This window comes from Ruegeria arenilitoris (assembly GCF_013031355.1).
Taxonomy (GTDB): domain Bacteria; phylum Pseudomonadota; class Alphaproteobacteria; order Rhodobacterales; family Rhodobacteraceae; genus Ruegeria; species Ruegeria arenilitoris_C.
Genome location: NZ_WPZO01000002.1, coordinates 1 through 113,627, shown reverse-complemented (window position 1 = coordinate 113,627; position 113,627 = coordinate 1). Strand labels below are relative to the sequence as shown.

Genomic DNA, 113,627 nt, shown 5'->3' with positions numbered 1-113,627 from the left:
ACTACAGCACCGATCACCGCCAGCGCCAGCCCCCAGAACCACCGAGACAGGGCCGAAGGCTTTCGCGCCGCCAGCCGCGCCGCCGTCTGCATCGCCTGCCCCTGCGGCGGGGCAATGTCGGGCACCGGCGGGGCCTGTGCCACGTCGGCTGCAGGTTCTTCCGCGTCCAGATCGATCAGTACCGGTCCTTTAGCCATCAGCCGCCCCTTCCCTGTGCCAGACATACTTGATGTCCGGCAGGTTTTCATCATTGCCCGACCCGTCGCTGCGGGCGACCTCGGCGAAACCGTTGCGTTCGTAGAACCGACAAGCTCCCCGATTGGCCTGAAACGCAAACAACGAGAGCTCGGCCCGATCGGACTTTGCCTGTTCCAGCAGGCGTTGACCAATCCCCCGACCGCATACTGCGGGTGTCAGATACAGAGAGTGAATTTCCGTCCCATTGAGCGCCAGAAACCCCACAACGCCCGCATCGGTTTCGGCCACAGTGACCCAGTTCTGGTCGATCATCCAACCACAAAAGGCGATGGTTTCAGCGCGGGAATGCAATTCAGGCATCCAGTCGTTTTCGCGCGCAAAGCCGTGCAGAATCTCTCCGATACTACCGGCATCCGTGCTGCGGGCGGGGCGGAGGGTGACGGTCACAGGCGGTCTCCAATCAGGAACTGCGCGGCGCGGTCCAGCCGGATATGCGGCGGACCATCACCGGGGCGCAGGGTCAGATGCGCGGGTGCAAAGGCCATGAAGCCATATTCTTCACCCAGCCAGCTCTCTGCCCCATTGCGGGCCGGTCCCAGAAGGTGCGCCGGGTCGTCAGGCAGTTCGCCGGGGTAAAATGCTGCCTGTTTGCCATCCAACAATGTGCCGCGAACGCAGGGCAAGTCAGCCCCGTTATAAGCGCGGATTTCCTCGGTCGTCGCCCGCAACGCCGCCAGCGACAGTGCCGCCGTTTCCGCCCCGGCAAAGCTGGCGCGGTCGCGGGCGTCGCGGGTCAGGGCCTCCATAATATGGGTCAGGCGGGGGTGCTGCGTGTGGTGCAGGTGATCGGCTTTGGTGGCAGCGAACAGGATACGCTCGACCCGTTTGCCCAACAGCAACTGGCTGAGCCACGCGTTGCGACCGGGGCGGAAGGCCGCAAGGATGTCGGCCATCGCCCGGCGCATATCCTCGACCGCTTGCGGGCCTTTGTGGATCGCGCCCAGCGCGTCGACCAGAACCACCTGCCGGTCGATGCGCGAGAAGTGATCGCGAAAGAACGGTTTCACCACCTGCGCCTTGTACGCCTCGTACCGACGCGCCATTTCCCGGTGCAGGCTGCGGCGCGGCGCATGACCGTCCACGGGCAGCGGCGCAAAGGTCAGCACGGGTGACCCCGCCAGATCGCCCGGCAACAGAAACCGACCTGGTGTGCAGTCGTAGAATCCGGCCTCCCGCGCGGCGCTCAGATACGCGGCGAAGGTTTTCGCCAGAGCCTGTGCCGTGGGTTCGTCATGTTTTTCCGCTGGTTCAGCCGCCTTGGCCTGTTCGACGTACGGCGCGGCCTCGGTCCGGCCAGCGATGCGGTCCAGCGTCTCGGCCGACCAGACCTCATAGGACTTGTCCAACAGCGCCAAATCCAGCAGCCATTCGCCTGGATAGTCCACGATATCCAGATGGATGGTCCGCGGCCCCTGCAGGCCGGACAGCAAACCCGCAGGGCGCGCCTTGAAGGACAGGCGCAGCTCGGACACGGCGCGGGTACTGTCGGGCCAGTGCGGCTGCGGGCCGGTCAGCGCGGCCAGATGGTTTTCATAATCGAACCGGGGCACGGTATCGTCGGGCTGCGGCTGCAGATAGGCGGTGTTAATCCGACCCTCCTGCTGGGCCACCAGTCCGGGCATCCGCCCCCGATCCAGCAGGTTCGCAACCAGAGAGGTGATGAATACCGTCTTGCCCGACCGCGCCAGACCGGTGACGCCCAGACGTATGACCGGCTCGAACAATGTCTCGGACACGCGATCACCCACGCTTTCGACGCCGCGCACAAGACTGTCTGCCAAGGATGAGATGACCAAACTGTCGCCCCGCTTTTATCGTTTCGCTCAAGATAGGTAGAGGTCACTGCACTTGCCAGAGCTTTCCCGCCCTTGCCCCTTTTCGCGCAGCACGTTACCAGCGGCCCATGCCCAGATACGCGCTGAAAGTCGAATACCAGGGGGAACCGTTTGCCGGGTGGCAGCGGCAAAAGGAATTGCCGTCCGTACAGGGGGCAATCGAAAAGGCGCTGTCGCGCATTCAACCCGGCGAGCACACCATCGCCGCCGCTGGCCGCACCGATGCAGGCGTGCACGCGCTGGGTCAGGTGGCCCATTGCGATCTGGTCAAGGAGTGGAACCCGTTCCGCCTGTCCGAGGCGTTGAACTATCACCTCAAGCCGCAGCCCGTAGCCATCGTGAAGGCCGCGCGCGTGGATGACGACTGGCACGCCCGGTTCTCGGCGTTGGAACGCCAATATCTGTTCCGCATTCTGATGCGCCGCGCCCCTGCAACCCATGACGCCGGGCAGGTCTGGCGGATCAACCACCGGCTGGATGTCGAAGCAATGCAGGCCGGGGCGGATATGCTGATCGGGCGGCATGACTTCACCACCTTCCGCTCGTCCATCTGTCAGGCGGCCAGCCCGGTCAAAACGCTGGACGAGCTGCGGGTCGAACAGGTTGAAGGCTTCTCAGGCCCCGAGGTGCATTTCCACGTCCGTGCCCGGTCCTTCCTGCACAATCAGGTGCGCAGTTTCGTCGGAACGCTTGAACGTGTTGGCGCAGGCGCATGGACGCCTGAAGATGTGCGGGATGCGTTGGAAGCTGTGGATCGGGCCGCCTGCGGGCCGGTGTGCCCACCGCAGGGTTTGTATCTGGCGCGGGTCGAATACCCGGAGCCTGTATTCGACTAGATCGCGCGCATCAACAACCCGCTGGCGATCACCACGATGATCAGCCCCGCCACCAGTTCGATGGTCGGTGCCAGCACCGAGGCAAACCGCGTGGCCGAGGCAGAGGCCAGCAACCCTCCGCGCAGACCGAACGAGGTCCAACCGACCAGAGTCGTTACCGTCGCCGTGCCCAAAGCCATCGCAAAGGCGCCCGCGATGCCGACCAATGCGATGCCCATCTGCCATGTCAGGATCAGCACGAACAGGGCGCCCGTACAGGGCCGCGCCGCAATGCCCGCGATCAGTAGCATGGCCTCGCGCAGGCTGCCGACCTGAGCGACTTCCTCAGCCGTCGGACCGTGACGGTGCCCGCAATCGGAACAGACGCCGTCATCGTGATCGTGATGATGGTGGGCGTGGTCATGATGGTGGTGATCATGGTCGTGATGATCATAATGGTGATGCGCGGTTTCGGTCCGATGACGCCGTGCAAAACTGCGAACAGACCGGACCACCAGCCAAAGACCAATCGCCGCGATGGCCGCATAGCTGATCGGGGCCATGACCTGCTCGGTCGTACCCACTAGGCTTTCGCGCGACATCTGAAAGATCAGAACCCCGGCATAAACCAGCACAACGGCCGTCACCGCCTGACCCAGACTGGACAGCACACTGATCGCAGACAGGCGCCAGAACGCGACGCGGCGACCCAGCCCGTAGCCTCCGATCAGCACTTTACCGTGGCCCGGGCCAATCGCATGGAAGAAGCCATAGGCGAAACAGACCGTTAGCAGGGTAGCAACCGCCTCGGGCTGTTCGGCGCGGGCGGCACGCAGGGCGCGGGCGATCTGGTTCTGAAACTCGCGCTGCTCACCTGCGGCCCAGGCGGCAAGACTGTCAAAGCCGCCGCTGCCCCAGAACCACAGCAGCAAGGCAATGGCGATGGCAACCGGAACAATCAGGTACTTGGACATGAAACGAAAATCTCGGTCGCAAAGCTTTCCCCGACCAGCGGGATATCGTTTTCCTCAAGATCGTAGTTGGCATCCAGCGTCAACAGGAATGCCTGCATTTGCGCCAGCTGGCCGTCGATGTCGGGATCAACCCGGCTGACCTGACAAGACGCGGGGCCTGTCACCGTCACCGGGCGGTTCACCTCGTAGGCGGTGTAATAGGTCTCGTCATAAGCCTTTGCCGTCAGCGCAGCGGCAGACACTGCACCGCCTTCAACTGCTCGCAGATGGGACGAGACAATGCGCCCGTCCTCGGTGGTGGCCAGCGGCTCCAGCGGGCCGGATAAGGTGACCGGAACACCGTCCGCGAACACGACCAGATCGCCGTTGTAGCCTTCCACCCATTGCGCATCGAAACCGGCTAGGAAACCCTGTTCGCTGTCTGTCAGAACACCGTCCGCATCCTGATCCAGCTTCATGTCTTCCAGGACCAGCAACGAATAGAACTCATCATAAGCCCAGGTCACGCGCACATGCGTTAACTGGCCAGAGTCGTCCACGATGAACTCCAACCCGGTGTCGATGAAGACATGCGGGTGCGTCATCGCCGGGATCGGCAGGCAGCAGGTCAAAAGGGTCACAATCCAGCGCATGGGCGAAAGATAGGGGCTCGGCCCCTGCCCGGCAATGCGATTCACCGGTGACGTGCAGAAACCGGCCAAAAGATCAGGCGGGTGGGAACAGAATAATCGTTTGCAGGGCCGTTCCCACAGGCCCTTCGGTGTCATACAGCACCGATTGAGACATCCCGATCCCTGAGGGCTGCCAATGGCTGACCGACTCCGAGGCCAGCCAATCCGACACCGGCTCACGATGGATTTGGACAGTCAGGTCGGTGTTCATGAACCCCATCTCGCGCGTCGGTGCGTTCCACGAGATGCCGTTGCCGCAATCGGCCAACGGGCACAGCGCCTGTATCGGCGAGGGGACCTCGCCCTCGAGCAACGCAGGGACACGCATCCAGACCGTCTTGGGACCCGCCCCCTGATTGCCGCCTTTCGGATACAACACATCCGAGTGATTGGCGAAGCCGGGCAGATCATGGCGTACCTCGCCGATCGGGAACGGGCCAGTCACCGCATCTTCCACTCGGGGCGGAGCCATCGTCACATTCGGTACCGGCCCCAAATCGCGTCGCGCCAGATGCATGGTCGTGGCCGTGGCGCAGAGCCTGTCGTCCAGATCGTGCACCGTAACCCGCGTGGTTGCCAGCGTCTTGGTGTGGCGCGTAGTTTCCGCTGCCACCCGCAGCCCCGCCAACGGTTGCGGCCGCAGCAGGTCGACCGTCAGACGGGTTAGCATCTTCTCGGGGCCAACCTCGGTTTCTGCCGCCCGCACAATCAGGCCGCTGACCGGACCCGCGTGGCAATGATCGGCAGACCACGGCCCTCGCGCCGGATCGTTTCCGACAAAGGCCCCGTCGTCGCGCAGATGGAAATAGGGCTGCCGGCTTTGTTCTGATGTCCCGCTCATGGACTGCCTCAAATGTTTTCTGCTGACCCGATCTAAAACCGGGCTTTACCTTCGGCCCGAGAATGACTTAGCTGCGGGGAAAATGTCCAGTTCGGTAACGGGGCATAGCGCAAATTGAAGCAGTGGGAGGTGCGACATGGCGTTGTTGATCGAAACCGGGTTGTCTGACTGGATCAGCGACAGCGACATCGCCCGCGATATCCAGCGGCGTTACCCTAACGCGGATGTACGGACGCCGGATACAATCGGCGATCCCGCCGATATCACCATGGTCGCCGTAGTCGGGTTGAAAAACGACCACCCCAAACGCCTGCCCAACCTGCAACTGGTGCAAAAGCTGGGCGCTGGGGTCGAGACCATCGTCAGCAATCCCAACCTGCCTGGACATGTTCGCGTGGCGCGGCTGAAACCCGATGCTCCCGCACAGGAAATCGCCGAATGGTTCGTGGCCTATGTCCTGCGCCATCAGCGCCACATGGCTTTTCACGAGGCTGCCCAGCGCCGCGCGGAATGGCTGCCCAAAGCACCTCTTTACGCACCCGAAACCGTAGTTGGAGTTCTTGGACTGGGCCATATCGGCACCCGCAGTGCCAAAATGCTGCGGGCAATCGGGTTTCAGGTGATGGGCTGGAGCCGGTCCCCCAAGCAGATCGACGGTGTGACCTGCCTGCACGGAGAAGCTGCCCTGCCCGAATTGCTGGGCCAATGCGACCATGTCTGCGCGATCCTGCCCTCGACCCCTCAGACCGTTGGGTTATTCGATGCCCGGATGCTGGCCGCGATGAAGCCCGGCAGCCAATTGTTGAACGCCGGTCGGGGTGATCTGATCGACGAAACCGCATTGATCGCCGCGCTGGACAACGGCTCACCCGGTCATGCGGTGCTGGACGTGACCTCGACAGAGCCGCTGCCGTCCGAAAACCCGCTCTGGGCGCATCCCGGCGTCACCATCACGCCGCATGTCTCTGGCTGGCATCTGGGCGACGCCCTGTCAGATGTCGGAGAGAACTTTCAGCGACTGAGTGCCGGTGACCCCTTGCTGCATGAAGTCGACAGAACCCGCGGCTACTGACCCAGGATCAGGGCGTCAGGATCCAGTTGCCGCCCGCATCACGGCAGCGACGGGTCCTGACCTCTCGGGTCTGATCCGAGCCTTCGGGCTGAATAAAGTGCTGCAGGTGAACGCAATTATCGCGCACATCACGCACGCGGATCGTGCCTTTCGATCCGGTGGCGTCATTCACCCACGTGCTTTCTTCGCCTACCCGAGGTGTTCCTCCCGCAAGCATGGCGTCCGCAGCTACGTTCACAACTTCGAAATCCGCAGGCGTCAGCCCCATTTCGGCAATGATTCGGGAAATCGGCTTGGCTTGGACAACTGTTGCCGCTCCAAGAATAACAACCGCTGTCAGAGTAGAAGAAATCCAGGCTTTCATGATCGCCTCGCCTTGCTGAAAAAGATTTACATTCAAGACTATACCGCCAGCGAACCGGGGCCAAGCCCCGTTGGGCGACCTTAAAATTATCCCGAACAAACCTATAGCAACTCTAACGCCAGAACCGCTGGGGCAATCCCCGCATAGTGCCCCTATCACCAAGCAGAGGCACCCGATGGCACAACCCACCTACTACGCGCCCACAGGCGGCCACCCCGGTCAGGACCAGCTTTTGACCGACCGCGCCATGTTCACCGAGGCCTATGCGGTGAACCCCAGAGGCACGATGCGCGACATCGTCACCAGCGCACTGCCATTCTGGGAAAAGACCCGGCTTTGGGTGCTGTCCCGCCCCCTCTGCGGATTTGCCGAGACCTTCTCGCAATATGTCATGGAGGTGCAGCCCGGCGGCAGCGACCGACCCGCGGGCGCAGGGCGTACTGTTCGTAGTCGAAGGCGCTGTGATGCTGACATTGGGCGATGAGGTTCACCAGCTGGACACAGGCGGATACGCGTATATTCCAGCGGGTTCCGAATGGACCCTGCATAACACTTCCGAAGAAACCACTCGCTTCAACTGGGTCCGCAAGGCCTATGAGGCCGTCCCCGGCCTATCTGCCCCCGATCCGATCATCACCAATGAACGCGACGTTACGCCTGTCGAAATGCCCGGCACTAAGGGTCGCTGGTCCACCACCCGCTTTGCAGACCCGCAGGACCTGCGCCACGACATGCACGTGAACATCGTCAATTTCGAACCCGGCGGCGTGATCCTCTTTGCTGAAACCCACGTGATGGAGCATGGCCTCTATGTGCTTGAAGGCAAGGCGGTCTACCGGCTCAACCAAGATTGGGTCGAGGCCGGTGATTATATGTGGCTGCGCGCCTTCTGCCCGCAGGCCTGTTACGCGGGCGGTCCAGGGCGATTCCGCAATCTGCTCTACAAGGATGTGAACCGGTACATGCCGCTGTCGTTGCCCAAACACTGACGCCAGATTGGCTTTTTCCGGCGCGGGGGTTCACAGAAGCGCTTTAATCTGGTGAAATAACACCGGTTTTTAGCACTGGAGATTGTTCATGGTACTGCGCGGATCGATGCTGGCACTGGCAGCTGTAGTTGGCTTGACGGCCCTAGAGGCAACCCCTGTTTCAGCCAGAGAGGAAACCAAATCGGTGTTCGTCATGAGCCGCACATGGGCTGTTACACAAGTCTCGGACGCTCCGGTCGTGTATCGCGCCACCCGCGACAACAACAACCTGAACCCGTTTGGCCCACCGCCGCGCCTGCGCACCATTCAGGCCATGGCGGCGATTCAGGCGGCGACCGGATGCAAGCCGCTCCGGGCCAGCATGTATCAGAACATCTCGGGCCAGTTCTTCTCACAGGTCAGCTGCAACTGACCTTGGGTTGAAACGGGCATTGAGGTCGGCGCAACCCACTGCCATAGCTTGCGCATGAAACTTGCAATCAACGGATTCGGCCGCATCGGCCGCACGATCCTGCGGCAGCTGCTGGCTCTGCCGCAGGACAGTGATGTTGAACTGGTGCTGATCAACGACATCGCGCCGCTGGAAACCTGTACCTATCTGTTCAAATACGACAGTACCTTCGGCCCATACCCCGGCGCGGTAGAGGCCGGTGACGAAGCGCTGGTGGTCGACGGCCGCACCATTCCGGTCACCCACAGCCCGGACCTGTCCCGCGTCGATCTGACCGGGGTCGATGTCCTGATGGACTGCACGGGTGTCGCGCGCACCTCGGACGTGGCCGGACAGGGGCTGACCGCTGGGGCAGGCAAAGTGCTGATCTCCGGCCCCTCACCCGCCACTGAGGTGACCATCGTTCTGGGCGCAAACGAGGATCAGCTGGGCAACGCCCGGATCGTGTCGAACGCCTCGTGCACAACCAACGGGCTGGCCCCGCTAGTTAAGGTGTTGGACGGAATCGCAGGCATCGCCTCGGCTCACATGACAACGATCCATTGCTATACCAACAGTCAGCCGATGGTGGACGCACCGCGCGGCGATCTGGCCCGGTCTCGCGCAGGAGCTTTGTCCATGGTCCCCACGACGACCAGTGCGACGCATCTGATCGATGAAGTCATGCCGCACCTTGCAGGCCGTATCTCAGGCGCAGCTGTCCGCGTTCCTACCGCCAGTGTGTCAGCCGTCGATCTGGTCGCGACGCTTGACCGCGGCATGTCGGCGTCTGCTTTTGAGGTCGAATTGCGTACTGCCGTTGCGCAATCCGCTGTTCTGGGCTGGACCGATCACCCGCTGGTGTCTTCAGACCTGCGGACCCGACCGGAATCACTGGTCATCGCGAGACCCGAAATCCGCATGGTCGGTGAAAATCAGGTTCGCATCTTCGGCTGGTATGACAACGAATGGGGCTTTTCGGCGCGAATGCTCGACGTTGCCCGCCTGATGGCACAACCTTGACAAGGGCAATACCGCAGCGGGCGGGCTTGCCCGCGCGCTGCCCGGCCCAACGGGTCCCAAGCATCTTTGATGCGCCAGGGTCCGGGCGGGAGAACCGGTTTTAGCCAGCTACCACTTCATAAGGTTCGTCGAACCATGCCTCTTCCAGATTGGCCCCCTCTCCGATCCGGTCGATAACGGCAAACAGGCCCGGAGCATGTAGCGGCGCCAGAACACCATGCCACGTGCCCCGATGATAGTTCACCGCCTGTCCGGGCGCAGTGACAAAAGCCAAGGGCTCACCCGGCCGCCCGTTCTCATCCGGAGCGACAACAACCAGAAACGGGTGCTGCGTCATCGGAAGGAAGGCCTGACTGCCCTCGGGGTGTCGCTCGACCATATCCAACCGATAGGGCAAGCTGCGCGGATTGGCGTTGAACAGGCTGATCCCTGCGCGCCCGTCGGAAAAATCCAGCTCTGCGCGATCATGATACCGACCGCACTGCCCTTGATTGATCAGTTTGTCCGGTTCGCCCGCAACCTCCAGCACATCACCGAAGGGCGCAAAGGCCTCAGGCGTCAGAGGCATGGCGACAATCCGGCGACTCATGAGGGCAACACATCCCGCAAACGGAACTCCGCGATACGTTCGACCTGACGGCAAGCCTCGGCAAATTCCGTATCTCGGTCCTGTCCGATCCGCCGCTGAAACGCCTGCAGGATCGACGCCTTGTCGTGGTCACGCACGGCAATGATGAACGGAAACCCGAACGTTTCAGTATAGCGCTGGTTCAGATCGGTGAAGGCGACGCGCTCCTCATCCGTCAAAGCATCCAACCCGGCCGAGGCCTGCTCGGACGTGCTTTCCTGCGTCAAACGTTTGGCTTGTGCCAGCTTGCCCGCCAGATCAGGGTGCGCGGTCAACACGCCCAGCCGCTCCTCATCCGAGGCCGAACGGAACATCCGCGCCAACGCATTATGCAAGCCGCCCGCCGTGTCATGGGCCGGTCCAAGCTCCAGATCAAAGGCACGTTCCGCAATCCAGGCGGAATGCTCGAAGATGCCACCATATGCCGCGACAAACTCATCCCGTTGCATTAGCGACGGTTTCGGGTGCTGTACGGCGGGATGCTGTGCCGCCCAATGTTCCGCAATCTGCAACCGTGTCGCGAACCACACATCCGAGAACCCGCGCGCATAGTCCAGAAACCGCTTAAACGCCAACACTCGCCCCGGCCGCCCGATCAGGCGGCAGTGCAGCCCGATCGACAGCATCTTCGGCGAGCCCGCCACACCCTCCGCATAAAGCGCGTCGAAACTGTCCTTAAGATAGGTGTAGAACTGATCGCCCGAGTTGAACCCCTGCGGCGTGGCAAAGCGCATATCGTTGCAGTCCAGCGTGTAGGGCATGATCAACTGATCCCGCCCTCCAGTCTGCATCCAATAGGGCAGATCATCGGCATAGGTGTCGGCCACATAGGCAAACCCGCCCTCTTCAGCCACCAGCCGGACGGTGTTTTCGGAACAACGCCCGGTGTACCATCCGCGCGGACGCTCCCCCACGACCTCGGTATGCAGGCGGATGGCCTCGGCGATCTGCGCGCGCTCCTCCTCCTCGGCCATGTCCTTGTGCTCGATCCATTTCAGACCGTGGCTGGCAATCTCCCAACCTGCCGACTTCATTGCCGCCACCTGATCCGGCGAGCGAGCCAGCGCCGTTGCCACGCCGTAGACTGTAATCCGCACGTCCTGCATCAACCGGTGCAGACGCCAGAACCCGGCGCGCGACCCGTATTCATAGATCGTTTCCATATTCCAGTGGCGCTGCCCGGGCCATGCCGCAGCACCCACAATCTCAGACAGAAAGGCCTCGGACGCGGCATCACCGTGCAGAATATTGTTCTCACCGCCCTCCTCATAATTCAGCACAATCTGTACAGCCAGCTTCGCCCCCCCGGGCCATTTGGCGTCGGGTGGGTTGGCTCCGTATCCGATCATGTTACGAGGGTATCGAGGCGGCTGCATGGTATCTTCCGTTCTTGTGCGTTTCGTCAGCCTTAGCCCAGAAACACGCGGTTGATTATCAAACTGATCCGAACGCTGCTTCCGGTTCTATCGGCATTTCCACTGTATCGAACTTTGCGCCAGACTGCGACAAAGCGAAAGGCAAATCAAAGGAGGCCCTCGTGGCAGGTTATCTGACAACCCACGTTCTGGATACGGCACGCGGCTGCCCGGCCGAGGGGCTGCGGATCGCCCTGTACGAAATCACCGGGGACACCCGCCGCATACTGGCCGAAACCGAGACGAATGCGGACGGCCGCACCAACAGCCCGATTCTACCGCAGGAGGATTTCCAAACCGGCAGCTACGAATTGATTTTCTATGCCGGAGATTACCTGCGCGCCACAGGTCAGGCGGCCGAAGACCCACTGTTTCTGGATCAGGTGCCGATCCGGTTTGGCATGTCAGACGCAGACGCACATTACCATGTGCCTTTGTTGCTGTCGCCTTACGGCTACTCGACCTATCGCGGCAGTTGAAAACGACCGGCAAGGTTCCCGCCTTCAGGTAATCCGCTACCTCGAACATCGGCGTCATTGCAATCCCATGCCCCGCACAATGCTCTGCAGGTCAGCAAGTCCCCATCATCACATTCGAACCGGCCCGACACCGCAAACCGTTTAGGTCCTTCGTGTGTCTCCAACTGCCATTGAAACTCTGTCGCGTAAGGAAAGCGCAGGTTCAGGCATTCGCGCTTTCCCGAAGTAAGATCTGCCCCCGTCTGCGGCATCCCCCGTCGTTGGACATAGTCCGGAGCGGCGTAAAGCACTCTTTGGCAATCGGCACTCTTGCGGATACGCAGGGTGCTCTCCTAGGGCTGGCCAATGAAAAACGCCGGGTCCAAGCCCTCGGTCGTCAGGTGCACCACCTGCGCTTCGGCATCGTCCACCGCGCCCAGAACTGCGACCGCTCCGGGTTAGAACGCCCGGCCCTGCTCGGTCGGGCCGAGGTTGCGCGTGGTGAGTTGGAACAGGCGCTCACCCAGGTGATCTTCAAGCTGAGAAATCCGCGCCGAGGTCACCGCTGGCGAAATCCGCAAATCGCGGCCGGCAGCGGACATGCTGCCCAGATAATAGACACTAACAAATGTGCAGGTGTTTTCGAGACAGGACATCTTATCGTTTTTTTTGATACAGCCTGACAATACACGGCAATGCCGAAGAAAAGCCCGCTTGCCTGGTGTGACGGTAACTTCCCGGAGAAACTTCTCATGTTCGAATTTGCCGTGTTCTGGGATTGGATAAGTTTTGCTGTGCGCTGGCTGCACGTCATCACCGCGAATGCCTGGATCGGATCATCCTTCTAATTCAACGCGCTGGAACTTGGCCTGAACCGCAACATCCCCGACCCGGCGGATGGCGAGGACTGGCAGGTACATGACGGCGCCTATTTCTCATCCAGAAATACTTGGTCGCGCCCAGCGGATGCCCGATTACCTGACCTGGTTCAAATGGGAAAGCTATGCAACCAGGCTCATTGGTGCTGCGCTGTTGATGATCGTCTATTGGGTCGGTGGAGAGCTGTTTCTGATCGACGCGGAAAAAGCCGATCTGGCGTTGTGGCAGGGCATCCTGATCTCGGCCGCGTCGCTGACCGTGGGATGGCTGATCTTTGACTTCCTGTGTAAGGCCGGGATGGGGGAACGCCCTACCCTGCTTATGGTGCTGTTGTTCGTGCTGCTTGTTCGATGGGCTGGGGCTTTAACCAGAACTTCACCGGCCGTACGATGATGCTGCATCTGGGTGCATTCACCGCCACGATCATGACCGCAAACGTATTCTTCATCATCATGTCGAACCAGCGTATCATTGTGGATGACCTGATGAACGGACGCATACCGCGCCGGAAATCTAACCCGGACCTGGGCGGTTACGGCACTGCTGTTCAACGCCATCATGTGGCTATCCACCGCGCCGATGTACAAACCGCTGGAAGAGGCCAAGATGCAGACGCTGAAGGCCTATGAACAGAAATTCGCCGCCGCGGACGGCTTTGAAGACGCGCATGACGTTGTGCTGGGCCGCTGTTCCATTTGTCATGCCCGCGAACCGGTGTGGGAGGGTATTAAGTGGGCCCCCAAGGGTGTCTTGCTGGGAACCGAAGGCGATATCGTGCGCAATGCCAAACCAATCTACCTCCAGGCGGGCGTCAACCACGCAATGCCGCCTGCCAACGTGACCTATATGGAACCCGAAGACCGCGAAGCGATCGTCCGCTGGTTCCGCAATGCCGGGTCCTGATCACAACAGGGCCCGTTAATTCGGCATTGTTTTCGATAACCTCTTTCCCTGCACAGAAACTGATGCTCTAACATGAATGTAACCAGCCGTCGCTTTGCATAAGACGGCGAAATTGATTTCGACTTGGGGCAGTTGGAGCCATTCGATGCCGGGAAGCAGGCCGCGGGCCTTTGTGAAATATTGCCTTCTTGGCATGACTGCCGCCGCTCTACCCTCGTCACTGGCTGCGCTGGAAACGACGCTCGCTGCACCCGGCGCACCGAAGGCGCTGATCGAACGCATCGAGGAGACGTCCTCGGTTGCGACGGCCGAAGACAGGGGGTTGGATACGCCGCTGGAAATCCTGTCCGCCGCTTTGTCGGATTACCGCACCATCGTTCAAATTTTGTATGATGAGGGTTATTTCAGCCCGGTCGTCAGCATCAAACTGGACGGGCAGGAAGCTGCGGACATGAGCTCGCTCACCGTGCCCAACGCGATCAACCGCGCCGTCATCACGGTGAATACCGGCCCGACTTTCACGTTCGGCACCGCCATCGTTGAACCGGTCGCGCCGGGCACTACCCTGCCCGAAGAGTTTGCCCCCGGCAAGCTGGCCACGACCGGCGCCATCCAACAGGCCGCATCGGCCGGAGTTCAGGGCTGGCGCGAGGCCGGCCACGCAAAGGCGGCAGTCGAAGATCAAAAGGTCATCGCCCGTCATGCGCAAGATCGGCTGGACGCTGAAATCGACCTTGCACCGGGGCCGCAGCTGACCTTTGGCAAGATGATCATCAGGGGCGATACAGATGTCCGTTACCGGTCGATTGAAAAGATCGCCGGTTTCCCCTCGGGCGAGGTGTATTCACCGGATAAAATCCAGAAGGTCGGCACACGGTTGCGCCGCACAGGCACGTTCAGCGTCGTGTCGATCAAGGAACATGAAACCCCCAACCCCGACGGGTCACTGGATTTCGACGCCACGTTCGAAGATATGCCCAAACGCCGCCTGACCTTCGGGGTCGAGCTTGCTTCGAACGCCGGGCTGGATGTGACCGCAACCTGGACCCACCGCAATGTGTTCCGCCGCGCCGAACGGCTGCGGTTCGAAGCCGCGCTGCGCAACATCGGCGGCTCCGAGGACCTTGATGGCCGTATCGGCCTGCGTCTGGATCAGCCCGACCGGCTGGGCCCGGATGACAACACCTTCTGGAGCGCGCTGCTGGAGCGGCGCAATACCGAAAATTACAACGTCTCGGTTGCGTCGCTGGCCTATGGTGCGCGGCGCACCTTTTCCGACCGGCTCTATGCCGAAGCCTCGGCCGGTTTCCAGTGGTCGGATGCAGATGATGCCTATGGCAGTGGCCGCAAGTTTCGATATTTCATCATCCCGCTCCGGTCGGAATGGGATGAACGTGACAGCAAGGTCAGTGCCACACGCGGGTTCTATCTGGACTCACAAGCCATGCCCTTCGCCGGCCTGTCCGGTACTCACAACGGCATCCGACTGTTCTTTGACGGGCGCACTTACACCAGTTTGAATACCGGAGGCCGGCTTGTTCTGGCGGGCCGCGTTCAGTTGGGGTCGGTTATTGGCCCCTCTCCCAGCGGTGTGACGCCGGATTTCCTGTTCTTCTCGGGCGGTGCGGGAACCGTGCGTGGGCAACCCTTTGAAAGCCTCGGTATTCCGGTCAACGGTGGCGTGGCCGGGGGCAAGTCCTTCCTCGGCCTGTCCGGCGAGGTTCGCGGAAAGATCACAGACACAATATCCCTTGTCGGGTTTTACGATTTCGGTACCGTGGACACGTCATCCTTTATCGGCAGCGATGCTGAGTATCACTCAGGCGCCGGCCTTGGGGTGCGGTATGATCTGGGCGGGTTCGGCCCGCTGCGTCTGGACCTGGCCTTGCCCGTGCAGGGCGAGACCGGAAGTGGGCTGCAGTTCTATATCGGGATCGGACAGGCATTTTGATACGGCACTACGCATATCCCGTTGTGACCACGATACTGATCGTGACCGCGCCCCCTGCGATCGCGCAGGAGGATGACGGTGGCGGCAGTATGCTGGAGCGGTTCCTGCAGGACACGCTGTCGGGCGACGATCAGAACGTCACCGTCAAAGGCCTGCAAGGGGCGCTGAGCGCGCGCGCCACAATCCAGGAGATCACCGTCTCGGACGATGAAGGTGTCTGGCTGACCATCAAGGATGCCGAACTGGATTGGAATCGACTGGCTCTGATCCGCGGGCGGTTTTCCGTCAACGCCCTGACCGCGCAAGAGATCGACATCGCCCGCACCCCCGGCACGACCACCAAAGAGGCGCCGCCACCTTCGGTAGAAACACAACCCTTTCAACTGCCCGAACTGCCCGTTTCCATTGAGATTGGCGAGATTCGGGTGGATGAGCTGTTGCTGGGTGAGCCCCTGATCGGGGTTTCTGCGGCGTTGTCTGTGACCGGCAACCTGTCGCTGGCTGATGGCGCGCTGGACACCAATCTGGATATTACCCGGCTGGACCGCGCCGGTGACAGGATCAAGCTGACCGCCGGATTCCAGAACGCCTCGCGCGAAATCAATCTGGATCTGGACGTGAATGAGGCCGAGGGCGGCCTGATTTCAACGGCGCTGAAGATCCCCGACAGCCCGCCTATCGGCTTTACGGCCAAAGGCGCAGGGCCCTTGACCGATTTCACCGCCGATATTGCCCTGAGCAGTGACAAGCAGCCGCGGGTGACCGGACAGGTCGAACTGCGCGCCGCGGAAACCGGCGCGGCAGACGGGATCGCCTTTACCGCCGATCTGGGTGGCGACCTGACCCCCTTTATGGCCGAAGATCTGGACCCGTTCTTCGGCCCCAAGACACGGCTTTTCGTGGACGGTCAGACCAAACCGCAAGGCGCGTTGGATATCTCTGACCTGGAGCTGACAACGCAGGCGTTGGACCTGAAGGGTGAGCTGCAGCTGGCCGAAGGAGGCGCCCTGCAGCTTGCGGCCTTGCAGGGTCGGATCACCCCGCCGGAAGGCAAAACCGTGGTGCTGCCGGTTGCGGGTGGGGATACCTCGATCGAAGCGGCGCAGCTTTCAGCCCTGTTCGATCAGAAAAACGGAAACCTGTGGGACCTGAGCCTGACCGCAGACGCGTTTCAGTCGCCGCAGGCAAAACTCGACAATGCCCGGATCACCGCGCAGGGCACCTTGGAACAGGGCGAGGCATTCACCGTTACAGGTGATCTGCAGGCCATCGTCGACGGAATCGACCTGAACGATCAGGCGCTGAACACCGCTTTGGGCCAGCGCATCACGCTGGACGGCCAGTTCGACTATGGCAGCGATCAGTCCCTGAACCTGTCCGGATTCGAGCTGGTGGGGGCCGACTACACGCTGGCATTGGACGCACTGATCGACGGGTTGACCAGCGGGTTGACGGTTGATGGTTCGGCCACGTTGCAGGCATCGGACCTGGCGCGCTTTTCGGACTTGGCACAGATGGATTTGGGAGGCGAGGCTTCCGTCCGGGTCAAGGGTAAGGGCTCTCCGCTGGAACGCAGCTTTGACGGCAAGGTGGTGGTCGAGGGTCGCGATCTGGTCACCGGGCGCGACGATATCGACCCGGTCATCAAGGGCGAGACCACGATCACGCTGGATGCCAGCCGCGGCAGCGACGGGATCACGATCCGCGAATTCGACCTGAACAGCGAAGCCGCGCAGGCGCAGGCCAGCGGCGAGGTCACGACACCTGACGGCAACCTGACTATAGATGGGCAGGCCAGCGTGAATGCACCTGACCTGTCGGTCTTCTCCGGGCTGGCCAACCGCGAACTGGGCGGAAGCTTGCAGGCTGAACTGGACGGCAAAGGCACGGTGCAAACGCTGGAATTCGACGGTACGGCCAGCGTGACCGGACAGGACATCAAGACCGGCATGGCCGATATTGACCCTCTGCTGACCGGCAAAACCGTGATCACTTGGGACGGTGCGCGCACGGCCGACAAGATCGACATTCGAAAGGCGACGGTCAACGGCAAAGCCCTGACCGCGCAGGTCGCCGCAACGGTCGACGACCCCACCGGCGATTTGGCGGTGGATGGAAGCGCTAGGGTGAATGCCCCCGATCTGTCGCTGTTCTCGGGGCTCGCCAAACGCGATCTGGCCGGGTCGATCACAGCCAACCTTCAAGGCAGCGCAGCCCTTGCCAGCAAGGCTTTCGACATTCAGGGCGGCGTGAATGCGGATGACATTCAAACCGGTATCGAGTTGGTCGACAAGCTGATCCAGGGCCGCACAACACTGAATGTCGACGCCGAGAAAAATCAGGAAGGCGTCGACATCCGCACCTTCCGCCTGCAGGGCACCGCCCTGACCGCCTCCGCATCGGGCAAGTTGGACCGTGACGCCGGCGGGCTGAACTTCACGGCAAAGCTTGACGATGTGTCCCGCGTCCTGACCACGATGTCCGGGCCATTGACACTGGACGGCAACGTCGCCCCAACCGGATCGGGGATTGAGGGCACCATGCGGCTGAACGGACCGGACAGCTCTTACGCGGAGCTGACCGGAACCGTGGACACGGAAGGCACCGCCGATGTGGATTTCGACGCCAAGCTGAACAAGATCGAGCGTTTCGCACCCGAATTCCCCGGCACCATCGCAGCAACCGGAAACGCCAAACGCAAAGGCGGCGTCTGGACCATCGATGGTTCGGCCAATGGCCCCGCCGAAATCAGCAGCACGATCGCTGGCACCTTTGACGAAAACAGCGGCGAAGCCGATCTGCGGGCCCAGGGCGGTGTCAACCTTGGGGTCGCCAACCTGTTTATCTCGCCCAACAAAATCGATGGAACGGCCCGGCACAATCTGCGGCTAAGGGGCAAGCCTGCGCTCGAATCTCTCAGCGGGTCCATCACGACCTCGGGGACATCGCTGGCGATCCCCGAAGCAGGGCAAACGATCACAGGCATCAGCGGCTCGGTCGAGCTGGCGCAAAGCCGGGCCACGATCTCGCTGAATGGCGGGATGCGCGCGGGCGGCAACTTTACCGTATCCGGTCCCATAGATCTGACGCCGCCGCTCAATGCGAACATCGTTACACGCCTCAACCAGCTCGTGGTTACTGACAAGCTGCTCTATGAAACCACACTGAACGGCGAGATCGCCCTGACCGGGGCCCTGGCGGGCAACAGCGCCCTTTCCGGCCAGATCACCTTTGAGGAAACCAACATCAACCTCGCCGCCGCAGCCGGGGCCGTTGGGGCCGCTCCGATCCCCGAGATCGAACATATCAATGAAAGCCGGGCCAGCTACATCACCCGTGAACGGGCGAGACTGATCGCCGAGGAAGGGGCCTCCAAAAGCGACTCCCGCATGGCGCTGGACATCAGCCTGCTGGCGCCCAAGGCGGTTTTCGTGCGCGGCCGCGGCGTGAATGCCGAACTGGGTGGGAACCTGTTTATCGGCGGCACAACCGCATCGGTCATACCCTCGGGCCAGATCGAACTGATCCGAGGTAATTTTGACATTCTGGGCCGCAGGCTGGCGCTAACCAAAGGGATCGTGACCCTGCAGGGGGACCTGACGCCTTATATCGAGTTCGCGTCGTCAACCAGCACATCCGAAGGCACCGCCACGATTGAAATCTCTGGCCCGCTGGATGCGCCCGAGGTTGACGTCTATTCCGATCCCGAGCGCCCGGCAGAAGAGGCTTTGGCCATGCTGTTGTTCGGCAACAGCTTCTCGGAATTGTCGCCCTTTGTTATCGCCCAGATGGCTGCGTCGCTGGCGCAGCTCAGCGGCGCGGGGGGCGACGCAACCAAGGGGTTGCGCGATTCAACCGGCGTTGACACGGTGGACATCGGCGCGACTTCGGGCGGCGCGGGCCGTCTGGGGGCCGGAGCCTACCTGAGCGACAACCTCTATACCGATTTCACCGTCAATACCGAGGGCGATACCGAGGTGAACCTGAACCTGGACGTCACCGACAGTTTCACGGTGCGCGGAACGGTAGACGGGCGTGGCGAAACCGGTCTGGGGCTGTTTTTCGAACGGGATTATTGAGGGCGTTATTTCCGCCGGATGCCAATTGCCTGCCCGACCTGCGGCGCGGCCTCCAGCCCGGCGTGATCGCGAACCATGCGGGCCAGCCGGGCGGCTGCCCAATCCGGGTAGGGCTCTGATCGTCCGGTGGCGTGGCTGACATTCATGAACAGTGCCTCCTGCGTGGCGCAGACTGCGTCGTCTTTTTCTGACAGCATTTGCGCAAAGTAATGACCGCGTTTCTGATCTGAATCCAGCATCCGAATGCGAAAAAAGAATGTCTCATCCGGCTGAACCTCGCGCAGGAAATTCATGTGGGATTGCAGGACATACGGCCCCTGCCCCAGCGCCTTGACCTGCACCTCACCCACCCCAAGGTGATCGGCCATCAGCTTTTCCAGCGCCATGTCGAAGGCCACGCCGTAATAGCCCACGTTCATGTGGCCGTTGTAATCGACCCATTCCGGCAGGACCGAGAACCCCCGCACTTCAACCGGCGCGTCATAAGGGCCGTCATGTCCGCTGAGGGGGTTATTCATCACCGTCCTCCTCAAAGATCGCGACAGCCCGCACAAAGCCCGCCGATGCCCCTTTGATCTTGAACGGAAAGCACGAGATTTCGAACCCGGTGGGTGGCAGGCCTTCGAGGTTGGTCAACTTTTCGATATGGCAATAGCCGATCTCCATCGAGGCACGATGGCCTTCCCAGATGATCGACGCATCCTTGGTTTCGGCGTATTCCTGAGCGGTCAGGGGAAAAGGCGCATCCCAGCTCCAGGCGTCTGTGCCGGTTACCCGCACACCGCGCTTGGTCAGGTATAAGGTCGCCTCGCGTCCCATACCGCAACCTTTCATCAGATAATCCGGCTGGCCGTATTGCGTGCCCGCCGAAGTATTGACGATCACGATGTCCAGCGGCTGAAGATCGTGGCCGATGCGTTTCAGCTCTGCCTCGACATCGGCCGCAGTCGCGACATAGCCATCGTCGAAATGCCGGAAATCCAGTTTCACGCCGGGGTTCATGCACCATTCCAACGGAACCTCGTCGATCGTGATCGCCCGTTCGCCGTTATTCATGGTCGAATGATGGTGATAGGGCGCGTCCAGATGGGTACCGTTATGGGTGGCGATCTGCAGCCGTTCGATGGCCCAGCCCTCGCCGCCCGGAAGGTCATCTTTCTGAAGACCGGGAAAAAACGCCATCACCTGCTCGGCGGTCTGATCGTGGGTCAGATAATCGATCTCGGGCAGCATGATAGGCGGGTCGGACACGATCCCGGTTTCCAACGGAACGGACAGATCAACGAAACGGCGGGCCATGTGCTCCTCCATCACCAAGGTGACGACAGGTTTGGTCGCAAGCAACACTCTGTCAAGGAAAGAAAAAAGGCGACCCAAAGGGCCGCCTTTTCTAGATTTGTGAGTGGTGGTGTTATTCCGCCGCGACAGCGTCTTCGATCTTTTCGACCCGGATCGCCGAGAACTTGAACTCGGGGATTTTGCCGTAGGGATCGATGGCCGAGTTGGTCAGGACGTTTGCCGCCGCCTCGACATAGGCAAACGGGATGAACACCATATCCTCGGCAATCGCCCGGTCGGCCCGCGCCATGATCTCGATCGAGCCGCGACGGGTGGTCAGACGGATCATCTCACCCGGTTCGATCCCCATCAGCTTGAGCGTGCGCGGGTTCAGCGAACAGTTCGCTTCCGGCTCAACCGCGTCCAGAACGTTGGACCGGCGGGTCATCGACCCGGTGTGCCAGTGTTCCAGCTGACGGCCGGTGGTGGCGATCATCGGGTATTCATCATCCGGCGCCTCGTCCGGCGGGATGACGCTGGCCGGGGTGAACCGGGCACGACCATCCGCACGCGGGAAGCCATCGCCGAATACAATCGCCTGACCCGGGTCTGTCTCGGACAGCGACGGGTAGGTGATGGTCTCGGTCTCCAGACGCTCCCACGTGATGTTGTTGAGCGAGTTCATCGTCAACTTCATCTCGGCAAAGACCTGAGACACATCGGTGTAATCCCAGTTCAGACCGATGCGCTGCGCCAGTTCGACGGTGATCTTCCAATCCTCGCGCGCCTCACCCGGAGGGGTCACGGCCGGACGCACACGCTGTACCTGACGGTTGGTGTTCGACACGGTACCGTTCTTCTCATAGAGCGCCGAGGCTGGCAGGATGATATCGGCATAGTTCGCCGTCTCGGTCAGGAAGATGTCCTGCACGATCATCAGGTCCAGCTTGGCCAGCGCGTCTCGGGCGTGGTTCACATCGGGGTCGGACATGGCCGGGTTTTCACCCATGATGTACATGCCCTTGATGTTGCCCGCATAGGCCTGGTCGATGATCTCGGTGACAGTCAGCCCCTTCTCGTTCGAGAAGTCGTCTGAGTTCCAGACGTTGTTGAACTTGGCCCGAATGCCGTCGTCGGTCACGGTCTGGTAGTCGGGCAGGAACATCGGGATCAGGCCCGCGTCGGATGCGCCTTGCACGTTGTTCTGACCGCGGAGCGGGTGCAGACCCGCGCCGGGTTTACCAACGTTCCCTGTCATCAGAGCCAGCGAGATCAGGCAGCGCGAGTTGTCGGTGCCGTGGATGTGTTGGCTGACGCCCATACCCCAGAAAATCAGACCGGCCTTGGCCTGCGCAAAGGTGCGCGCGACACGGCGCAGCTGATCCGGTTCGATGCCACAGATCGGCGACATCGCCTCGGGCGTGAACTGGCGCAGATGCTCTTTCTCGGCCTCCCAGTTCTCGGTCCAGCGGTGGATGTACTGGCTGTCATACAGCTCTTCTTCGACGATCACGTTCATGATCGCGTTGAGCATCGAGACATCCGCACCCGGACGGAACTGCAGCATTTCGTCTGCAAACTTGCGCATACCGACGCCGCGCGGGTCCATCACGATCAGCTTGCCGCCGCGCTTGGCGAACTGCTTGAAGTAGGTCGCCGCGACGGGGTGGTTCTCGATCGGGTTCGAGCCGATGATGATCGCCACATCCGCGTTTTCGATCTCGTTGAAGGTCGCGGTCACAGCGCCCGAGCCCACGTTCTCGATCAGAGCAGCAACGGACGACGCGTGGCACAGACGGGTGCAGTGATCGACGTTGTTGTGCTTGAAACCCTGACGGATGAACTTCTGGAACAGGTAGGCTTCTTCGTTGGTGCACTTGGCCGAACCAAAGCCTGCAACGCTACGCGGATCTTCGTCGCGCAGGGTTTTCAGCTTGGTGGCGGCTAGATCCATCGCCTCTTCCCATGTCGCTTCGCGGAAATGGGTGTCCAGATTGCCTGGATCAACGTTCAAACCCTTGGCCGGAGCGTCCTCGCGACGGATCAGCGGCTTGGTCAGACGGTGCGGGTGGTGGATGTAGTCGAAACCAAAGCGGCCTTTGACGCACAGACGGCCTTCGTTTGCCGGGCCGTTGATGCCCTCAACATACTTAACCTTGCCGTCCTTGACCTTCAGCGAGACTTTACAGCCCACACCGCAGAACGGGCAGACGCTTTCGGTTTCGCTGTCGTAGTCCTTGCTGTCGCCCTGCTGCTTGTCGTCCAGCACGGTGGCGGGCATCAGGGCGCCGGTCGGGCAGGCCTGAACGCATTCACCGCAGGCCACACAGGTTGAATCACCCATCGGGTCGTTCTGATCGAACACCACCTGCGCCGTATGGCCACGACCGGCCATGCCGATCACGTCGTTCACCTGCACTTCACGGCAGGCGCGAACGCAGAGGTTGCAGTTGATGCAGGCGTCCAGATTGACGCGCATCGCTACGTGGCTGTCATCCAGCAGTGGGATCTTCTCGGCCTCTTTCGCCGGGAAGCGGCTGTCGCTGACATCGTTCAGCTTGGCCATGTCCCAGAAATGGCTGGAGGTGTCGTGGGCTTCCTCAGGCTGGTCCGCGACCAACAGTTCCATGACCATGGCGCGTGATTTCTCGGCACGGTCGCTGTCGGTCTTGACGACCATACCGTCCGCTGCGGGGCGGATGCACGAGGCGACCAGCGTACGCTCGCCTTCTACCTCAACCATACAGGCGCGGCAGTTGCCATCTGGGCGATAGCCCGGCTGCGGCTTGTGGCACAGGTGAGGGATGGTGAACCCCTGCCCCTTGGCGGCTTCCCAGATGGTCCAGCCCTCGGGCACGGTGACATCTTCGCCGTTCAGGTTGAAGGTGACGGTCTTGTTTGGGCTTGCATCAAGCATGGCTCTGTCTCCCTCAGATTTCGTCAGCGAAATGTTTCATGACAAGGCGGATCGGGTTTGGGGCTGCCTGCCCCAGACCGCAAATCGATGCGTCGCCCATGACCTGGCACAGATCTTCCAGCAGATCAGTGTCCCATTTGTCGGCTTGCATCAGCTTCACCGCCTTTTCACAGCCAGCCCGGCAGGGCGTGCACTGGCCGCAGCTTTCGTCTTCGAAGAAGCGCAGCATGTTCAGCGCCGCATCGCGGGCGGTGTCCTGGTCGGACAGAACCACTACAGCAGCAGAGCCGATGAAGGTGCCATGCGGTTGCAGCGTGTCGAAATCCAGCGGGATGTCATCCATCGACGCAGGCAGCAGACCCGAAGACGGACCACCCGGCTGATACGCCTTGAAAGTCTGACCTTCGGCCATGCCACCAGCCGCTTCGATCACGTCTAGAATGGTCGAGCCAGCGGGCAGCAGATAGACGCCCGGCTTCGCCACACGGCCCGAGACCGAATAGCTGCGCAGACCCTTACGGCCATTCTTTTCGGTGCTGTTGAGGCACTCGGGCCCCTCGCGGCAGACTTTGGTGACCCAATAGAGCGTCTCGACATTGTGCACCAAAGTCGGGCGGTTAAAGACCCCAACCTGCGCCACGAACGGAGGACGGTGACGCGGCAAGCCCTTCTTGCCCTCTATCGACTCGATCATCGCGGATTCTTCACCACAGATGTAAGCGCCGGCGCCCCGGCGCAAGTCGATGTAACCTGGCTCAACAATCCCGGCGTCTTCCAGCGCAGCGATCTCGCGTCGGAGGATTTCCAGAACCGCCGGGTATTCGTCGCGCATGTAGATGAAGCAGGTTTCCGCCTCGACGGCCCAGGCGGCGATCAGCATCCCTTCGAGGAAGACATGCGGCGTGCGCTCCAGGTAATAGCGATCCTTGAACGTGCCGGGTTCGCCCTCGTCCCCGTTCACGGCCAGATAGCGAGGGCCTTCGTTCATGCGAACAAAGCCCCATTTCTTGCCGGACGGGAAGCCAGCGCCGCCCAGACCACGCAGGCCCGAAGACAGGACGTCTTCCTGCACCTTTTCCCAATCGCCGCCGTCGCGCAGCTCTTTCAGCTTGGCGTAACCGCCATTTTCTTCATAGGCTGCAAAGGCTTCGTAGTCGGGTAGATGAGCATGGGTTTCATCGGCAGCAATCGCAGCCTGCACCTTTTCGGGGGTTGCATGGTCGATATGGTTGTGACCTATCTCAAGCACCGGGGCGGTATCGCAGCGGCCCATGCAGGGCGCGCGAACCACGCGAACCTCAGCCGGGTCCAGACCGTCTTCCAGCGCCTTCTGCAGCTGCTCGGCACCAGCCATTTCGCAGGACAGGGAATCACAGACCCGGATGGTCAACGCCGGAGGAGGCGTCTCACCTTCTTTCACCACATCGAAATGGGCGTAGAAGGTTGCGGTCTCATAAATCTCGGCCTGTCCGATCCGCATCTCGACCGCAAGCGCGGCAATGTGGTCGGCGCTGATATGGCCGTGTTCGTCCTGAATCAAATGCAGGAATTCGATCAGCAAGTCGCGGCGGCGCGGGCGGTCGCCCAGCAGGCGATGAATCTCAGCCTGCGCCTCGTCCGTGAACTGACGGCCTTTGGGCGTGTGTCGCCCCTTGCCTTTACCTGACTTCCAGACGCCCTTGGGTGCGCCTGATGGCTTGGTGTCTAATGGTGCCATGATGCCCTCCGATTGAGGCTCCGTGTCTCATCAGAATAACATATCGTCAAATCGCTTATCGCAATCGCACGATAACGACACCTTATCACCGCAAAGACGTCACCACAGCCCGCAACGCCTCGACCGTGGGCAGCTCCGGGTCACGAGACAGGGTCGCCAGACAAATCGGTTTGCTGACAACGGGATCGACCAAAGGCAGCACCTTCGTGCCCTTCAGATCACCAAGCGCGCGGATCAGCACGCGCGGGACCACTGTGGCCGCCAACCCTTCACGCGCCATGACCATTGAGGCGGTGAAACCGCTGGTTTCCGCGACAACCTGCGGGTGCAGCCCCTGTTCGGCAAAAATCCGGTCCAGAATGCGCCGGTTCTGCATCTGTGGCTCCAAAAGGCTGATCGGGAATTCAGCCACCCGCGCCCAGGGGATCGGCCCAGTTTCAGCCGTCATGTGCGACGGCACCAACAGCACATAGGTTTCCTCATACAAAGGCTGCACCTGCCGCAAGTCGGTTCCGATACTGTCACCATAGGTAATGCCCGCATCCAGACTGCCCTCATCCAGCCGATGTTGAATTGCGGTGGCCGACATGGTTTCGATCCGGGTGACAATGCGAGGGTGTGCCTGCCGCAAGCGTTTCGTCAGGCGACCCGTGAACGCGATCGCGGTCGGGATCACGCCCAGAATCAGCGTGCCGGTGATCTCGCCCTTGGCGGCAAGAACCTGCTGCTCCAGCGCTTTGGTATCGTCGAGAATACGCCGCGCCCGTTGGACGATCATTTCGCCTTCTTCGGTCAGGCCCTGAAACCGGTTGGCACGGCGGACGATCGAGACACCCAGCCGGTCCTCAAGATTGCGGATGCGCATCGAGAAGGCAGGCTGCGAGATCCCGCATTCTTCGGCCGCCTTGGCAAAATGCTGATGCCGCGCCAAAGCGCTGAGCAATTGCAGGTCGCGGATTTCGATCATGCCATGATTTCTTCTTGAAGCCAGAAACGCAGGATAGCGCGTTTCCAGTTCGGTGAAAGTTATTGTTACGCTTCGACCTGCCGAAAGGTGAAATTTCCCCAATCAAGCCGAGCACGTTATCCTGCCCGAATTCGGCATGGCGGACGGAGGAGGTCAATGGCCAGAATGTATATCAGATTGGTCACGCGCATTTGGGCACTAACGATTGTGATGCTCTTAGCCACAGGAGGAAGTGTGATGGCAAAACAAACTGACAATTCCGCAGCAAAAGACCTTTCTCGACAAGCCGTTGAGATGTGGGCGGCAGAGTCCACGATTGACGAGTCAATATTCGCGGCAGGGTATCAAAACCATCAGGCACCTTTGGCCACTGGCGGCACCGGGAGCATCGATTTGTCGACTTGGGCCAGCATTGTCGCGGAAAACCACAAGGCCTTTCCCGATCTGAAAGTCGAGATTTTTGGACAGGTTTCCGAAGGCGACCGCGTATCAACCCATTGGCGTTTCTATGGGACACAGAAGGGGGCCTACCTCGGCCAACCCGCCTCCGGCAAACAAGTAGACTGGACCGGAGTTCAGATCGACCGGATCGCCAACGGAAAGATTGCGGAAAGCTGGGTCGTTTGGGACTACTTCACGTTACGGCACGAGCTTGGCGTGGGTAACTAGCGCCACAGGCCCAGTTGCGCCCGGCTTAATTTAACCAGGCGCTCCAGCATTGCTCAGGTGTTGAACAGGAAGTGCATCACATCGCCGTCTTTGACGACGTAACCCTTGCCCTCGGCCCGCATCTTGCCAGCCTCTTTGGCGCCCTGTTCGCCATTGGCAGCGATGTAGTCGTCATAGGCGATGGTCTCGGCCCGGATGAAGCCTTTTTCGAAATCACCGTGGATGACGCCAGCGGCCTGCGGCGCGGCGGTACCTGTGCGGATGGTCCAGGCGCGGGCCTCTTTCGGACCGACGGTGAAGTAGGTTTCCAGCTTGAGCAGGTCGTAACCAGCGCGGATCAGGCGATCGAGGCCAGGCTCTTCCAGACCCATCTCCTCCAGGAACATCTGCGCTTCTTCGTCTTCCAGCAGGCTGATCTCTTCTTCGATCTTGGCGCTGATGATGACATGCGCGTTGCCTTGCGCCGCTGCCATCTCGGCAACTTTGGCTGAATACTCGTTGCCCTCGGCGGCCTCTTCCTCGGACACGTTGCAGACATAGAGCACCGGCTTGGTGGTCAGCAGCTGCAGCATTTTCCAAGCCTTGGCGTCCTCGTCCGAGACCTCGACCAGACGCGCGGGTTTGCCGTTTTCCAGCATCGCTTGCGCTTCGGCCAGCAGGCGATCCTGCTGCTGGGCTTCCTTGTCGTTTCCCTTCAGCTTGCGCACCAAATTGGCGCGGCGCTTTTCGATGCTTTCCAGATCGGCCAGCATCAACTCGGTCTCGATGGTGTCGGCATCGGCCACCGGATCAACGCGACCGTCGACATGGGTTACGTCGCCATCTTCGAAACAGCGCAGCACATGGGCAATGGCGTCAGTCTCACGGATGTTGGCCAGAAACTGGTTGCCCAGCCCCTCACCCTTCGAGGCCCCTTTCACCAGACCGGCGATATCCACGAAGGTCATGCGCGTGGGAATGATCTGCTTCGACGACGCAATCGCCGCGAGTTTATCCAGACGGTCATCAGGCACAGCAACATCGCCCACGTTGGGTTCGATCGTGCAGAACGGGAAATTCGCTGCCTGCGCGGCTGCGGTTTTGGTCAGCGCATTGAAGAGGGTCGACTTGCCCACATTCGGCAAACCCACGATTCCCATTTTAAAGCCCATGACGGTCTCCTGATGCCATTCGAGGGGTGCTTCTATGCAGGTCCGGGTCAATGCGCAAGCCAGACTACGCGCAGCCTGGCCAAGTCCAAACTGCAACATCACAAAAATGTTCATCGCTTGGCGGCTTGCCCGGATTTGAAACCGCACTCTAAGATCGACACATAGAACGTTGCGAACAAACAAATAGTGAATGGTAGGCATGAAGAAAATTATTGTGACCCTTGCGCTGCTGCTGGCCGCCCAGACAGCGCAGGCTCAATCCCTTGTCTTTGGCGCCGGATACTCGGATTTTTCCGACAGCGAAGCAGATGACGAAGCCGTATTCGCGCTTGAATACCATCACCGCCCGTTTCACGAAGCCACCCGTTTTTCCGCCACCTGGGGCGGTGCGCTGACCTTGGATACCGCAAGCAATATCCATATCGGTATCGGGCTGATCGGCTATTACACTTTTGCTGATCGTTGGTTCGTCGAAGGCAGTATTATGCCGGGATACTTTTCCCATAGCGACGACCTGAACGATCTCGGCGGAGAGTTCCAGATCCGCAGCCTGCTGGGTCTCGGGTACACTCTGGATAACGGCAACAGGATATCCTTTGCAATCACCCACAAATCCAACGCCAGCACGAATAACGAAAACCCCGGTGTCAACTCGGCCCTACTGCGATACCACTACCAGTTCTGAGGCAATCTGACCCGGCGGGATTGATTTCTGGGCAAAGTTTCTGCACATCAGGTTCAAACCTGAATGCAAGGACTGCAGATGACCCGTATCGATGCCAAGTTCGCCGCCCTGAAAGCCGAAGGAAAAAAGGCCTTTGTTGCCTATATCATGGCCGGCGACCCCGATTTCGACACCTCGCTTGAGATTGTGAAAGGCCTGCCCGGTGCTGGTGTGGATGTGATCGAACTGGGTCTGCCCTTTACCGATCCGATGGCGGATGGCCCGACCATTCAAGCCGCCGGTCAACGCGCACTGGACGGGGGCATGACCCTGCAGCGCACTTTGGATCTGGCGCGCGCGTTTCGCGAAACCGACGACACAACCCCGATCGTTCTGATGGGCTACTACAACCCAATCTACAGTCGCGGCGTAGACAAGTTTCTTGCCGACGCTCAAGCCGCAGGCATCGACGGGCTGATCGTGGTGGACCTGCCGCCGGAAGAAGACGAAGAGCTGTGCCTGCCCGCTCAGGCGGCGGGGCTGAACTTCATCCGTCTGGCGACCCCAACCACCGACGACAAACGCCTGCCTCGTGTGCTTCAGAACACCTCGGGCTTTGTGTATTACGTCTCGATCACCGGCATCACCGGTGCGGCCGAAGCGCAGGCCACGAATGTCGGCCCCGAAGTCGCCCGGATCAAATCCGCAACCGACCTGCCCGTGATCGTGGGCTTTGGCATCAACACGCCCGAGAAGTCCAAGGCCATCGCCAGCGTTGCCGATGGCGCCGTGGTCGGTTCGGCCATTGTCAGCCAAATCGCGGCAGGCAAACCCGTGACCGAAGTTCTGGACTTTGTGAAATCATTGGCAGACGGCGCGCATTCCGCCTGATCGTTCAGCAGTGAACCCATTCGAAAAACCGCAGCAAGCAACTGGCCTGCTGCGGTTTTTTCTTGCCTGCAGCCGATTGCGCCGTGCCGAATGCCCCATTAGAAATACTTGACCACTCAACCAAAGGCGCGGCCCCATGCCCGTAATCACCACCATCGAAGACCTGCGACGCATCTATGAACGTCGTGTCCCGCGGATGTTCTACGACTACGCCGAAAGCGGCAGCTGGACCGAGCAGACCTTCCGCGACAACAGCTGGGACTTCTCAGATATTCGCCTGCGCCAACGGGTGGCGGTGGACATGGCCGGACGCTCGACCGCTTCTCAGATGATCGGAGAGGATGTCACGATGCCTGTTGCGCTGGCCCCGGTCGGGTTGACGGGTATGCAGCACGCGGATGGCGAGATGAAGGCCGCCAAAGCCGCCGAAGAGTTTGGTGTGCCCTTTACCCTGTCCACCATGTCGATCAACTCGATCGAGGATGTGGCCGAGCACACGACGAAACCATTCTGGTTTCAGCTTTATACGATGAAGGATCAGGACTACGTCAGCCGCCTGATCCAGCGCGCCAAGGATGCCAAATGTTCGGCCTTGGTGATCACGCTGGACCTGCAGATCCTGGGTCAGCGCCACAAGGACCTGAAAAACGGCCTGTCCGCCCCGCCAAAACTGACGGCGAAAACCATCGCGAACCTTGCGACCAAGTGGTCGTGGGGCATCGAGATGCTGGGCGCAAAGCGGCGCGAGTTCGGCAATATCGTCGGTCACGTCGAGGGTATCTCGGACGCCTCCTCACTTGGCGCATGGACGGCCGAACAATTCGACCCCAGCCTTGATTGGAGCAAGGTCGAAAAGCTGATGGAACAATGGGGCGGGAAGGTAATCCTTAAGGGCATTCTGGATGCAGACGACGCCAAGATGGCCGCAAAGCTGGGTGCCGATGCCATCGTCGTGTCGAACCACGGCGGGCGGCAGTTGGACGGCGCGCTCAGCTCCATCCGTATGCTGCCGCAGATCATGGACGCGGTCGGCGGTGATATCGAGGTTCATCTGGACAGCGGCATCCGATCTGGTCAGGACGTTCTGAAAGCCGTCGCATTGGGCGCCAAAGGCACCTATATCGGCCGTGCTTTTGTCTATGGGCTGGGCGCAATGGGGCAGAAAGGTGTGACGACGGCACTGGACGTCATCCACAAGGAACTGGACACCACGATGGCGTTGTGCGGCGAACGTAACGTTGGCGATCTGGGGCGGCATAACTTGCTGATCCCCGAAGACTTCGGCGGCCGCTGGCAGGACTGACTTGGCCTTAAAAACAAAAGGTCAAAAAGCCCTTTCCAAATCCAATGAATCAAGCTAAGGACGCGGCTTCACGCGGGCATACAGCCTTGGAGGATGCCCGCCCTAACATTTGGAGATATATCATGGCTGGTGAGATTCCTGATCTCGTAGCTCTGGAACGGACGGGGACAGGCAAGGGCGCCGCTCGTCAAGCACGCCGCGACGGCATGGTTCCGGGCATTGTTTTTGGTGGTGACAAAGAGCCGCTGCCGATCCAGATCCCGTTCAACGTCCTGTTCAAGAGCCTGAAAGCAGGCCGGTTCAAGTCGACCCTGTGGAACCTGAAGGTTGAAGGCCACGAAGACGTCCGCGTCATCTGCCGCGACGTTCAGCGTGACGTTGTCAAAGACCTGCCGACCCACCTGGACCTGATGCGCCTGCGTCGGACCACCAAGATCGCGCTGTTCATCCCCGTTGAGTTCGTCAACGAAGAAGAAGCACCCGGCATCAAGAAGGGTGGCGTTCTGACCGTTGTCCGTCCGGAAGTCGAACTGATGTGCACCGCCGGTGACATTCCTGAGAAGATCACCGTTGATCTGACCGGTCTGAACATCAACGACGTTGTGACCATCTCGTCCGTTGATCTGCCCGCAGGTACCAAACCGACCATCGACCGCGATTTCGTGATCGCGAACATCTCGGCCCCGACCGGCCTGTCGTCCAGCGACGATGAGGAAGGTGAAGAAGTGGCTGCAGACGAGGTTGAAGTCGTCGGTCAGGAAGCCGCAGAAGAATAAGTCCGGATCTTCTTTTCGGATTTGGAAACGGGGCTCGGGTTCGAGCCCCGTTTTCTTTTGCTGGCCGGGCTAGAAAAGCGGTGGCATTCCGTGTCATCAACCCCATGCATCGCACAAGGACGAGACTATGAAACTATTTGTCGGATTGGGGAACCCGGGATCGAAATACGCCCGCAACCGGCACAATATCGGATTTATGGCCGTGGACCGAATTGCCGAGGATCACGGCTTTGGCCCGTGGAAATCCAAGTTTCAGGCCGAAATCGCCGAGGGGCGTCTGGGCGGCGAAAAAGTGTTGTTGATCAAGCCGCAGACATTCATGAACCGCTCTGGCCAATCGGTGGGCGAAGCGACGCGCTTCTACAAGCTGGATTCAACCGACGTGACCGTCTTTCATGACGAATTGGACCTCGCCCCCGGCAAGGTGCGCGTCAAGGCAGGCGGCGGACATGCCGGGCATAACGGGCTGCGTTCGATCCACGAGCATATCAGCCCCGCCTATGACCGGGTGCGTCTGGGGATCGGACATCCGGGGCGGAAGGAGATGGTCTCTCCCTATGTCCTGAGCGATTTTGCCAAGGCTGATGCCGATTGGCTGGACGATGTGCTGCGGGGTGTGTCGGACGGCGCTGGGCATCTGGCCGATGGGGAAAGCGGCAAGTTCATGAACGCGGTCGCCCTGCGTACCGCACCGCCGCGGTCTTCGAAATCCCCGGCTAAAACGTTGAAGCCGGACGCCACCCCCGCGCCGGAACCCGAGGTCGACGAACGCTCGGCCATGCAAAAGCTGCTGGACAAGTTTAAATAAGGCTGCTGACCTTGCCGTAACGTCCCAATTGCGAAACCACATCGGGCGGGTTCCAATGTGGCAGGGATACGGGAGGCGATAGATGAAAGCTCTGTTCAAGTGGGTGCTGCGCATCCTGCTGATGCTGGTGCTGGCCGCAGTTGTTGTCGGATTCTGGAAACGCGAAGAGCTTCAGCGGTTGATGGCCGTGAACTCATTGTTTTCCGAAGAAAAGATCGTCCACAATTTCTCTCATATGAATGAGGCTTTTCTGACGGTCGATCTGCCGCGCGGCGATGGCCCGACCTGGGAACTGCCCTATGGCCCCGGTTTTGACCTGCCCGACGGCACCGACCAATGGATTGACGACCGGGCGGTGACCTCTCTGCTGGTGATGCAGGACGGGCAGATCCGGTTCGAAGAATACTATCTGGGCACGACCCCCGAGGATCGGCGAATTTCATGGTCGGTTGCCAAGAGCTACCTTTCGGCTCTGTTCGGCGTCCTGCTGGCTGAAGGGGCTATCGAGTCGCTGGACGATCCGGTGGTGAAATATGCGCCGAAACTGGCAGGTACGGCCTATGATGGCGCGACGATCCGCAACGTGCTGAACATGGCCAGCGGCGTTACCTTCAACGAAGATTATTTCGATCCCAATTCTGACATCAACCGGATGGGCCGCGTCGTGGCCTTGGGCGGAGAGTTGGACGACTTCGCAGCCTCGCTACAGGACACCTTCGTCGCCCCGGGCGAGACATGGCAATACGTTTCCATCGACACCCATGTCATCGGCATGGTGATACGTGGCGCCACCGGGCGCAGCGTGACCGAGTTGCTGACCGAAAAAATCATTCAGCCGCTGGGGCTGGAATATGACGGCTACTATGTGACCGATGGTGCCGGGGTCGCCTTTGTTCTGGGTGGCCTCAATTTCACTACTCGCGATTTCGCCCGCTTCGGCCAAATGATCCTGCAAAACGGAGAGCTTGATGGCCAGCAATTGGTGCCCGCAGACTGGATTGCCGAATCCGTGCTGCCCAGCGCTCCGACCGAGGCGGGCGAGATCGGGTACGGCTATCAATGGTGGATCCCCGTCGGCGCGCACGAAGGTGAGTTCCTCGCGCGCGGCGTTTATGGTCAGTACATCTATTTCGACCAGCCACGCGGGGTGCTGATCGTGACGACCGGTGCCGATCGGAAATTCCGCGATGACGGCGTGAACGAAGGGAATATAGAAATATTCCGCAAAATCGCGCAAAGCCTGTAAAGTGGGGATATGGAAAAACAGGACAGCATCAATGTGTTGGGCGGTGTGCTCGCCCCATGTTCCCGTGATCCGCTGACCGGGTTCTTTCGCGACGGGGCCTGCAACACCTGCCCTGAGGATCAGGGAAGCCATACGGTTTGCGCGGTGATGACGGCCGAGTTTCTGGCCTTTTCCAAATATGTCGGAAACGACCTGAGCACCCCTCGCCCCGAGTTCAACTTTCCCGGCTTGAACCCCGGTGACAGCTGGTGCCTGTGCGCCGGGCGCTTTCTGCAGGCCCATGACGAAGGCTGTGCCCCAAAGGTGCATCTTGAGGCCACCCATCAGCGCGCGCTGGACGTGGTGCCGCTGCGGCTGCTGACCGAACACGCGGTTGTGGAATAGACAGACCGGCCCGGGGTAGCCCGGACCGGCCCTTATTCGGGATCACTCCCGCAGTTTGACAAGGTCGGACATCAGACCTTCGGTCCCGTTGTGGACCGTCAACCGCTCGACCTTTCCGGCGATGGTTTCCAGCGCTTCCAGTTCTTTCAGCCGCAGCATCACCGGGTTTTCCGCCATCACCTTCGCGGTGTTCAGCAGGGACCGCGTGGCGTTGGTTTCTTCCCGCCGCCGGATAACATTGGCTTCGGCCTGCTTCTCGGCGGCGACCACGGCGGTCAGGATCTCCCGCATCTCACCGGGCAGGATGACGTCTTTCAACGCGATCTCACCCACTTCGATACCGATCCCGGCCATCTGTGTCCGCACCCGATCCGCAGCCTCGGTGTCGACGGTCACCTTTTCGGCCAGAAGCCTGTCCAGTGTCATCGCCCCCAAGGTCTTCCGGAACGCCAGTTGCAGCGCCCGATGCAGGGCCTGGTCGAAGTCCTTGACCGCCCCCACCGCCGTGACCGGATCAACGACCCGGTAATCAGCGCTGAGGTTGACCCGGATAGTCACCCGGTCTTTGGTCAGGATCTCCTGCCCTGTCACCTCATGGGTGCGTTGCCGCAGGTCGATCTGCTTGACCTCGACGTTCCGCCCGACTTTCCAGAAGGCGTGCGCACCCGGGGCCAGCTGATCCACCAGTACCCCGTCAACCGTCAACAGCCCGGTATGCCCTTCGGCAACCTCGACCTGCGTCAGGTTCAGCCGCAGCCCGGCCCGCACCAGCCGCTGCGCGACTGCTTTGGGAACGGCCATGGTTTCAGTCAGCGCGTGATGCTCGACCTCCCAGGGCCCCGCAGCTTTCCAGACCAGCGCTCGGACTTCGGGGTTCAGCACCCGAACAGGCGCCCCGTCCCGAAGCAGAACCAGAACTTCGTCAGGCCCGGCCCTGTACTCGGTCAGATGCCTGGCGGCCAGCTCGGGCCGGTTCTGCATCAGCGCCCGCTCATAGGGCGACACGAAAAAGAGCTTCTCCAGATTGTGCAGCTCGGTCAGCACATCCTTGCGCGGCAGCCGGTGTTTCCCGGGGCCGAGGATTGCATCAAACACCCCGTTGCGCAGGACCAGCATCCGCTGGGTCTCGGTCAGGGTCAGCCGTTGATGACCGGTCAGCCGGTCAATCAGATCTTGGAACAGTGTCATGTCATTTCTCCTTTTCGTCTCGCTCTATCGTCGTCGCAAACGCGAACTCCTTTTCATGTTTTCAGTGGGTTGCACCCCGAACAGGTGACAGGTGTGAAGCCTTCGAACGAAGGCGGGAAAGATCCGGGCATCCCCCGCGCCATGCCCTTGCGCGGGAGGGTCAGAGAGAGGGGCGCGGGACCGATGCGCCGCCTTGCCCAAAGGCCAAGCGGGACACCGACCAGGCGGCACCGTCATCTGCCCTCCGGCCCAAGGCCAGAGCAGCGAAGGCCCCTGCCCCGCCGGGCCAAAGCCTGACGTTGCGCGGTGCCGCCCCTGCTGGGAAACACCCGGACCCTAATGTTTTGGACCGTTTTCACGGGCCGGCGTGGAAGGCCGGTGCTGATCTAACAGCTTTGTCAAATGACGGGAATCGAACCCGCTACACATCGATTTGCAGTCGATTGCTCTAACCAGAATGAGCTACATTTGGTGCCTTGGAAGGAATCGAACCTTCGCCTACAGAGTTGAATCTGCCGCTCTATCCACCTGAGCTACAAAGCGAACCAATCCCCGGTTTCGGCCCTGGCATACGGTTTCGGCAGCGCCGTCCGCACCGGGAGAGTGATTACCTCTGCCCGCTAGGGTCCGGCCCGTTGTGACCGGTAACGGCGGGTTTAGGCGAAGGCACTGGATTCGCTCAATAAATTTTTGCACCCCTAAAACGCGCCTGTTGCGAGTGCGCAACAAAATTACCCAGTTGCGCAACATTCGAAAAGGTGTCGCGCCAAAAACAAAGCGGCGCACCCGTCAAAGGCGCGCCGCTCTTATCGAAAATTTCAAATTTTACCGCTTGGTTAATCCGCGGTACGGCCTTCGGTATCCGACATGTCGAAGTTCAGATACTTGGCGACTGTCTGCACGTCCTTGTCGCCGCGTCCGCACATGTTCATGCAGATCAGGTGATCCTTGGGCAGTTCAGGCGCGATCTTCATCACATGGGCCAGCGCATGGGAGGGCTCCAGAGCCGGGATGATGCCTTCGGTCGCGCAGCACAGCTGGAACGCCTCAAGCGCCTCTTTGTCTGTGATCGAGACATAATTGGCACGGCCAATTTCGTGCAGCCAGGAATGCTCGGGACCGATGCCCGGATAGTCCAGACCGGCCGAGATCGAATACCCTTCGAGAATCTGGCCGTCATCATCCTGCAGCAGGTACGTGCGGTTGCCGTGCAGCACGCCCGGACGACCACCGGTCAGCGAGGCGCAGTGCTCCATCTTTTCGTTCACGCCCTTACCACCAGCCTCAACACCGATGATGTTGACGTCCTTGTCGTCGAGGAACGGGTAGAACAGGCCCATCGCGTTCGAGCCTCCGCCAATGGCGGCGATGATGGTGTCGGGCAGACGGCCCTCGGCCTTCATCATCTGTTCCTTGGCTTCCTTGCCGATGATCGACTGGAAATCGCGGACCATCGCCGGGTACGGATGCGGACCGGCCACAGTGCCGATGCAGTAGAACGTGTCGCGCACATTGGTCACCCAGTCACGCAGCGCATCGTTCATCGCGTCTTTCAGCGTCCCACGACCCGAGGTTACAGGGATCACTTCGGCCCCCAGCAGGCGCATACGGAACACGTTGGGGGCCTGACGCTGCACGTCATGCGCGCCCATGTAGACCACACATTTCAGACCGAATTTGGCGCAGACGGTGGCGGTGGCCACGCCGTGCTGACCGGCTCCGGTTTCGGCAATGATGCGGGTCTTACCCATACGCCGCGCCAGAATGATCTGGCCCAGCACGTTGTTGATCTTGTGCGCGCCGGTGTGGTTCAGCTCATCGCGTTTCAGGTAGATCTTGGCACCGCCCAGATGCTCGGTCAGGCGCTCCGCGTAATACAGCGGCGAGGGGCGGCCCACGTAGTTCGCCCACAGGTCGTCCATCTCGGCCCAGAAGATGGGATCGTCCTTGGCCTTTTCGTATTCCTCTTCCAGCGACAGGATCAGGGGCATCAGCGTTTCGCTGACAAACCGCCCGCCGAAGATGCCAAAGCGGCCCTGTTCGTCGGGGCCGGACATGAAGGAATTGAAAAGATCGTTGGCCATGGGTGTCTCCATCGTCGTACGCGACTGTCATAGGTGGTAGCGGCGGGATTTGCCATGGCAAAACGTATCATTCCGCCGCCTGAACGCGCTGTGCCCATACCTGCAACGCCTGATCCCTGCTGGGCACTGCAATGCAGGGGAAATGGTGAAACTCATTCACCTCGGCCAGACGCGTGGCTGCCTGGACGACGCGACGATGAGGACCAGAATGGGCGAAGGTCAGCATCGCCTCGGCGTCGTGCCAGACACTTAGCGAGAAATAGAGCCCCTGATGCGGAAAGACCTCCACTTTCAGGCACAGCGGATCACCCCGTGCCTGCAGCATTGCCTGATGGGCGCGCCAGAAAAACTCCGGCCCGTAATACCACCGTTTTAATGAAACTCCGCCAATCGCTGCCAGCATTGTCGCGCCCTCCCCTAACGGGGATACGCGGGCACCCGGCGATCAGATCACCGGGTGGCGTCGATAAAGGCGCGGATCAGGGCCGCGTCCTTCACACCGGGCGCGCTTTCCACACCCGAAGAGACGTCGACCTGCCGCGCGCCGGTCATGCGCGTAGCCTCGGCGACGTTATCAGGTGTCAGCCCACCGGCCAGCATCCATGGACGCCGCCAGTATTTGCGCCCGGCCAGCAGACGCCAGTCAAAAGCCAGCCCGTTGCCGCCCGGCAACTCCGCATTCCGCGGTGGCTTGGCGTCGATCAGCAGTTGGTCCGCCACTTCCGAGTACAGGTCGATTGCCGCAAGGTCTTCTGCTTCGGCCACACCAATAGCTTTCATCACGGGCAGGCCAAACCGCTGGCGGACCTCGGCCACGCGATCCGGACTTTCCTTGCCGTGCAGTTGCAACATGTCCAGCGGCACGCTGGCTACAATCCGGTCCAGTTCCTCATCCGACGCGTTCACGGTCAGCGCGACCTTGGCGATCCCGGCGGGCACCAGATGCGCCAATTCGGCAGCGGCCTCGATTTCCAGGTGCCGCGGCGATTTAGGGAAGAACACAAAACCGATATAGCGCGCGCCAGCCTCAGCGGCCACGCGCACGTGATCAGGGGCGGTCAGACCGCAGATTTTGACGCTTGCATCTTGGGGCATTGGCTTGCCTCAGCTGGCTTCGTCCAGCAGGGCCAAAACTTCGTCCTGACCTTCGTTCTGCTTTTTCTTAAGCTTTTTGACTTCACGCTCAAGCTTGCGCACTTCGTTCTTCTTCACCGACGCATCCCGGCGGTGCTTGTGCTCGCGCAGCCATTCCCAGAGGAAACCAATGATCAGGCCTGCAACAACACCACCCAGCACCACCACGAACAGCGGCAGCGACGTGCTGAAGTTAAAGCCTACAAGCTCGGCAAAAGGTTCCGGCATCAGCGAAAGTTGAACCGATTCCCGATTGGCCAGCGAAACGGAAATTAGCACGATCCCGAGGATCGCCAGAAAAGCATATCGAAGGTAACGCATCATGCCTTAGGCTTTACCGTTCAATCGATCCCTAAGCAACTTACCTGTTTTGAAAAACGGCACACATTTTTCTTCGACCTGAACAGTCTCACCTGTCCGGGGATTGCGGCCAACACGTGCGTCGCGCTGTTTGACCGAAAAAGCGCCGAAGCCACGCAGTTCCACGCGGTCGCCACGCGCCATGGCATCCGTCACCTCTTCGAACACGGTATTCACAATCCGCTCGACGTCGCGTTGATACAGATGCGGGTTCTCGTCGGCTATTTTCTGAATCAGTTCTGAACGGATCATGAGCGCTACCCTCCCAGGCGACCGGTTAACAATCTCTATTGTTCTGAACAGTATAGGAAAAAAGTCGGTTCGGGGGAACGTAAACTCTTTGTGCAAAGCCTTCATTTTGCAGCGAAACCACGCGATTTTTCGCTTGTTCTCAGGGTTTCGTCTCAAAAAGAGCGTACGTTAGGTCAATTTAGCCCGGAAATCGGAACATATTGATTCGCAACAAAAACGGCCCCGCGTGTAAACGCGGGGCCGCAAATTCGGCTTTGGCTGTGGCCCGGGCTTAGTCGCCCGACTTCAGCGCTGCACCCAGGATGTCGCCCAGCGATGCGCCCGAGTCGGAAGAACCGTACTGTTCCACGGCCTCTTTCTCTTCGGCGATCTCACGTGCCTTGATCGACAGGCCCAGACGGCGGGTCTTGCTGTCAACGTTGGTGACGCGAACGTCGACCTTGTCACCGACCGAGAAACGCTCGGGGCGCTGTTCGGCACGATCACGCGACAGGTCGGAGCGGCGGATGAAGGACTTCATGCCTTCGTATTCCACTTCGATGCCGCCATCTTCGATCGCGGTCACTTCGACGGTGATGACCGAGCCACGCTTCACGCCGCCCACGGCTTCAGCGAACTTGTCACCGCCCAGGGCTTTGATCGACAGCGAGATACGCTCTTTCTCAACGTCAACTTCCGAGACAACGGCCGAAACCATGTCGCCTTTGCGGTAGTTCTGGATGGCATCCTCGCCACGCTCGTCCCACGACAGGTCCGACAGGTGAACCATGCCGTCGATGTCGCCTTCGAGGCCAATGAACAGACCGAATTCGGTGATGTTCTTGACTTCGCCTTCGACCTGCGTGCCCTCGGGGTGTGTTTCTGCAAACACTTCCCACGGGTTGCGCTGAGTCTGCTTCAGGCCCAGAGACACGCGACGCTTGGCGCCGTCGATTTCCAGAACCATGACGTCGACTTCCTGGCTGGTCGAAACGATCTTGCCGGGGTGGACGTTTTTCTTGGTCCAGGACATCTCGGACACGTGCACCAGACCTTCGACACCGGCTTCCAGCTCGACGAACGCGCCGTAGTCGGTGATGTTGGTGACGCGACCCTGATGGACCGAGCCCAGCGGGTACTTGGCAGCAACCAGATCCCACGGATCTTCCTGCAGCTGCTTCATGCCCAGGCTGATGCGGTGGGTCTCTTTGTTGATCTTGATGACCTGAACCTTGATGGTTTCGCCGATCGTCAGGATCTCGGACGGGTGGTTCACACGACGCCATGCCATGTCGGTGACGTGCAGCAGGCCGTCAACGCCGCCCAGGTCAACGAATGCACCGTATTCGGTGATGTTCTTGACAACACCCTCGACGGTCTGACCTTCGGACAGGTTGCCGATAACTTCGGCACGCTGTTCGGCACGCGATTCTTCCAGGATTGCGCGACGCGAAACAACGATGTTGCCACGGCGGCGGTCCATTTTCAGAATCTGGAACGGCTGCTTCAGACCCATCAGCGGGCCAGCGTCGCGCACGGGGCGAACGTCAACCTGCGAGCCGGGCAGGAACGCAACTGCGCCACCCAGATCGACGGTGAAGCCACCTTTGACGCGACCGAAGATAGCACCTTCGACGCGCTGGTCGTCGGCATATGCTTTTTCCAGACGGTCCCATGCCTCTTCGCGGCGGGCCATCTCGCGCGAGATGACGGCTTCGCCACGGGCGTTTTCTGCGGCGCGCAGGTAAACTTCTACCTCGTCACCAACAGCGATTTCAGGGGCTTCGCCGGGATTTGCGAATTCTTTCAGATCAACGCGGCCTTCCATTTTGTAGCCTACGTCGATGATGGCTTGGCCGGCTTCGATCGCCAGAACCTTACCTTTGACAACAGAACCCTCTTCGGGTGTGTCCATTTCGAAGCTTTCATTAAGGAGGGCTTCGAATTCCTCCATGGATGCGTTAGCCATGTGGCGTTGTTTTCCTTTACATACGTTTTTACTGGCCGAGCGGTTGTCTCCGCCGGTCTTAATGGATTGGTCAGACGACCTGACATATGCCACAAAACAAAGAGGGCCGGTTGGTTCCGACCCTGCTCGTCTCATTGTTTTATGGCTCAAATCGCCTTGTCGACGGGCGCTCTATAACGGGTTCGCCAAGCGGCTGCAAGTTATTAGGGGCTGTGCACGACATAACCTACCAGGCTTGACTGCAAACGGCCTGCGACCCGTGCTCGTAAAGCTGGGGGAAAATCGTGGCGAAATCCCCCCGCCCGCACGAAACGACCACCTTAGAAGAGCTGCAAATCCTTCGCGCCGCTTTGGATTTCAGCAAAATTTGGCATATTCTGGACCGCCACGGGTGCCGGTTTTGTACCCGGTATCGCCACTGTCGGCCTTATCGCCGACGCCGCTGCAAATGTTGGCTGTTTCAATTCCCCACGGATATCACGCAGCAGCGTTTTGTGATCCGGCATTGCTTGGGTTATGCGCGCAAGGTCCTTCTTCGCGTGCTTCATACCTTGGTCCCAAATCGGTTTCTTCAGTGGCCGCAGGCGATCGCGTATGCCAGTACCATAACCTGTATCGTAGACTTGCTTGCCCAATAGAACGGTTTGATACACACGGGAATTGAATAGCGTGGCGAACTCGATATCTTGTTCTATTGGCAGGCGGTGCTGCCACAGTTCGAGATTTTCAGCGAGGCGATCCGGGATCTTCATCTCGGTGCGCGCATCAATCCAATATTGGTCATCCGTGCGGTTGCCCAAGCGATAGTGCAGGCAGATGAAGTCCAGTACCTCATCATAGAGCTTGTTCATCTGCCGGTTATATCTTGCCCGCAAGGGCGGCTCGATATCGCGCGTGGGCAAGTGTTCGGCAAACCATCGCACCGCGTGATCAATCATGTGGATTGCGGTACTTTCCAGCGGTTCGATGAACCCACCGGATAGACCAATTGCCAGGCAATTCTTGACCCAGGCATTGCGGACACGCCCGATGCGCATCGGGATCACGCGCGGCGTTGCCCCTTTGCCGCTGTCGCCCAACCACTTGAGGTATTCATCTGCTGCCTGATCGTCTGTGCGATGCGCTGACGAAAACACATAGCCCGTGCCCACCCGGTTAAATAGCGGCACCCGCCATGTCCAACCCGCGCCCAACGCGGTTGCCCGGGTTAGGCTTTCGATCTTCCTTGGGTTTGGATGCTCAATCTGCAACGCCATGGCCCGGTCGTTGGGTAGGTAGTCCGAATAGTCCATGAACGGCTCACCCAGGGCCTGATTAATGATCAACCCGCGGAATCCGGTACAATCAATAACCATTTCTATGTCATGCCGACCATTCCGCTCCAACGTCAGGTGGCTGACATTGCCTTGTTCATCCAGTTCGACCGCCTGCACCTCATCCTGGATATGTTCCACGCCGCGCTGTGTGCAGACCCGTGTCAACATGCCCGCAAACTTTACTGCATCCAAATGATAGGCATAGCCAAACCGTTGCTCGAACTCCGGCTGTCCCAATTGCCGCGCGCCTTTGCACAAACGGCCCAGATCATCATGCGGTGAGACGGATTGCGTGAAGTCCCGCCCTCCGTTGCCAAATCGCAAGAAATACTCGGCCGCTTCCAACCCTTCGACCATCTGACCATGGGCAAAAGGGTTTACATAGTCGATGCGTTTACCCTTGGCATCCTTGTTCCAATTGCAGAACTTTACCCCCAGTTTGAACGAAGCGTTCGTCTCGCGGAAAAAGTCCCGCTCGGAAATGCCCGCCTGGCGCAGTGTGACCGGCATGCGCGGCACAGTGGCTTCTCCGACCCCTACGGTCGAGATATTGGGGCTTTCAATGAGGCAAAGTTGTGGGCGATCCTTGGGCGCTGAGGTGCGAGAAAACACCATGTCCAAGATCAGCGCGGTCATCCATCCAGCCGTTCCTCCACCGACGATGGTGATCTTGCGCAGTCGATTGTTCATTTTTTCCATCCCTGTTGGCTTCAGGGGTGTTTTCGCTGCTTCCTTTTTTGAGTGTTTTTGGATTTTGCACAGCTACCCCCCATTTGCTTGAAAAATTACCATACCCGGTTTCAGGAACGTCGCTAGGGCCAAGGCCGGTTAGCCTTGTGCATATGTGTGAGAACCGCAACAAAACTGTTACATTTGCCGTGTCAAAAGGAGAGCGTTGCTTTCTGGTTCGGGTCAGATTTCTTCGCCCTTTTTCAGAAGCTCTTCGATCAAGGCGCGCTGAAGGTCGCCGCTATCACCCCCGCCGAATTCTGCCGCGCCGCTGGAATAGAGAGTGCCATAACTATTGGCGATGTTCACAGTCTGCGCCAAGCCCGAGATCAATTGATCCTTTTTCAGCAAGGACAATGGGTGGATAAACGCGGCCCACAAGGTGCCGTTGGCAATCGCATAGCGGGCGTCCAGTGTCGTATCGAAATTCGCCTGCATCATACGCCGCATATCCTCGGCGGTCAGGCCCTCGGCGCCGCGGATCGGAACCATGGCGCGCATTCGGTCGGCATTGATGTCCGTGATGACCAAGACCGGAACATCCGACACAGTCAGTTGAAAGCCTGGCCCCTGGGGTTGCGCCTCGGGGTCGAGCGCGAAGATGATCTTGCCCAGACGTTCATAGTCCATCGGCGGCTCGGCCTCCTGAGCAGCCAGGCTCCCGGCCAGAAAAATCAGCGTTAGGGCTAGTCGGATCATCGCATCTCTCCTTCAGGCTATGCCCCAACCATACGGGTCGGCTGACAGGCTGACCAAACAAAGCTTGGTGAAGTGGATATCCCACCCGGCCGCAGGTTTGAACGATCTGCAGGGTTTGGCGGGCTTCCTGCGATAGTCCGTTCAGAACCGCACCTCTAGCTATGTTTCAGCGGTTGGCCACCCGGCTGATCCAAACCTGAACAGGAAAGGAAATTCCAATGAAGTCTCTGGTTCTGACCACCCTCATCGCTGCCCTGCCCTTGATCGCTGCCCCGGCCTTTGCTGCGGATGAGATTAACGTCTCAAATGGCATTTCGGCCGCCGGTGCGCCGCTGGCCGCACACGGCGTCGATCTGGTCGCGCTGGTGAATGACGGCAACCCGGTCGAGGGCTTTGCCACCCATTCCGCTACCTATGACGGCGCGTCCTACTACTTTACCAGCGCCGCAAACCGCGAAGCGTTCGAGGCCAACCCCGCCGCCTATCTGCCGCAGCATGGCGGGTTCTGTTCGTTCGGCGTGTCGGTAGGCAAGAAGTTCGACGGCGACCCGGATCAGTATCTGGTCGCGGATGGCAAGCTGTACCTGTTCCTGAACGCCGAAACCCGCGCGGCCTTCCTGAAGGACGTGGCAGCGACGGCAAAAACCGCTGACGATCAGTGGGCGAATATCAAAAGCATCGCCGTTGGCGAGTTGTAATCGCGAAAGCCCGCAGCACTACAGTGTCGCGGGCTTTTTCTGTTCGATGAAGGCCAGGGCCTGAGCCAACGCCGCCTCGATACTCAGATCGGACGTGTCCAACAAAACGGCATCGTCGGCGGGTTTCATCGGCGCGGTGCTGCGTTCGGCATCCCGCGCGTCGCGTTCGCGCACATCGGCCAGCACCTGTTCACGGGTGACGTCCGAGCCCTTGGCGCTCAGCTCCAGAAAACGCCGCTCGGCCCGAACCTCGACGCTGGCGGTGACAAACAGTTTCACCTCAGCCTCGGGGCAGATCACCGTCCCGATATCGCGCCCGTCCAGAACGGCACCCCCGGCACGCCGGGCAAAAGCGCGTTGGAAGTCGACCAAAGCCGCGCGAACCTCGGGGATCACGGCCACTTTCGACGCCGCCTGTGCGATCTCGGCCGTACGCAGATCACCCTGTTCCAATTCCTCAGCCGTTAGTGCCTGCGCGGCCTCAACCGGGTCGGTGCCATCCAGTGTCCGACGCCCAACCGCGCGATAGAGCAACCCAGTATCCAGATGCGCCAACTCGAAATGCGTGGCTACACCTTTCGAGATTGTGCCCTTGCCCGCCGCCGCTGGGCCGTCAATGGCAACCGTAAAGCTCACGTGCGTTCGACCTTGGCACCCAAAGACGACATCAGCGGTTCGAAAATCGGGAACGAGGTCGCGATTGGGCCGCCGTCATCCACCGAAACCGGAGTTTTTGCGCCCATGCCCATAACCATGAAGGACATCGCGATACGGTGGTCCAGAAAGCTCTCGCACGTACCGCCGCCGGGGACGTTTCCGATGCCCAGTCCGTCGACCGACCACCATTCCTCGCCCTCGTCCACGGTCACGCCGTTGGCGCGCAGACCCCGCGCCATGGCGTCGATCCGGTCGCTCTCCTTGACGCGCAGCTCTTTAACACCGCCCATCATCGTGGTGCCTGTAGCATTGGCCGCGACCACGGACAGAACCGGGTATTCATCGATCATCGAGGCCGCGCGTTCCGGCGGCACGTTGATACCTTTCATGTTGGGCGAATACTTGGCGCGCAGATCGGCGACGGGCTCACCGCCCTCTTCGCGTTCATTTTCATAGGTCAGATCGGCGCCCATCTCGCGCAGAGTGGTGAACAGCCCCGCGCGGGTCGGGTTCAGGCCGATACCCGGCACCAGAACGTCTGAACCGGGCGTGATCAGCGCCGCACATACCGGGAAGGCCGCGCTGGACGGGTCACGCGGCACTGCGATGACCTGCGGCTTCAGTTCGGGGCGACCGGCTAGGGTAATCACCCGGCCTTCATCAGTATCCTCAACGGTAATTTCGGCACCGAACCCGGCCAGCATCCGCTCGGAATGATCACGGGTGGCCTCTTTCTCGATCACCACGGTTTTGCCGGGCGCATTTAGACCGGCCAGCAGCACGGCAGATTTCACCTGCGCCGACGGCACCGGCACTTCGTAGCGCACGGGAACGGGTTCCGCCGCGCCCACGATGGTCATTGGCAGACGCCCGCCCGAACGACCAATTGATTGCGTACCAAACAGCGCCAGCGGATCGGTCACACGCGCCATCGGACGCTTGTTCAGGCTCGCATCACCGGTAAAGGTCGCGGTGATCGGAGAGGTTGCCATCGCGCCCATGATCAACCGCACGCCAGTACCCGAGTTACCGCAGTCGATCACTTGATCGGGTTCGGCAAAGCCACCGACGCCGACACCGTGCACGGTCCATTCACCGCCGCCATGATCGGTGACTTCGGCCCCAAAGGCGCGCATCGCCTTGGCGGTGTCCAGAACGTCCTCGCCCTCAAGCAGGCCCGAAATCTTTGTCTCTCCCACCGCCATCGCGCCCAAGATCAGCGACCGGTGCGAGATCGACTTGTCGCCGGGCACCTCTGCCGTGCCGGTCAGCGGGCCGCAGGGATGCGAGGTCATCGGGATGGGCGTGCCGTGTCCGGACATGAGGGCTCCTGTTTTCGCTATCAGTGCCCAAGCCGATTAGCGAATTGGGGCCACTTGGTCCAGCGGCAATACGACTGCCAGAGCACCCAAGAATTGGGCGATCAGCGGTTTTCGGGCTATAATGGCCGAATTCAGAGCGAAATCATTTTGTTTTCATAAATCACAGCCCGAGGTTTTTTCGTGTCACAGCTTCAATCCATGCTTTCAAACGGAACAGAAAAGTTCTTTCAGCCCAAAGACCCACTAAAGACTGACAGCGTTCTGCAGATGCGGCTGGCCTTCCTGGTCGGTCTTGTTGCCTTTGGCCTGCCAATCATTCTTGCCATCGGAGCCGTGATTGGCGGCAGCTGTTTTCGCGACAGCATCAGCCATTTCTACTATGCCCAATTTCTTGGGGCCATCTTCGTCGGACTTTTGGTTTTTATTGGAGGCTTTCTGATCGCCTATACCGGAGACCATTGGCTTGAAGACCTTGGGTCTTTCATTGCCGGAATTGGCGCATGTTTTGTTGCGGTCTTCCCGACAAGCGGGTCTGGCTGCGAAGAGCCCGTCAGCTTTAAGTCACGGATTTTTGCCGATGTGAACCAAACACCGCCGCCGGTTCTGTCAGATCCCCAACCAGACGCGTTCTTCACCCTGTTCTCAGGCGCGCCGCATTTACATGCCTGGGCCGCGGGAATCCTGTTTGCCTATCTGGGCCTTTACTGCCTGTTTGTCCTACGTCGCGTGGTTCCCGAGCGCCACATAAAAGACGGGCACATGATCCAGTCAAAAAAGCAGCGCAACATTTTGTATTCGCTGTGCGGCATCACGATCCTGTCGTGTGTTCTGGTGCTGGGCATCGTCGCCTTTTCCGGTGAAGGCGCTCAGGCGGGGTGGAAGTCCCACAACCTGACGTTTTTTGTAGAAACCATCGCGCTTTGGGCATTCGGGCTGGCCTGGTTTGCCAAAGGCCGCGCTTTCCCCAGCCTGCGCGACCCCACGCCGTAACGGTCAGGTTTTGCGGAATGTCAGGTAATGCGGTGTTCGGCCTTCACGCAGGGCCTTCTGCTCATAACGGGTGGAAATCCAGTCATCCCAAGGCTCACGCCAGTCGGCGGGACGCTCAGCCAGCCATTCGAACCCTGCGCGTGGAACTTCCTCAAGCGTCTGACGGACATAGTCGGGAATGTCGGTAGCCACGCGAAAGATTGACCCCGGTTTCAGCACGCGCGCCAGCGGTTCCAGATGTTCGGGCGTCACGAAGCGACGGCGATGGTGCCGCGTCTTGGGCCACGGGTCGGGGTACAGCAGGAAGGCGCGCGAGATGCTGGCCTCGGGCAGAACGTCGAACAGATCGCGCGCGTCACCGGGGTGCACAGCAAGGTTTTCGACCCCGGCTTGACGGATCTTGCCCAGCAGCATGGCGACGCCGTTGATATAGGGCTCGGCCCCGATGATGCCGATATCGGGGTTGCTGGCGGCCTGATGCACCAAATGCTCACCGCCGCCAAAGCCGACTTCAAGCCAGACATCCTTGCCGCCGAACAGCGCTTTAAGGTCCAGCGGATCGCGGTTGGGGTTGCTCTCCCAATCGACTGCGCCAGGTGACAGGGCGTCGAGGTCTTCGTTCAGATACGTCTTTTGGCTGGGCTTCAGGGTCTTGCCCTTAAAGCGGCCATAGAAGTTTCTGCGGGGGCGTTGTGGTGTCTGGGTGCTCATGGCGGTGCCCATACTGCGGGGGCCGCACCGTTGCAACCCCGGTGCCGAATCGAAAAGCGCGCCGGGGTCGGCGCGCTTTGTTTGGTTGTAGATCAGACCGCCGCTTTAAGCGCGTCGACCAGATCGGTGCGTTCCCAGCTGAAACCGCCATCCGCGTCGGGCTCGCGCCCAAAATGGCCATAAGCAGCCGTGCGCTGGTAGATGGGCTTGTTCATCTGCAGGTGCTCACGAATGCCGCGCGGGGTCAGGTCCATTACCTGACCGACGGCGGTTTCGATTAGAGCGTCGGCAATCTGGCCGGTGCCGTGCGTGTCGGCATAGATCGACAGAGGCTTGGACACACCAATCGCATAGCTCAGCTGGATGGTGCAGCGTTCCGCCATACCCGCAGCAACGACGTTCTTGGCCAGATAGCGCGCGGCATAGGCTGCCGAGCGATCCACCTTGGTCGGGTCTTTACCCGAGAACGCACCGCCACCATGCGGCGCGGCACCGCCGTAGGTGTCCACGATGATCTTACGCCCGGTCAGACCGGCGTCACCGTCCGGGCCGCCGATCACGAATTTGCCGGTTGGGTTCACGTGCCACTCGGTTTCCGCGGACAGCCAGCCTTCGGGCAGGGTCTCGGTGATATAGGGCTCGACGATAGCACGGATGTCATCCGAGCTCAGCGACTCGTCCAGGTGCTGGGTCGACAGCACGATCGAGCTGACGCCAACCGGCTTGCCGTCGCGGTAAACCACAGACAGCTGCGATTTCGCGTCCGGGCCCAGCGCAGGCTCGGTGCCGTTCTTGCGCACTTCGGCCAGACGACGCAGAATCGCGTGCGAATACTGGATCGGCGCCGGCATCAGCGCGGGGGTTTCGGTGGTGGCGTAGCCGAACATGATGCCCTGGTCGCCAGCGCCTTCATCCTTGTCGTCCGAGGCGTCCACGCCCTGCGCGATATGGGCGGACTGTTCGTGCAGCAGGTTTGTCACCTCGACGGTTTCGTGGTGGAACTTATCCTGCTCGTAGCCGATATCCTTGATACAGGCGCGCGCGATCTCGTCGATGCGGCCCATATAGTCGTGCAGCTTTTCCTGATCAGACAGACCTACTTCGCCACCAATCACCACACGGTCGGTCGTGGCAAAGGTTTCGCACGCCACGCGTGCTTCGGGTTCTTCGTTCAGAAATGCGTCAAGGACGGCATCAGAAATCCGGTCGCAAACCTTATCCGGATGCCCTTCGGATACGGACTCCGAAGTAAAAGTGTAGTTCTGTCGGGACATGAAAGTGCTCCATTAAGATTTTCCCATCACGCCAGGAAGCCGTTGTGACGGGCAAGCGAGGGCATACGCCCACAGCATCACAGGGTCAATCGCTATTTAAGCGTGTTCCCGCCGGACGTTGCGCCAAAGCAGCGCAAACATAACCGCCAGCAGGGCAAAGACCGGAAAATCGCCGATCCGGGCATATACGGTCCGGTTCAGCGGGGCTGGCAGTTTCGCATCCACAAAACCCGCCTGCCCCAGAGCCAACGAGTTCACAATGCGCCCCATCGGGTCGATCATCGCCGACACCCCTGTATTGGCCGAACGCATCATTGGCAGGCCTTGCTCAATCGCGCGCATCTGGGCCTGAGCCAGATGCTGATAGGGACCAGAGCGCGTGCCGAACCAGGCATCATTGGTGATCTGCAGCAGAAAATCGGCCCGGCCCGGTGCGGACAGGACATCCTGTGTGAACACGGCCTCGTAACAGATCAGCGGCAGCGCCTTGCCCAGCTTACCGGCGTCCATCAAGGCAGCCCCTGGCCCCGAGCTGAAACCATGACCGGCGGTCGTTGCCATCCCGTGAATCCCGAACTTCGCCATCAGGTTTCCGAACGGAACGTATTCCCCGAACGGCGCAAGGTGGTGCTTGTCATACAAGCCCTGCTGCTGGCCCTGTTCGTCCAGGTAGATCATCGAGTTGTAGATTTGCGGCCCATCACCCCGTTGAATGCCCAAAAACACCGGCACGCCCTGCGCTGCATCTGTGACCGCGGCCAAATATGGCTGCGCGCTTCCCAACCATGCAGGTATCGAGGTTTCAGGCCAGACGATCATATCCGGCCGGGGTTGTGCTGCGGTGAACTCGATCTGGCGCGCAAAGAACAGGGGCGCATAATCCGGGTCCCATTTCTGATGCTGGGGCGCGTTAGGCTGGATCAGGCGGACGGTGTGATCGGATTCAGCCACAGTCGGGCGGGTGGCCGCATAGGTCAGAGCCAGGCAGGCGGCACCAATTGTCAGGCCCAAGGGCACCGCAAACTCGCCGCGTTGAACGAGCGCCGCACCTAAGGGAAGTGTTGCCAGCAAGGTCAAAGCCCCCAGACCATAGGGTCCGAACAAGGACAGAAGCTGCGCTACGGGCGTATCGACCCAAACCTGCGCCAGCCCGGCCCAGGGGAAGCCCGTCAATACGTAACCCCGGGCGAATTCCGCCAGAGACACGGCCACGGCAAGGAAAACCGCCTGTTTGACAGCGCCTCCACCCGGTCGCCTTGCAACCCAAAAGGCCAGCGCCCAGAACAGGGCCAGCCCGCCTGCCATGAAGATCAGGGCAAAGGGCGCCATCCAGGCGTGGCGCTCGGCATCTACGAAAAACGGCTCGATGATCCAGCTGAGACCGTGGGCGAAGTATCCGGTGGCAAAGGCCCAGCCCAACCACGCGGCCCGACCCCGCGCTTCCGTCGACAGATACAGAGGGGCAAGCAACAGCAGCCCAACCAGAGTGGCCGCCCAAATACCAAACGGCGCAAGACCAAAGGCCGCCAGCGCCCCCAGCAGGGCCGACAGCACGAACCTCAACCAAAACGGCCAGCCCCGCGATGGGTTCATGCAGCAAGATCCGGCAACATGACACGCAATCGTTTGATCCGGCGCGGATCGGCGTCAATCACCTCGAATTCCGGGCCTTCGGGATGCAGAACAACCTCACCCCGCGCGGGTACCCGCCCCGACAGCATGAAGACCAGACCGCCCAGAGTGTCGATCTCTTCCTCGTCCACGTCCTCGTGACTGGTCAGCGAGCGTCCGATCTCGGCTTCGAATTCCTCCAGCGGCACGCGGGCCTGAACGATGTAGCAACCAGGCTTTTCCTGCACCCACAGCTGATCTTCGTCGGCATCGTGTTCGTCGGCAATCTCACCAACCACCTGTTCGATCAGGTCTTCGATGGTCAGCAAACCGTCAACACCGCCATATTCATCGATCACCAGCGCCATGTGACGGCGTTCCGTCTGCATCTTGGTCAGCAGCACGCCAATCGGCATCGAGGGCGGCACGAACAGCAAGGTCCGCAGCATCGAGACCAGATCGAACTCGTTGCCGCCACCGTTGAACCCGTGGGTCAGCGCGAAATCCTTGAGGTGGACGAACCCCAACGGCGTATCCAGCGTGCCCTCATACACCGGTATCCGGGACAGACCGCTGTCACGGAACACCTGTGCCAGCTCTTCTTTGGTGATGGTGGACGGGACCGAGATGATCTCGGCCGTCGGAATGGCCACGTCCTCGACCCGCATCCGCCGCAGGTTGATCATACCGCGCGGCTGCGCTTTGTCGGCTTCGTGTCCGTTCGCAACGTGGATTTCATCCTCGTCTGGTGGAGAAAACGCGTCCACTAATCGAGAAAACAATCCGGGTTTCTCTTTGACATTGTCACCGCTGTTCTTTGGTTGCGCGCTCTGCGCCGCCATAGAACTGCCGTCTGTATCGCCCATGATCCTGTTCCAAATAATCGGCCCTGATGGCCCGTCTAAGCATTATATGGGTCATCGAGACCCAATTTGCCAAGTATATCGATCTCGACCGCTTCCATCAAATCGGCGTCTGCGTCGTGGATGTGATCGTATCCCAGCAAGTGTAACGTTCCGTGAATGATCAGGTGCGTGACATGATCATCCATTGGTTTGCCCGCCTCGGCCGCCTCACGCGCGCAGGTGTCGTAAGAGATCGCGATATCCCCCAGCGCGATTTCGCCAGTGAAGTCCGGCTCGGGCGGCAGCGGCGACTGCCCCGGTTGGTCGGGCGCCAGTTCCTCGGCGGGCCAACTAAGCACATTGGTCGGTGTAGGTTTTTCCCGGAACTCCGCATTCAGTTCGGCGATCCGGGGGTCGTCACAGGCCAGCAGGCTGATCTCACACAGATCAGCGTCCAAATCGCAATAATCCAAAACCGCCCGTATGGCCCGCGCGGCCAAAGGCTCCAGCCCCTGCCAGCGCGTGTCTTCAATCGTCAGTTCAAGGTTCATGCCATCCCGTCCAAAGCCCGCAGCCCCGGACGATTACCCCGTCTCGCGGCCTGAGTCGGCCTCATACGCTTCGATAATGGCGGCTACAAGCGGGTGGCGAACTACATCCTTCGAGGTGAAGTAGTTGAAGCTGATATTCGGGATCGTCTTCAACAAGCGTTCCGCGTCTTGCAGCCCCGACTGAACGCCGCGCGGCAGGTCAACCTGCGACCGGTCACCCGTGATGACCATGCGGCTGCCCTCGCCCAGACGGGTCAGGAACATCTTCATCTGCATGGTCGTGGCGTTCTGTGCCTCATCCAGCACCACGAACGCGTTTGCCAGCGTCCGCCCGCGCATGAAGGCCAGCGGGGCGATTTCGATTCGCTTTTCCTCAATCAGCTTGGCCAGTTGCTTGCCGGGCAGGAAATCGTTCAGCGCGTCATAAAGCGGCTGCATGTAAGGATCGACCTTGTCCTTCATGTCTCCCGGCAGATAGCCCAGCTTTTCCCCGGCCTCGACGGCTGGACGGCTGAGGATGATCCGGTCCACATGCCCGCCGATGAACATCGATACGCCAACGGCCACCGCCAGATAGGTTTTGCCGGTGCCCGCAGGCCCGATTCCAAAGGCCAGTTCGTTGTTGAACAGCGACTGGACGTACGCCTTTTGCGCATCCGTACGCGGCTCGACCAGCTTTTTGCGGGTCTTGATCTCGACCGTGCCGCCCTTGAACATCTCAAGCTGGTCACCGTCGCGGCTGCCGGTTCCTGTTTCGGAACCGCCCATCCGAAGCTCGCGGTCTACATCGGCGGCTTCTACGTCACGACCGCCTTCGAGACGGGTATAAAGCGCTTGCAACACCTCAATGGCCTGTTTCTGCGAATCCTCGTCGCCCATGACAACCAACTGGTTGCCGCGCCGGACAATCTGGACGGACAGCTTTTGTTCGATTTCGGTCAGATTGCGGTCGTACTCGCCGCACAAATCAATCAACAACCGATTGTCAGGGAATTCAACAAACGCCTCGCGCTGGGGCATGTCATCTTGCGGTGGGGTCAGGGCACCGATGGCCAATCCGTTCTCCTGTCTTGGCGTTTCACCCTGAGCGTAGACAACAAGTCTCGGTGGGCGCAAGCCACAGTTTCAAATTTTCCGAAACGGATGGCAAAACCGCCGAAGGATGCCCCGGACATCACCGCCAAAGATGGGATGGGTTGTCAAAACGTGTAGTTCAATCCAAACCGCAGACCGCGGTAGCGCGGTGTGGATTTGGTCGAGAACCCATTGCTGAATTCGACTCGGTCCGAGTCGAATTGGACATATTCATACTCACCCGTGATCGACCAGTTCTCGCTCAGGCTATGCTCAGCGCCGATGCTTGCCGAAAACCCGTCCCGAGTTCCACTGTCTTCAAACAATTGCGTCGTGGCCCCGGAAGTCAGGCTGCTTGTGGTTTTGATGTCACCTTGCACGTATCCGACCGTCACAAAATACAAAACCGTGCCGCTTTTGTTGGTCAGACCGTTGCGAAACCGAACCGACAGAACGTCCGAGATCTCGGACGAACCGGTGATAGTGACGCTGCCAATGTCGGTCATGACGTCGTCATCGAGCCCGCTGAAATCATACCCAAGCTCGAACCCATAGACATAGTCGCGTCCGCCCATGGCGGGCAGAACACCGCGCCAGCCCCCGCGGACACCACCATAGTTGCCGTTCAGGTCCAGCTCTCCGATTTCGAAGGTACCGCCCGGGGTCGTTAGGCCGAATCGGTCGGTGCCGCTTGTTGCGTAACCACCACTTAGGCCCAGATAAAAGGCACTGACATCACTGCCGAAACGTTTCGGGCTGGCGATCGGAGGATCCGTCACCCCCTGTTCCAGATTGCCCGCAACAGTCGCGCTGGAAAAAAGGGAAAGCACCAGTGCCGACGAAAAACCACTCCGGCGGCTTGATCCTAAGAAACGTGTTCGAATTTCCACTCGTAACCTCCATCGTCCCAACCCGATAGCCGGACCGGCACAGAACTGGATTCTCAGGGGCGCCGCGCGCTAGACCCTGAAAAAGTCTGGCCTTTTTCGGAACATAGTTCGCGGCAGTGAATCAAGGGTTAAAATTTGAAACAACTGCCGACTATGGTTTTCTGACAGCACCCGCCGATCAGATCAGATCAATTCCCCCGCAAGCGAATTTGCGCCCGATCCGGTGATCTGGACGTCTCTCAGCTCACCGATACCGACGTCAGCGCCGGACACGTGAACCGAGTGCAAATATTCGGATTTTCCGACCATTTGCCCCGGCATACGACCCGCTTTCTCGAACAGAACGCTGACTTTTCGGCCAACCATCGCGTCCTGAATCTCGCGCTGATGCTGCGTGATCAGGGCTTGAAGGCGCTGCAAACGGTCATCTGCCGCCGTGGCGTCAACTTGCGACCGCTCAGCCGCAGGCGTTCCGGGGCGGGTCGAGTATTTGAAGGAATAGGCATAGCCGTATTTGACCTCTTCCACCAAATCCAGCGTCGCCTGGAAATCCTCTTCGGTTTCCTCTGGGAAGCCGACGATGAAGTCGCCCGACATCATGATATCGGGCCGCGCCGCGCGGATACGCTCGACCAGACGCAGATAGCTTTCCGCCGTGTGGCTGCGGTTCATCCGCTTGAGGATATTGTCCGACCCCGACTGAACCGGCAAATGCAGGTAGGGCATCAGTTTTTCGCAGGTCCCGTGCGCCTCGATCAAGTCATCGGCCATGTCGTTGGGGTGCGAGGTGGTAAAGCGGATGCGCTCCAGCCCGTCGACCTTGTTCAACTCCCAGATCAGACCGGCCAGCGTCATGTCGCCGTTCGCGCCCGCGCCATGATAGGCGTTCACGTTCTGGCCCAGCAGGGTGATCTCGCGCACGCCACGTTCAACCAGATCATGGGCCTCACGAATGATGCGATCCGCCGGACGGCTGACCTCGGCGCCGCGGGTATAGGGAACCACGCAGAAGGCACAGAACTTGTCGCAGCCTTCCTGAACGGTCAGAAACGCGGTCGGACCACGCTTGGCTTTGGGGCGGTTCTTGAGCTTTTCGAACTTGTCTTCCTCGGGGAAATCCGTGTCCAGCGCCTTGGCGCCGGCGCGAGTCTTGGCCTCCATCTCGGGCAGGCGGTGATAGCTTTGCGGGCCCACCACCAGATCGACCAGAGGCTGACGGCGCATGATCTCTTCGCCTTCGGCCTGTGCCACACAACCCGCCACGCCAATCTTCAGATCGGGTTTTTCCGCTTTCAGACCCTTGAACCGGCCCAACTCGGAATAGACCTTTTCGGCGGCCTTTTCCCGAATGTGGCAGGTGTTCAACAGAATCATATCCGCGTCATCGGGACTTTGGGTTTCGACATAGCCTTGCCCGCCCAGCGTCTCGGACATGCGTTCGCTGTCATAGACGTTCATCTGGCAACCATAGGTTTTGATGTACAGCTTTTTGGGTTCTGACATGGATATGGCCTTTGCATTCGCGGGATCGGCGTCATCTATACCTTACGAACGCCGCTTGCAATGCCGGGGCGATTACCCGATTTTGGCCGAAGATTCCAGCAAAGTGGAACCGGACAGGCAATGCAATACGACTCTCTCGACGTTTTCCTGAACTCAGGCAAGTCGGCGCTGGCCAAAGGCCCGGTCGCCCTGATCTTTGCCGAGGACATGGTCGAGATCGACAGCACCATACGGCATCATCTGCATCTGGGGTTCAAATCCGTGGTGGCCTTCATGCCTCAAGACTTTGCTCTGGACCCCGAGCTTGCCGAACGCATCCACCGCGTCACCCTGACCTGCGTGCCCAGCGCGGTTGTGTTCGACACTATCAACAGAATCATTCAGGCCGCGTCCGGCATCTGGATGTATTACTGCTATAACGCCGAATATCTGTTCTTTCCGTTTTGCGAAACACGCACGATCGGCGAATTGCTGGCCTTCCACGCCGAGGAACGCCGCGATGCGATGCTGAGCCACGTGGTTGACCTCTATGCCGATGATCTGAACTCCTTTCCAAACGGAGTCGCTCCGGACCGCGCGATGCTGGACAGCACCGGCTATTACGCCCACACCCGCCACGACGCCGAAGGCCACCCGGTCGAGCGTCAGTTGGACATGTCGGGCGGTCTGCGCTGGCGGTTCGAGGATCACATTCCATACGAACGCCGCCGTATCGACCGGATCGCTTTGTTCAAATCCCGCAAGGGTCTGGAATTGCGCCCCGACCACACCTTCAACGAGCCGGAATACAACACCTATTCCTGCCCGTGGCATCACAATATGACGGCCGCCGTGTGTTCATTCCGCGCCGCCAAGGCGTTGAAAAGCAATGCCGGGTCCACTTTCGACATCCCGAGCTTTTGCTGGCGCAACTCGGTTCCGTTCCAGTGGACGTCCGGTCAATTGCTTGATCTGGGGCTGATCGAATCGGGTCAGTGGTTCTGAGCCTAACGCCGTAGCAGCACCGGGAACCAATCTTCGCGCAGGCGCTGGCCCGGGGTCATATCGTGACCCGGAAACGGCGGTGAGGTCCGGCCCGGACGCTCCACATATCGGGCGTCATCGCCCACCAGACGCAACGAAAACGCCCGGCGACGGCTGTCGGATTGATTACCACGCGCACCGTGCAGCGTGCGGTAGTTGAAGGCCACCGCATCGCCCGGCTCCATCGCGAATTCCACAACCTTCATGCCTTCGGCATCCGGGTCCGGGACGGGGATGTACTGGCCTTCGTCGGGGAAGAAGTCCTCTTCCGAAACCCAGCGGGTTGGCAACACTTCTTTCTCCCACCGGTGCGAGCCCGCCACGCAGCGCAGCGTTGCCTGTTTCACCGGGTCCAGCGGCGACCAGAAGCTGATCGTCTGTTGTCCTTCGACAAAGTAATACGGCCCGTCCTGATGCCACGGGGTCGCCATCGAGGTACCGGGCTCTTTGACCAGAACATGGTCGTGGAACACCTGAACGGTCTGCGATTGCATCAGATCAGCCGCGACTTCAGCCGCCGGAGAGTTTTCGATCACCTCGCGGAATTGATCAATTCGCGACCAGTTGCAGTAATCGTCAAAGAACAGGCCGGTTTCACCCTGTTTCTTGTTTTCGGACGCATAAGGCCCCGGCTCGGCCATGTTCGCCGCAACGCCTTCACGCAGGGCTTCGACGTGATCGGCAAACAGCCCTTTGATCAGGACAACACCGTCCTGCTGATAGGTATCGATCATCTCTTGCGTGACTAGAGGGTGCGTCATGTCTGTCTCCGTGCCGTGGGGTTGGGTGATCTGCACATGGGAAAGCCCTCTGTTCAAGTCATATCTTTCAAAGATACACTTAACTTCATGTTATATATCTCGCTGCGCCAATATGAATATGTCTGCGCCATCGGACGGCATGGCAGCCTGTCCGCCGCCGCGCAGCACCTGAATGTCTCGCAACCGGCGCTGTCCAACGCCCTGACCCGGGTCGAGGAACAACTGGGCTATCCCCTATTCGCCCGTCGGCGCGGTGCTGCAATGGTATTGACCCCGCAGGGCCGCAGCTTCATCGAAGAGGCCGAAGCACTGTTGGCCAGCGCCGCCCGTTTGGAAAACGCCGCCGAAAGCGGCAAGGGCAAGGCGCGCTTGAGGCTGGGCTGTTTCGTCGATTTGGCCCCGTTTCTGCTGGCCCGCGCCCTGCGGCAGTTGCGCGCCGTGATGCCGGATGTGGCGGTGTCCTATAGGGTGGACAGTTTCGAGGGCCTGATTTCCGGCCTCATCGACGGGCGGATCGACCTGGCGCTGACCTACGGGTTGAGCATGGACGCGACGTTTACACGGCACACGTTGTTCACCAGCTCTCCGCGTGCGCTTTTGTCGCCGGGTCACCCCTTGGCCATAAACAGTCAGGTTTCCCTACAGGATCTCGCTGCACATCCGCTGATCCTGTCCGAGGAAGGTCTGTCCGCACAGCATGTACTGGGGCTGTTTCGTCAGATCGGAGAAAGCCCGACAGTGGCCCACCGCGCGGCCTCATTGGAAATTCAGCGCAGCCTTGCGGCAAATAACGAGGGCGTCGCGATCAGCTATGCCAATCCGCCTGCCAAAGTCAGCTATGACGGGATGTCGCTGTTGAGCCTGCCAGTCTCGGATCCGTTTGCGGCCGAACCCGTTGTACTGGCTCGACACGGCACAGGGCCCACTGACGCGCAGATTGCAGTCGCTGAGCGGGCGCTGATAAATTTGGTAACGTGAGGTTATTTCTTCCGCAGACGGATCACGACATCGACTGACGCGATCTCAACCCCTTCGGGGGCATCGGGCAGGCGCTGAATCACCAACTGGTCTGAGGGTGCATCGCTCAGACGGCTTTCATCTTCCCAGTAGAAATGGGGGTGATCATGGGTGTTGGTGTCGAAATAGCTTTTCGACCCGTCCACCGTGATTTCCTGCAAAACACCAGCCTCACAAAACGCGCGCAGCGTGTTGTAGACGGTTGCAAGAGACACAGCATCGCCGTTCTTTTTCGCCGATTCAAACAGGCTTTCCGCCGTCACGTGGCGGTGGCGGCCGTCGCCGACCAGCAACTCGGCCAAAGCCATACGCTGACGCGTCGGACGCAATCCTGCGTCGACCAACCAATTCGTGGCTCTGCTCTGGCTTTGAGGTGTCATGAATCCGAAACCCGATTGTTGCTGATTTATATATAAGTGCTCAGGTCAGGTAATTTCAAATGAAATTCATTCGCAAAGAATGTCCAGAACACAACATGATGTGGGCGACCGCTCTTGCAGGACCTTGCATACGGGTGCTAGGTGAGGCCAGATTAGAGAAACGGACCCCTGGCAGGAGAGGCGGCAGAATGGCCCAATTCCCGAGCAGCTTTGACAAGGACGATCTGCTGAAATGCGCCCGAGGCGAATTATTCGGCCCCGGTAATGCGCAGTTGCCCGCCCCGCCGATGCTGATGATGGATCGGATCACCGATATCTCGGCCGATGGCGGAGCGCATGGCAAAGGTCACGTTCTGGCCGAGTTCGATATCACCCCGGACCTGTGGTTCTTTGACTGCCATTTCCCCGGCAACCCGATCATGCCCGGTTGTCTTGGACTGGACGGTCTGTGGCAGCTGACGGGCTTCAACCTGGGCTGGCGCGGCTGGCAGGGTCGCGGCATGGCCGTGGGCGTGGGTGAGGTCAAACTGACCGGCATGGTGCGCCCGGACCGCAAGATGCTGACCTATAAAATCGATTTCAAAAAGGCGATTCAGACCCGCCGCCTGACCATGGGTGTGGCGGATGGTATCGTCGAAGCGGACGGCGAAATGATTTACGACGTCAAAGACATGAAAGTCGTTCTGTCCGAAGCCTAAGCCGGACCGGCCTGAAATAAGGAGCACGCACATGCGTCGAGTAGTTGTCACCGGTCTGGGGGTTGTCTCCTCCATCGGGAACAATGCCGAAGAGGTTCTGGCCTCGCTGAAGGCCGGCAAGTCCGGCATCGAGGCCAATGAACAGATGGTCGAACACGGCTTTCGCAGCCAGATCGCCGGATCGCTGAAGATCGACGTGTCCGAGCATGTGGACAAGCGCACCCTGCGCTTCATGGGGCCCGGTGCCGCCTATGCCCATATCGCGATGAGCCAGGCGATTGCCGATTCCGGCCTGACCGAAGAGCAGGTCGTAAACCCGCGCACCGGTCTGGTTGCCGGGTCCGGTGGTCCGTCGACCAGTGCGATGCTGACGGCGCATCAGACCGTTCTGAAAACCGGTGCGACCAAGCGGATTGGCCCGTTTGCGGTGCCGAAATGCATGTGCTCGACGATTTCCGCGAACCTTGCGACCGCGTTCAAGATCAAGGGCATCAACTACTCGATCACTTCGGCCTGCTCGACCTCGCTGCACTGCATCGGCAACGCGGCGGAACAGATCATGTTGGGCAAGCAGGACGTTATGTTTGCCGGTGGCGGCGAGGAGCTGGACTGGACTCTGTCCTGCCTGTTCGACGCGATGGGCGCGATGTCCTCGAAATACAACGATACGCCGGCAAAAGCCTCGCGCGCGTTCGATCAGGATCGCGACGGGTTCGTGATCTCGGGCGGCGGTGGCATCGTCGTGCTTGAGGATCTGGAGCATGCGCTGGCGCGCGGCGCCAAGATTTACGCCGAAGTCACCGGCTATGCCGCCACTTCGGACGGTCACGACATGGTTGCCCCCTCGGGAGAAGGCGGCGAGCGCGCGATGCGTTTGGCGCTGGCGACCATGCCCGAAGGCCGCAAGGTCGATTATATCAACGCCCACGGCACCTCGACCCCGGTCGGCGATGTCGGTGAGGTCGAAGCCGTCCGCCGCATCTTTGGTGAGGGCAACGTGCCGCCGATTTCCTCGACCAAGTCGATGACCGGCCACGCACAGGGTGCCGCTGGTGCGCTGGAAGCCATCTTCTGTCTGCTGATGCTGGACAATGACTTTATTACTCCGTCGATCAACGTCGACACACTTGCCGAAGGCATCCTGCCCGGTGAAATTGCAACTCAAGTAGTTGAAAACGCAGGTCTGGACAGTGTCATGACCAACAGCTTCGGCTTTGGCGGCACAAACGGGTCCATGGTTCTGTCAAAATATAACGGGTGAACATGATGTCGGATCTTCTCAAGGGCAAACGCGGCCTGATTATGGGCGTGGCCAACGACCGCTCGATTGCGTGGGGCATTGCCAAGGCGATGCACGAGGCCGGCGCGGAACTGGCTTTCACCTACCAAGGTGAGGCATTCGGCAAACGGCTGGAGCCGCTCGCCCAAAGCCTCGGCAGCGACTTCATGGTGGATGCCGATGTCACTGATGACGAGTCGCTGGACCGCGCGTTCAACGAGTTGGGCGCACGCTGGCCGACGATTGATTTCGTGGTTCACGCGATTGCTTACTCGGACAAGTCAGAACTGACCGGCCGTTTCCTGAACACCACCCGGGCGAATTTCAAGCACTCGATGGATGTTTCAGCCTATTCCTTTATCGAGGTTGCGCGTCGCGCCTATCCGCTGATGAAGGACAATGGCGGCACGCTGCTCACGCTGACCTATCAGGGGTCGAACCGGGTTGTGCCGAACTATAACGTAATGGGTGTGGCCAAGGCCGCGCTGGAATCGGCAACGCGCTATCTGGCAAACGACCTTGGCCCCGAAGGCATCCGTGTCAACGCCATCTCGCCCGGCCCGATGAAGACGCTGGCGGGCGCGGCCATTGGTGGCGCACGCAAGACCTATAAGTTCTGCGATCAGAACGCGCCAATGCGTTCGAACGCAACGCTTGAGGCCGTTGGCGGCACCGCCGTTTATCTTGCATCCGAAGCCGGTGCCTGCACCTCGGGTGAGATCATCAAAGTCGACGGCGGCTTCCACGTTCTGGGTATGCCGCAGCCCGATCACATGTGACCCGATCTTTCCCTGCCCGCGCCAAGATTTGACCATCTTTCGCGGGCACGGATAACGGCATGAGCAAAGCAGAACAAATCCTCTCGAACACCTCTCGGGCTTCCCGGCGCAAACAGGGTTTTCTGGGGCAACGCGGTCGTATCGCGTTGCTGAGCCTGACCGTGCTGCTGCTGCTGTTTGTGTTCTTAACGCAACCAGATGTGCGTGCGGCCCTTACATCGTGGACCAGCCTGATTTCAGGCTGATCCTTTACACTGACCTTCTGCGGTCAGTTGACTGAAACAACTTCGATATCAAAAATCAGGTCCTGACCAGCCAGCGGATGATTTGCATCCAGCGTGACGGTCGCTTCGTCAGAGTCCACCACGGTCACTGGCACCGCCTGCCCGTCCGGCGTCTGCATCTGCAGCTGGGTGCCGGGCTCCAGCGGGATGTCGTCCGGGATGCCTTCACGCGGGATCTGCTGGCGCGCGGCAGGATTGATCGGGCCGTATGCGTCTACGCAGGCGATCTCGACCCGTTTTTTCTCACCCACCGTCAGGCCGGGCATGGCCGTATCCAGCCCGGGGATGATCTGGCCTGACCCGACCACGAACTCCAGCGGATCGCGCCCTTCGGAACTGTCGAACACGTTGCCGTCCAACAGCGTACCTGTGTAATGGATGCGAACGGTATCGCCTTGTTTGATCTCGGTCATAGGTGGCCTCCGGCCGTTAGGGGTTTAAGCGGCCAAGCCTAGGGAGTGACACGGCTTTGTAAACCCTCCCCCCTTTTGCGCTTGCAACTCTTGTGCCAACCTGCGCGCGATCAAGGGAGGGGTACTGATGCCAATCACCACATGCGTTTTTGACGCCTATGGCACGCTGTTCGATGTCGCCGCCGCCGCACGGCAGGCGGCGGGCGAACCAGGGTTCGAGAAATTGCAGCAGAAATGGCCCGAATTGGCCAATCACTGGCGGTTGAAACAGCTGCAATACACCTGGCTGCGCGCAATCACCGATGCCCATGCCGATTTCTGGGATGTGACGCAAGACGGGTTGGACTGGGCGCTGGAGGCCACCGGGCTGGAGGGCGACCCGGTCCTGCGCCAGCGGTTGCTGGACCTGTATTGGGAGTTGCAGGCTTACCTCGAGGTCCCCAAAATGCTGGCCGATCTGAAAGCCGGCGGGCTGAACACCGCGATCCTGTCCAACGGGTCACTGCCCATGCTGGATGGCGCTGTGCAATCAGCAGAGATCGGCGACGTATTGGACGATGTGTTGTCGGTCGAAAGCGTCGGCGTCTTCAAACCCCATTCCAGTGTCTATGATCTGGTGCAGCAAAGGTTTGGCGGAGATCGCGATGAGGTGCTGTTTGTCAGCTCGAACGGCTGGGACGCTGCAGGTGCCAGTGGCTATGGGTTCGTGACCGCATGGGTCAATCGGGCAAAAGAACCGATGGACCGCTTGCCATGGACACCAGCGCATGTACTGTCCGACCTGACGACGATCCCTCAACTGGCTGGACTTTAATGGCTTTCTTCACAACTTCCGATGACAGGCGCCTCTACTATACCGACACCGGGTCCGGGACCCCGGTGTTGTGTCTGGCCGGATTGACCCGCAACAGCCGGGATTTCTCGTTCCTTGCCCCGCATATCACTGATCTGCGGATGATCACGATGGATTACCGGGGGCGCGGGCAGTCGGAGTTTGACCCGGATTTCATGAACTACAATGTTCTGCGCGAATCCCATGACGCGATTGAATTGCTAGATCATCTGGGGCTGGATCGCGTGGCTGTACTGGGCACCTCGCGCGGCGGTCTGATTGCGATGGCTTTGGCGGCCAGCCACCCCGAACGCCTGTCCGCCGTGGTGCTGACGGATGTTGGACCGGTGATCGAGACCTCGGGCATGGCCAAGATCATGGATTATGTCGGCCGGCAACCGGTGGCGAAGACATACGACGAAGCCGCTCAATCCCTGCAGCAAGTGATGGAGCCGCATTTCCCTGGCGTCCCCCTCTGCCGGTGGCGTCAGCAGGCCGAGATTCAGTATGAGCAGACCGAGGACGGGTTGGCCCTGCGCTATGATCCCGCCTTGCGCAAGGCCTTGCTGGATCAGGCCGCTGCCGGGGCCATCCCGGATATGTGGATGTTCTTCGAGGCGCTGCACGACATCCCCACCGGAGTCATTCGGGGCGCGAACTCGGACGTGCTGGGCAAGGACACGCTGACCGAGATGCACAAGCGCCATCCCGGTCTTATCTCTGTAGAAGTTCCGGATCGCGGGCATGTTCCGTTTCTGGATGAATCGCAGTCACTGGAGCTTATCCGCAAGGTATTGGACGCCGCATGAGCACACTGGAAATGATCGAAGCCGCCGCCGCGCGGCTGAAGGGCCACGTTCGGGAAACGCCCCTGCTGAGTTCGCCCTTTCTGGACGAACTGGCCGGACGCAGGGTGCTGGTGAAGCCCGAATGCCTGCAACATACCGGCAGCTTCAAGTTTCGAGGCGCGTGGTCGGCGATCTCGGCACTGGATGAGGCGGATCGGAAACGCGGCGTGATCGCCTTTTCCTCGGGCAATCATGCGCAGGGTGTGGCCTATGCCGCAGCACGGCACGGGACTTCTTCGGTGATCATTATGCCTTCGGACGCGCCGCAGCTGAAGATCGACAACACCCGTGCGCTGGGGGGCGAAGTGGTTCTGTACGACCGCGCCAACGAAAGCCGCGAAGAGATTGGCGAGGCGCTGGCCACTGAGCGCGGCCTGACTCTGATCCGCCCCTATGACGAACCGCAGGTGATTGCCGGTCAGGGCACTACCGGGTTGGAGCTTGCCCGGCAAACCGCCGAAATGGGCGTTGAACGGGCCGATGTGCTGGTCTGCTGCGGCGGGGGTGGACTGACCTCGGGAATTGCGCTGGCACTGGAGGCTCATGCGCCCGGCCTGCGCGCCCGCACGTGTGAACCCGAGGGGTTCGACGATGTCAAACGCTCGCTGGCGACGGGTCAGATCCAGAACAACAACGCGACTTCGGGCAATATCTGCGACGCGATCCTGACGCCGCAGCCAGGGCAGATTACCTTTCCGATTCTGAAACGACTGTGCGGGCCGGGCTTGTCGGTCTCTGAAGAAGAAGCGATGCGGGCCATGGCGCAGGCCTTCCTGAGGCTGAAACTGGTGCTGGAACCGGGCGGTGCGGTGTCGCTGGCTTCGGCCCTGTTTCGCAGCGACGAAATCGAAGGCGATGCGGTGATCGTTGTGGCCTCGGGGGGCAATACGGACCCCGAAGTCTTTGGAAAAGCACTGGAATACCTGACCTGACATGGATCAATGATTGGGTCACTGTGACGACTTAACGTATGGCGACGGGGATTGAGTCATGCAGATCTTGGATCTTGGTGAAGTGCAGTTGCACTATCGGGTCGATGGTGATCCGGATGGTGCGCCGATAGTTTTTGCCAACTCACTGGGCACCGATCTGCGCCTTTGGGACGCGATGTTGCCCCATCTGCCCGCAGGGCTGCGGATCATCCGCTATGACAAGCGCGGGCACGGGCTGTCCTCGCAACCCCCGGCCCCCTATTCCATGGGCGCGCTGGTACGCGATGCCGAGGCGCTGCTGGATCACCTGAACGTGCGGGATAGTGTTTTTGTCGGCCTGTCCATCGGCGGGCTGATCGCGCAGGGTCTGGCGGTGAAGCGGATGGATCAGGTCCGCGCGCTGGTGCTGTCGAATACGGCTGCCAAAATCGGCATCCCCTCGATCTGGCAGGACCGGATGGACGCGGTGCGTCAGGGCGGTATCGAAGCCTTGGCCGATGCGACGATGGAACGGTGGTTTTCCAAGAAATTCCGCGCCGCGCCTGATCATCTGCTTTGGCGCAACATGATGGTGCGGCAGCCGGTCGACGGGTATCTGGGTTGTTGCGCCGCAATCTCGGGCACGGATTTCTACACCCCCACCAGCGGCCTGCGCCTGCCCACGCTGGGAATAGCAGGCAGTGAGGATGGCTCGACCCCGCCGGATCTGGTGCGTGAGACCATCGATCTGATCCCCGGCTCGAAATTCGAACTGATGCGCCGGGCGGGTCATCTGCCCTGCGTCGAACAACCGGCGGAATACGCGGCCCTGCTGCGCGGCTTCCTGACCGACATCGGACATATTTGAAGGAGCGTGACAATGGCAGATTTTCTGTTGGTCCATGGGTCCTGTCACGGCGCCTGGTGCTGGCGCGATCTGATCCCCGCGCTTGAGGCTCTGGGTCATTCGGCGCGGGCCATCGATATGCCCAGCCACGGCTCGGACCCGACGCCGATTGCCGACGTCACGCTGGAGAGCTGCCGGGATGTGGTGCTGGCGGCCTCGACCCCGCAAACGGTTGTGGTCGGCCATTCCTGGGGCGGCTATCCCATCAGTGCAGCCGCGGAGGCAAACCCCAAAGCCATGCGCGCGCTGATCTATCTGTGCGCCTATGTTCCAAGGGACGGTCTGTCCATGGTTGAAATGCGCAGACAGGCCCCACGCCAACTGATTGTCGATGCGGTCGAGAAATCCATCGACGGCCTGTCCTATACGGTCAGACCAGAAAAAGTGCGCGACCTTTTCTACCACGATTGCCCGCCAGAGGTCGTGCCCTTTGCCTTTGCGCGCCTGTGCCCGCAAGCGATTGCCCCGCAGGAAACCCCTCTGCCGTTGACAGAGAATTTCACGCGTGTCCCCAAGGCCTATATCCGCGCAACGGATGACCACACGATCCCGACGGAATACGAAGAAGAAATGAGCCACGCCGCGCCCGAAGAATTGCGCGCGACGATCAACAGCTCTCATTCTCCGTTCTTTTCGCACCCTCGCCATCTGGCGGAAATTCTGGACGATCTGGAACGAAAGCTGCCGGCGGCATAACCCCGCGTAACAGACACTTCACATGTGAACCAAGCATGATAGGGTCCGGGCGAAACTCGCGAATGGGTGCCATGCGTCTGCCTTTTATCTTCGTTCTCGGTACGGTCATGATCGACGCCATGGGCATCGGTCTGGTGTTGCCGATCATGCCCGACCTGATTGTCGAGGTTCAGGGCGGTACTCTGGCCGATGCGGCGATCTGGGGTGGTGTCCTCAGTACCGCATTCGCAGCGATGCAGTTTGTGTTCGGTCCGATTCTGGGGAACCTGTCTGACGCCTATGGGCGGCGCACGGTTTTGTTGGTGTCGCTGTTCGTGATGTCGCTGGACTACGTGGTGATGGCCATTGCAGGCAGCATCTGGCTGCTGCTAGCCGGGCGTATCATTGGCGGCATCACGGCGGCCACCCATGCCACCGCCGCTGCGTTCATGGCGGATGTGTCGAAACCACATGAGAAGGCTGCGAATTTCGGTCTGCTGGGCGCAGCCTTCGGCGTAGGCTTCGTGCTGGGCCCGGTGATCGGCGGGTTGCTAAGCGAATACGGCACCCGCGCCCCTTTCTGGGCCGCCGCCGGTCTGTCAGCCCTGACGTTTCTGGTCGGTCTGCTGGTGATGCCCGAAACAGTCACCGACAAAACCCGCCGGGCTTTCAGCCTGCGCCGCGCCAACCCGGTGAACTCGCTGCGCGCCATTGCCACACTGCCCGGCATCCGCCCGATGCTGTGGGTCTATTTCCTGTATTCGGTGTCGATTTATGTCTACCCCGCGATTTGGGCCTATTTCACCACGGAACGTTTCGGCTGGTCACCACAAATGATCGGTCTGTCGCTGGGTGTCTACGGCATCGGCATGGCCGCTGTTCAGGGGGGCCTGATCCGACCCGCAACGCGGTATCTGGGTGAGCGGGTGACGATCATCTACGGCATGGGGTTCGAGATCGCCAGCTTTCTGCTGTTGGCTTTCCTGACCAACGGCTTCATTGCCCTGATGCTGATCCCGGTCACAGCGCTTGGGGCGGTTGTCACACCTGCCCTGCAGGCCCTGACATCCCGTGCCACGCCGGATTCTCAGCAGGGCGAGTTGCAGGGGGTGCTTACCTCTCTGCACGCGCTGTCGATGGTGATTTCCCCGCTGGTGATGACCAGCGTGTTCGCGCAGTTCGCTCAGGCTGATGCGTCGCTTTACCTACCCGGGGCACCGTTCCTGTTGGCGATGCTCTTGATGATCTTCGGATTCGCATTGTTTTTGCGGTCGCGCCCTGTCGTGGCGTAACAACGACACCCGGATGACGGTTTCCATCTTGCGACACTGACTTTCCCGCGCCACCGTGGACCAAAGGGAATGAGGGACAAGAATGCAAACCATCAAAGCCGCCGTCTGCAGAGCGTTCAACGAACCTTTGGTCATCGAAGACATCCAGATTGCACCACCCGGCGCCGGAGAGGTCGAGGTGACACTGGATGCGGTGGCGATCTGCCATTCGGACATCACTTATGCCAGCGGCGCTTGGGGCGGGTATTTGCCCGCCGTCTACGGGCACGAGGCCGCTGGCGTGATTACCGCGACCGGAGACTCGGTCGGCGGGTTTGAGGTGGGCGACGCGGTCGTGGTCACTCTGATCCGCGCTTGCGGGTCCTGCCCGTCCTGCGCAGGCGGTCAGCCGACGATCTGCGAGACGCCTTACGACTCGGTCAACGGTCCGCTGCGCACGGCGGATGGCGGCCCCTTGGATCAGGCAATGGCCTGCGGGGCCTTTGCCGAAAAGGTTGTGGTCAGCCACCGGCAGATCGTGAAAATCCCCGAAACCATGCCTAAGGATGTAGCCAGCCTGCTGTCTTGCGGCGTCATCACCGGGGTTGGTGCAGCGGTGAATGCGGCCAAGCTCCGCCCCGGTCAGGATGTGGTTGTGATCGGCGCGGGTGGTGTTGGTCTGAACGCGATTCAGGGCGCACGTCTTGCCGGTGCGCGGCGTATCGTGGCGGTCGACATGACCGAAGAGAAACTGGAGATCGCCAAAGAGTTCGGCGCAACGCATGGCGTGTTGGCCAGCCTCGAGCAACCGTGGAAGGCTGCCTTCAAGGCGTTGGGCGGGCGCGGTGCAGATGCGGTTCTGATCACCGTTGGTGCCATACCAGCCTACGATCAGGCCCCGCGCTATTTGGGCCGGGGTGGCAAAGCCATCATGATCGGCATGCCGCATTCGGGCGATATGTCCAGCTACGAACCCGTTGTGCTGGCCGCACTGGGACAAGGCGTGGTCGGTTCGAAAATGGGCGATGTGGTCATTCAGCGTGATATTCCATGGATGATCGACCTCTACGAACAGGGGCGGCTGAAGCTGGACGAGTTGATCTCGGGCCGATGGTCTCTGGATCAGATCAACGAGGCGATCGAGGACACCAAGACCGGATCGGCCAAGCGCAACGTGGTCCTGTTCGATAGGGGGTAACGGCGGATGAAACTGCAAGACCTCGACATCATCGTCACTGCACCACCCGCACCGGGCTGGGGTGGGCGCTATTGGATTTTGGTGAAAGTCACCACCGACACCGGGATCACCGGGTGGGGCGAATGCTATGCGTCCTCTGTCGGCCCCGAGGCGATGCGGCACGTGATCCGCGACGTGTTTGAAAGGCATATGCTGGGCGAAAACCCCGAGAATATCGAGCTGATGTTCCGTCGTGCCTATTCCAGCGGCTTCACCCAGCGCCCCGACTTGACCGTCATGGGCGCGTTTTCAGGGCTTGAGATCGCCTGCTGGGACATTTTGGGCAAGGATCGAGACCGTCCGGTCTATGCCCTGCTGGGCGGACTGATGAACGAACGCATCCGCGCGTATACCTACCTCTACCCCTTGCCGCAGCATAACCTGACCGATTTCTGGACCTCGCCTGAACAGGCCGGAGAATGCGCTGCCGAGATGGTGCGGCGCGGGTTCACGGCGGTGAAATTCGACCCCGCAGGCCCCTACACCATTCGTGGCGGGCATATGCCGGCGATGTCCGATATCTCGATGTCGGTCGCGTTCTGCAAAGCGATCCGCGAAGCGGTGGGCGACAAGGCCGACCTGCTGTTTGGTACCCATGGCCAGTTCAACACGGCGGGCGCGATCCGGCTAGGTCAGGCGTTGGAGCCGTATTCCCCGTTGTGGTTCGAAGAACCCACCCCGCCGGACATGATCGAGGACATGGCCCGGGTCGCCCGCAATGTCCGCATCCCTGTCGCTACCGGCGAACGTATGACCACCAAGGCCGAATTCGGAGCCGTCCTGCGCGCAGGGGCCGCCGAGATTCTGCAACCCGCATTGGGCCGCGCCGGCGGCATCTGGGAGATGAAGAAAGTCGCCGCCATGGCCGAGGTGTTCAACGCGCAGATGGCCCCGCATCTTTACGCAGGGCCGGTCGAGTGGGCCGCCAACATCCATCTGGCCGCGTCGATCCCGAACCTTCTGCTGCTGGAGACCATCGAAACCCCCTTCCACGACGCCCTGATCAAAGGCGCGCTGCGCGTGGACGACGGCTTTGTGACCGCCCCAACTGCGCCCGGTCTTGGGATCGAGGTGGATGAAGATCTGGCCCGCGCCCATCCCTACACCGGCGATGGCCTCCACCTGCAAATGCAGGAAGAGCCCTGCGACTATGTCAACGGCAACGCCTTTCAGGGCGGCGCACCTGCAACCGAGGGGTGACAAGCAAACCCGATTTGGGGCATATTGTGCCAACCCCATCACAAAACAGGCCGCGCGTGACCACCAAAGCCAAAGACACCACAAGCGCACATCCTGAAACTCCGGCAGACATGCAGGAAAACGCCGCACGGGCTGCGGCCTTTCTAAAGACGCTGGCGCACGAAGGGCGGCTGATGATCCTGTGCCATCTGGGCGAAGGCGAAAAATCGGTCAGTGAGCTTGAGGACCTGCTGCAAATCCGGCAGGCCGCCGTCAGCCAGATGCTGGCCCGGCTGCGTCAGGAGCGGATGGTCTCGACCCGAAGGGATGGCAAGACGATCTATTACTCGCTGCAGGACGGCAACACGGCGCAGGTCATCGGGCTACTGTTTGACCTGTTCTGCAAGCCGGACAATTAGTTCGAGACGTAACCCGCAATGACCTGCAACAGCTTGAAGGCGGTTGCGGCGTCGTTTTCGACCACGGCCAGGAATTCTTCCTCACCGATCCGCAGACAGGACAGTTCGGTCTCGGCGATCATGCTGAGCGCACGAGGTTCCTTGCGGATCAGACCCAGTTCCCCAACCAGAGCACCCGGCCCGACCTTTGTGATCAACTGATCCGGGCCTTCCATCTGCGGCAGGTACAGCCCGGCCTCGCCCTCCAGCACTACATATGCGCCGTCGGTGGGCTGATCGTCTTTCAGGAACACGACCTCGCCTGGCTGGGCATCGTACCAGCGCGCACCAAAGGCCAGCAGGCGCAGCTGTCTGCGGTCGAGACCGGAAAACAGCGGTGTCTGCTCCAACGCGCGCAGCTTGCGCGCCAGATCTGCCGAGGCGGCGCTGTCCTCTTCCACCGTGACATCTCCTTCGTCCGACACCACCCGACCCTGCCTGATTTCGACAAAATTGTCGAATTTGTCCGGGTTTTCAAAATGGTCGTTCAGATAGATAACGGTCGTATCCGGCAGCAGCTCGCGCAGGTTTTTGTAGACAGCGACCTGTGTCGCCATGTCATAGCTGGCGAGCGCGTTCTCCAGAATCAGGATGTCCGGCTTCTTGATCGTCGCGCGGGTAAAGGCCAGCGGTTCGGCAAAAACGGCAGGCAGGTTCTGACCACCGATCGCGACGGGGACGTCATAAATCAACTCGACCACCAGAGGACGCGCACCATTTTCATCCAAAACATCGACAATCAGCTTGCGTGCTTCGTCCGAGCGACCGCCACCAATTTGGCTGACCTTGCCGAACAGCGCATTTTCCATGACCGTCAAGCCGGGTGCGAAAGCGTCCTTGTGCAGCGGTAGAAAGACATCCCGCAGTCGTTCTAACAGCTTTTCCGAGTGGCTATGGCGCAGTTCCAGAATGCGATTCTTCAGCTCATCCGTGAAGGCAGGTCCGATCTGCTCGGCCGAGATCACGAACGGCACCGCAAGAAGGTTCGCCAGCTTTTCGTCATCCAGCCCTGCCACACCCTCGTTCCGGGTTTTCTCGACCAGCTCAAGCGCGGCCTCGTAGGTCGTGGCTTCCAGACCAAGCTTGCGGAACAACGGGTGATCTGTTCCGTCCAGACCAAAGATCTGGCGCAGCATCTCGATCACGTCCTGGGTCAGGCTGACCAGTGTCTTGTCCAGCCCCAACTCGCGCAACTGGCCAAGGAATACGGTCTGGCGGGCCAGCAGCTCTTGCGTGACCGGAACTCGCGGGGTGGCAAACAGCAGATTTTCCGCGACCGGCAATGCCGAATTATACGTGCACCAATCAAAAACCAGCGCCTGCTGCCCGAGCCCGGCCTTTTGCACCGCTTGCTGCACCAGTGGGCGCAGCTCGACTAGCTTCTGCGCCAGTTCCGGGTGTTCGGCGGCGTCGAAAACCTGGTCCGACCCGCGCTGGAACAAGGCAGCCCCCGATCCCATTCCGTCGATCAGATGCAGCCACCAATCGCGCAACGCCTCGGGGCTGTCCAAACCGGCCAGGGATGGGTCCAGCCAGTCTGCCCTATACGGGTCGGCGCTGTTGCCTGCGCGCTGCGTTTCGGCAAAATCGGGGTCGTCGATCTGGGTTGTCAGCGGCCTCTGACGCATGGGCATCATGACGTTGTCGCCCAACGTGCCCTGAAACAGGACCGGGCGCGACGATGCATAGCCGATGCGCGCGGCCACAATACCTTGGTGCAGGGTCGCCAGATTTTCGCCCCCCACTTCCACCCGGCCCGAACTGGGCAGGATCTCACGCGTCAGCAGCTCAGCCACAGCGCGCCTGTCTTCTTCGCTGGGGGCGGCGATACCAATGGTTTGCCCGCCTGCAAAGGTGAGGTTCAGATCATCCAGCACCTGATTGCCGTCCATATCCCGGACCGAAACCCGATCCAGCACGATATCGCCGTTCAGACGCGGGCGGGTTTCGGGCTCACCCTCGAACAGCTTTTCGTCCGGCATTCCCGGCGGGGCAAAGCGTTCGATCACAACATCCCAGCGCAGCGACATGTCCTGCGTCTGGTTGTAATAGGTCAGCAGTTCTTTCCACGGCGAGCTCAGGTCCTTGTACGCCGCCAGCGCAGCCACCAGCGCCCCCAGCGAAACCGAACCCTGCAGCACCAGAAGGCCGCCGACCAGATAGAACATGAAAGGTGTCAGCTGCGAGATGAAGTTGTTAATAAACTTCATGAAGAATTTCTTCTGGTAGATATCGAACCGGATCGCGAACAGCCGCCCCAGCTGTTCCGAGATCATCGCCCGGCGATAGCGCCAGCCGCCATTGCCCCGCAGGGTCGAAGCCCCGGCGGCGTTCTCACCGATCTGTGCGGCAAGTACGCGGACTTCCTGAATGCGTTTCTTGTTCAGCAGGTTGATCTGCCGTTGCAGCTTGGGAATCAACCAGGCCTGTAGAGGGATCAGTGCCACGGCGGCCAGGCCAAACCAGACGCTTTGCAGAAACAGGAAGGACAGGATCGTGATCATCTGCCCGGCCTGCAACACCGGCTGACTGATCGCGTCGCCCATCAACCCACCCATCGGCTCGCTTTCGGCGGTAATCATCGACACCATTTCACCTTGGCTGACCCGCTCGAAATAAGGCTGGGGAAACCGCAGGGCGCGGTTGATCAGCTGATACCGGAACCGTCGCAGCATCCGTTCGCTCAGCACCCCTTTCATGGTGTTGATGCGCATCTTCATCAGGCCATGCGCCAGCACCGCCACCAGAAATGCACCGCAAAGGACAATCAGAAACGTTGTCTGCGGCAGTTCATATCCCAGAACATCGACCACCGGGCTGGCCGCACCGATCGCATCGTTGATGATGCGCTTGGGCAGCTCCAGCGTCAGGTACAACAACGGAAACAGCGTAGAGGTCACGGCCAGCAGGATCAGCTGGTCGCGTCTGGAGTACTTCCAAATAAACCGGAAAATCGAACGTTCTATGGAGCCTGCCCCTGTTTTGGATCACCGATCCCGAAGAAAGTGCCGCAAATCAAACACTCCGAATTTACAGCAATCGTGGCCGGTGACGCAAATAGTTTCCAGTTTGATCATATATCCGCCGTGTGTGAACAAGTTCATTTGCGCCGCAACGGTTTAGCCCCTAAGATTCGCTTCAGGACGATATCGGGAGGAACAATTTGACTGCCAGCATAGGCGCAGTACTGTTGATGCTCTGCTTATTGCAGATCAAACATATGTTTGCGGACTATTACCTCCAGACACCGAAAATGTTGTCCGGGCGCAGTGAGTATTTTCACTGGGGGCGTGCGCAGCATGCCGGCGTGCATGTTGTTGGATCAGTCATTGTCTTTCTGCTGTTCGGGGCGCCGTGGTCATTTATCCTGATCATTGCTGCTCTGGAATGGATCGTGCATTTCAATATCGACTTTGCCAAAGCCGCCTATTCGGACAAGAGACAGCTGTCACCGACGCAGGCCGCGTTCTGGCGGGCAGCCGGGCTGGACCAGTTCATGCACAACCTGACCTATATCGCGATGGTTTGGGCCTGGGTGAGTTTCGCCGCCTGATCGACCCAGACCTGGCGGCGATTTCCCCGACCGGCTAACCCAGAACCGAGAAACTGCTTTCCTCGTTGATCGGGCGTTTGCGGGAATAGAAGCCAACGTCGATCATCCGCTTGATATAAGGCAGTTCGAATTGCAGCGGTTGGGCATCGTGATCCGCCCCACCCTCACAATAGTCGATCAGAGCCGTCATCATCTTGCCTGCGATCGGCGCGTTTTTGTATTGGTTCCCGCTGGTGCCGCAGGCCATGTAGAACCCCGGTAGGCTGGATTTGTCATAGATCGGAATCCAGTCCGTCGACGCATCATACAGATCGACCACCCCACGCGTCTTGGACGGGATGCCCAGGCTGGGCACTCGCTGCGCATAACGCATTGCCTGCGTCGTCCACTGGTCGGTGAAGTCGTGGTTGTAGTGCACGTCGTCCTCGCACCACTGATGCGGATCGCATTCCGGATCTTCCGAACCGACCAGAATGTGATTGCCATGCTCGGGGCGGCAATAGCAGGCGATATCGCTGTCCGATACGATGGTGCCGTTGTTTTCGAAATCGAACCCTTCGGGCGCGGGGACGTGTACCACCTCCTGCCGCAAGGGACGGGTCTCGATTGTCATATCGTCCAATACACCCGCCATCTTGTTGATGATCGCCGAGCCCGGCCCGGCGACATTCACAACTACCTTGGCACGGAGTTCCTCACCCGAGGCCAGCTTGACCCCGGCCACGCGACCGCTTTCGGTCAGAATTTCAACCACCTCAGCGCCAGTGCGCACCTCGGCCCCATGCTGTTTGGCCGCGTCCATCAGATTCTGTGCCGACAAGGCCGGATCGGTGACATACCCCGCCTGCGGCCAATACACTGCACCCTGCATCTTGCGCCCGTTCGGCTGGCCGAATTCCGGGTCATCCATGCGACGCGCGGGCGCGAAGCTGTCCAGCGAATAGATCGGCAGGCGCTCAGTGATTTGCTCGGGCGACCATTCCTCGAACGGGCAATCCAGATCGGCACTGTTCTTCATGTGCTTTTCGAGCATCCCGTTGGCATCTGTTTTCATCACCAAAGTGCCGGTCTCTCGGAACTGCGCCAAATTGGCGCCTGCAGGCAGGCCCAGATACTCGGCCCAGTCACGCCAATAGTGATACCCTTCCCACGCAAAAGCGGTGCCGTCGAAGGTCGAGTAGTGCATCCGAATGATGGCGCAGGATCCGGCGGTCGAGCCATGGCCCACCTGTGAATTGCGATCCAGCGACAGGGTTTTCCATCCGGCCTTTGCCATCTCGAACGCGATGGCGGCTCCGATGACACCAGTGCCGATGATGATTGCGTCTGGTTGGCTCATGAAAGATCTCCTTTCCAGCAGCGCAGGGAATATGCGCTGAATTCCTCAACTTCTTCAGGTTTTGGTTCGACGCCGGTGAACGCATATAGGTAATGCGGCACCATCGAAATCCGCGTTTCAATCGGCTCGTTCAATTGCGCCAGATCGTATCCGATCTGCATGTAGTACAGAACGCGCGCGCGGGTTTCCGCTTCGATCTCGGAATAGCCATAGCGCGCGAACATGGCGTGCAGAGCTTCAAGCCGTCGGGCGTCCGACTGATCCAGCGCACGTCGCACCTTGCCCGACTTGCGCGCCCAGTCCCGCACGGCAAAGTCCAACGCCGTATCGAACAGATCGGTATTCACCACGCAGCGATGCACATTGCAGACCGCAGCCGTGATGGTGTCTGCCGGAGCCTCGGCCTGCGCAACCAATCCGGCTGTATTCGTGGCCTGCCAGCGGGACAGCAAAGCGTCCAGCAACTCTTGCCGAGACTTGAAGTACCAGTAGAAGGAGGATCGCGAGACCGCCATCCTTTCGGCCAGACTCAGCACCTTGATCTGGTCCACCCCGTCCGAGATCAGCACGTCCATCGCCACGTTTAGCCAATCGTCACGCGTGACCTTGACGTTGCCGACCAGAGGTTCAGCCTTGGGGTCGTCCCTGTGCAGGATCGGTTTGGTATTCATTCAACTCTCCGGCGGCGCGCCGCCTTCGGCAGTGCGTCGCGCGATGAAGTCTTGTAGGGCACCCAGTCGGTCACTGTCACCGGTAGGCGGTTTGAAGTCGTTCAGGATGCCCTTCCAAACGCCGGTTGCGCGATGGTTGGCATCGACCGAGCCGCGCTCGGTCCAGGTACCGAAATTGGCATAATCGTGGACGTGAGGCTGATAGAATTCGGTATTGTACCGCTCCATCGTCTGGCTGGTCGCAAAGAAATGTCCGCTGGGTTCAACCTCGCGCAAGGCGGTGTCGAACCCAATCTCGGCGGTCCCGGCCTGCGCCCCGGCGCAAAGCTCGGCGACCATGTTCAGCACCTCGGCGTCACAGATCATTTTTTCGAACGACACCGTCAGCCCGCCCTCGAGCCAGCCAGCCGAGTGGATGATCACCGTCGCCCCGGCCATCAGGCAGCCCCAGAGACCGAACTGGTTTTCGTTGGCCGCCTGGACGTCGTTGATGTTCGATGCCGACCCGGCAGCGGATCGCCACGGCAGCCCCAGATGCCGCGCCAATTGGCCCGCCGCCAGAGACGCCTGAAAATGCGAGGGCGTCCCGAAGGCAGGCGCGCCCGATTTCATGTCGACATTGCTGGTAAAGGTTCCGTAGCAAACTGGTGCACCGGGGTTAGTCAATTGGGTCAGTGTCAACGCGGCCAATGCCTCGGCATGGGACAGCGTGATCGCGCCGGCCACGGTGATCGGTGCCATAGCCCCCATCAGGGTAAAGGGCGTGATGATCGACATCTGACCGTGGCGGGCAAAGTCGATCAGGCCCTGCGCCATGGGGATGTCCAGCGTTCGCGGGCTGTTGGTGTTGATGATCGTATAGCAATGCGCGTTGCCGCGGAACTCGTCATCCGACAGGCCGCGCGCGGTGGACAGCATCTCAAAGCAATCCATCACCTGCGGCGTCCCGCGCGAAAAGAAGAACGGGAACTTGTCCGTCAGCTCCATCTGAGCCTTCGTGGTGAAATAGTGGCGCAGATGGGTCGGCACGTCCTGTGGCTCGACCTGAGGCGAAATCATCTGGAACACGTCGAAATGATGCGTGAGTTTCAGGAAGTCCAGATAATCCTGCCCGTTTGCAGGGCGTCGACCCCGTTCCAGATCGGTCGCGTTTGGCGCCCCTGCCCCCGGCTGGAACACCAGACTGCCCAGTTCCAGCGTGAAGTCGCGATGGCGCGCTCCTGCTTGGCAGGCGATCGACTTCGGTGCCGATGCAACGGCCGCTTCGACCATGTCGCGCCCGATGAAAACCATCTCGGTGCTTTCATCCACACGCGCGCCAGCCGCGGCAAAAATCCGGCGGGCTTCGGGCAACAGGACCTTTACCCCCAACTCCTCAAGCGTGCGCAGGGAGGTTTCGTGCATGTCCGCGATCTGATCGGCCGGAAACACTTCCATCTGTGGGAAGGGATTCCTGAGCTGTCGATAGTTCACGTCGCGCGTGGGTGGAGGCGCGGCCTCGGCCCCGCGCCCACGCCGTCGTCTGCTGCGTTCTGAGGTTTGTGAGATCATCTTCAGCCCCTCATCGCCTTGCCTTGCGGATCGTATGGCGAGGGCGCAATCACCCGCGCGGGCCGTTCAACGCCAACCACATGCACGGTCAATTCAGTACCCGGCTCGGCCTTGTCCCGGTTGACCAGAGCCATCGCCAGCGACTTGCCGGTGTAATGCCCATAGCCGCCCGAGGTCACAAAGCCCACACGGTCTTCGCTCGACCAGATCGGCTCATACCCGCTGGCATCCGCGTCCAGCGCGTCCACCTCAAGCGTCACCTGAACCTGCGCGGGGCCGTTGCCGTCTCGTTCAGACACGGCTGCGTCCTTGCCGACAAAGTCCTTGTCCCAGTCGATCCAGCGATCCATTCCGGTCATCCCCGGTGTGTAGAGCTGGGTGAACTCCGCCGACCAGATGCCAAAGCTCTTTTCCAAGCGGGTCGAGAGCATCGCATTGAAGCCACATTCGCGGATGCCCTCGTCAGCCCCCGCTTCCAACAGCATCCGGCGCAGTTTGATGTGGTCGCCATAGCGACAATTGATCTCATAACCCTTCTCACCGGTCACCGACATGCGCGCGACGCGAGCACGCACCAGACCGATATCGAAATCACCACACCCCATGAATTTGAGGCCCGAGATATCCTGTTCCGCCAGTTTCTCGACCACCGCCTGCGATTTCGGACCGACCACGGCAAAGCCGCAATATTCTTCACCCAAGTCACGGATATCGACATCGTCGATCATGTGGTCATCGAACCAACGCATATGCCAGGCGCGCAGATAGTAGCTGCCCATAATCCACCACGTGCCGTCGCCCCAGTTGAGCACGGTCAGATCACCCTTGAGCCGCCCATTCTCACCCAGCATCGGGGCCAGCTTGGCACGCCCCGGTGCAGGCAGTTTCGAGGCCATGACCTTATCCAGCCAGACCTCGGCGTTCGGGCCGCTGACCTCGAACCGCGAAAAGCCCGAGATATCCAGCAAGCCCACACCTTCGCGGATCACCTTGCATTCCTCGGCCACGATGTCATGCGCGTTCGAACGCTTGAGCGTCGGCGTTTCCTCGAACCCTTTCGGCGCGAAATACAGCGGCACTTCCAGATCCCAGCTGACACCCCATTTGCACCCGGCCTCGGTCATTGCGTCATGCGCCGGAGCCATTTTCAGCGGACGGCCCGCAGGCAGTTGCTCATTCGGATAGGTCATCACGAAACGGCGCGAATAGAACTGGCCCGTCGTTTCACGGATATAGCGTTTGTTCTGCGCGAAGTCGCCATAGCGCGCCACATCCATTGGCCACGCGTCTGCCTCGGGCTCGCCATGGATCATCCACTCGGCCAGCGTCTTGCCAACGCCGCCACCCTGCAGGAAGCCCGCCATCACAGCGCAGGCCGACCAATAGCCGGGCTTGCCGGGTACCGGACCCACCAGAGGGTTGCCGTCGGGCGAGAACGTGAACGCGCCGTTCACCCAAGTCTTGATGCCCACATTCTGGATCGAGGGGTAACGTTCAAAGCCCAGCGTCAGTTCGTTCTCGATCCGGTCGAGTTGTTCCTGAAACAGTTCCTCGCCATAGTTCCACGGCGCGCCATCCATGGCCCAATGTTCATGGTCGACCTCATAGATGCCGACCAGAACGCCCTTCTGGTCCTGCCGCATATAGGTGAAGCCTTCGAGGTCCACGGTCATCGGCATCTCGAAATCAGCCTCGGCCACCTCGGGCACGGTGTCAGTGATCAGATAGTGGTGTTTCAGCGGAGACACCGGCAGTTCGATCCCTGCCATGCGACCCACCTGCTTGGCCCAGAGACCTGCTGCGTTGACCACATGCTCACAAGTGATCGTGCCGCGATCGGTGACCACCTGCCAGCCATCTGCGGTCTGAATCAGTTCCTCGACCTTGGTTTCCTCATAGTATTCGGCACCACGTTTCTTGGCCGCCGTGGCGTAGGCCTGCACCGTGCCAGTCGTGTCGATGTAACCTTCACGATCGGCCCACATCGCCCCCAACACGCCCTCTGTGGACATGATCGGGCACCGGCGCTGCGCTTCTTCCGGGGATAGCAGCTCACAATCGTCAATGCCGATGGATTGGAAGATACGGTAGTTGGCCTGCAGCCATTCCCAACGCTCGGGCGTACCGGCCAACGTCAGCCCCCCGGTCATGTGCAGGCCGATGTTCTGGCCGGACTCTTTTTCAATCTCACTCAGCAAGTCGATGGTATAGGACTGCAGGGACGCCATGTTCGGGTCGGCGTTCAGCGCGTGGACACCCCCGGCCGCATGCCAGGACGATCCCGATGCCAACCGGCGCCGTTCGAGCATCACCACATCTGACCAGCCGAACTTGGCCAAATGATACAGAACCGAGGCGCCCACAACGCCGCCCCCGATGACCACAACGCGATACTGAGATTTCATCCCGCCCTCCCCTGCATGGCTTGGAGTGGACGCTAGACGCACTGTTCACATCTGTCTAGACATTTCTGTACAGTTCCGGCGGCACGCGGTCGGCAAGCGGAAATCACCGGTTTAAAGTTGAGCGCTAGGGCGCACGCCGATCTTTTCGTGCCACGTCAACGTGGCCGAATTCCCCTCTGGAATCCGTCGCTTGATCACGCGGGCAAAGTCGACAAAGACAAAGGCTGTGATATCGGCCAGAGTGAATTCCGGCCCGGCGAGATAGGGGCTTTCCGCCAGCCGCGTTTCCAGCAGATCGAAGAAATGTCCAACCCGCGTTGCGCCCCTTTGGGCCAATTCGGGAATCTGTGCGTGATTCTCGGGGCCCGGAAGCGCTCTGTCAGCAAAGGCGGGATGGGTGTTGCGCAGAACCTCGGCAATCGGCACGCCGCCCTGTTGTTCGACAATGCTGTTCCACATCAGAACCAACCCCTTTTCATCCGGGGTGCGCCCCATTAGCGGCGGCTCGGGAAATCGCGCTTCGAGATACGCAGCGATACCGAGGTTTTCGCCCAAAACTGTGCCTTCATCGGTGACCAGAACCGGAAGGGTCGCGTTTGGATTGACCGCCTTGAAGGCTTCGCTGAACTGTTCCCCTTTGGCGATCGAGATGTCGCGGGTTTCGATCTGCAGCCCTTTTTCCGCGATGAACATGCGGGCCCGGCGCGGGTTCGGAGCAGTGGAGCAATCGTAAAACAGCATGGGAAACCCTCTGGGTCAGCGGCGATAGATGAAGCAGCGCCCCTCAACGGCATCAGACGGCAAGGGCAGTTCGGTCAGCGTATCGAAATACATCCGGTCGCTGGAGACCATCAGCCCGCCCTCGGCCAGCAGTGGTTCGATCAGCGGTGAAACGAGCCGGGCAAAGGCATCATTCTTTTCCCGGTTATGACCGCCAAGGTCGGCATGAATCAGGCTGGCGGTCGCCCCAAAACGTTCCAACGCAGCGGGCAGCGTCTCGCGCACGTCACCCAGAATCACGCGATCTTCCGGCGGCGTCGAATCCGGGTGCGAGGCCACTGCACGTTCGAACACATAGACAGGGCGGTTCTTCACGTATTGCACCATGTGATGATAGGTGCGCCCGTTGCCCAGCCCCAACTCGAACACTGGCCCTGCGATGCCACGGGTCTCGGCAATGGCGAAATCCAGACAGGCGCGCTGCGACACCATGCGGTCAATGAACAGATCCAGTCGGCTTTGATCGTCGGACACGGGGAAATCTCTCCTTGATATCAGTCGACTTGTCAGAAGGTGCCGACAAGGCATGTGATGACAAATCCTCAAGACTTTGTGTAGGTAAATTGGTGCCGGTTTCACAATTTCGCGACATTTCACCCCAAGAACGGGTTTGACTAGCCAGCACCAACCGCGCGAAACTGCGACAAAAAACACGGGGAGTTGATCAAGCGAATGCCGACCTACGGCCCAACGGGTGGAACACCCGCATGACCGCGTTGTTGTCCGTCCGCGATCTGAGCATCGGATTTGGCGCGGGTGAGCCTGTTGTCAAAGGCGTCAATTTCGATGTCGAAGCCGGTCAGACGCTGGCTTTGGTGGGGGAGTCCGGATCGGGCAAGACGATCTCCTGCCGGGCGGCATTGCGGATTTTGCCGCGCACGGCCCAGATTCGCAGCGGCACGATTATCCTGAACGATTCCAAAGGCACCGAGGATCTGACCCGGATCAACGAAAAGCAGATGCGCGGGATTCGCGGCAACCGGATATCGATGATCTTTCAGGAACCGATGCGATCCCTGTCGCCTTTGCACAAGATCGGCAATCAGGTCAGCGAAGTTCTATGGCTGCATCGCGGCGCGTCCGAGGCGCAGGCCCGCAAAGAAGTTATTACCCAATTCGAGCGTGTGGGTTTTCCTGATCCCCAGCGTGCCTATGATTCCTACCCGTTTGAATTGTCCGGCGGTATGCGCCAGCGCGCCATGATTGCGATGGCCATGGTGGCCAAGCCGGAACTGTTGATTGCGGATGAGCCGACCACCGCGCTTGACGTGACGACACAGGCGCAGGTGCTGGGCCTGATCAAAGAGTTGCAGCGCGAGACCGGGATGGCGCTGATCCTTGTCACGCACGATCTGGGTGTGGTGGCGAATATGGCCGAACAGGTCGTTGTCATGCACAAGGGCCGCGTAATGGAGGCCGGTGCCGCAGCCCCGATTCTGACCGCACCTGCGCATCCCTATACGCAGCAGCTGTTCAACGCCGCGCCCGAGATTCCGGACGAGGATTCCGTTGGCATCCCCATGCCCGACGAAGATCTGATCCTGCAGATGAAGGGCGTGTCAAAGACCTACACCATGCGCTCCAGCAGGGGCTGGCAGGGCGATAAACTGATCCATGCCTGCCGTGGCGTCGACCTTAACCTGGCACGCGGCAAGACGCTGGCCATCGTCGGCGAAAGCGGTTCGGGCAAGACCACCGCGGCCCGGATCGCGCTAGGGGCCGAACCACCTGATCGCGGCGGAGAGGTGTTGTTCCGGACGTCACCGGACGCCGACCCGATCACCGTCCACCACATGACCCGCGCCCAGCGCACCGCCTTTCAACGCAAGGCGCAGATGGTGTTTCAAGACCCCTACAGCTCGCTTAGCCCACGGATGCGCATCCAGGACGCCATGACCGAGCCGCTGGAGATACACAACATTGGCACAACGTCGGAACAGCGCGACAAGGCGGCCGAGATGTTGCAGCGGGTCGGTTTGAACTCCGATATGCTGAAACGCTACCCTCATGCCTTTTCCGGCGGTCAGCGCCAGCGCCTGTCCATCGCACGCGCCATGATGCTGGACCCGCAACTCATCGTCTGTGACGAGCCGACCTCGGCGCTGGACGTCTCGGTTCAGGAACAGATCCTGACACTGCTGGAAAACCTGCAGGACAGCCTGAACCTGTCCTATTTCTTCATCTCGCACGACCTTGCCGTCGTGGCGCGTATCGCCGACGAAGTTGCCGTGATGCGCCGGGGCCTGGTGGTCGAACAAGCCCCGCCCGAAACCCTTTTCTACAATCCCCGCCACCCCTACACCAAGGCGCTGATTGCCGCTCAGCCAGAACCTGACATCAACCGACCCATCGACCTGAAATTGGTTGCTTTGGGCGCGGGTTCGCCAGACAGTTGGGATGACGCCTTCCGATTTACCGACTCCGTGATACCTTCACTGGTAGAGATGGAGCCCGGCCATAAGGTAAGATGCCATGTTTAAGACCACTCGCCCCCTGTTTCTCGCCGCCACGCTGGCCGCCACATGGATGCTGCCCGCCACGGCAGACACTCCAACCCCACTGGAAGGAGAATTCTGGGCCACCGAAGTAAAAGCCGGGCACCTCCCCCCCATTCAGGATCGCTTGCCTGACGAACCGCTGGTAGTTGATCTGGCCGCCAAAGGGCGCGAGTTCGGAACACCTGGCGGCACGCTGCGCACCATGGTCACCCGGTCCAAGGACATCCGCCAGATGGTTGTCTACGGCTATGCCCGGCTGGTCGGGTTCAATGAGAATTACGAACTGGTGCCGGACCTGCTGGAATCCTACGAAAGCGAAGACAATCGCAAATTCACCCTGCATCTGCGCGAAGGGCACAAATGGTCGGATGGGTCGCCCTTTACCTCCGAGGATTTCCGCTATTGGTGGGAGGACGTGGCGAATAACGAGCTTCTCAGCCCCTCGGGCCCGCCGGATTTTCTGATCGTCGAGGGCAAGCTGCCCACCGTGTCCTTCCCCGACGAAACCACTGTTGTTTATGAATGGGAAGACCCGAACCCAGACTTCCTCCAATCGCTGGCGCAGGCGCGCCCGCCCTTCATCTACCGGCCCGCCGCGTTTCTGAAGAAATACCACGAGCAATACGCCGACACTGAAGAGCTTGCTTTTCTGGTCAGCGATGCGCGCGTCAAGAGCTGGGCGGCACTGCATAACAAGCTGGACAACCTGTACAAATACGACAACCACGAACTGCCGACACTGCAACCCTGGTTGAACGCCAGTTCCGGCAAGAAAATCCGGCACAATTTCGTCCGCAACCCCTATTACCACCGCATCGACAGCAACGGCGTGCAGCTGCCCTATATCGACGTGGTCGAGATGGAGATCGTTGCCCCCGGTCTGGTCGCGGCCAAAGCCAATGCCGGTGAAACCGACCTGCAGGGGCGCGGGTTGGCGTTCCGCGATGCCTCGATCCTGAAAAAGGGCGAAGAGGTCGGAAACTACAAGACACGGCTGTGGAAGACAGGCGTTGCCTCGCAGATCGCGATCTATCCGAACCTGAATTTTGCCGATGACGGTTGGCGCGAGATTCTGCGCGATGTGCGCGTGCGCCGTGCCCTGTCGTTGGCCATTGACCGCAATACGATCAACCAGGCGCTCTATTTCAAACTGGCGAAACCCGGCGCGATGTCGGTTCTGCCCGCGTCCCCTTTCTATAGCGAGGAAAACGCCCAGGCCTGGGCCCAATTTGACATCGAACAGGCCAACGCCCTGTTGGATGAGGCCGGTCTGACCGAGCGTAACAGGAACGGCATCCGCCTGCTGCCCGATGGCCGGCCGATGGAATTGATCGTCGAAACCGCCGGTGAGCGGCAAGAAGTTGAAAACGCGCTGCAGATCGTCACCGACACCTGGCGCGAGATCGGCGTTGATCTGGTGATGCGCCCGCTAGACCGGGACATCCTGCGCAACCGTGTATTTGCCGGCAACACCATGGCCTCGGTCTGGTTCGGCTGGGATGACGGCATTCCGCAGCTACATACGTCTCCTGCTTATCTGGCGCCGACGGATCAGGTGTTTCTGGCATGGCCCAAATGGGGCCAGTTTTACCAGACCGGCGGCGACGTGGGCGAAGCGCCCGACATGCCTGAGGCCGAACGCCTGATGCAACTGGCCCATGACTGGGAGGTCGCCTCTACCGATGACGAACGCAAGGCCGTCTGGACCGAGATGCTGAACATCCATGCCGACCAACTGTATGCCATCGGCATCCTGAATGGTGCGCCTCAGCCCGTCGTGGTCTCGAACCGTCTGCGTAATGTGCCGGAACAAGCCATGTGGGCGTGGGAGCCCGGCGCGCATTTCGGCATTCACCGGCCGGACGAATTCTTCTTCGCCGACTGATCAGGAGCAGCTAAATGGTTATGCTGCGCTATGCAGTCTATCGCTTTTTCACGATGCTGCTGACGCTGCTGGTGGTGTCGGTTCTGATCTTCGTGATCATCAATTTGCCGCCCGGCGACTACCTCAGCAACCAGATCGCGGAACTGCAGGCCTCGGGCCAGTCCGCTGGTGTGGCCAAGGCCGAGTTTTTGCGCGCGGAATACGCTTTGGACCGTCCCATCTGGGAGCAATACCTGATCTGGATGGGCTTCTGGCCCGGCCCGCACGGGTTCGAAGGTCTGTTGCAAGGCAACTATGGCTGGTCCTTCGAATTCGACCGCCCTGTGGCCGAGATTGTGGGTGACACACTGTGGCTGACCGTGGTGGTCAATCTGGCCGCCATCCTGTTTGTCTACGCCGTTGCGCTGCCGCTGGGCGTTATCGCGGCGGCACGGTCGCGGACATGGATCGACTATACCTCGGCCTTTGTGGGGTATCTTGGGCTGGCCACGCCAAACTTTCTGTTGGCGCTGATCCTGTTCTATTACGGCCACCGCTATTTCAACCTGCCCATCGGCGGCCTGATGGACCCGGTTTATGAAGGCCTGCCGATGAGTTGGGACAAGTTCAAATCCATCCTTGTCCACCTGATCGTTCCGACCTTTGTGATCGGCACGTCCGGCGCCTCGGCGATGATGCAACGTCTGCGCGCCAATATGCTGGATGAGCTGGGAAAACCTTATGTGGAAACCGCTATCGCCAAGGGCATGGCCCCGTCACGAATGCTGACGAAATACCCGTTACGCGTGGCCTTCAACCCGTTCGTGGCCGATATCGGCAACCTGCTGCCCTCGATGGTGTCGGGTTCGGTTCTGGTCTCGGTGGTTCTAGGCTTGCAGACCATCGGCCCCACCCTGCTGACGGCGCTGAAAACGCAGGATCAGTTCCTGTCCGCCTTCATCCTGATGTTCGTCGCCCTTCTGACCCTGATCGGCACCATGATCTCTGACATTCTGCTGGTCATGCTTGACCCGCGCATCCGGTACGAGGGGCGTGAAGCATGACCCAACGCCCTGACGGTCGCTATGTCGACGACGCCCCCTTTGATCCCGAAGCGTCCCTGCAACAGCTTGAGCGCGCTGACCTGGACGCGCCCAACTGGGTGCTGGTCTGGCGCAAATTCAAGACTCACAAGCTGGGCCTGATCTCGGGCATCTTCCTGCTGCTGTGCTACCTGATGCTGCCCTTTGCGGGGTTCATCGCGCCTTATGGGCCGAATGAACGGAACGGGGAGCACCTTTATGCTCCGCCGCAAAGCATCAGCTGGTTCCACGAGGGCGATTTCATCGGCCCCCACGTTTATCCGATCGTAGCCGAAGCCGATTTAGAAACCTTCCAGTGGAAATTCGTGCCCGACCTGGAGGACCCCCGCCCGATCAGGTTCTTCTGTGAAGGGGCTGAATACAAACTCGCCGGTCTGATCAGATCGGACACCCACCTGTTCTGCGCGCCCGAAGGGGCGACGCTGTTCCTGTGGGGCTCGGATCGTCTGGGCCGGGACGTATTCAGCCGCATCCTCTACGGCGCACAACTGTCGCTGACCGTGGGCCTGATCGGCATCACCGTGTCCTTTGTTCTGGGCATCTTCTTCGGCTCGATGGCCGGGTACTTCGGCGGCAAGATCGACTGGGTCATAAACCGCGTGATCGAAGTTCTGCGTTCACTGCCGGAACTGCCCCTGTGGCTGGCCCTTTCCGCTGCGGTTCCGTCGAACTGGAGCCCAGTCGCGGTGTTCTTCATCATCTCGATCATCCTTGGCATCCTCGACTGGCCCGGCCTCGCCCGCTCCGTGCGCGCCAAATTCCTGTCGCTGCGCGAAGAGGAATACGTCCGAGCGGCCGAGATGATGGGCGCAAGCTCGGGCCGGGTGATCCGCAAGCACCTGCTGCCGAACTTCATGTCTCACCTGATCGCGTCGGCCACCTTGTCGATCCCTGCGATGATCCTCGGGGAAACCGCGCTCAGCTTCCTGGGTCTGGGCCTGCGGGCCCCGGCGGTCAGCTGGGGTGTGATGCTGAACGACGCGCAGAACCTAGCTTCGATCGAGATCTACCCGTGGACGGCGATCCCGATGCTGCCAATCATCGTTGTTGTACTGGCCTTCAACTTCCTCGGTGATGGTCTGCGCGACAGTCTGGACCCCTATCAGCAATGAGCCTATTCTCCGCCCTCCCCGCCGCTGACAGCTATCAGACGACAGGCAAAGGTGCGCGGCCCAGCGCGTTTGCGGTATCGGAACTGGCCACGGCCAGCTTTGCCGCCGTTGGTCAGGAACTGGCACGCCTCGTGGCTGCTCTGAACCTTGCACCCACCTCGCCCGAGATTTCGGTCGACCACCGGCTAGCCTCGCTCTGGTACGGGTTTTCATTCAAGCCGGACGGGTGGGAAATGCCCAGCCTCTGGGATGCCGTGGCGGGGGATTATCAAGCCTTGGACGGCTGGATCAGGCTGCACACCAATCTACCGCGCCACAAGGCGGCAGCGTTGAAGGTTCTTGGGGTTCCGGGCAATCGGGACGCCGTAGCGCAAGCCCTGAAAGAGTGGTCAATCGCCGATCTGGAAACCGCGATTGTGGCCGAGGGCGGCGTTGCCGCTGCCATGCGCAGCCGCGCCGAATGGCTGGAACATCCGCAGGGGCGTTCTGTGTCCCGCGACCCTTTGATCAGCTGGCAGAACCCAAGACACATCACGCTGCGCGACCGCCCACAGGCCACCGCAAGCCGTCCATTGGCGGGCCTGCGCGTTCTGGACCTGACGCGTGTACTGGCTGGCCCGGTCTCGACCCGAACGTTGGCGGGTTTCGGGGCTGAGGTTCTGCGCATCGACCCGCCTGGATGGGACGAACCCGGTGTCATCCCGGATATCTCTTTGGGCAAGTACTGCGCCTATCTGGACCTGAAATCGCCCGACGGCCTGAAAAAACTGCAGGACCTGTTGGCGCAGGCGGATGTCTTCGTCCACGGCTATCGGCCCGGCGCGCTGGATGCGCTTGGCCTGACCAAGATCAAACGCGATGAATTGGCCCCGAACCGGGTCGAGGTCACACTGAACGCCTATGGCTGGCAGGGTCCGTGGTCCACGCGGCGCGGCTTTGACAGCCTCGTACAGATGAGCGCCGGGATCGCGGACGCGGGCCGCTCATGGGCCAAGGCCGACAAGCCAACACCGCTGCCGGTTCAGGCGTTGGATCATGCGACGGGCTACCTGATGGCCGCAGCCGTCTTGTCGGCACTGGCCGAGGCGGCCTCCGGAAACTCCATCATGCTGGCCCAACTGTCGCTGGCCCGCACGGCAGAGCTACTGGCGGCACTGGCAAAATCAGAAACCAAAGGTGACATTACCAGCGCTTCAGCTGATGACTACACGCAAAAACTCGAAGATTCCGGCTGGGGAACAGGCCATCGCCTGAAACCCGCGTTGTCCGTAGGGGCCGCGCAGATGTCCTGGCCCCTGCCCGCCGCGAAGCTGGGCACATCCCAACCGATCTGGCCTTCGCTATCTGCCTGACACAACCGCCGCGCGGAACGCGCGGCTTGGCCCAACGCTTTGGACGGCGTCTCGTCAGAGACGCACTCCAAAGGGGCGGGAGCCGCCCCTAGCGGTCATCCCCTCCGGGTCCGATATCGTCCAGATAGTCCTCGTCAATCGCGGCCTGTACCGCACCGGTTACCGCTTCACGCTGTTTCGGAGACAAGTCTTCGGGGTCCTTCCCTTCTGCCAGACGCACGGTGACCTCACGGTGCGCAAACTTGATGCCTTCGCGCGCGAACAGTTCGCGAATTTCCTGATAGACCTTCTTGCGCACCAGCCACTGATCGCCTGGCTTGGTCATGAACTTGACCCGGATGATCATCGCCGAATCTTGCATCTCGATCACACCCTGCGATTTCAGCGGCTGGATAAAGTTCTCACCGATCACCGGATCGCTCAGCAATTCCTGCCCCAGTTTCTTGATCAGTTTGCGCACCTTCTCGACATCCGTGTCGTAGGTCACGCGCAGCGGCAGCTTCATGATCACCCAGTCGCGGGAATAGTTGGTCAGCACCTTGATCTCGCCAAACGGGATCGTGTTCAGCGCGCCAAGATGGTGGCGCAGCTGAAACGACCGGACCGAGATCTTCTCGACCGTCCCCTTAACATCACCAATGTCGATGTACTCCCCTTTTCGGAACGCATCATCCAACAGGAAGAACGCCCCTGAAAAGATATCGCGGACCAGCGTTTGCGAGCCGAACCCGACGGCCAGACCCACCACGCCCGCACCCGCGAACAGTGGGCTGACATTGATGCCCAGCTCCATCAGCACGATCAGAACGATGGTGACAACAACCACGGCCAGGATCGCCCCCCGGAACAGCGGCAGCAGCGTGGCCAGACGGCTTTGTCCGCCTTCCCCGCCTTCATCACCCAATTCCGCCTCTTCGCTACCATCGTCGACCTCCTCGGCAATTTTCGTGTCGATCCAGATGCGGAAAAAGTGGAACAGGATGTACCCTATGAACAGGATGACCATCACGTCCAAAGCCCGGTCAATCGGCAGGTCCTCACTCCAGCTGGCTTCGGGATTCCAGATCACGACCAAGGCATAGAGGCCAACGACAAAGGCCAGAATGCCCGCCACACGACGGGCCAAGTCCTCATAAGTCAGCATGCTGTGCTTACGTACCTCGGCCTCGACGGTTTCCACCGGCTCGTCGGCCTCTTCCGAGGTGCCGTCCTCGGCGTTCATTTCCTCCATCTGACGGTTGCGGTCGAAGTAACGCTCAAGCAGGTAATTCATCGCCCCATAGGCCACGACCACCGACATGAAGATCGCATAGCTGCTGGCCACGATCGGCAGTGAGTTCTCGTTTTCCAGCACCAGATCGACCGCCAGCTTGAACCAGCTGAACACGATGTAAACGATCAGAACGGGCGCCCACGCAAAGGAGATGAACCGCACAATCCACGACACCGCGTCCGCAGCGCGCCCGCCGCGGATGGCGTTGGAAATGGCCCGTGCGTTGAACAGGATCATCAGCACGTTGCCCAGCGCACCAAACATGGTCAGCCCGCCATAAACCATGGCATAGACGTTGTAGTTCAGTCCGAAGTCCGCGACCCAGGTCGAGAACAGCACCACCGAAATGTCATAGGTCGCAAGCGCGGAAGCCCAGAAATACAGCCGTTTTGCGTCCCGGTCGGAAAAGGGCGGCAGGCGGTACTGGCTCAGGTAGGGCGACAGGACCATCCGCCACAGATCGGACACCGTGCGCGACAGGAAAAAGGCTGTGAATATTGCTGTGACCGTAAACTGGATCGAGAGGTCTTCGGCTTCGCCAAAGAACAGGTACCCCACGATCAGGGCCATGAGCATCGCAAAGACCGTGCCTCCGATCCCCATGAAAAACCGGAACACCAGAAACGGCATCTTTTCCCGATAACCCTGCGGGTTTTCCTTGGACCGCGCGACGACCAGCCTTTTAGCCATGCGCTTGCCGTAAATCTCGATCGACAGCCAGCGCCCCAGCAGCAGGAACAGCACGTTCCAGAACAAAACCTCGACATAGGTCTGGATGCGGCCATCGGGGCTGGTCTGACGCAGGATGTACTGCACTTCGAAGATCGAATAGGGCAAAGCCTCTAGTCGCGAATTCATCGACTCGCGGAATTTCGAGAACCTCTCCTGCGCTTTCATCAGCTGCGAGCCGTCCCCCATCGGGTCATGGGGCTCATTGGCTGCGGCATCGATCTGACTGCCGGAGGATACGATCTGACCGGCGCTGTCGATGACGATCACGCTGGCGCCGGCCTCGGTCGCGGCCCGTATGGCGTCGGCCAGATCACCTTCGGCGTTTGTGTCAGCCTCGGAACCGGAATCCGTATTGTATCCCGGGATCAAAGACGTCTGCGCCGCCGCTCCGGTGACAAAGGCCGCTGCAAATGCCCAGATCAACAGGGCCATCCCAGCAAATAGTTTAAGTTTCATCGAGTTATTCGTCCAATCCGCGTGATGCACCACAGGTTACCGAAGCGCCTGAGCGTATTCAAATATTCAGCCTTTCACCTCCCAAGATCGTGTCAATTCGTGTTCCCGGTGCAATGATGGCGACTTGGGTGTTTGCAACCTCGAAAAAACTGAATATGACCAATCCGGCATATTGGGTGGAATGGTCGCATCAAGGGGGTGGGAACATCTGCAAATCCGGAAGCGCCGGATGTTGCCATTTCGCAATGCTTGTCGAATTTGCACAATAGCGTCACACCCTTTGGCAAGCGACAGCAAAGAATATACGGTAACGGGTGTAAACGCGCGGATTTGCACCGAGAAACACGACAGGCGAAGGCATGAGCCTAGGAATACAAAACGACACCACCGGCCGGGCGCCGCGCATCCTTTTCTACAGCCACGATACGTTCGGATTGGGGCATCTGCGCAGATCGCGCGCCTTGGCCGCAGCTATCACGCAGGCCAACCCCCAGGCATCCGCCCTGATCCTGACCGGGTCCCCGGTGGCCGGGCGTTTCACCTTTCCGCGCCGGGTCGACCATGTGCGCCTGCCGGGTGTGACCAAACGCGCCGACGGGTCTTATGCGGCCCGGACAATCGGCATGGGCATCGAAGAGGTGACCGAGCTGCGCGCGGGCCTTATCCAGACCGCCGTGCAGCAATTCGACCCCGATATGCTGATCGTCGACAAGGAACCCACCGGCTTTCGCGGCGAGCTGCTGCCGACGCTGGAAACCCTCCTGCATTCGCAACGCACCAAGCTGGTGCTGGGTCTGCGCGACGTACTGGACGAGCCCGAGGTTCTGGCCGCCGAGTGGGAGCGAAAGGAGGCCTTGGCCGCGACCGAGCGTTTCTATGACGAAATCTGGGTCTATGGGCTGCGCTCGATCTATGACCCGACTCAGGGCCTACCGCTCAGCCACGCGGCGCAGTCGCGTATTCACTGGACGGGCTATCTGCGCCGCGATCTCGGCCCGGTCGGAGAGCCGCCCGAACAGCCCTATATCCTGATCACGCCGGGTGGCGGTGGTGACGGCAAGGCGATGGTGAACCTTGTTCTTTCGGCCTATGAAAAGGACCCCACCCTGTCACCGCGCGCGGTGCTGGTCTATGGCCCCTTCCTGTCCGGCGAACTGCGCGAGGAGTTCGAAGCCCGCGTTGCCGCGTTGAACGGGCGGGTGACAGCCGTTGGCTTTGAATCCCAGATCGAAACGCTGTTCGCCGGGGCCGCCGGGGTGGTCTGCATGGGTGGCTATAACACGTTCTGCGAGGTTCTCTCGTTCGACAAACGCGCCGTCATCGTGCCTCGCACGACGCCGCGGCTGGAACAGTGGATCCGTGCCTCGCGCGCCGAAGGTCTGGGCCTCGTCCGGATGCTGGACGAAAACCGCGATGGTCTGACCCCAGACTCGATGATACAGGCGATCCGCAGCCTTCCACACCTGCCCCTGCCATCGCAGGCCATCCAAGGTGGTCTGCTGGACGGGCTGGACTACGTCACCGACCGGGTTGACGCCCTGCTGAGCCAGGAACAGGAACGGGCCACCGGATGACAACGCCTCAGCCGAAACTGGCGGTGCTGGTCAAGGGATGGCCGCGCCTGTCCGAGACGTTCATCGCGCAGGAACTCGTCGCCCTGCAAGAGGCCGGGCACAGCTTTGACATCTGGTCCCTGCGCCACCCAACCGACGTAAAGCGGCACCCGCTGCACGACCGGTTCCGGGGACAGGTGCGTTACCTGCCCGAATATCTTTACGAAGAGCCCCAGCGCGTCTGGGCTGCGCGCAAGGTGGCACAGGCGCTGCCCGGATATGCCGAGGCCTACCGGGTCTGGCGCGCCGATCTGCGCCGGGATCCGACCCATAATCGCATCCGCCGCTTTGGTCAGGCCTGCGTTCTGGCCGCCGAACTGCCCGAGGCGACACGGGTGATGTACGCGCATTTCATGCACACGCCCTCTTCGGTTGCGCGTTACGCCGCCATCATGCGCGGCCTGCCGTGGAGCTTTTCGGCCCACGCCAAGGATATCTGGACTTCGCCCGATTGGGAAAAGACCGAGAAGCTACAGGCGCAGACATATGGCGCGGCCTTTGGGGCGACCTGTACCGCCATCGGGGCTGAACATCTGCGCAGTCTGGCCGATGATCCAGCGCGGGTTGACCTGATCTATCACGGGCTGGACCTGGCCCGTTTCCCCGCCCCGCCTGACCGCGCCCAGCGCACACCGGATGCGCCGTTTCACATGCTGTCGGTCGGCCGTCTGGTCGAGAAAAAGGGCTTTGACCGTCTGATCGACGCTTTCGCCATGCTGCCGGGCACGCTGGACTGGCACTGGACCCATATCGGCGGCGGCACACTCGGCGACGCTCTGCGCGCCATGGCCGAAGCTGCCGGCGTATCGCATCGGATCACGTGGAAAGGGGCTTGCGACCAGCCCGAGGTAATTGCGGCGATGCGCACGTCCGACCTGTTCGTGCTTCCCAGCCGGATCGCCGCTGACGGAGACCGCGACGGGCTACCCAACGTGCTGATGGAGGCGGCGTCGCAACTGCTGCCAATCCTGTCGACGCCAGTGTCGGCCATTCCCGAGTTTATCGAAACTGGCGTCCAAGGCGTCTTGTCCGACGACGACCCAGCCGCGCTTGCCTTGGCCATCACCAACATGGCCGCAGCGCCCGGGCAAACCGAGTCGATGGCCACCGCCGCCTATGACCGCCTGATTGCCGAGTTCCGCATGGACCCCGGCATCGCCCGCCTGTCAGAACGACTGCGCGCGCTGGGGGCGGACACGGTCTGATGGCAAGGGTCGCCTTTTACACGCCAATGAAAGCCCCTGACAGCCCGGTGCCGTCGGGCGACCGCGAGATGGCGCGTAATCTGATGCAGGCGATTGGAGCGCAAGGGGATGCGGTCGAGCTGGCCTCGCATCTGCGCATCTACGACAAAACTGGGAACGCGCAGATGCAGGCGACATTGCGTGCCGAAGCAGAAACCGAGGTTCAGCGTTTGATCAACGACCTGCCATCGGACACGGCGCTGTGGGTGACCTATCACAATTACTACAAGGCACCGGATCTGCTGGGTCCCTACGTCTGCAAGGCGCGGAATATCCCTTATGTCCAGTTGGAAAGCACCCGCGCAACCAGCCGCCTGAACGGCCCGTGGGCCGGGTTTGCAGAGGCAGCGCATGACGCCTGCGACGCGGCACAGGTGATCTTCTACCACACCGCCAATGATCTGATCACGCTGGAACGGGAACGGTACGAAGAACAGCGTCTCGTGGAATTGCCTCCCTTTCTGCCCATGTCTGACCTGCCGCCCGCTTCGACCTGCGATGGGCCGATGCTGGCGGTGGGCATGATGCGGCACGGCGACAAGCTGGCGTCCTACACTCTTCTTGCGCAAACGCTTGCGCTTTTACCCGGCAACTGGACCCTGAACATCGCGGGCGACGGCCCTGCCCGCTCTGAGGTCGAGGCGCTGATGGCCCCGTTCGGCCCGAAGGTCCGGTTTCTGGGACAGTGCGACCGCGACACCCTGCAAGCGCTCTATACGGAGGCTTCCGTCCTGGTCTGGCCCGGCGTCAACGAGGCCTATGGCATGATCTATCTTGAGGCACAGGCCAGTGGCGTACCCGTCGTCGCGCAGGATCGACCTGGCGTGAGGGATGTGTTGGCCTCGTCCTACTACCCTATTGAGGAGGATGGACCCGAAGGGCTGGCCACGCGGTTGCGCGACTTGCTGGATGACCGGAAACTCCGCCTCTCATTGGGGTCCGAGGCCCGCGTACAGATGGCCAAACGCCACCTGATGCCCGCAGCCACCGACCGGTTCTGGCAAGCCGCGCGCCCTCTGGTGGAGGCTGCCCAATGACCCGGCTGGCGTTGTTACGACACGGACACACGCACTGGAACCGCGCGGGCCGCATTCAGGGGCGCAGTGACATTCCACTGGATGATGAGGCCCGTGCGGAACTGGCCGCCAAGCAGCTGCCCGCTCCGTGGGATGGCGCGACCCTCTGGTCCAGCCCTCTGCTGCGGGCCAGTGAAACTGCCCGTCTGGTCGCCGGTCGCGATCCATTGACTTCGGAAGCGTTAACCGAGATGAACTGGGGCGATTGGGAAGGTCTGCGCGGGGTCGACCTGCTTGCCGACCCCGACACTGATTACCGTCACATCGAGGACTGGGGCTGGGAATATCGCCCGCCAAACGGTGAAAGCCCGGCCGAGGTTTGGGCACGGCTGGGGCCCTGGCTGGACGGGCTAACGGGTGACACGATTGCGGTCTGCCATATCGGGATCATGCGGGTCATTCTGGCCCGCGCCTGGGGTTGGGATTTCGACGGGTCCGCCCCCTTCAAAATCAAGCGCAACCGCCTGTATATCGTTGATATGTCGAATATGACACCCCTGCCCGAACCCATCCGCCTGATCGGCCCCGAGGCCTCCTCATGAAGGTCATGATCGTTGTCACGCACCTGTTGGGCACCGGGCATCTGAGCCGTGCGCTGACACTGGGCCGGGCCTTTCTGCGCGCCGGGCACGAGACCTTTGTCGTCACGGGCGGGATGCCTGCGCCGCAGCTGGACAGTTCCGGCATGACCCTGCTGGGGCTGCCGCCGCTTCGTTCGGATGGCACCGATTTCACCCGTTTGCTGACCCAAAGTGGTGACGTTGCAGACCCGGCCTATCTGGAAGCCCGCGAGGCCGCGCTGGTTGAAGCCGTTCAGAGTTTTGCGCCCGACGTTCTGATCAACGAGTTGTTCCCCTTTGGCCGCCGATCATTGGCTTCCGAATTCACCGCCGCGCTGGAGGCAGCCCATGCCCTGCCGCGCCGTCCGGTTGTGCTGGGATCGATCAGGGACATTTTGGCACCGCCTTCGAAGCCGTCAAAAGCGGAACGCGCGGAAGAAATCGTATGCAGGTTTTATGACGGCATCCTTGTCCACTCCGACCCCGGCATAGTTTCGCTGGAGGTAAGCTGGCCAGTGTCCGATCGTCTGCGCGAGCGGTTGTTCTATACCGGCTTTGTCGCCCCCGAGGCCCCTGCGCCACACCCAGACGCAGTGGGCAAAGACGAAATATTGGTCAGCGCGGGCGGTGGATCGGTGGGTCGGCCGATCTTTCACGCGGCCATCGAGGCCGCCCGAAAGATGCCCAACAGGCGCTGGCGCCTGTTGGTGGGGGGCCAAGACGCACCTGCGCGCATTGAACAATTGCAAAAGCTGGTTGGCGATGCTCCGGTTTCTCTGGAACCCGTACGCCCCGATTTCCGGCAGATGCTGCCCCTTGCTGCGGCCTCGGTCAGTATGTGCGGCTACAACACCGCGCTGGACATCCTGCAATCCGGGACGCCCGCCGTGTTTGTGCCATTCGACGATGGCAAAGAGGTTGAGCAGGGTTTGCGGGGGCAGAGCCTCTCGGACCTGCCCGCTATCGAAGTGTTGCCCAGCAAGAAACTTGATGGAACGGCTTTGGCGCAAGCCGTCGCCGCCGTCATGTCCGAAGGTCCCCGCCCGGTATCCACCAAGGGCTTTGACGGGGCCGACAGATCGGTTGAGATCGCATGTTCCTTGAGGGGGCGGGCATGACAGTCGACTGGCGCCCCTTGGAAACCGAGTTGCAAATCTGGCGGACGCAGGGTCTGACCCTGCCCCTGTGGTGGCGGGACGATGACGCGGTCTCAGTAACGCCACAGCTTGAGAAACTGTCAGAGCTGTCTCGGACCCTCGGCCTGCCCGTCCATCTTGCGATCATTCCCCATTACGCCGACACCGGGTTGGTGGAGTACGTCGGGCAGCGCGACACGCTGATTCCGGTTGTACACGGCTGGGCGCATCAGAACCACGCCCCACCGGATGAAAAGAAGTCCGAATTCCGCCTGCACAGACCGATGCCGGATATCCTTGCCGACACGCATGCGGGGTTCGAACGGTTGCACGCCTTGTTCGAAGACAGGCTGTGCCCGATCTTCGTACCCCCCTGGAACCGGATCGCGCCCGAAGTGGTTCGGGAATTACCGGGGCTGGGGTATCGCGTTGTCTCGACCGCAACCCCGCGAAAGACGCGAATGCCCGTGCCTGGACTGGAGCAGATTAACACCCATCTGGACCCGATCGACTGGCGGGGGTCACGAGGGCTGGTCGCTCCGGACAAGCTGATTACCCAAGCGACTGAGTTGCTGCGTGACCGACGCGAAAAACGAACCGACAATGCCGAGCCTTTCGGCGTTTTGACCCATCACCTAGTTCATGATCCCGACATCTGGACCTTTACCGAAGAATTGCTGCGCAGGCTCCTGGACGGCCCCGGTGTCGCCTGGACCTTGCCCGCCGACACACCAAACGGAGACCCCGAATGAGCCGACTGGATTCCATGCTGCGCCGCCTGACTGCGCAACGCGACGGGCTGAACTGGGCCGTCGCTCAGATCAGCGAGATGGAGGGCGACGTTCTGGACATGGGGCTGGGCAACGGTCGCACCTATGATCACCTGCGGGAGATCCTGCCACAGCGGCGCATCTGGGTGATGGATCGAGTGCTGCAATGCCACCCCTCCAGCACTCCCCCGGCCGAGGATTTTTTGCAGGGCGAAGCAGAACCCATGCTGGAAAAACTGGCCGCAGGCGGGGCCAAAATCGCGCTGGCGCATTATGACTTCGGACGCGGCATCAAGGAAGAAGACGTAGCCGAAGCGGCACGCCTCAGCCCTCTGATCGCGCAGGTGATGCAGCCCGGCGGATTGCTGATTTCAGGGCAGCCTCTGGTGGGCTTTGAACAAATCAGCGGCCCGGACACAATCGCGCCGGACCGGTATCTGTTCTATCGCGCCTGATCAGGCCACACGCCGCCCACGTGACCAGACACCGTTCAAAGCGGGCGCGCCCTCGCGCATACGGAACCGGATGATGTCCGCGCGGGCGCCATGGCGCAATTCTCCACGATCCCCCAAACCGACAACGCGCGCCGGGGTTTGGGTTACGGTGCGCAGCCCGCGCGCCATATCCCCCCAACTCTCGCCCAGACGTGTCGCTGACAACAGCAGCGCGGCCGGAACGTAGTCCGAGGACAGAATGTCGAGATGGCCCAGATCGGCCAACTCCTGCGCGGCCACGTTGCCGGAATGCGATCCCCCGCGGATCACATTGGGCGCACCCATCATCACCTTGATACCGTGATCGTGGCAGGCCCGGGCGGCCTCGACCGTAGTAGGAAACTCGGCGAGCCGAATACCGTGCCCGGCGGACACCGCTACCTGTTCCTGCGTGGTATCATCGTGACTGGCCAGCATCGCACCGAAACGCCGTGCGGCCTTGACAGTTTCTACCTCGTGCTGGTCACCGAACCGGTCCCGCAAGGCCTTAAGCTGCGCGACATGCTGCAGAAAGTCATCATCGGTCATGCCGTGTTTGCCCTTCATGTAGGCTTCGAGCTGCGACATGTCCCGGAACTGCCGCTGGCCGGGCGTGTGGTCCATCAAAGATACCAGCCCGACGCGATCTTCGGGCCCGAACTCATCCAATTCTGCGACCAGAGTTTCCGAACAGACCTCGGCCCGCAGGTGCAGGAAATGGCTGATCTTCAGCGCGTCCTGTTCGCGCAACTGCCACAGCTCGCGCGACAGTTCGCGGGCGTATTTCTTGTACCGATTGCCACTGGGGATCGAACCGATGCGCATCGCGTCGAAAACCGTCGTGATCCCGGTGCTGGCCAGTTCGGCATCATGGGCCAGGATCGCCGCCGCATGAGGCCAGTCGACCTTGGGGCGCGGCTGGATATGACGCTCAAGGTTATCCGTATGCAGTTCGACCAAACCGGGGCTGACATAGTCACCGCCGCAATCGACCGCCCCCGCAGGAACCGCGGTGCCTGTGGTGATCTCGGCAATGGTTTCGCCAACAATCCGCACGCTGCCCGTCACGGTCTCATCCGGCAGAACAAGCATGGCATTGGCAAGGATCATTTCTTCTGTCATCTGAACTTCACACAGTCTGAGCTATTGGGAAGGCCACGCATAGGAGGCCAATGTGACATTCACGCGATACGCGATCTATTTTGCACCACCGGCCGAGGCTGAATGGACGAAATTCGCCACCAGCTGGCTGGGCTGGGACATGGAAACTGGTGAGGGTGTCGCGCATCCGACGGTCGACGGCGTGGACGTCGAAGCCGTCACGCAAGTGCCGCGCAAATATGGGCTGCACGCGACGATGAAGCCGCCCTTCCGCCTGCGCGACGGGCAGTCGATAGAGGCGTTGACCGAGGCCTGCGCGCGGCTTGCGCAGGTGCAGCCTCCGGTCACTCTGGACGGGTTGGAAATCGCCCGCCTCGGCCGGTTTCTGGCCCTGCGCCCGCTGGGGGATGAGGCCGCGCTGAACACGCTGGCCGCCGCCTGCGTGCGCGATCTGGACAGTTTCCGTTCGCCCGCGCCCGAAGCCGAATTGGAGCGTCGCCGCGCCGCTGGTCTGTCGCCCGAACAGGACGCCAATCTGGTGCAATGGGGTTATCCTTACGTGATGGAGGCCTTCCGCTTTCACATCACGCTTAGTGGCAAGCTGGACAAACCGACGCTGGCAACGGTTCAAGCCGCCCTGCAATCGAAGCTTGTCCCCCTGCTGCCCAAACCGTTCCCGATCACCGATCTGGCCCTTATAGGCGAGGCTGAAGACGGGCGCTTTCACCTGATCCATCGCTACGCCCTTTCCGGCTGAATCTGGGACAGGATGGCCGCCACCGTTGCTTCCAATGGCCCGGAGTTGTCGACCTGGATGACCCGTTTCAATTCCACTGGCAGCGGTTTCGCGGCGCGCGCCAGCCGCCGCTCCTGTTCAAGGACGCATTCGCGGGCGCGCGTTGACAGACGTTGCGCCAGCACCTCGGGATCAGCGGTCAGAGAGATCACAATCAGATCGCCAAACACCTCTTGCGCCTGCAGCAGAATCGCCCGGGACAGGTTGACCAGAACCGCATCCGATTTGTGCCTCAGGTCATCAATTCCCTTGGGCACGCCGTAGGACAACCCATGCGCGGGCCAGTGTAGGGCAAAGGCGCCTTCGGCTGCCATCTGCTGAAACACTTCAACGGATACACGGTCGAAGTCTTCGCCCTCTTCGCCTTCGGGACGGGTGATCACCCGGCGGGCTCTGACGATACCCGGCGCGCGGGCCTCCAGCGCCTCCATCACGCTGTCCTTGCCAACGCCCGAAGGACCAACGACCGCTATGACCGGCGCAGGGCTCATGCGGCCACTCCGGGGGTGAAGTCCGAGACGTTGATCTCGCGGTCGCAGACCTGGTTGCGCGCGCCGATATCGTGAAAAATGCCAACGATGGCAGCACCGCGCGCCTTGGCCTCTTCGATCAGCGACAGCACCGTTTCCCTGTTCTGCGCATCCAACGAAGCCGTGGGTTCGTCCAGCAACATCGCCGGATAGTCATGCGCAAAGCCGCGGGCGATGTTCACCCGTTGTTGCTCACCCCCTGAAAAGGTTGTCGGGCTCAGCGACCACAGACGTTCCGGTATGTTCAACCGCGCCAGCAAAGCCGCCGCCTTGTCCAGCGCAACCTGGCGGTCACACCCAATGGCCAACAAGGGTTCTGCCACCACCTCCAGCGTCGGCACCCGAGGCACCACGCGCAGAAACTGGCTGACATAGCCCAGCGTCTCGCGGCGCAGCGCCAGAATCTCGCGCGGCTCGGCCTGTGCCACATCCAGACCACCGACCAGAACCTGCCCGGACGCCGCCAGATAGTTTCCGTAAATCACCCGCATCAGGGTGGACTTGCCCGCCCCCGACGCACCCGTAAGCGCCACACACTCACCGGGCGCAACCTTTAGCGAGGCGCCTTCCATCACCGGGATCACCGCGCTACCCTGATTGTGCAGGGTAAAGCTCTTACTTACATCCTTAAGCTCAATCATCGCCTTCACCTTCAAACCTGCAGTACGCTTGATACAAGCAGCTGCGTATAAGCGTGTTGCGGATCATCCAGAACCTGATCGGTCAAACCGGCCTCGACCACGTAACCGTCCTTCATCACCATCAGCCGATCTGCCAGCAGGCGCACCACAGCCAGATCATGCGTGACGATAATGGCGCTCAGCCCCATTTCACGCACCAGCCCGCGCAGCAGGTCCAGCAGCCGCGCCTGAACCGAAACATCCAGACCGCCCGTCGGCTCGTCCATGAACACCAGCCGAGGCCCCGTCACCAGATTGCGCGCGATCTGCAGGCGTTGCTGCATCCCGCCTGAAAACGCGGTCGGACGGTCATCCACGCGGGCGCCGTCGATCTCGACCCGGCCCAGCCAGTCAATCGCGCGGTCGCGGATCTGACCATAGTGACGGTCGCCAACGGCCATCAGCCGCTCGCCAATATTACCGCCTGCACTTACCGACATGCGCAGCCCGTCGCGGGCATGCTGGTGGACAAAGGCCCAATCGGTACGGCCCAGCATACGTCGTTCGGGTTCCGACATGGTCACCGTATCCACGGGGCCATCGGTGCGCGTATCAAAGACCACCTGCCCCGCGTCAGGCTCAAGATGCCCCGCAAGGCAGTTCAGCAAGGTCGATTTGCCGGAACCGCTTTCGCCGACAATGCCCATCACCTCACCGGGGTAGAGATCAAAACTGACGCCAGTACAGCCGATGCGCGCGCCATAGTGTTTCTGAATACCTTTGACCTGCAACAACGGAGTCATACCGCGCCCTCCTTGCTCAAGCGTCCTTCGTGGCCCTGCGCGCGGCGGGACCGGCAGAAATCGGTGTCCGAACAGACAAACATCCGGTTGCCTGCATCATCCATGATCACCTCGTCCAGATAGCTGTCCTCGGCACCGCACAGGTCACAGGGATGGTCGGCCTTGGTGGCTTCGAACGGGTAATCCTCGAAATCGAGACTGACGACTTTGGTGTGCGGCGGCACCGCATAGATGCGCTGTTCCCGCCCGGCCCCGAACAGTTGAATCGCATCCATCTCAAGCTTGGGGTTGTCGAATTTCGGGATCGGAGACGGGTCCATCACGTACCGCCCCGACACTTTCACCGGGTAGGCGTACGAGGTCGAAATCGCGCCGTGCTGGCTGATGTCCTCGTACAATTTCACATGCATCAGGCCATATTCCTCAAGGCTGTGCATCTTGCGCGTCTCGGTCTCGCGCGGTTCCAGGAACCGCAGAGGTTCCGGGATCGGCACCTGATAGACAAGGATCTGATCCTCGGTCAGCTTCGCTTCGGGGATGCGGTGACGGGTCTGGATGACCGTGGCCTTCTCGGTTTCCTCGGTGGTCTCGACGCCTGCGGTGTTCTCAAAGAACTTGCGGATCGAAACGGCGTTGGTGGTGTCGTCCGCGCCTTGATCGATCACCTTGAAGGTATCATCCGGCGTCAGCGTCGCAGCCGAGACCTGCACCCCACCGGTGCCCCAGCCATAGGGCATCGGCATCTCACGGCTGGCAAAAGGAACCTGATATCCGGGCACCGCCAGCCCTTTCAGGATGGCACGGCGGATCATCCGCTTGGTTTGTTCGTCCAAATATGCGAAATTATACTCATTCATTTTTTGTACTTCGCTTTTTTATTGGTGTTTTTATGGACGTAATTGTTGTTACCGCGTTCGTTTTGGTCATTTTGGCCTATCTCTTCAGACATAACCGTCACGCGAAACATCGCCGCCGCGCGCAACGGAGAGACCCAAAGGGGGTCTGGTGTTCGATTGGCGCGCCGCATCCGTGTTCGAAGCGCAACAGTGCCCAATCCGGGAAAGCAGAACCGCGGACAAGTGCTGAAGCCACCGGCGTTGAACAGTCTGGTCCCTAAGGTCATTCCGCAGCTTCCCTCGGTGTGATCCGTTCTTCGGCCTCGCGGCGCAGCTTGCGGACCAGTTCCAATTCGGACTGGAAATCCACGTAGTGCGGCAGCTTGATGTGTTCGAGGAACCCGGTGGCCTGAATGTTGTCGGCGTGGCTCAGGACAAACTCCTCGTCCTGCGCTGGAGCGCCCAGATTATCCTCACCCAGTTCTTCCCAGCGCAGCGCGCGATCAACCAGAGCCATGGCGATGGATTTGCGTTCCGATTGACCAAAGACCAGCCCATAGCCGCGGGTGAACTGCAGCGGTTCGGTCTTTGACCCCTTGAACTGGTTGACGGTCTCGCATTCGGTCAGCTCGACCTCGCCGATCTCGATGGCGAAGCCCAGCTCGGGGATGTCCATCTCGACCGCGACCTTACCGATACGCAACTCGCCGACAAAGGCATGGTTTCGGGCGTAACCGCGTTGTGTCGAATAGGCCATTCCCAGCACGAACCCTTCATCCCCTCGCGTCAGCGATTGCAGGCGCAGGGGGCGACCGGCCGGGAACTCCATCGGCTCGCGGGTCAGGTCGCCGGGGGTGGCGTCGCTGGCGGGTTCGTCCTGAATGATGTCCTCGCCCTTGAGGAACTCAGAGATATGCGGCGTTGGCTCCACACGCGGCTGGGCTTCGGGGGCTGCGGGAACTTCACCCTCGGCGGCCAGTTTGAAATCCAACAGGCGGTGAGTGTAATCGAAGGTCGGCCCCAAAACCTGACCGCCCGGCGCATCCTTGAACGTCGCCGAAATCCGGCGGTCACAAGCCATCTCACCGGTTTCCACCGGGTTGGAATAGCCGAACCGGGGTAGTGTCGTGCGGTATGCGCGGATCAGAAAGATCGCCTCGATCAGATCCCCACGCGCCTGTTTGATCGCCAGGGCCGCCAAGTCCGGGTCGTACAACGACCCTTCGGCCATCACCCGGTTCACCGCAAGGGACAGTTGTTCGCGGATTTGCGCGATGCTCAACTCGGCAATATCCGTCGATCCACGGCGTTCTTCGGCCAACCAGGCATGGGCGTTATCGATGGCCTTCTCACCACCTTTGACAGCGACATACATGGCCTAACCCTCCGCCTTGATCTGCGTGCTGCGCGGCAGGGCTGCCAGCCTGTCACCGCTTGTGAAGAAGAAGTCGCAGCCCAAAGGATAGAGCGCCGCGTTGGCCTGAAGCGTCGGCACGTTCGGCAAAGAAAGATGCGCAGTGCCTTTGATCCCCGGGCCGGTCAGTTCCGCACCCGCTTGTTGCAAGTCGTCGCATTCGACAATCAGGGTCGCCGACCGGTCAGGATATTCCGGTGTTCCGATGCGATACTGGGACAGCGGCCCAAGCGCCTGCCACGATCCAACGGCAAAATCCGCCTCGGGCGCCTCGGAAATCGGAGCGCCTGTGTGGAAGGTTAGCCATTGGCGTACAGCATCCGTGTCCAAGTCGCCTGCCAGATGCACTCGGGTTTCTGGATCACATAGGGTCAGCAGCAACGTCCCCGCTGCCGCAGACAAAGGCGCCGGTGGTTGCGCACCCGAAATCAACCGAATCTCACCTGGCCGTGCCATGACTGTCATAGCAGCACGGAAGGCATGGGCTGCATCGATCGGTGCATTGTCAAAGCCGCCCGAGAACTGGGTTTGCGCGTTCATTAATCCTCTCCCCGTACCAGCGTGAAGAACTCAACTTTCGTGGCAGCGGCTTTCGCGGCCCGCGCCGTTCTAGCGTCCTGCATCTGCTGGCTGAGCGGTGTGATCACCGAGGCACGAATTTCCTCGGCTGCATCAGTCTGCATCAGCGCATCGATCAGTGCTGCAGCTTCAGCCTTGCGCTTCGACCGACCCTGCACATAGCCATGCCCGACCGTGCCGTCCTTCAGCACCAGCGAACACCGCGTGACGGTCATTTCACCAAGGTTGAACGGCGCGCCTGTACCTCCTGTCCGACCGCGCACCATGACACCGCCCACTTCAGGGCTGCGAAGCCAGTCAAAGCTCGGGGGCGTTCCAACCTTGCCCCACAACTCGATCAGCGCGTCATCCGGGGCACGCGCCAAAAGGCCCATCCAGTCCCGGCGAGCGGTATTTGCAATATTCTGGTAATCCGCCATCGAAACCTCTTGGCCGGGTTGTCTACGTGAACTATACAACTAGACAAATATTACACCCCTAAAGTGAGTCCCGCAATCCGTGGAACTGTGAAAGTTTGGTGACATGAGCAAAACGCCGGTCTGGAAGAGCATCGCACTAAGCCTGACCTCGGACATCGCCGAGGGGCGGTACAATACCGGAGACCGCCTGCCCACCGAGGCGCAACTGGCCGCACAACACGGGGTAAACCGGCACACGGTGCGGCGCGCACTGGCGGATATGGCAGGACAAGGGCTGGTGCATCCAAGGCGCGGCGCAGGTGTATTTGTGGCGGCGCGCCCGACCGATTACCCAATTGGTAAACGGGTCAGATACCACAAGAGCATTTCGGCCAGCGGCAAGATTCCCGGCAAGACGATCCTCTCGCTGACCACGCGCACCGCTGATGAGACCGAGGCCGAAGCGTTGCAACTGACCCCAGGCGACAAGGTGCATGTGTATGACGGACTTTCACTGGCCGATGGTCAGCCGATAGCCCTGTTCCAGAGCACCTTTCCTGCAGACCGCCTGCCCGACATCCTGACCGCTCTGCAAGAGACGCAATCCGTGACCAAGGCCCTGCAACGCTGTGGCGTTGCGGATTATACGCGCGTTTCCACCCGCCTGACGGCGCGGGCTGCGACAGCAACACAGGCTCTGCACCTGCAATTGCCGGAAGGTGCGCCGGTGCTGTTTTCAATCGGGGTGAACGCCGACTTGTCAGGCGTGCCGGTTGAATACGGACGCACCGTATTTGCCGGGGAACGGGTGACGCTGACAATGCACGACGACTAGGCAACAGAGACCTCCCGCCCGTCTTCGGCCTCCTTGCGGAGACCTCATCCCGTTGGGCATAGCGCCGCGCTTTGCGCGGCGCTATGCCCAAAGCCGCCAAGGGGGATCGGCGCTGCCGATGCTCCTGCGGGTGCGAGAGCATTTCCGCGCTCTTGCACGACAGGCTTATTCGTATTTTTCAAGAAAAGCTTCTGCCCCAAGGGACCGGAAGTCCGGCAATGCGGTTCTCAGGCGCGGGTTGTCCCAGTCCCACCAAGACAAAGCCAGCATTCGTTCGACAACGTCTTTCGAGAAGCGAAGGCGGATCGGTTGGGCAGTTACACCACCGACAATAGTGTACGGATCAATATCCTTGGTCACTACGGCACCCGAAGCCACCACCGCACCATGACCAATCGTAACTTCGGGCTTGATGATCGCCGCATGGCCGATCCACGTGTCGTGGCCGATCACGGCTTTGCGGCTGGCGCGATAGGCGAACCAATCCTGATCGTCTTCGACATCGTCCCAGTAAGCAGCCGACCGGTACAGGAAATGGTGCTGAGACGCCTTTTCCATCGGGTGATCTGTTGCTCCGATCCGCGTAAAACTGGCGATATTGGCGAACTTTCCGATCTTGGCATTGGCGATATCGCAGGTCCGGTCGCAATAGGAGTAATCCCCCCAGGCCGAGTTCGCTACACGACTGCCTGCACCGATCTCGACATATGCACCAAAGGTGCTGTTCGTGATCTGGCAATCGGGATGAATAAAAGGCTGGTCGGGGCGCAGGCGTGCCATAGTCATTGATCCTTGATCAGCCCACCGGCTGCCGTTTTTCTTTCGACGCGCGCTTTTTACGCTTATTATCCGTTTCGCCTTGGATCAGACGCCGACGAAGCCAACCCGAGAACCAGTCCATCAGCATCACCATCAGAATGATCAGGACGATGTAATAGGCCACTTCTTCCCAATCCTTCTGGGTGATTATCGCCTGCGTCAGCAGCAGACCGATCCCGCCGCCCGTAATCGCGCCGATCACCGTGGCGCTGCGGGTGTTGGATTCAAGGAAGTACAGCAACTGACTCAGCAACACCGGCGTCACCTGCGGGATCACGCCAAACCGATAGCGCTGCGGTGCGTTGGCTCCGGTGGATTGCACGCCTTCGATCTGCTTGTTGTCCACATTTTCCAGCGCCTCCGAGAAGATTTTACCGAAGGTGCCAGTATCGGTCACCAGAATGGCCAGCGCACCGGTCAGCGGGCCGGGGCCAAAGGCACGGGCCAGAACCACGGTCCAGATCAGGGCGTCCACACCACGGACAAAGTCGAATACCCGCCGAGTCGCAAAGCGCACGGATTTCATCGGGTTGAAGTTGCGTGTCGCCAGAAAGGCCAGCGGCAGGGCGACCATGGCCGCACCCAACGTGCCCAGAAACGCCATCAGGATGGTCTCAAAGATCGCCCAGGCCACATCCTGATGCCGCCACATCTTGTTGGTCCAGAAATCGTTCAGGATCGCACCGGCCTCACCGTTCATGGCCAGCCCGGCCAGTTCCGGGAAAGACTTGCCGTAGTACGGGCTGTCGAGGGTGAACCAGAACAGCTCCCACCCAGTGAAATAGCGGAACACCTCGGACCGGTTGCGGGTTACGGTCAGACGCCCCGCATCTGTGGTTACGGTCAATCGGTTTTTTGACTCGCTGATCCAGTCTGGCACGTCACCTATGGGCAACTCCGCCTGCACCCCGGCCGCACGGGTTGGTGTTGCCCGAACGGTGCCATAGCCGGGGATGTCATATTCGACCGTCTCGGGACCAAAACGCACGACATGACCGTCTTCCAGATCAATCACCGTGGTCTCGCCCAACGTCACCCAGTCCGGGGCCTGACCCGCGGGATATGCGCCCTTGCGCTCACCCTCGATGGCGGCAGTCACCTCGCCCGAGCGGTTGTCCCGCTCGATATGCGTTTTATAGCTGTAGCTGTCCGACACCAGTGTCTTGCCGTTGTCCCAATTCGCCCGCGCTGCCAGACCCGGCACATCGAAAGCAAAGAACACGTAGACCAGATAGGCCAGAACCAGCGTAGGCAAGCCGAAATTCACCAGCCGTTTGCGATTGAACAGTCGATCCGCCTCGGCCTTGAGCTCATCAACGGTTAGGTTGGTTGCGAAGGTGCTCATGCCGAGGCTCCTTTTTCCGACCCGTGGGCCAGACGGTCGCGCAGATAGCCCGAGATCTGATCCACGACGACGATTGTGACGAACAGAAGGATGAAGATGGCGGCCGCCTCGTCATAGCGCCCCTGCCCCCAGGACATCGCGTTGCGCAGCTCATAGCCCAGACCACCTGCGCCGACGAAACCAAGGATGGCCGAAGCACGGATGTTGATCTCGAACCGCAGCAAGGCATAGCTGACATAGTTGGGCCCAACCTGCGGGATCACACCCAGATACATGCGTTGCGACCAGTTGGCGCCAACCGATTGCAGCCCCTCGACCGGTTTGAGCGAGGCGTTTTCGTTCACTTCGGAAAACAGCTTGCCCAGCGCGCCCGCCGTGTGAATGGCGATGGCGATCATCGCGGGCACCGGGCCGCCACCCAGAATAAAGATCAGAACCAGCGCTATGACGATCTCGGGGATTGCACGAAATATGTCCGAGATGCGCCGGAACAGCGGGATCAGCGCGGGCCAAAGCGCCATGCCGCGGGTCGACATCAGCGCCAGAAACGTGCCCACAATGGTGCCGATCAGGGTCGAAGCGGCCGCGATGTTCAGGGTTTCGACCAACGCCGGGAAAAACTTGACCAGATTTTCCGGCATGGCCCCGATCTTTTCCCATGCCTCTGACAGAACCTCGGCCGGATAGTCCAGAATGCGGTGCCAGCCGTCGATGAAACTGCCCGCGTTGCGGTCGTCAGCCGTGCGGAAACCCGCAGCCATCAAGGCCACGAACACGATCAGGAGGATACCACCATAGACCCGCTTGCGCCGGGTCATCTCGGCATAGTCGGCCCGAATCTGGTCAACGCTGGGGGGCCCAGCAGTCAGGTCTGTCATGGAATGCTCCTGAGTGGAAAACGGGGCCCGGTTTCGACACCGGACCCCGATCATTGGGTTTGCAGGCTTAGTTGGACTTCAGCTTGCGTGCTTCGATGATGACTTCGTAGGCGTCATGCGTGATCGGGTCGAAGCTCTTGGCCTCGCCTGCAGCTACGCCGTAGAAGCAATCCTGGTCTTTCTCGCTCAGTGTGTCCCACAGCTCGGTCACCTTGGCTTTGACGTCTTCCGGCAGAGCCTTGCGGACCACAACCGGACCTTCCGGGATCGGCTTGGATTTCCAGATCTCGACCATGTCGTTCATGTCGACCAGACCGGCATCCACGGCGCGGCGCAGGGCGCCCGACTGGTAACCATCTTCCCATTCGCCCAGACCATCGGCCCAGGTCACGCCGCCATCAACGTCGCCATTGTTGACCGAAACGATGGTCTGTTCGTGACCGCCGGTGAATTTCACTTCGCCGAAGTAGTCGCCCGAGTCCATGGTCGCGCCGGTGGCTGCGGGGATTTCGATCGACGGGATCAGATAGCCCGAAGTCGAGTTCGGATCACCAAAACCAAAGGTCTTGCCCTTCATGTCTTCCAGCGAGGTGATGCCGCTATCTTTGCGGGCAAAGCCAACCGAGTAGTAGCCATAGCCGCCATCGGTGTTGACCTTGACCAGTACCGGCTCAACGGCTTCGGGGTCAGACAGGTAGGTTTTTGCGTAACCCGACGCACCCAGCCAGGCCACGTCGATGGTGCCGCCCAGCAGGCCTTGGATCACGCCGTTATAGTCGGCAGGCGCGAACAGTTTCGCAGGAACACCCAGCGCTTCTTCAGTGTAAACGCGCAGACATTCGTTGTTGTTCAGACGATCCTGAGCGTTCTCACCGCCCAGAATGCCGATGCGGAATTCGCTGATTTCTTCGGCCATGGCAGGTGCGGCCAGTGCAGTGGTCGCCGCCAGTGCAGCAATCAGTTTTTTCATCTGTCTCTCTCCAGTTTGATTACCCCGGCCTTTCACCGGACCGGGCGATGAAAGGGGGTGGTTGGCTCAGATGGTCGCTTCAGCTTCCATCAGGGCCTTCTGGGTGGCGTCCAGCGTCTCGATCTCGGTCGAGGTTGCCTCTTCCGAGAAGCTGGCATCGGCGCCATAAATCTCGCGGGCCACGCCGGTGGTAAGCTGTTCGGGCAGCCCGTCGAAAACGATGCGCCCGTCGCGCATACCGACCACGCGGTCACAATAGCGACGCGCAGTGTCCAGCGTGTGCAGGTTGGCGATGATGGTACGGCCGTCCTCTTCATGGATGCGGCGCAGCGCCTGCATAACCACCTGAGCGTTCATCGGGTCCAGCGAGGCAATGGGTTCGTCCGCCAGAATGATTTTGGGGTCCTGCATCAGGGCGCGCGCAATGGCAACGCGCTGCTGCTGACCGCCCGACAGCGCCTCGGCCCGCTTGGGCGCGTGCTCGGCGATGCCCAGACGGTCCAGAATGTCGATGGCGCGGTGAATCTCGTCCATCGGAAACAGGTTGAACATGGTCGCCAGTGTCGAGTGGCGGTTCAGCGTGCCGTGCAGCACGTTCGAGACCACATCCATGCGCGGCACCAGATTGAACTGCTGAAAAATCATCGCGCATTCGGCCTGCCAGGCACGCTTTTCGCGACCCTTCAACTGAGTCACATCACGGCCTTCAAACAGGATCTGACCGTCGCTGGAGTCCGTCAGGCGGTTGATCATCCGCAGCAGGGTGGACTTGCCTGCACCCGATCGACCGATGATGCCGATCATGCACGGCTTGTCCACATCCAGCGTTGCCGCGTCCACGGCCACATTGTTGCCGAAGCGTTTGGTCAGTTTCTCGATACGCAGCACGTGCCACCCCCCTTTCGTGTTGGCGGTCAGCTACAGAGGCCATTCAACGGCTGTGTGTCAGTGTGGTGAAAGTTTTGTAACGACGTGCGAGTTGCGGGGGCTACCCTTTACAGCGCGGCACAGGTATATGCGACCGCGACTCTTCAGCTGACATGAGGCCGCCATGAGCTTTGACCGCACCATCAAGATCGCCCCGTCGATCCTGTCTGCCGATTTCGCCAATTTCGGACAAGAGATTCAGGCCATCGAGGCCCAGGGCGCCGATTGGGTCCATGTCGACGTGATGGACGGCCATTTCGTCCCGAACCTGACGTTTGGCCCGCCCGCCGTCAAAGCGTTCCGCCCGCATGTCAAAACGGTGATGGACGTGCACCTGATGATCACGCCTGTCGATCCCTATATTCAGGCCTATGCCGATGCCGGGGCCGATATCCTGACCGCCCATGTCGAGGCCGGACCGCACACCCATCGCACCCTGCAGGCCATCCGCGCCGCTGGCATGAAAGCAGGCGTCGCCCTGAACCCCGGCACCCCGGCTGAGGCGGTCGAGCATCTGCTGGACCTGACCGATCTGGTTTGCGTCATGACCGTGAACCCCGGATTTGGCGGCCAGAAGTTCATCGACATGACCAACAAAGTGCGCAAGTTGCGCCAGATGATCGGCGACCGCCCTGTGCATATCGAGATCGACGGCGGCGTTGATCCGCAGACCGCGCCTCTGGTGGCGGCAGCAGGTGCCGACGTTCTGGTCGCCGGGTCCGCCGTTTTCAAAGGCGGGTCGGTGTCCAATCCCGAGGTCTACGGCGAAAACATCCGCGCGGTTCGGGCCGCGGCTGAAAGCGCGCTCTAAGGTATCTGCACGCGCGCCGATTGCAGAAAACGCGAGATTTCAAGCCCGAGGCTGGCTTCTATCGAAATCGCCAGATCTGGTTGTTTCCGAAGTTCGGCGTTCAGGGCGGGCATCTCCCAGTCTATAACACGTGACGGCCCAAGCGCCGTCACGGTCACCGGCGCCGAAAAATCCTGATCCCTGCTCAGAAATGCCGTGCCGCCGAGGAAGCGCCCCTCGCCCAGCGTGTCGACACGATTGCCGTTCATTTCAACGCTGAATTCACCCCCCACGATCAGCGACAGGCGTGGAACGGGGTCGCCCTGCGTCAACATCCTTGTCCCTGCGGGAACGGTTTTCCAGACGCCCGACTTAAGCAGGTTATACGCGTCACGTTCGCTGAAAGTGCGCAGCGCAGTTTCGTACAGATGCCGTTCCGTATCGGTAAATGGCACCGGGCGGCGTTCCAGCAACAGGCGTATGATCCAAAAGATATTGATGCCTGTGAAAAACAGGTTCCACCCGATCGGCGCCCAAAGCGGTGTACTTTGCAGATAATAATAGGGCAACAGGATCAGCGCCCCGATCACCGTCAGCACCCGTAGCCAGAAAATATCTCGGACCGAGTACGAAATCAGGTAAAAGACGTTTGCCGCATTCACCAATAGGTCCAAACCCACCATGCCTTGCCTCGTCGACTATGCGCGCCGCATCGTGCCGCGCGCTATTAAAGGAGCATGATGAGTTTAGCCGTGCCGTCACCCGGCACGGAAGATTTCTGTGCCGTTTCCGGACCAGGCACCGAAGACCGGTAAAAGCGAAGGTTTATTTGGAAGAAAAATGGCGCTGGGGTGCGTGCTTGCTCGGGTGCCCCGAATAGCAGGCTGTCAACTTAACCATATTCTGGGGTTGCGATCCGCCCGTACCGCCTTCGAAACTCTCTTCATCAAGGATTGCCGACTGCATGTCATCCAGGTCTTTGCTGTGCAGGATGCGTGTGCCGTATTGTACGAACTGAAGTCCAAACATGGTGTTCCCCATCTTCTGACCCCTTGGCGTATCGACCCGCACGGGGCGAGCTTTTGATGCGTTCAAGCGGATATGATTGCAACATGAGAACAAATGGCGTGGTTTGGGACCGACGCTCTTTGTCTCAAGGCGTACATGGGGTCGCTTCTTTACCGAATGATGAAGACAGGATTAATCCGACGAAGTGCGCGCATAGAAAAAGGGCGCCCCGAGGGACGCCCTTTCCGTTCGATCATTCGCTAGAGCGAATTA

Annotated in this window: 109 protein-coding genes, 2 tRNA genes, 3 pseudogenes and 1 riboswitch (1 of these 115 running past the window's edge); of the genes and pseudogenes, 50 read left to right on the top strand and 64 right to left on the bottom strand. The window is 60.4% G+C overall.

Annotated features, from left to right (window positions below; genetic code table 11):
• The 3 genes in view from GOX63_RS06180 to GOX63_RS06170 are tightly spaced (each overlapping or abutting the next) and all read right to left on the bottom strand, a layout consistent with a single transcriptional unit that may run on beyond the window.
• Positions 1-197, bottom strand: the 5' portion of a protein-coding gene (locus tag GOX63_RS06180; protein WP_170326936.1) for a YcjF family protein. The gene continues 793 nt to the left of window position 1, outside the view; the window shows 197 of its 990 coding nt (coding positions 1-197); it begins with the start codon at positions 195-197; its stop codon lies beyond the left edge, outside the window.
• Positions 190-645, bottom strand: coding sequence for a GNAT family N-acetyltransferase (locus GOX63_RS06175; RefSeq protein WP_170326937.1), 456 nt, complete (start codon positions 643-645; stop codon positions 190-192). Before GOX63_RS06175 ends, GOX63_RS06180 begins: the two co-directional genes overlap by 8 nt.
• Entirely contained in the window at positions 642-2,054 is a 1,413-nt protein-coding gene (locus GOX63_RS06170; protein ID WP_170326938.1) for a YcjX family protein, read from the bottom strand. Before GOX63_RS06170 ends, GOX63_RS06175 begins: the two co-directional genes overlap by 4 nt.
• A 107-nt stretch (positions 2,055-2,161) precedes the next feature.
• On the opposite strand from GOX63_RS06170, the gene truA reads away from it, so the two are divergent.
• Positions 2,162-2,929 carry a tRNA pseudouridine(38-40) synthase TruA gene (truA, locus tag GOX63_RS06165; RefSeq protein WP_170326939.1) on the top strand — a complete coding sequence of 256 codons (768 nt, stop codon included), beginning with the start codon at positions 2,162-2,164 and terminating at the stop codon, positions 2,927-2,929.
• Here truA and GOX63_RS06160 read toward each other — a convergent pair.
• Genes GOX63_RS06160 through GOX63_RS06150 form a run of 3 tightly spaced genes read right to left on the bottom strand, consistent with a single transcriptional unit; the run spans position 2,926 to position 5,394 of the window.
• The gene (locus GOX63_RS06160) at positions 2,926-3,882 is read right to left on the bottom strand and encodes a nickel/cobalt transporter (RefSeq protein ID WP_170326940.1); all 957 of its coding nucleotides are present in this window, start codon (positions 3,880-3,882) and stop codon (positions 2,926-2,928) included. The two genes, truA and GOX63_RS06160, sit on opposite strands and share 4 nt — an antisense overlap.
• Positions 3,867-4,559, bottom strand: a complete 693-nt coding sequence (locus tag GOX63_RS06155) for a DUF1007 family protein (RefSeq protein ID WP_367646726.1) — start codon at positions 4,557-4,559, stop codon at positions 3,867-3,869. The genes GOX63_RS06160 and GOX63_RS06155 overlap by 16 nt, the downstream gene beginning before the upstream one ends.
• A gap of 28 nt (positions 4,560-4,587) precedes the next feature.
• Positions 4,588-5,394 (bottom strand): thioesterase family protein, encoded by an 807-nt coding sequence (locus tag GOX63_RS06150; protein ID WP_170326941.1) that lies wholly within the window; start codon positions 5,392-5,394, stop codon positions 4,588-4,590.
• A 136-nt stretch (positions 5,395-5,530) separates the two neighbouring features.
• Between GOX63_RS06150 and GOX63_RS06145 the strand changes: the two genes are divergently transcribed.
• On the top strand, positions 5,531-6,466 hold the full coding sequence (locus GOX63_RS06145) for a 2-hydroxyacid dehydrogenase (RefSeq protein WP_170326942.1): 936 nt from the start codon (positions 5,531-5,533) through the stop codon (positions 6,464-6,466).
• A gap of 7 nt (positions 6,467-6,473) precedes the next feature.
• Here GOX63_RS06145 and GOX63_RS06140 read toward each other — a convergent pair whose 3' ends face one another.
• Positions 6,474-6,830: a hypothetical protein gene (locus GOX63_RS06140; RefSeq protein WP_170326943.1), complete on the bottom strand. Its 357-nt coding sequence runs from the start codon at positions 6,828-6,830 to the stop codon at positions 6,474-6,476.
• Positions 6,831-7,005: 175 nt separating this feature from the next.
• Here GOX63_RS06140 and GOX63_RS06135 point away from each other — a divergent pair.
• The 3 genes and pseudogenes from GOX63_RS06135 (at position 7,006) to GOX63_RS06125 (ending at position 9,272) form a co-directional block, all read left to right on the top strand.
• Positions 7,006-7,819, top strand: a pseudogene (locus tag GOX63_RS06135) (bifunctional allantoicase/(S)-ureidoglycine aminohydrolase).
• 88 nt (positions 7,820-7,907) lie between these two features.
• Complete coding sequence (locus tag GOX63_RS06130) at positions 7,908-8,231, top strand: hypothetical protein (protein ID WP_170326944.1); 324 nt, start codon at positions 7,908-7,910, stop codon at positions 8,229-8,231.
• 54 nt (positions 8,232-8,285) lie between these two features.
• The gene (locus GOX63_RS06125) at positions 8,286-9,272 is read left to right on the top strand and encodes a type I glyceraldehyde-3-phosphate dehydrogenase (protein WP_170545149.1); all 987 of its coding nucleotides are present in this window, start codon (positions 8,286-8,288) and stop codon (positions 9,270-9,272) included.
• A gap of 100 nt (positions 9,273-9,372) precedes the next feature.
• Here the strand turns inward: GOX63_RS06125 and GOX63_RS06120 are convergent, their stop codons facing one another.
• Entirely contained in the window at positions 9,373-9,861 is a 489-nt protein-coding gene (locus GOX63_RS06120; RefSeq protein ID WP_170326946.1) for an ureidoglycolate lyase, read from the bottom strand.
• Positions 9,858-11,276: an allantoinase PuuE gene (gene puuE, locus GOX63_RS06115; RefSeq protein WP_170545146.1), complete on the bottom strand. Its 1,419-nt coding sequence runs from the start codon at positions 11,274-11,276 to the stop codon at positions 9,858-9,860. The genes GOX63_RS06120 and puuE overlap by 4 nt, the downstream gene beginning before the upstream one ends.
• 161 nt (positions 11,277-11,437) lie before the next feature.
• Here puuE and uraH point away from each other — a divergent pair, with 161 nt between their 5' ends.
• The gene (gene uraH / locus GOX63_RS06110) at positions 11,438-11,794 is read left to right on the top strand and encodes a hydroxyisourate hydrolase (protein WP_170326948.1); all 357 of its coding nucleotides are present in this window, start codon (positions 11,438-11,440) and stop codon (positions 11,792-11,794) included.
• A gap of 10 nt (positions 11,795-11,804) precedes the next feature.
• Here uraH and GOX63_RS06105 read toward each other — a convergent pair.
• A pseudogene (locus GOX63_RS06105) lies at positions 11,805-12,429 on the bottom strand (LysR family transcriptional regulator); the annotation flags it as partial.
• Positions 12,430-12,525: 96 nt separating this feature from the next.
• On the opposite strand from GOX63_RS06105, the pseudogene GOX63_RS24215 reads away from it, so the two are divergent.
• The 3 genes and pseudogenes from GOX63_RS24215 (at position 12,526) to GOX63_RS06090 (ending at position 19,585) form a co-directional block, all read left to right on the top strand.
• A pseudogene (locus GOX63_RS24215) lies at positions 12,526-13,555 on the top strand (urate hydroxylase PuuD).
• A gap of 145 nt (positions 13,556-13,700) precedes the next feature.
• Positions 13,701-15,506, top strand: coding sequence for an autotransporter assembly complex protein TamA (locus tag GOX63_RS06095; RefSeq protein ID WP_170326949.1), 1,806 nt, complete (start codon positions 13,701-13,703; stop codon positions 15,504-15,506).
• Positions 15,507-15,547: 41 nt separating this feature from the next.
• Positions 15,548-19,585: a translocation/assembly module TamB domain-containing protein gene (locus GOX63_RS06090; protein WP_367647197.1), complete on the top strand. Its 4,038-nt coding sequence runs from the start codon at positions 15,548-15,550 to the stop codon at positions 19,583-19,585.
• A gap of 5 nt (positions 19,586-19,590) precedes the next feature.
• Here GOX63_RS06090 and GOX63_RS06085 read toward each other — a convergent pair whose 3' ends face one another.
• The 5 genes from GOX63_RS06085 to GOX63_RS06065 form a co-directional block, all read right to left on the bottom strand.
• Complete coding sequence (locus tag GOX63_RS06085; protein WP_170326950.1) at positions 19,591-20,103, bottom strand: thioesterase family protein; 513 nt, start codon at positions 20,101-20,103, stop codon at positions 19,591-19,593.
• Positions 20,096-20,884, bottom strand: a complete 789-nt coding sequence (locus tag GOX63_RS06080) for a cyclase family protein (RefSeq protein ID WP_170326951.1) — start codon at positions 20,882-20,884, stop codon at positions 20,096-20,098. Before GOX63_RS06080 ends, GOX63_RS06085 begins: the two co-directional genes overlap by 8 nt.
• Positions 20,885-20,996: 112 nt before the next feature.
• Positions 20,997-23,780 (bottom strand): formate dehydrogenase subunit alpha, encoded by a 2,784-nt coding sequence (gene fdhF / locus GOX63_RS06075; protein WP_170326952.1) that lies wholly within the window; start codon positions 23,778-23,780, stop codon positions 20,997-20,999.
• A gap of 13 nt (positions 23,781-23,793) precedes the next feature.
• A complete protein-coding gene (locus GOX63_RS06070) occupies positions 23,794-25,497 on the bottom strand; it encodes an NAD(P)H-dependent oxidoreductase subunit E (protein ID WP_170545143.1) in 1,704 nt (567 codons plus the stop codon).
• Positions 25,498-25,582: 85 nt separating this feature from the next.
• Positions 25,583-26,464, bottom strand: coding sequence for a LysR family transcriptional regulator (locus GOX63_RS06065; RefSeq protein WP_170545140.1), 882 nt, complete (start codon positions 26,462-26,464; stop codon positions 25,583-25,585).
• Between the two features lie 156 nt (positions 26,465-26,620).
• On the opposite strand from GOX63_RS06065, the gene GOX63_RS06060 reads away from it, so the two are divergent.
• Positions 26,621-27,133, top strand: coding sequence for an ester cyclase (locus GOX63_RS06060; RefSeq protein ID WP_170545137.1), 513 nt, complete (start codon positions 26,621-26,623; stop codon positions 27,131-27,133).
• Between the two features lie 53 nt (positions 27,134-27,186).
• Here GOX63_RS06060 and ychF read toward each other — a convergent pair whose 3' ends face one another.
• The gene (ychF, locus tag GOX63_RS06055) at positions 27,187-28,284 is read right to left on the bottom strand and encodes a redox-regulated ATPase YchF (protein WP_170545134.1); all 1,098 of its coding nucleotides are present in this window, start codon (positions 28,282-28,284) and stop codon (positions 27,187-27,189) included.
• A gap of 199 nt (positions 28,285-28,483) precedes the next feature.
• Between ychF and GOX63_RS06050 the strand changes: the two genes are divergently transcribed.
• The 7 genes from GOX63_RS06050 (at position 28,484) to GOX63_RS06020 (ending at position 34,356) form a co-directional block, all read left to right on the top strand.
• Positions 28,484-28,969, top strand: coding sequence for an acyloxyacyl hydrolase (locus tag GOX63_RS06050; protein WP_170326957.1), 486 nt, complete (start codon positions 28,484-28,486; stop codon positions 28,967-28,969).
• 78 nt (positions 28,970-29,047) lie between these two features.
• Positions 29,048-29,839 carry a tryptophan synthase subunit alpha gene (trpA, locus tag GOX63_RS06045; RefSeq protein ID WP_170326958.1) on the top strand — a complete coding sequence of 264 codons (792 nt, stop codon included), beginning with the start codon at positions 29,048-29,050 and terminating at the stop codon, positions 29,837-29,839.
• Between the two features lie 136 nt (positions 29,840-29,975).
• Complete coding sequence (locus GOX63_RS06040) at positions 29,976-31,142, top strand: alpha-hydroxy acid oxidase (protein WP_170326959.1); 1,167 nt, start codon at positions 29,976-29,978, stop codon at positions 31,140-31,142.
• Between the two features lie 122 nt (positions 31,143-31,264).
• Complete coding sequence (locus GOX63_RS06035; RefSeq protein ID WP_170326960.1) at positions 31,265-31,918, top strand: 50S ribosomal protein L25/general stress protein Ctc; 654 nt, start codon at positions 31,265-31,267, stop codon at positions 31,916-31,918.
• 127 nt (positions 31,919-32,045) lie between these two features.
• Positions 32,046-32,726, top strand: a complete 681-nt coding sequence (gene pth, locus GOX63_RS06030) for an aminoacyl-tRNA hydrolase (protein ID WP_170545131.1) — start codon at positions 32,046-32,048, stop codon at positions 32,724-32,726.
• Between the two features lie 82 nt (positions 32,727-32,808).
• Complete coding sequence (locus tag GOX63_RS06025; protein WP_170545128.1) at positions 32,809-33,972, top strand: serine hydrolase domain-containing protein; 1,164 nt, start codon at positions 32,809-32,811, stop codon at positions 33,970-33,972.
• Positions 33,973-33,981: 9 nt separating this feature from the next.
• A complete protein-coding gene (locus GOX63_RS06020; RefSeq protein WP_170545125.1) occupies positions 33,982-34,356 on the top strand; it encodes a DUF2237 family protein in 375 nt (124 codons plus the stop codon).
• 42 nt (positions 34,357-34,398) lie between these two features.
• Here the strand turns inward: GOX63_RS06020 and GOX63_RS06015 are convergent, their stop codons facing one another.
• The 11 genes from GOX63_RS06015 to GOX63_RS05965 form a co-directional block, all read right to left on the bottom strand.
• Positions 34,399-35,544, bottom strand: a complete 1,146-nt coding sequence (locus GOX63_RS06015) for a slipin family protein (RefSeq protein WP_170545122.1) — start codon at positions 35,542-35,544, stop codon at positions 34,399-34,401.
• Between the two features lie 397 nt (positions 35,545-35,941).
• Positions 35,942-36,016, bottom strand: a tRNA-Cys gene (locus GOX63_RS06010).
• Positions 36,016-36,087, bottom strand: a tRNA-OTHER gene (locus tag GOX63_RS06005). Before GOX63_RS06005 ends, GOX63_RS06010 begins: the two co-directional genes overlap by 1 nt.
• A gap of 293 nt (positions 36,088-36,380) precedes the next feature.
• On the bottom strand, positions 36,381-37,628 hold the full coding sequence (gene trpB / locus GOX63_RS06000; protein ID WP_170326965.1) for a tryptophan synthase subunit beta: 1,248 nt from the start codon (positions 37,626-37,628) through the stop codon (positions 36,381-36,383).
• 67 nt (positions 37,629-37,695) lie between these two features.
• Positions 37,696-38,031 (bottom strand): hypothetical protein, encoded by a 336-nt coding sequence (locus GOX63_RS05995; RefSeq protein WP_170326966.1) that lies wholly within the window; start codon positions 38,029-38,031, stop codon positions 37,696-37,698.
• A 47-nt stretch (positions 38,032-38,078) separates the two neighbouring features.
• A complete protein-coding gene (locus tag GOX63_RS05990; protein WP_170326967.1) occupies positions 38,079-38,723 on the bottom strand; it encodes a phosphoribosylanthranilate isomerase in 645 nt (214 codons plus the stop codon).
• A gap of 9 nt (positions 38,724-38,732) precedes the next feature.
• Complete coding sequence (locus GOX63_RS05985) at positions 38,733-39,083, bottom strand: lipopolysaccharide assembly protein LapA domain-containing protein (RefSeq protein ID WP_170327045.1); 351 nt, start codon at positions 39,081-39,083, stop codon at positions 38,733-38,735.
• Positions 39,084-39,089: 6 nt separating this feature from the next.
• Positions 39,090-39,374 (bottom strand): integration host factor subunit beta, encoded by a 285-nt coding sequence (ihfB, locus tag GOX63_RS05980; protein WP_037310872.1) that lies wholly within the window; start codon positions 39,372-39,374, stop codon positions 39,090-39,092.
• A gap of 271 nt (positions 39,375-39,645) precedes the next feature.
• Complete coding sequence (rpsA, locus tag GOX63_RS05975) at positions 39,646-41,322, bottom strand: 30S ribosomal protein S1 (RefSeq protein ID WP_170326968.1); 1,677 nt, start codon at positions 41,320-41,322, stop codon at positions 39,646-39,648.
• Between the two features lie 320 nt (positions 41,323-41,642).
• Positions 41,643-43,328 carry a tryptophan halogenase family protein gene (locus GOX63_RS05970; protein WP_170545119.1) on the bottom strand — a complete coding sequence of 562 codons (1,686 nt, stop codon included), beginning with the start codon at positions 43,326-43,328 and terminating at the stop codon, positions 41,643-41,645.
• A 222-nt stretch (positions 43,329-43,550) separates the two neighbouring features.
• The gene (locus tag GOX63_RS05965) at positions 43,551-44,066 is read right to left on the bottom strand and encodes a hypothetical protein (RefSeq protein ID WP_170545116.1); all 516 of its coding nucleotides are present in this window, start codon (positions 44,064-44,066) and stop codon (positions 43,551-43,553) included.
• A gap of 218 nt (positions 44,067-44,284) precedes the next feature.
• Between GOX63_RS05965 and GOX63_RS05960 the strand changes: the two genes are divergently transcribed.
• Entirely contained in the window at positions 44,285-44,764 is a 480-nt protein-coding gene (locus GOX63_RS05960; protein WP_170326971.1) for a YHS domain-containing (seleno)protein, read from the top strand.
• 18 nt (positions 44,765-44,782) lie between these two features.
• Here the strand turns inward: GOX63_RS05960 and cmk are convergent, their stop codons facing one another.
• Both cmk and aroA read right to left on the bottom strand, forming a co-directional pair.
• Positions 44,783-45,400 carry a (d)CMP kinase gene (gene cmk / locus GOX63_RS05955; protein ID WP_170545114.1) on the bottom strand — a complete coding sequence of 206 codons (618 nt, stop codon included), beginning with the start codon at positions 45,398-45,400 and terminating at the stop codon, positions 44,783-44,785.
• Positions 45,397-46,743, bottom strand: a complete 1,347-nt coding sequence (gene aroA / locus GOX63_RS05950) for a 3-phosphoshikimate 1-carboxyvinyltransferase (protein ID WP_170326973.1) — start codon at positions 46,741-46,743, stop codon at positions 45,397-45,399. Before aroA ends, cmk begins: the two co-directional genes overlap by 4 nt.
• A 180-nt stretch (positions 46,744-46,923) precedes the next feature.
• On the opposite strand from aroA, the gene GOX63_RS05945 reads away from it, so the two are divergent.
• Complete coding sequence (locus GOX63_RS05945) at positions 46,924-47,733, top strand: hypothetical protein (protein WP_170326974.1); 810 nt, start codon at positions 46,924-46,926, stop codon at positions 47,731-47,733.
• Positions 47,734-47,736: 3 nt separating this feature from the next.
• Here the strand turns inward: GOX63_RS05945 and trmB are convergent, their stop codons facing one another.
• The 8 genes from trmB to miaB form a co-directional block, all read right to left on the bottom strand.
• Positions 47,737-48,444 carry a tRNA (guanine(46)-N(7))-methyltransferase TrmB gene (gene trmB / locus GOX63_RS05940; protein WP_170545112.1) on the bottom strand — a complete coding sequence of 236 codons (708 nt, stop codon included), beginning with the start codon at positions 48,442-48,444 and terminating at the stop codon, positions 47,737-47,739.
• A 92-nt stretch (positions 48,445-48,536) separates the two neighbouring features.
• Entirely contained in the window at positions 48,537-49,718 is a 1,182-nt protein-coding gene (gene metK, locus GOX63_RS05935) for a methionine adenosyltransferase (protein ID WP_170545110.1), read from the bottom strand.
• 5 nt (positions 49,719-49,723) lie between these two features.
• Positions 49,724-49,772, bottom strand: a riboswitch (SAM-SAH riboswitch).
• 42 nt (positions 49,773-49,814) lie between these two features.
• Positions 49,815-51,311 carry an apolipoprotein N-acyltransferase gene (gene lnt / locus GOX63_RS05930; RefSeq protein WP_170545108.1) on the bottom strand — a complete coding sequence of 499 codons (1,497 nt, stop codon included), beginning with the start codon at positions 51,309-51,311 and terminating at the stop codon, positions 49,815-49,817.
• Positions 51,308-52,195 (bottom strand): hemolysin family protein, encoded by an 888-nt coding sequence (locus GOX63_RS05925; RefSeq protein ID WP_170545104.1) that lies wholly within the window; start codon positions 52,193-52,195, stop codon positions 51,308-51,310. Before GOX63_RS05925 ends, lnt begins: the two co-directional genes overlap by 4 nt.
• 35 nt (positions 52,196-52,230) lie before the next feature.
• The gene (gene ybeY, locus GOX63_RS05920; protein ID WP_170545101.1) at positions 52,231-52,725 is read right to left on the bottom strand and encodes an rRNA maturation RNase YbeY; all 495 of its coding nucleotides are present in this window, start codon (positions 52,723-52,725) and stop codon (positions 52,231-52,233) included.
• A 33-nt stretch (positions 52,726-52,758) separates the two neighbouring features.
• Positions 52,759-53,781, bottom strand: a complete 1,023-nt coding sequence (locus GOX63_RS05915) for a PhoH family protein (protein ID WP_170545099.1) — start codon at positions 53,779-53,781, stop codon at positions 52,759-52,761.
• Positions 53,782-53,924: 143 nt separating this feature from the next.
• A complete protein-coding gene (locus GOX63_RS05910; RefSeq protein ID WP_367647196.1) occupies positions 53,925-54,629 on the bottom strand; it encodes an outer membrane protein in 705 nt (234 codons plus the stop codon).
• 243 nt (positions 54,630-54,872) lie between these two features.
• Positions 54,873-56,192, bottom strand: a complete 1,320-nt coding sequence (miaB, locus tag GOX63_RS05905; RefSeq protein WP_170326981.1) for a tRNA (N6-isopentenyl adenosine(37)-C2)-methylthiotransferase MiaB — start codon at positions 56,190-56,192, stop codon at positions 54,873-54,875.
• Positions 56,193-56,312: 120 nt separating this feature from the next.
• Between miaB and GOX63_RS05900 the strand changes: the two genes are divergently transcribed.
• Positions 56,313-57,176, top strand: coding sequence for a hypothetical protein (locus GOX63_RS05900; protein ID WP_170326982.1), 864 nt, complete (start codon positions 56,313-56,315; stop codon positions 57,174-57,176).
• 2 nt (positions 57,177-57,178) lie between these two features.
• Here the strand turns inward: GOX63_RS05900 and GOX63_RS05895 are convergent, their stop codons facing one another.
• On the bottom strand, positions 57,179-57,976 hold the full coding sequence (locus GOX63_RS05895) for a phytanoyl-CoA dioxygenase family protein (RefSeq protein WP_170326983.1): 798 nt from the start codon (positions 57,974-57,976) through the stop codon (positions 57,179-57,181).
• An 87-nt stretch (positions 57,977-58,063) separates the two neighbouring features.
• On the opposite strand from GOX63_RS05895, the gene GOX63_RS05890 reads away from it, so the two are divergent.
• On the top strand, positions 58,064-58,954 hold the full coding sequence (locus GOX63_RS05890) for a LysR family transcriptional regulator (protein WP_170545096.1): 891 nt from the start codon (positions 58,064-58,066) through the stop codon (positions 58,952-58,954).
• A gap of 2 nt (positions 58,955-58,956) precedes the next feature.
• Here the strand turns inward: GOX63_RS05890 and irrA are convergent, their stop codons facing one another.
• A complete protein-coding gene (gene irrA / locus GOX63_RS05885) occupies positions 58,957-59,373 on the bottom strand; it encodes an iron response transcriptional regulator IrrA (RefSeq protein WP_170326985.1) in 417 nt (138 codons plus the stop codon).
• Positions 59,374-59,561: 188 nt separating this feature from the next.
• Here irrA and fabA point away from each other — a divergent pair, with 188 nt between their 5' ends.
• The 4 genes from fabA to GOX63_RS05865 are packed head-to-tail and all read left to right on the top strand — an operon-like array spanning position 59,562 to position 62,374.
• The gene (gene fabA, locus GOX63_RS05880) at positions 59,562-60,071 is read left to right on the top strand and encodes a bifunctional 3-hydroxydecanoyl-ACP dehydratase/trans-2-decenoyl-ACP isomerase (protein WP_170326986.1); all 510 of its coding nucleotides are present in this window, start codon (positions 59,562-59,564) and stop codon (positions 60,069-60,071) included.
• Positions 60,072-60,102: 31 nt separating this feature from the next.
• Complete coding sequence (gene fabB / locus GOX63_RS05875; RefSeq protein ID WP_170326987.1) at positions 60,103-61,332, top strand: beta-ketoacyl-ACP synthase I; 1,230 nt, start codon at positions 60,103-60,105, stop codon at positions 61,330-61,332.
• 5 nt (positions 61,333-61,337) lie between these two features.
• A complete protein-coding gene (locus tag GOX63_RS05870) occupies positions 61,338-62,129 on the top strand; it encodes an enoyl-ACP reductase FabI (protein ID WP_170545093.1) in 792 nt (263 codons plus the stop codon).
• A 59-nt stretch (positions 62,130-62,188) separates the two neighbouring features.
• Positions 62,189-62,374 (top strand): hypothetical protein, encoded by a 186-nt coding sequence (locus tag GOX63_RS05865; RefSeq protein WP_170326989.1) that lies wholly within the window; start codon positions 62,189-62,191, stop codon positions 62,372-62,374.
• 23 nt (positions 62,375-62,397) lie between these two features.
• Here the strand turns inward: GOX63_RS05865 and GOX63_RS05860 are convergent, their stop codons facing one another.
• Complete coding sequence (locus tag GOX63_RS05860) at positions 62,398-62,826, bottom strand: FKBP-type peptidyl-prolyl cis-trans isomerase (RefSeq protein ID WP_170326990.1); 429 nt, start codon at positions 62,824-62,826, stop codon at positions 62,398-62,400.
• Between the two features lie 127 nt (positions 62,827-62,953).
• On the opposite strand from GOX63_RS05860, the gene GOX63_RS05855 reads away from it, so the two are divergent.
• The 9 genes from GOX63_RS05855 (at position 62,954) to GOX63_RS05815 (ending at position 71,105) form a co-directional block, all read left to right on the top strand.
• Positions 62,954-63,640 (top strand): haloacid dehalogenase type II, encoded by a 687-nt coding sequence (locus tag GOX63_RS05855; protein WP_170545090.1) that lies wholly within the window; start codon positions 62,954-62,956, stop codon positions 63,638-63,640.
• Positions 63,640-64,467 (top strand): alpha/beta fold hydrolase, encoded by an 828-nt coding sequence (locus GOX63_RS05850; RefSeq protein ID WP_170326992.1) that lies wholly within the window; start codon positions 63,640-63,642, stop codon positions 64,465-64,467. Before GOX63_RS05855 ends, GOX63_RS05850 begins: the two co-directional genes overlap by 1 nt.
• Entirely contained in the window at positions 64,464-65,438 is a 975-nt protein-coding gene (locus GOX63_RS05845) for a threonine ammonia-lyase (protein ID WP_170326993.1), read from the top strand. Before GOX63_RS05850 ends, GOX63_RS05845 begins: the two co-directional genes overlap by 4 nt.
• 58 nt (positions 65,439-65,496) lie before the next feature.
• A complete protein-coding gene (gene pcaD / locus GOX63_RS05840; RefSeq protein ID WP_170326994.1) occupies positions 65,497-66,285 on the top strand; it encodes a 3-oxoadipate enol-lactonase in 789 nt (262 codons plus the stop codon).
• 12 nt (positions 66,286-66,297) lie between these two features.
• Positions 66,298-67,020, top strand: coding sequence for an alpha/beta fold hydrolase (locus GOX63_RS05835; RefSeq protein ID WP_170326995.1), 723 nt, complete (start codon positions 66,298-66,300; stop codon positions 67,018-67,020).
• Between the two features lie 71 nt (positions 67,021-67,091).
• Positions 67,092-68,291, top strand: coding sequence for a TCR/Tet family MFS transporter (locus GOX63_RS05830; protein ID WP_170326996.1), 1,200 nt, complete (start codon positions 67,092-67,094; stop codon positions 68,289-68,291).
• An 82-nt stretch (positions 68,292-68,373) separates the two neighbouring features.
• Complete coding sequence (locus tag GOX63_RS05825; protein WP_170326997.1) at positions 68,374-69,468, top strand: Zn-dependent alcohol dehydrogenase; 1,095 nt, start codon at positions 68,374-68,376, stop codon at positions 69,466-69,468.
• Between the two features lie 6 nt (positions 69,469-69,474).
• A complete protein-coding gene (locus GOX63_RS05820; protein ID WP_170326998.1) occupies positions 69,475-70,707 on the top strand; it encodes a mandelate racemase/muconate lactonizing enzyme family protein in 1,233 nt (410 codons plus the stop codon).
• Between the two features lie 110 nt (positions 70,708-70,817).
• Entirely contained in the window at positions 70,818-71,105 is a 288-nt protein-coding gene (locus GOX63_RS05815; RefSeq protein ID WP_170327047.1) for an ArsR/SmtB family transcription factor, read from the top strand.
• On the opposite strand, the gene GOX63_RS05810 is transcribed toward GOX63_RS05815, so the two are convergent.
• Positions 71,102-74,098 (bottom strand): ABC transporter transmembrane domain-containing protein, encoded by a 2,997-nt coding sequence (locus tag GOX63_RS05810; RefSeq protein WP_170327048.1) that lies wholly within the window; start codon positions 74,096-74,098, stop codon positions 71,102-71,104. The two genes, GOX63_RS05815 and GOX63_RS05810, sit on opposite strands and share 4 nt — an antisense overlap.
• 209 nt (positions 74,099-74,307) lie before the next feature.
• Between GOX63_RS05810 and GOX63_RS05805 the strand changes: the two genes are divergently transcribed.
• On the top strand, positions 74,308-74,697 hold the full coding sequence (locus GOX63_RS05805) for a DUF3307 domain-containing protein (RefSeq protein ID WP_170326999.1): 390 nt from the start codon (positions 74,308-74,310) through the stop codon (positions 74,695-74,697).
• Between the two features lie 34 nt (positions 74,698-74,731).
• Here the strand turns inward: GOX63_RS05805 and GOX63_RS05800 are convergent, their stop codons facing one another.
• The 6 genes from GOX63_RS05800 to GOX63_RS05775 form a co-directional block, all read right to left on the bottom strand.
• On the bottom strand, positions 74,732-76,036 hold the full coding sequence (locus tag GOX63_RS05800) for an NAD(P)/FAD-dependent oxidoreductase (protein ID WP_170327000.1): 1,305 nt from the start codon (positions 76,034-76,036) through the stop codon (positions 74,732-74,734).
• Entirely contained in the window at positions 76,033-76,707 is a 675-nt protein-coding gene (locus tag GOX63_RS05795; RefSeq protein WP_170545087.1) for a TetR/AcrR family transcriptional regulator, read from the bottom strand. Before GOX63_RS05795 ends, GOX63_RS05800 begins: the two co-directional genes overlap by 4 nt.
• On the bottom strand, positions 76,708-78,258 hold the full coding sequence (locus tag GOX63_RS05790; RefSeq protein WP_170545084.1) for a trimethylamine methyltransferase family protein: 1,551 nt from the start codon (positions 78,256-78,258) through the stop codon (positions 76,708-76,710).
• 2 nt (positions 78,259-78,260) lie between these two features.
• Entirely contained in the window at positions 78,261-80,663 is a 2,403-nt protein-coding gene (locus GOX63_RS05785) for a GcvT family protein (RefSeq protein ID WP_170545081.1), read from the bottom strand.
• Between the two features lie 111 nt (positions 80,664-80,774).
• Positions 80,775-81,404 carry a glutathione S-transferase family protein gene (locus GOX63_RS05780; protein ID WP_170327004.1) on the bottom strand — a complete coding sequence of 210 codons (630 nt, stop codon included), beginning with the start codon at positions 81,402-81,404 and terminating at the stop codon, positions 80,775-80,777.
• Between the two features lie 15 nt (positions 81,405-81,419).
• A complete protein-coding gene (locus tag GOX63_RS05775) occupies positions 81,420-81,917 on the bottom strand; it encodes a class I SAM-dependent methyltransferase (RefSeq protein ID WP_367646730.1) in 498 nt (165 codons plus the stop codon).
• A gap of 233 nt (positions 81,918-82,150) precedes the next feature.
• Here GOX63_RS05775 and GOX63_RS05770 point away from each other — a divergent pair, with 233 nt between their 5' ends.
• The 5 genes from GOX63_RS05770 to GOX63_RS05750 are packed head-to-tail and all read left to right on the top strand — an operon-like array spanning position 82,151 to position 89,372.
• Complete coding sequence (locus GOX63_RS05770; protein ID WP_170327006.1) at positions 82,151-83,923, top strand: ABC transporter ATP-binding protein; 1,773 nt, start codon at positions 82,151-82,153, stop codon at positions 83,921-83,923.
• Positions 83,916-85,826 (top strand): ABC transporter substrate-binding protein, encoded by a 1,911-nt coding sequence (locus GOX63_RS05765; RefSeq protein ID WP_170545078.1) that lies wholly within the window; start codon positions 83,916-83,918, stop codon positions 85,824-85,826. Before GOX63_RS05770 ends, GOX63_RS05765 begins: the two co-directional genes overlap by 8 nt.
• A gap of 14 nt (positions 85,827-85,840) precedes the next feature.
• On the top strand, positions 85,841-86,869 hold the full coding sequence (locus GOX63_RS05760) for an ABC transporter permease (protein WP_170327008.1): 1,029 nt from the start codon (positions 85,841-85,843) through the stop codon (positions 86,867-86,869).
• Positions 86,866-88,020: an ABC transporter permease gene (locus GOX63_RS05755; RefSeq protein WP_170327009.1), complete on the top strand. Its 1,155-nt coding sequence runs from the start codon at positions 86,866-86,868 to the stop codon at positions 88,018-88,020. The genes GOX63_RS05760 and GOX63_RS05755 overlap by 4 nt, the downstream gene beginning before the upstream one ends.
• Entirely contained in the window at positions 88,017-89,372 is a 1,356-nt protein-coding gene (locus GOX63_RS05750; RefSeq protein WP_170327010.1) for a CoA transferase, read from the top strand. The genes GOX63_RS05755 and GOX63_RS05750 overlap by 4 nt, the downstream gene beginning before the upstream one ends.
• Before the next feature lie 88 nt (positions 89,373-89,460).
• Here GOX63_RS05750 and GOX63_RS05745 read toward each other — a convergent pair whose 3' ends face one another.
• On the bottom strand, positions 89,461-91,833 hold the full coding sequence (locus GOX63_RS05745) for a mechanosensitive ion channel family protein (protein ID WP_170327011.1): 2,373 nt from the start codon (positions 91,831-91,833) through the stop codon (positions 89,461-89,463).
• 359 nt (positions 91,834-92,192) lie between these two features.
• Between GOX63_RS05745 and GOX63_RS05740 the strand changes: the two genes are divergently transcribed.
• Genes GOX63_RS05740 through GOX63_RS05710 form a run of 7 tightly spaced genes read left to right on the top strand, consistent with a single transcriptional unit; the run spans position 92,193 to position 98,687 of the window.
• Positions 92,193-93,407, top strand: coding sequence for a glycosyltransferase family protein (locus GOX63_RS05740; RefSeq protein ID WP_170327012.1), 1,215 nt, complete (start codon positions 92,193-92,195; stop codon positions 93,405-93,407).
• Positions 93,404-94,651, top strand: a complete 1,248-nt coding sequence (locus GOX63_RS05735; RefSeq protein WP_170327013.1) for a glycosyltransferase family 4 protein — start codon at positions 93,404-93,406, stop codon at positions 94,649-94,651. Before GOX63_RS05740 ends, GOX63_RS05735 begins: the two co-directional genes overlap by 4 nt.
• Positions 94,651-95,727 (top strand): glycosyltransferase family 4 protein, encoded by a 1,077-nt coding sequence (locus GOX63_RS05730; protein WP_170327014.1) that lies wholly within the window; start codon positions 94,651-94,653, stop codon positions 95,725-95,727. Before GOX63_RS05735 ends, GOX63_RS05730 begins: the two co-directional genes overlap by 1 nt.
• Entirely contained in the window at positions 95,724-96,308 is a 585-nt protein-coding gene (locus GOX63_RS05725; RefSeq protein ID WP_170327015.1) for a histidine phosphatase family protein, read from the top strand. Before GOX63_RS05730 ends, GOX63_RS05725 begins: the two co-directional genes overlap by 4 nt.
• Positions 96,305-97,444 carry a glycosyltransferase family protein gene (locus GOX63_RS05720; RefSeq protein ID WP_170327016.1) on the top strand — a complete coding sequence of 380 codons (1,140 nt, stop codon included), beginning with the start codon at positions 96,305-96,307 and terminating at the stop codon, positions 97,442-97,444. The genes GOX63_RS05725 and GOX63_RS05720 overlap by 4 nt, the downstream gene beginning before the upstream one ends.
• On the top strand, positions 97,441-98,214 hold the full coding sequence (locus GOX63_RS05715) for a polysaccharide deacetylase family protein (RefSeq protein WP_170327017.1): 774 nt from the start codon (positions 97,441-97,443) through the stop codon (positions 98,212-98,214). Before GOX63_RS05720 ends, GOX63_RS05715 begins: the two co-directional genes overlap by 4 nt.
• Positions 98,211-98,687 (top strand): class I SAM-dependent methyltransferase, encoded by a 477-nt coding sequence (locus GOX63_RS05710; protein ID WP_170327018.1) that lies wholly within the window; start codon positions 98,211-98,213, stop codon positions 98,685-98,687. Before GOX63_RS05715 ends, GOX63_RS05710 begins: the two co-directional genes overlap by 4 nt.
• On the opposite strand, the gene GOX63_RS05705 is transcribed toward GOX63_RS05710, so the two are convergent.
• On the bottom strand, positions 98,688-99,827 hold the full coding sequence (locus GOX63_RS05705) for an alpha-D-ribose 1-methylphosphonate 5-triphosphate diphosphatase (RefSeq protein ID WP_170545075.1): 1,140 nt from the start codon (positions 99,825-99,827) through the stop codon (positions 98,688-98,690).
• Between the two features lie 52 nt (positions 99,828-99,879).
• Here GOX63_RS05705 and GOX63_RS05700 point away from each other — a divergent pair, with 52 nt between their 5' ends.
• On the top strand, positions 99,880-100,563 hold the full coding sequence (locus GOX63_RS05700; RefSeq protein ID WP_170327020.1) for a DUF1045 domain-containing protein: 684 nt from the start codon (positions 99,880-99,882) through the stop codon (positions 100,561-100,563).
• Here the strand turns inward: GOX63_RS05700 and phnN are convergent.
• From phnN to phnG, 8 genes are read right to left on the bottom strand one after another with little or no spacing between them, the layout of a single operon-like run.
• The gene (gene phnN, locus GOX63_RS05695; protein ID WP_170545072.1) at positions 100,545-101,093 is read right to left on the bottom strand and encodes a phosphonate metabolism protein/1,5-bisphosphokinase (PRPP-forming) PhnN; all 549 of its coding nucleotides are present in this window, start codon (positions 101,091-101,093) and stop codon (positions 100,545-100,547) included. The two genes, GOX63_RS05700 and phnN, sit on opposite strands and share 19 nt — an antisense overlap.
• Positions 101,090-101,773, bottom strand: coding sequence for a phosphonate C-P lyase system protein PhnL (phnL, locus tag GOX63_RS05690; RefSeq protein ID WP_170327022.1), 684 nt, complete (start codon positions 101,771-101,773; stop codon positions 101,090-101,092). Before phnL ends, phnN begins: the two co-directional genes overlap by 4 nt.
• A gap of 11 nt (positions 101,774-101,784) precedes the next feature.
• Positions 101,785-102,555 carry a phosphonate C-P lyase system protein PhnK gene (phnK, locus tag GOX63_RS05685; RefSeq protein WP_170327023.1) on the bottom strand — a complete coding sequence of 257 codons (771 nt, stop codon included), beginning with the start codon at positions 102,553-102,555 and terminating at the stop codon, positions 101,785-101,787.
• Positions 102,552-103,412, bottom strand: coding sequence for an alpha-D-ribose 1-methylphosphonate 5-phosphate C-P-lyase PhnJ (locus tag GOX63_RS05680; protein ID WP_170327024.1), 861 nt, complete (start codon positions 103,410-103,412; stop codon positions 102,552-102,554). The genes phnK and GOX63_RS05680 overlap by 4 nt, the downstream gene beginning before the upstream one ends.
• A complete protein-coding gene (locus tag GOX63_RS05675; RefSeq protein WP_170327025.1) occupies positions 103,409-103,678 on the bottom strand; it encodes a hypothetical protein in 270 nt (89 codons plus the stop codon). The genes GOX63_RS05680 and GOX63_RS05675 overlap by 4 nt, the downstream gene beginning before the upstream one ends.
• Positions 103,675-104,766, bottom strand: a complete 1,092-nt coding sequence (locus GOX63_RS05670; RefSeq protein ID WP_170327026.1) for a carbon-phosphorus lyase complex subunit PhnI — start codon at positions 104,764-104,766, stop codon at positions 103,675-103,677. The genes GOX63_RS05675 and GOX63_RS05670 overlap by 4 nt, the downstream gene beginning before the upstream one ends.
• Positions 104,767-104,769: 3 nt before the next feature.
• Positions 104,770-105,345 (bottom strand): phosphonate C-P lyase system protein PhnH, encoded by a 576-nt coding sequence (phnH, locus tag GOX63_RS05665; RefSeq protein ID WP_170327027.1) that lies wholly within the window; start codon positions 105,343-105,345, stop codon positions 104,770-104,772.
• Positions 105,345-105,803 (bottom strand): phosphonate C-P lyase system protein PhnG, encoded by a 459-nt coding sequence (gene phnG / locus GOX63_RS05660; RefSeq protein ID WP_170327028.1) that lies wholly within the window; start codon positions 105,801-105,803, stop codon positions 105,345-105,347. The genes phnH and phnG overlap by 1 nt, the downstream gene beginning before the upstream one ends.
• 103 nt (positions 105,804-105,906) lie before the next feature.
• Between phnG and phnF the strand changes: the two genes are divergently transcribed.
• Complete coding sequence (gene phnF, locus GOX63_RS05655; protein ID WP_170327029.1) at positions 105,907-106,617, top strand: phosphonate metabolism transcriptional regulator PhnF; 711 nt, start codon at positions 105,907-105,909, stop codon at positions 106,615-106,617.
• 165 nt (positions 106,618-106,782) lie between these two features.
• Here phnF and GOX63_RS05650 read toward each other — a convergent pair whose 3' ends face one another.
• From GOX63_RS05650 to phnC, 5 genes are all read right to left on the bottom strand, one after another.
• Positions 106,783-107,397 carry a chloramphenicol acetyltransferase gene (locus GOX63_RS05650; protein WP_170327030.1) on the bottom strand — a complete coding sequence of 205 codons (615 nt, stop codon included), beginning with the start codon at positions 107,395-107,397 and terminating at the stop codon, positions 106,783-106,785.
• A gap of 16 nt (positions 107,398-107,413) precedes the next feature.
• Positions 107,414-108,781, bottom strand: coding sequence for a phosphonate ABC transporter, permease protein PhnE (gene phnE, locus GOX63_RS05645; protein ID WP_170327031.1), 1,368 nt, complete (start codon positions 108,779-108,781; stop codon positions 107,414-107,416).
• The gene (phnE, locus tag GOX63_RS05640; protein WP_170327032.1) at positions 108,778-109,659 is read right to left on the bottom strand and encodes a phosphonate ABC transporter, permease protein PhnE; all 882 of its coding nucleotides are present in this window, start codon (positions 109,657-109,659) and stop codon (positions 108,778-108,780) included. Before phnE (GOX63_RS05640) ends, phnE (GOX63_RS05645) begins: the two co-directional genes overlap by 4 nt.
• A gap of 67 nt (positions 109,660-109,726) precedes the next feature.
• Complete coding sequence (gene phnD / locus GOX63_RS05635; RefSeq protein WP_170327033.1) at positions 109,727-110,629, bottom strand: phosphonate ABC transporter substrate-binding protein; 903 nt, start codon at positions 110,627-110,629, stop codon at positions 109,727-109,729.
• A gap of 66 nt (positions 110,630-110,695) precedes the next feature.
• The gene (gene phnC, locus GOX63_RS05630) at positions 110,696-111,517 is read right to left on the bottom strand and encodes a phosphonate ABC transporter ATP-binding protein (RefSeq protein ID WP_170327034.1); all 822 of its coding nucleotides are present in this window, start codon (positions 111,515-111,517) and stop codon (positions 110,696-110,698) included.
• A 163-nt stretch (positions 111,518-111,680) separates the two neighbouring features.
• On the opposite strand from phnC, the gene rpe reads away from it, so the two are divergent.
• Positions 111,681-112,367, top strand: coding sequence for a ribulose-phosphate 3-epimerase (gene rpe / locus GOX63_RS05625; protein WP_170327035.1), 687 nt, complete (start codon positions 111,681-111,683; stop codon positions 112,365-112,367).
• On the opposite strand, the gene GOX63_RS05620 is transcribed toward rpe, so the two are convergent.
• Together GOX63_RS05620 and GOX63_RS05615 are read right to left on the bottom strand one after the other, a co-directional pair.
• A complete protein-coding gene (locus tag GOX63_RS05620) occupies positions 112,364-113,029 on the bottom strand; it encodes a Crp/Fnr family transcriptional regulator (RefSeq protein WP_170327036.1) in 666 nt (221 codons plus the stop codon). The genes rpe and GOX63_RS05620 overlap by 4 nt on opposite strands.
• 142 nt (positions 113,030-113,171) lie before the next feature.
• Positions 113,172-113,375, bottom strand: a complete 204-nt coding sequence (locus GOX63_RS05615; protein WP_170327037.1) for a hypothetical protein — start codon at positions 113,373-113,375, stop codon at positions 113,172-113,174.
• Positions 113,376-113,627: the final 252 nt, after the last annotated feature.

Excerpts from the sequence above, each read along its gene's own strand:
- truA (WP_170326939.1), top strand. The coding sequence starts at position 2,162 with ATGCCCAGATACGCGCTGAAAGTCGAATACCAGGGGGAACCGTTTGCC.
- GOX63_RS06160 (WP_170326940.1), bottom strand. The coding sequence starts at position 3,882 with ATGTCCAAGTACCTGATTGTTCCGGTTGCCATCGCCATTGCCTTGCTG.
- GOX63_RS06150 (WP_170326941.1), bottom strand. The coding sequence starts at position 5,394 with ATGAGCGGGACATCAGAACAAAGCCGGCAGCCCTATTTCCATCTGCGC.
- GOX63_RS06145 (WP_170326942.1), top strand. The coding sequence starts at position 5,531 with ATGGCGTTGTTGATCGAAACCGGGTTGTCTGACTGGATCAGCGACAGC.
- GOX63_RS06140 (WP_170326943.1), bottom strand. The coding sequence starts at position 6,830 with ATGAAAGCCTGGATTTCTTCTACTCTGACAGCGGTTGTTATTCTTGGA.
- GOX63_RS06130 (WP_170326944.1), top strand. The coding sequence starts at position 7,908 with ATGGTACTGCGCGGATCGATGCTGGCACTGGCAGCTGTAGTTGGCTTG.
- GOX63_RS06125 (WP_170545149.1), top strand. The coding sequence starts at position 8,286 with ATGAAACTTGCAATCAACGGATTCGGCCGCATCGGCCGCACGATCCTG.
- GOX63_RS06120 (WP_170326946.1), bottom strand. The coding sequence starts at position 9,861 with ATGAGTCGCCGGATTGTCGCCATGCCTCTGACGCCTGAGGCCTTTGCG.
- puuE (WP_170545146.1), bottom strand. The coding sequence starts at position 11,276 with ATGCAGCCGCCTCGATACCCTCGTAACATGATCGGATACGGAGCCAAC.
- GOX63_RS06095 (WP_170326949.1), top strand. The coding sequence starts at position 13,701 with ATGCCGGGAAGCAGGCCGCGGGCCTTTGTGAAATATTGCCTTCTTGGC.
- GOX63_RS06085 (WP_170326950.1), bottom strand. The coding sequence starts at position 20,103 with ATGAATAACCCCCTCAGCGGACATGACGGCCCTTATGACGCGCCGGTT.
- GOX63_RS06080 (WP_170326951.1), bottom strand. The coding sequence starts at position 20,884 with ATGGCCCGCCGTTTCGTTGATCTGTCCGTTCCGTTGGAAACCGGGATC.
- fdhF (WP_170326952.1), bottom strand. The coding sequence starts at position 23,780 with ATGCTTGATGCAAGCCCAAACAAGACCGTCACCTTCAACCTGAACGGC.
- GOX63_RS06070 (WP_170545143.1), bottom strand. The coding sequence starts at position 25,497 with ATGGCACCATTAGACACCAAGCCATCAGGCGCACCCAAGGGCGTCTGG.
- GOX63_RS06065 (WP_170545140.1), bottom strand. The coding sequence starts at position 26,464 with ATGATCGAAATCCGCGACCTGCAATTGCTCAGCGCTTTGGCGCGGCAT.
- GOX63_RS06060 (WP_170545137.1), top strand. The coding sequence starts at position 26,621 with ATGGCCAGAATGTATATCAGATTGGTCACGCGCATTTGGGCACTAACG.
- ychF (WP_170545134.1), bottom strand. The coding sequence starts at position 28,284 with ATGGGCTTTAAAATGGGAATCGTGGGTTTGCCGAATGTGGGCAAGTCG.
- GOX63_RS06050 (WP_170326957.1), top strand. The coding sequence starts at position 28,484 with ATGAAGAAAATTATTGTGACCCTTGCGCTGCTGCTGGCCGCCCAGACA.
- trpA (WP_170326958.1), top strand. The coding sequence starts at position 29,048 with ATGACCCGTATCGATGCCAAGTTCGCCGCCCTGAAAGCCGAAGGAAAA.
- GOX63_RS06040 (WP_170326959.1), top strand. The coding sequence starts at position 29,976 with ATGCCCGTAATCACCACCATCGAAGACCTGCGACGCATCTATGAACGT.
- GOX63_RS06035 (WP_170326960.1), top strand. The coding sequence starts at position 31,265 with ATGGCTGGTGAGATTCCTGATCTCGTAGCTCTGGAACGGACGGGGACA.
- pth (WP_170545131.1), top strand. The coding sequence starts at position 32,046 with ATGAAACTATTTGTCGGATTGGGGAACCCGGGATCGAAATACGCCCGC.
- GOX63_RS06025 (WP_170545128.1), top strand. The coding sequence starts at position 32,809 with ATGAAAGCTCTGTTCAAGTGGGTGCTGCGCATCCTGCTGATGCTGGTG.
- GOX63_RS06020 (WP_170545125.1), top strand. The coding sequence starts at position 33,982 with ATGGAAAAACAGGACAGCATCAATGTGTTGGGCGGTGTGCTCGCCCCA.
- GOX63_RS06015 (WP_170545122.1), bottom strand. The coding sequence starts at position 35,544 with ATGACACTGTTCCAAGATCTGATTGACCGGCTGACCGGTCATCAACGG.
- trpB (WP_170326965.1), bottom strand. The coding sequence starts at position 37,628 with ATGGCCAACGATCTTTTCAATTCCTTCATGTCCGGCCCCGACGAACAG.
- GOX63_RS05995 (WP_170326966.1), bottom strand. The coding sequence starts at position 38,031 with ATGCTGGCAGCGATTGGCGGAGTTTCATTAAAACGGTGGTATTACGGG.
- GOX63_RS05990 (WP_170326967.1), bottom strand. The coding sequence starts at position 38,723 with ATGCCCCAAGATGCAAGCGTCAAAATCTGCGGTCTGACCGCCCCTGAT.
- GOX63_RS05985 (WP_170327045.1), bottom strand. The coding sequence starts at position 39,083 with ATGCGTTACCTTCGATATGCTTTTCTGGCGATCCTCGGGATCGTGCTA.
- ihfB (WP_037310872.1), bottom strand. The coding sequence starts at position 39,374 with ATGATCCGTTCAGAACTGATTCAGAAAATAGCCGACGAGAACCCGCAT.
- rpsA (WP_170326968.1), bottom strand. The coding sequence starts at position 41,322 with ATGGCTAACGCATCCATGGAGGAATTCGAAGCCCTCCTTAATGAAAGC.
- GOX63_RS05970 (WP_170545119.1), bottom strand. The coding sequence starts at position 43,328 with ATGAACAATCGACTGCGCAAGATCACCATCGTCGGTGGAGGAACGGCT.
- GOX63_RS05965 (WP_170545116.1), bottom strand. The coding sequence starts at position 44,066 with ATGATCCGACTAGCCCTAACGCTGATTTTTCTGGCCGGGAGCCTGGCT.
- GOX63_RS05960 (WP_170326971.1), top strand. The coding sequence starts at position 44,285 with ATGAAGTCTCTGGTTCTGACCACCCTCATCGCTGCCCTGCCCTTGATC.
- aroA (WP_170326973.1), bottom strand. The coding sequence starts at position 46,743 with ATGTCCGGACACGGCACGCCCATCCCGATGACCTCGCATCCCTGCGGC.
- trmB (WP_170545112.1), bottom strand. The coding sequence starts at position 48,444 with ATGAGCACCCAGACACCACAACGCCCCCGCAGAAACTTCTATGGCCGC.
- metK (WP_170545110.1), bottom strand. The coding sequence starts at position 49,718 with ATGTCCCGACAGAACTACACTTTTACTTCGGAGTCCGTATCCGAAGGG.
- lnt (WP_170545108.1), bottom strand. The coding sequence starts at position 51,311 with ATGAACCCATCGCGGGGCTGGCCGTTTTGGTTGAGGTTCGTGCTGTCG.
- GOX63_RS05925 (WP_170545104.1), bottom strand. The coding sequence starts at position 52,195 with ATGGGCGATACAGACGGCAGTTCTATGGCGGCGCAGAGCGCGCAACCA.
- ybeY (WP_170545101.1), bottom strand. The coding sequence starts at position 52,725 with ATGAACCTTGAACTGACGATTGAAGACACGCGCTGGCAGGGGCTGGAG.
- miaB (WP_170326981.1), bottom strand. The coding sequence starts at position 56,192 with ATGTCAGAACCCAAAAAGCTGTACATCAAAACCTATGGTTGCCAGATG.
- GOX63_RS05900 (WP_170326982.1), top strand. The coding sequence starts at position 56,313 with ATGCAATACGACTCTCTCGACGTTTTCCTGAACTCAGGCAAGTCGGCG.
- GOX63_RS05895 (WP_170326983.1), bottom strand. The coding sequence starts at position 57,976 with ATGACGCACCCTCTAGTCACGCAAGAGATGATCGATACCTATCAGCAG.
- GOX63_RS05890 (WP_170545096.1), top strand. The coding sequence starts at position 58,064 with ATGTTATATATCTCGCTGCGCCAATATGAATATGTCTGCGCCATCGGA.
- irrA (WP_170326985.1), bottom strand. The coding sequence starts at position 59,373 with ATGACACCTCAAAGCCAGAGCAGAGCCACGAATTGGTTGGTCGACGCA.
- fabA (WP_170326986.1), top strand. The coding sequence starts at position 59,562 with ATGGCCCAATTCCCGAGCAGCTTTGACAAGGACGATCTGCTGAAATGC.
- fabB (WP_170326987.1), top strand. The coding sequence starts at position 60,103 with ATGCGTCGAGTAGTTGTCACCGGTCTGGGGGTTGTCTCCTCCATCGGG.
- GOX63_RS05870 (WP_170545093.1), top strand. The coding sequence starts at position 61,338 with ATGTCGGATCTTCTCAAGGGCAAACGCGGCCTGATTATGGGCGTGGCC.
- GOX63_RS05865 (WP_170326989.1), top strand. The coding sequence starts at position 62,189 with ATGAGCAAAGCAGAACAAATCCTCTCGAACACCTCTCGGGCTTCCCGG.
- GOX63_RS05860 (WP_170326990.1), bottom strand. The coding sequence starts at position 62,826 with ATGACCGAGATCAAACAAGGCGATACCGTTCGCATCCATTACACAGGT.
- GOX63_RS05855 (WP_170545090.1), top strand. The coding sequence starts at position 62,954 with ATGCCAATCACCACATGCGTTTTTGACGCCTATGGCACGCTGTTCGAT.
- GOX63_RS05850 (WP_170326992.1), top strand. The coding sequence starts at position 63,640 with ATGGCTTTCTTCACAACTTCCGATGACAGGCGCCTCTACTATACCGAC.
- GOX63_RS05845 (WP_170326993.1), top strand. The coding sequence starts at position 64,464 with ATGAGCACACTGGAAATGATCGAAGCCGCCGCCGCGCGGCTGAAGGGC.
- pcaD (WP_170326994.1), top strand. The coding sequence starts at position 65,497 with ATGCAGATCTTGGATCTTGGTGAAGTGCAGTTGCACTATCGGGTCGAT.
- GOX63_RS05835 (WP_170326995.1), top strand. The coding sequence starts at position 66,298 with ATGGCAGATTTTCTGTTGGTCCATGGGTCCTGTCACGGCGCCTGGTGC.
- GOX63_RS05830 (WP_170326996.1), top strand. The coding sequence starts at position 67,092 with ATGCGTCTGCCTTTTATCTTCGTTCTCGGTACGGTCATGATCGACGCC.
- GOX63_RS05825 (WP_170326997.1), top strand. The coding sequence starts at position 68,374 with ATGCAAACCATCAAAGCCGCCGTCTGCAGAGCGTTCAACGAACCTTTG.
- GOX63_RS05820 (WP_170326998.1), top strand. The coding sequence starts at position 69,475 with ATGAAACTGCAAGACCTCGACATCATCGTCACTGCACCACCCGCACCG.
- GOX63_RS05815 (WP_170327047.1), top strand. The coding sequence starts at position 70,818 with ATGCAGGAAAACGCCGCACGGGCTGCGGCCTTTCTAAAGACGCTGGCG.
- GOX63_RS05800 (WP_170327000.1), bottom strand. The coding sequence starts at position 76,036 with ATGAGCCAACCAGACGCAATCATCATCGGCACTGGTGTCATCGGAGCC.
- GOX63_RS05795 (WP_170545087.1), bottom strand. The coding sequence starts at position 76,707 with ATGAATACCAAACCGATCCTGCACAGGGACGACCCCAAGGCTGAACCT.
- GOX63_RS05790 (WP_170545084.1), bottom strand. The coding sequence starts at position 78,258 with ATGATCTCACAAACCTCAGAACGCAGCAGACGACGGCGTGGGCGCGGG.
- GOX63_RS05785 (WP_170545081.1), bottom strand. The coding sequence starts at position 80,663 with ATGAAATCTCAGTATCGCGTTGTGGTCATCGGGGGCGGCGTTGTGGGC.
- GOX63_RS05780 (WP_170327004.1), bottom strand. The coding sequence starts at position 81,404 with ATGCTGTTTTACGATTGCTCCACTGCTCCGAACCCGCGCCGGGCCCGC.
- GOX63_RS05770 (WP_170327006.1), top strand. The coding sequence starts at position 82,151 with ATGACCGCGTTGTTGTCCGTCCGCGATCTGAGCATCGGATTTGGCGCG.
- GOX63_RS05765 (WP_170545078.1), top strand. The coding sequence starts at position 83,916 with ATGTTTAAGACCACTCGCCCCCTGTTTCTCGCCGCCACGCTGGCCGCC.
- GOX63_RS05760 (WP_170327008.1), top strand. The coding sequence starts at position 85,841 with ATGGTTATGCTGCGCTATGCAGTCTATCGCTTTTTCACGATGCTGCTG.
- GOX63_RS05755 (WP_170327009.1), top strand. The coding sequence starts at position 86,866 with ATGACCCAACGCCCTGACGGTCGCTATGTCGACGACGCCCCCTTTGAT.
- GOX63_RS05750 (WP_170327010.1), top strand. The coding sequence starts at position 88,017 with ATGAGCCTATTCTCCGCCCTCCCCGCCGCTGACAGCTATCAGACGACA.
- GOX63_RS05745 (WP_170327011.1), bottom strand. The coding sequence starts at position 91,833 with ATGAAACTTAAACTATTTGCTGGGATGGCCCTGTTGATCTGGGCATTT.
- GOX63_RS05740 (WP_170327012.1), top strand. The coding sequence starts at position 92,193 with ATGAGCCTAGGAATACAAAACGACACCACCGGCCGGGCGCCGCGCATC.
- GOX63_RS05735 (WP_170327013.1), top strand. The coding sequence starts at position 93,404 with ATGACAACGCCTCAGCCGAAACTGGCGGTGCTGGTCAAGGGATGGCCG.
- GOX63_RS05730 (WP_170327014.1), top strand. The coding sequence starts at position 94,651 with ATGGCAAGGGTCGCCTTTTACACGCCAATGAAAGCCCCTGACAGCCCG.
- GOX63_RS05725 (WP_170327015.1), top strand. The coding sequence starts at position 95,724 with ATGACCCGGCTGGCGTTGTTACGACACGGACACACGCACTGGAACCGC.
- GOX63_RS05720 (WP_170327016.1), top strand. The coding sequence starts at position 96,305 with ATGAAGGTCATGATCGTTGTCACGCACCTGTTGGGCACCGGGCATCTG.
- GOX63_RS05715 (WP_170327017.1), top strand. The coding sequence starts at position 97,441 with ATGACAGTCGACTGGCGCCCCTTGGAAACCGAGTTGCAAATCTGGCGG.
- GOX63_RS05710 (WP_170327018.1), top strand. The coding sequence starts at position 98,211 with ATGAGCCGACTGGATTCCATGCTGCGCCGCCTGACTGCGCAACGCGAC.
- GOX63_RS05705 (WP_170545075.1), bottom strand. The coding sequence starts at position 99,827 with ATGACAGAAGAAATGATCCTTGCCAATGCCATGCTTGTTCTGCCGGAT.
- phnN (WP_170545072.1), bottom strand. The coding sequence starts at position 101,093 with ATGAGCCCTGCGCCGGTCATAGCGGTCGTTGGTCCTTCGGGCGTTGGC.
- phnL (WP_170327022.1), bottom strand. The coding sequence starts at position 101,773 with ATGATTGAGCTTAAGGATGTAAGTAAGAGCTTTACCCTGCACAATCAG.
- phnK (WP_170327023.1), bottom strand. The coding sequence starts at position 102,555 with ATGACTCCGTTGTTGCAGGTCAAAGGTATTCAGAAACACTATGGCGCG.
- GOX63_RS05680 (WP_170327024.1), bottom strand. The coding sequence starts at position 103,412 with ATGAATGAGTATAATTTCGCATATTTGGACGAACAAACCAAGCGGATG.
- GOX63_RS05675 (WP_170327025.1), bottom strand. The coding sequence starts at position 103,678 with ATGACCTTAGGGACCAGACTGTTCAACGCCGGTGGCTTCAGCACTTGT.
- GOX63_RS05670 (WP_170327026.1), bottom strand. The coding sequence starts at position 104,766 with ATGTATGTCGCTGTCAAAGGTGGTGAGAAGGCCATCGATAACGCCCAT.
- phnH (WP_170327027.1), bottom strand. The coding sequence starts at position 105,345 with ATGAACGCGCAAACCCAGTTCTCGGGCGGCTTTGACAATGCACCGATC.
- phnG (WP_170327028.1), bottom strand. The coding sequence starts at position 105,803 with ATGGCGGATTACCAGAATATTGCAAATACCGCTCGCCGGGACTGGATG.
- phnF (WP_170327029.1), top strand. The coding sequence starts at position 105,907 with ATGAGCAAAACGCCGGTCTGGAAGAGCATCGCACTAAGCCTGACCTCG.
- GOX63_RS05650 (WP_170327030.1), bottom strand. The coding sequence starts at position 107,397 with ATGGCACGCCTGCGCCCCGACCAGCCTTTTATTCATCCCGATTGCCAG.
- phnE (WP_170327031.1), bottom strand. The coding sequence starts at position 108,781 with ATGAGCACCTTCGCAACCAACCTAACCGTTGATGAGCTCAAGGCCGAG.
- phnE (WP_170327032.1), bottom strand. The coding sequence starts at position 109,659 with ATGACAGACCTGACTGCTGGGCCCCCCAGCGTTGACCAGATTCGGGCC.
- phnD (WP_170327033.1), bottom strand. The coding sequence starts at position 110,629 with ATGAAAAAACTGATTGCTGCACTGGCGGCGACCACTGCACTGGCCGCA.
- rpe (WP_170327035.1), top strand. The coding sequence starts at position 111,681 with ATGAGCTTTGACCGCACCATCAAGATCGCCCCGTCGATCCTGTCTGCC.
- GOX63_RS05620 (WP_170327036.1), bottom strand. The coding sequence starts at position 113,029 with ATGGTGGGTTTGGACCTATTGGTGAATGCGGCAAACGTCTTTTACCTG.
- GOX63_RS05615 (WP_170327037.1), bottom strand. The coding sequence starts at position 113,375 with ATGTTTGGACTTCAGTTCGTACAATACGGCACACGCATCCTGCACAGC.